This is a genomic window from Bizionia myxarmorum (genome assembly GCF_008086205.1).
Classification (GTDB): domain Bacteria; phylum Bacteroidota; class Bacteroidia; order Flavobacteriales; family Flavobacteriaceae; genus Algorimicrobium; species Algorimicrobium myxarmorum.
The window spans coordinates 1,556,429-1,671,771 of record NZ_VSKK01000001.1 but is presented as its reverse complement, the minus strand read 5'-3'; the positions used below and the strand labels follow the sequence as shown (position 1 = coordinate 1,671,771).

The 115,343-nt window shown below is 34.2% G+C and carries 103 protein-coding genes and 2 tRNA genes (2 of these 105 running past the window's edge); 53 read left to right on the top strand and 52 right to left on the bottom strand.

Annotated elements, in window-relative coordinates; translation table 11 throughout:
• A protein-coding gene (locus tag ES674_RS07620; RefSeq protein WP_148403347.1) for an outer membrane beta-barrel protein crosses the window boundary here: on the top strand, nucleotides 1-267 show its final stretch. The gene continues 321 nt to the left of window position 1, outside the view; only the last 267 of its 588 coding nucleotides appear in the window; its start codon lies beyond the left edge, outside the window; its stop codon occupies nucleotides 265-267.
• A 72-nt stretch (nucleotides 268-339) separates the two neighbouring features.
• Here the strand turns inward: ES674_RS07620 and ES674_RS07615 are convergent, their stop codons facing one another.
• The gene (locus tag ES674_RS07615; protein ID WP_148403346.1) at nucleotides 340-1,356 is read right to left on the bottom strand and encodes an FKBP-type peptidyl-prolyl cis-trans isomerase; all 1,017 of its coding nucleotides are present in this window, start codon (nucleotides 1,354-1,356) and stop codon (nucleotides 340-342) included.
• A gap of 80 nt (nucleotides 1,357-1,436) precedes the next feature.
• Here ES674_RS07615 and ES674_RS07610 point away from each other — a divergent pair, with 80 nt between their 5' ends.
• Together ES674_RS07610 and ES674_RS07605 are read left to right on the top strand one after the other, a co-directional pair.
• Nucleotides 1,437-1,853 (top strand): RNA-binding S4 domain-containing protein, encoded by a 417-nt coding sequence (locus ES674_RS07610; protein ID WP_148403345.1) that lies wholly within the window; start codon nucleotides 1,437-1,439, stop codon nucleotides 1,851-1,853.
• Nucleotides 1,854-1,885: 32 nt separating this feature from the next.
• A complete protein-coding gene (locus ES674_RS07605) occupies nucleotides 1,886-2,392 on the top strand; it encodes a phosphoribosyltransferase family protein (protein WP_148403344.1) in 507 nt (168 codons plus the stop codon).
• Here ES674_RS07605 and ES674_RS07600 read toward each other — a convergent pair.
• Nucleotides 2,384-2,899 (bottom strand): shikimate kinase, encoded by a 516-nt coding sequence (locus ES674_RS07600; RefSeq protein WP_148403343.1) that lies wholly within the window; start codon nucleotides 2,897-2,899, stop codon nucleotides 2,384-2,386. The two genes, ES674_RS07605 and ES674_RS07600, sit on opposite strands and share 9 nt — an antisense overlap.
• Nucleotides 2,900-3,030: 131 nt before the next feature.
• On the opposite strand from ES674_RS07600, the gene ES674_RS07595 reads away from it, so the two are divergent.
• The 7 genes from ES674_RS07595 (at nucleotide 3,031) to ES674_RS07565 (ending at nucleotide 8,276) form a co-directional block, all read left to right on the top strand.
• Nucleotides 3,031-3,103, top strand: a tRNA-Lys gene (locus ES674_RS07595).
• A gap of 56 nt (nucleotides 3,104-3,159) precedes the next feature.
• A tRNA-Leu gene (locus ES674_RS07590) sits at nucleotides 3,160-3,243 on the top strand.
• Nucleotides 3,244-3,329: 86 nt separating this feature from the next.
• On the top strand, nucleotides 3,330-4,226 hold the full coding sequence (locus ES674_RS07585) for a MerR family transcriptional regulator (RefSeq protein ID WP_148403342.1): 897 nt from the start codon (nucleotides 3,330-3,332) through the stop codon (nucleotides 4,224-4,226).
• Between the two features lie 45 nt (nucleotides 4,227-4,271).
• A complete protein-coding gene (locus ES674_RS07580; protein WP_148403341.1) occupies nucleotides 4,272-5,741 on the top strand; it encodes a phytoene desaturase family protein in 1,470 nt (489 codons plus the stop codon).
• Nucleotides 5,742-5,798: 57 nt separating this feature from the next.
• Complete coding sequence (locus ES674_RS07575; protein WP_148403340.1) at nucleotides 5,799-6,638, top strand: phytoene/squalene synthase family protein; 840 nt, start codon at nucleotides 5,799-5,801, stop codon at nucleotides 6,636-6,638.
• Nucleotides 6,639-6,645: 7 nt separating this feature from the next.
• Nucleotides 6,646-7,095, top strand: a complete 450-nt coding sequence (locus tag ES674_RS07570; protein ID WP_148403339.1) for a sterol desaturase family protein — start codon at nucleotides 6,646-6,648, stop codon at nucleotides 7,093-7,095.
• 23 nt (nucleotides 7,096-7,118) lie between these two features.
• The gene (locus tag ES674_RS07565; RefSeq protein WP_148403338.1) at nucleotides 7,119-8,276 is read left to right on the top strand and encodes a lycopene cyclase family protein; all 1,158 of its coding nucleotides are present in this window, start codon (nucleotides 7,119-7,121) and stop codon (nucleotides 8,274-8,276) included.
• Here the strand turns inward: ES674_RS07565 and ES674_RS07560 are convergent.
• From ES674_RS07560 to ES674_RS07535, 6 genes are all read right to left on the bottom strand, one after another.
• Entirely contained in the window at nucleotides 8,259-8,828 is a 570-nt protein-coding gene (locus tag ES674_RS07560) for a TlpA family protein disulfide reductase (protein ID WP_148403337.1), read from the bottom strand. The genes ES674_RS07565 and ES674_RS07560 overlap by 18 nt on opposite strands.
• Before the next feature lie 110 nt (nucleotides 8,829-8,938).
• The gene (locus ES674_RS07555) at nucleotides 8,939-11,203 is read right to left on the bottom strand and encodes an aconitate hydratase (protein ID WP_148403336.1); all 2,265 of its coding nucleotides are present in this window, start codon (nucleotides 11,201-11,203) and stop codon (nucleotides 8,939-8,941) included.
• A 236-nt stretch (nucleotides 11,204-11,439) separates the two neighbouring features.
• Entirely contained in the window at nucleotides 11,440-12,393 is a 954-nt protein-coding gene (locus ES674_RS07550; protein ID WP_148403335.1) for an AAA family ATPase, read from the bottom strand.
• Nucleotides 12,394-12,395: 2 nt separating this feature from the next.
• On the bottom strand, nucleotides 12,396-13,847 hold the full coding sequence (locus tag ES674_RS07545; protein ID WP_148403334.1) for a peptidylprolyl isomerase: 1,452 nt from the start codon (nucleotides 13,845-13,847) through the stop codon (nucleotides 12,396-12,398).
• A complete protein-coding gene (locus ES674_RS07540; protein ID WP_148403333.1) occupies nucleotides 13,810-14,667 on the bottom strand; it encodes a peptidylprolyl isomerase in 858 nt (285 codons plus the stop codon). The genes ES674_RS07545 and ES674_RS07540 overlap by 38 nt, the downstream gene beginning before the upstream one ends.
• A complete protein-coding gene (locus ES674_RS07535) occupies nucleotides 14,668-16,617 on the bottom strand; it encodes a peptidylprolyl isomerase (protein ID WP_148403332.1) in 1,950 nt (649 codons plus the stop codon).
• A gap of 157 nt (nucleotides 16,618-16,774) precedes the next feature.
• Here ES674_RS07535 and ES674_RS07530 point away from each other — a divergent pair, with 157 nt between their 5' ends.
• The 11 genes from ES674_RS07530 to ES674_RS07480 all read left to right on the top strand — a co-directional run bounded on the left by ES674_RS07530 (nucleotide 16,775) and on the right by ES674_RS07480 (nucleotide 30,946).
• Nucleotides 16,775-17,227, top strand: a complete 453-nt coding sequence (locus ES674_RS07530; protein ID WP_148403331.1) for an SRPBCC family protein — start codon at nucleotides 16,775-16,777, stop codon at nucleotides 17,225-17,227.
• Between the two features lie 63 nt (nucleotides 17,228-17,290).
• The gene (locus ES674_RS07525) at nucleotides 17,291-19,516 is read left to right on the top strand and encodes a RelA/SpoT family protein (RefSeq protein ID WP_148403330.1); all 2,226 of its coding nucleotides are present in this window, start codon (nucleotides 17,291-17,293) and stop codon (nucleotides 19,514-19,516) included.
• A 26-nt stretch (nucleotides 19,517-19,542) separates the two neighbouring features.
• Nucleotides 19,543-19,995 (top strand): Fur family transcriptional regulator, encoded by a 453-nt coding sequence (locus ES674_RS07520; RefSeq protein ID WP_148403329.1) that lies wholly within the window; start codon nucleotides 19,543-19,545, stop codon nucleotides 19,993-19,995.
• An 11-nt stretch (nucleotides 19,996-20,006) separates the two neighbouring features.
• Nucleotides 20,007-21,278: an adenylosuccinate synthase gene (locus ES674_RS07515; RefSeq protein WP_148403328.1), complete on the top strand. Its 1,272-nt coding sequence runs from the start codon at nucleotides 20,007-20,009 to the stop codon at nucleotides 21,276-21,278.
• Between the two features lie 180 nt (nucleotides 21,279-21,458).
• On the top strand, nucleotides 21,459-23,312 hold the full coding sequence (locus ES674_RS07510; RefSeq protein WP_148403327.1) for an OstA-like protein: 1,854 nt from the start codon (nucleotides 21,459-21,461) through the stop codon (nucleotides 23,310-23,312).
• Nucleotides 23,313-23,314: 2 nt separating this feature from the next.
• Complete coding sequence (locus ES674_RS07505) at nucleotides 23,315-24,508, top strand: aspartate aminotransferase family protein (RefSeq protein ID WP_148403326.1); 1,194 nt, start codon at nucleotides 23,315-23,317, stop codon at nucleotides 24,506-24,508.
• Nucleotides 24,509-24,644: 136 nt separating this feature from the next.
• On the top strand, nucleotides 24,645-26,027 hold the full coding sequence (locus tag ES674_RS07500) for a tetratricopeptide repeat protein (RefSeq protein WP_148403325.1): 1,383 nt from the start codon (nucleotides 24,645-24,647) through the stop codon (nucleotides 26,025-26,027).
• A 62-nt stretch (nucleotides 26,028-26,089) separates the two neighbouring features.
• On the top strand, nucleotides 26,090-27,100 hold the full coding sequence (locus tag ES674_RS07495) for a DUF368 domain-containing protein (RefSeq protein ID WP_148403324.1): 1,011 nt from the start codon (nucleotides 26,090-26,092) through the stop codon (nucleotides 27,098-27,100).
• Nucleotides 27,100-28,110, top strand: coding sequence for a DUF368 domain-containing protein (locus ES674_RS07490; RefSeq protein WP_148403323.1), 1,011 nt, complete (start codon nucleotides 27,100-27,102; stop codon nucleotides 28,108-28,110). Before ES674_RS07495 ends, ES674_RS07490 begins: the two co-directional genes overlap by 1 nt.
• A gap of 1 nt (nucleotide 28,111) precedes the next feature.
• The gene (locus tag ES674_RS07485; RefSeq protein WP_148403322.1) at nucleotides 28,112-28,849 is read left to right on the top strand and encodes a shikimate dehydrogenase family protein; all 738 of its coding nucleotides are present in this window, start codon (nucleotides 28,112-28,114) and stop codon (nucleotides 28,847-28,849) included.
• 102 nt (nucleotides 28,850-28,951) lie between these two features.
• A complete protein-coding gene (locus ES674_RS07480; RefSeq protein WP_148403321.1) occupies nucleotides 28,952-30,946 on the top strand; it encodes a DUF349 domain-containing protein in 1,995 nt (664 codons plus the stop codon).
• Nucleotides 30,947-31,267: 321 nt separating this feature from the next.
• On the opposite strand, the gene mazG is transcribed toward ES674_RS07480, so the two are convergent.
• The 6 genes from mazG to ruvX form a co-directional block, all read right to left on the bottom strand.
• A complete protein-coding gene (mazG, locus tag ES674_RS07475) occupies nucleotides 31,268-32,041 on the bottom strand; it encodes a nucleoside triphosphate pyrophosphohydrolase (RefSeq protein WP_148403320.1) in 774 nt (257 codons plus the stop codon).
• 113 nt (nucleotides 32,042-32,154) lie between these two features.
• Entirely contained in the window at nucleotides 32,155-32,604 is a 450-nt protein-coding gene (locus ES674_RS07470) for a DUF5606 family protein (RefSeq protein WP_148403319.1), read from the bottom strand.
• 53 nt (nucleotides 32,605-32,657) lie between these two features.
• Entirely contained in the window at nucleotides 32,658-33,248 is a 591-nt protein-coding gene (gene def / locus ES674_RS07465; RefSeq protein WP_148403318.1) for a peptide deformylase, read from the bottom strand.
• A 114-nt stretch (nucleotides 33,249-33,362) separates the two neighbouring features.
• Nucleotides 33,363-33,608 (bottom strand): hypothetical protein, encoded by a 246-nt coding sequence (locus tag ES674_RS07460; RefSeq protein ID WP_148403317.1) that lies wholly within the window; start codon nucleotides 33,606-33,608, stop codon nucleotides 33,363-33,365.
• A 326-nt stretch (nucleotides 33,609-33,934) separates the two neighbouring features.
• Nucleotides 33,935-34,531 carry a T9SS type A sorting domain-containing protein gene (locus tag ES674_RS07455; protein WP_148403316.1) on the bottom strand — a complete coding sequence of 199 codons (597 nt, stop codon included), beginning with the start codon at nucleotides 34,529-34,531 and terminating at the stop codon, nucleotides 33,935-33,937.
• 146 nt (nucleotides 34,532-34,677) lie between these two features.
• A complete protein-coding gene (gene ruvX, locus ES674_RS07450; RefSeq protein ID WP_148403315.1) occupies nucleotides 34,678-35,088 on the bottom strand; it encodes a Holliday junction resolvase RuvX in 411 nt (136 codons plus the stop codon).
• Between the two features lie 150 nt (nucleotides 35,089-35,238).
• On the opposite strand from ruvX, the gene ES674_RS07445 reads away from it, so the two are divergent.
• Genes ES674_RS07445 through ES674_RS07435 form a run of 3 tightly spaced genes read left to right on the top strand, consistent with a single transcriptional unit; the run spans nucleotide 35,239 to nucleotide 37,919 of the window.
• Nucleotides 35,239-36,054: a 2,3,4,5-tetrahydropyridine-2,6-dicarboxylate N-succinyltransferase gene (locus tag ES674_RS07445; RefSeq protein ID WP_148403314.1), complete on the top strand. Its 816-nt coding sequence runs from the start codon at nucleotides 35,239-35,241 to the stop codon at nucleotides 36,052-36,054.
• Nucleotides 36,055-36,103: 49 nt separating this feature from the next.
• A complete protein-coding gene (locus ES674_RS07440) occupies nucleotides 36,104-37,165 on the top strand; it encodes a glycosyltransferase family 9 protein (RefSeq protein ID WP_148403313.1) in 1,062 nt (353 codons plus the stop codon).
• A 1-nt stretch (nucleotide 37,166) separates the two neighbouring features.
• The gene (locus tag ES674_RS07435; RefSeq protein WP_148403312.1) at nucleotides 37,167-37,919 is read left to right on the top strand and encodes a glycosyltransferase family 2 protein; all 753 of its coding nucleotides are present in this window, start codon (nucleotides 37,167-37,169) and stop codon (nucleotides 37,917-37,919) included.
• Between the two features lie 11 nt (nucleotides 37,920-37,930).
• Here ES674_RS07435 and ES674_RS07430 read toward each other — a convergent pair whose 3' ends face one another.
• A complete protein-coding gene (locus ES674_RS07430; RefSeq protein ID WP_148403311.1) occupies nucleotides 37,931-38,695 on the bottom strand; it encodes a lipopolysaccharide kinase InaA family protein in 765 nt (254 codons plus the stop codon).
• A 91-nt stretch (nucleotides 38,696-38,786) separates the two neighbouring features.
• On the opposite strand from ES674_RS07430, the gene ES674_RS07425 reads away from it, so the two are divergent.
• The gene (locus tag ES674_RS07425; protein ID WP_148403310.1) at nucleotides 38,787-39,863 is read left to right on the top strand and encodes a glycosyltransferase family 4 protein; all 1,077 of its coding nucleotides are present in this window, start codon (nucleotides 38,787-38,789) and stop codon (nucleotides 39,861-39,863) included.
• Here ES674_RS07425 and ES674_RS07420 read toward each other — a convergent pair.
• Nucleotides 39,852-40,718 (bottom strand): hypothetical protein, encoded by an 867-nt coding sequence (locus ES674_RS07420; RefSeq protein ID WP_148403309.1) that lies wholly within the window; start codon nucleotides 40,716-40,718, stop codon nucleotides 39,852-39,854. The two genes, ES674_RS07425 and ES674_RS07420, sit on opposite strands and share 12 nt — an antisense overlap.
• 79 nt (nucleotides 40,719-40,797) lie before the next feature.
• On the opposite strand from ES674_RS07420, the gene ES674_RS07415 reads away from it, so the two are divergent.
• Nucleotides 40,798-41,790 (top strand): glycosyltransferase family 2 protein, encoded by a 993-nt coding sequence (locus ES674_RS07415; protein WP_148403308.1) that lies wholly within the window; start codon nucleotides 40,798-40,800, stop codon nucleotides 41,788-41,790.
• On the opposite strand, the gene ES674_RS07410 is transcribed toward ES674_RS07415, so the two are convergent.
• The 3 genes from ES674_RS07410 to ES674_RS07400 are packed head-to-tail and all read right to left on the bottom strand — an operon-like array spanning nucleotide 41,782 to nucleotide 44,402.
• Entirely contained in the window at nucleotides 41,782-42,699 is a 918-nt protein-coding gene (locus ES674_RS07410; protein WP_148403307.1) for a glycosyltransferase family 2 protein, read from the bottom strand. The genes ES674_RS07415 and ES674_RS07410 overlap by 9 nt on opposite strands.
• A 2-nt stretch (nucleotides 42,700-42,701) precedes the next feature.
• Entirely contained in the window at nucleotides 42,702-43,325 is a 624-nt protein-coding gene (locus ES674_RS07405; protein ID WP_148403306.1) for an acetyltransferase, read from the bottom strand.
• Entirely contained in the window at nucleotides 43,326-44,402 is a 1,077-nt protein-coding gene (locus ES674_RS07400) for a DegT/DnrJ/EryC1/StrS family aminotransferase (RefSeq protein WP_148403305.1), read from the bottom strand.
• Nucleotides 44,403-44,513: 111 nt separating this feature from the next.
• On the opposite strand from ES674_RS07400, the gene ES674_RS07395 reads away from it, so the two are divergent.
• The 13 genes from ES674_RS07395 to uvrB all read left to right on the top strand — a co-directional run bounded on the left by ES674_RS07395 (nucleotide 44,514) and on the right by uvrB (nucleotide 68,582).
• Nucleotides 44,514-45,701: a glycosyltransferase gene (locus ES674_RS07395; protein WP_148403304.1), complete on the top strand. Its 1,188-nt coding sequence runs from the start codon at nucleotides 44,514-44,516 to the stop codon at nucleotides 45,699-45,701.
• Between the two features lie 4 nt (nucleotides 45,702-45,705).
• Complete coding sequence (locus tag ES674_RS07390) at nucleotides 45,706-46,269, top strand: L-threonylcarbamoyladenylate synthase (protein ID WP_148403303.1); 564 nt, start codon at nucleotides 45,706-45,708, stop codon at nucleotides 46,267-46,269.
• A 75-nt stretch (nucleotides 46,270-46,344) separates the two neighbouring features.
• A complete protein-coding gene (locus ES674_RS07385) occupies nucleotides 46,345-47,766 on the top strand; it encodes a CCA tRNA nucleotidyltransferase (protein ID WP_148403302.1) in 1,422 nt (473 codons plus the stop codon).
• A gap of 41 nt (nucleotides 47,767-47,807) precedes the next feature.
• Entirely contained in the window at nucleotides 47,808-48,821 is a 1,014-nt protein-coding gene (locus ES674_RS07380; protein WP_148403301.1) for a COX15/CtaA family protein, read from the top strand.
• A 35-nt stretch (nucleotides 48,822-48,856) separates the two neighbouring features.
• A complete protein-coding gene (locus ES674_RS07375) occupies nucleotides 48,857-49,372 on the top strand; it encodes an IS1096 element passenger TnpR family protein (RefSeq protein ID WP_148403300.1) in 516 nt (171 codons plus the stop codon).
• Between the two features lie 195 nt (nucleotides 49,373-49,567).
• Complete coding sequence (locus tag ES674_RS07370; protein ID WP_148403299.1) at nucleotides 49,568-50,464, top strand: ABC transporter ATP-binding protein; 897 nt, start codon at nucleotides 49,568-49,570, stop codon at nucleotides 50,462-50,464.
• Nucleotides 50,465-50,482: 18 nt separating this feature from the next.
• Nucleotides 50,483-51,310 carry an ABC transporter permease subunit gene (locus ES674_RS07365; RefSeq protein WP_148403298.1) on the top strand — a complete coding sequence of 276 codons (828 nt, stop codon included), beginning with the start codon at nucleotides 50,483-50,485 and terminating at the stop codon, nucleotides 51,308-51,310.
• Between the two features lie 26 nt (nucleotides 51,311-51,336).
• A complete protein-coding gene (locus tag ES674_RS07360; protein WP_148403297.1) occupies nucleotides 51,337-54,645 on the top strand; it encodes a T9SS type B sorting domain-containing protein in 3,309 nt (1,102 codons plus the stop codon).
• 4 nt (nucleotides 54,646-54,649) lie between these two features.
• Nucleotides 54,650-57,112, top strand: coding sequence for a T9SS type B sorting domain-containing protein (locus ES674_RS07355; protein WP_246125987.1), 2,463 nt, complete (start codon nucleotides 54,650-54,652; stop codon nucleotides 57,110-57,112).
• A 39-nt stretch (nucleotides 57,113-57,151) separates the two neighbouring features.
• The gene (locus ES674_RS07350; protein ID WP_148403296.1) at nucleotides 57,152-58,996 is read left to right on the top strand and encodes a gliding motility-associated C-terminal domain-containing protein; all 1,845 of its coding nucleotides are present in this window, start codon (nucleotides 57,152-57,154) and stop codon (nucleotides 58,994-58,996) included.
• A gap of 111 nt (nucleotides 58,997-59,107) precedes the next feature.
• Nucleotides 59,108-63,940 (top strand): T9SS type B sorting domain-containing protein, encoded by a 4,833-nt coding sequence (locus tag ES674_RS07345; RefSeq protein ID WP_148403295.1) that lies wholly within the window; start codon nucleotides 59,108-59,110, stop codon nucleotides 63,938-63,940.
• Between the two features lie 59 nt (nucleotides 63,941-63,999).
• Entirely contained in the window at nucleotides 64,000-66,366 is a 2,367-nt protein-coding gene (locus ES674_RS07340; RefSeq protein WP_246125986.1) for a T9SS type B sorting domain-containing protein, read from the top strand.
• Between the two features lie 212 nt (nucleotides 66,367-66,578).
• Nucleotides 66,579-68,582: an excinuclease ABC subunit UvrB gene (gene uvrB / locus ES674_RS07335; protein WP_148403294.1), complete on the top strand. Its 2,004-nt coding sequence runs from the start codon at nucleotides 66,579-66,581 to the stop codon at nucleotides 68,580-68,582.
• Here the strand turns inward: uvrB and ES674_RS07330 are convergent, their stop codons facing one another.
• Nucleotides 68,583-68,984 (bottom strand): TerB family tellurite resistance protein, encoded by a 402-nt coding sequence (locus ES674_RS07330; protein ID WP_148403663.1) that lies wholly within the window; start codon nucleotides 68,982-68,984, stop codon nucleotides 68,583-68,585.
• 226 nt (nucleotides 68,985-69,210) lie between these two features.
• Between ES674_RS07330 and ES674_RS07325 the strand changes: the two genes are divergently transcribed.
• On the top strand, nucleotides 69,211-69,510 hold the full coding sequence (locus tag ES674_RS07325; RefSeq protein ID WP_148403293.1) for a DUF1456 family protein: 300 nt from the start codon (nucleotides 69,211-69,213) through the stop codon (nucleotides 69,508-69,510).
• Between the two features lie 202 nt (nucleotides 69,511-69,712).
• Here ES674_RS07325 and sucC read toward each other — a convergent pair whose 3' ends face one another.
• The 11 genes from sucC to ES674_RS07270 all read right to left on the bottom strand — a co-directional run bounded on the left by sucC (nucleotide 69,713) and on the right by ES674_RS07270 (nucleotide 81,390).
• Nucleotides 69,713-70,906: an ADP-forming succinate--CoA ligase subunit beta gene (sucC, locus tag ES674_RS07320; protein WP_148403292.1), complete on the bottom strand. Its 1,194-nt coding sequence runs from the start codon at nucleotides 70,904-70,906 to the stop codon at nucleotides 69,713-69,715.
• Nucleotides 70,907-71,030: 124 nt separating this feature from the next.
• Nucleotides 71,031-72,038, bottom strand: a complete 1,008-nt coding sequence (locus tag ES674_RS07315) for a T9SS type A sorting domain-containing protein (protein ID WP_148403291.1) — start codon at nucleotides 72,036-72,038, stop codon at nucleotides 71,031-71,033.
• A 195-nt stretch (nucleotides 72,039-72,233) separates the two neighbouring features.
• A complete protein-coding gene (locus ES674_RS07310) occupies nucleotides 72,234-72,614 on the bottom strand; it encodes a glyoxalase superfamily protein (protein WP_148403290.1) in 381 nt (126 codons plus the stop codon).
• A 57-nt stretch (nucleotides 72,615-72,671) separates the two neighbouring features.
• Nucleotides 72,672-74,042: a M20/M25/M40 family metallo-hydrolase gene (locus tag ES674_RS07305; RefSeq protein ID WP_148403289.1), complete on the bottom strand. Its 1,371-nt coding sequence runs from the start codon at nucleotides 74,040-74,042 to the stop codon at nucleotides 72,672-72,674.
• A gap of 51 nt (nucleotides 74,043-74,093) precedes the next feature.
• Nucleotides 74,094-74,972 (bottom strand): PPK2 family polyphosphate kinase, encoded by an 879-nt coding sequence (locus ES674_RS07300; RefSeq protein WP_148403288.1) that lies wholly within the window; start codon nucleotides 74,970-74,972, stop codon nucleotides 74,094-74,096.
• Between the two features lie 144 nt (nucleotides 74,973-75,116).
• Nucleotides 75,117-76,280 carry a sigma-54-dependent transcriptional regulator gene (locus ES674_RS07295; protein ID WP_148403287.1) on the bottom strand — a complete coding sequence of 388 codons (1,164 nt, stop codon included), beginning with the start codon at nucleotides 76,278-76,280 and terminating at the stop codon, nucleotides 75,117-75,119.
• 8 nt (nucleotides 76,281-76,288) lie between these two features.
• The gene (locus tag ES674_RS07290; RefSeq protein ID WP_148403286.1) at nucleotides 76,289-77,176 is read right to left on the bottom strand and encodes a mechanosensitive ion channel family protein; all 888 of its coding nucleotides are present in this window, start codon (nucleotides 77,174-77,176) and stop codon (nucleotides 76,289-76,291) included.
• A gap of 8 nt (nucleotides 77,177-77,184) precedes the next feature.
• The gene (locus ES674_RS07285) at nucleotides 77,185-78,495 is read right to left on the bottom strand and encodes an ABC transporter permease (protein WP_148403285.1); all 1,311 of its coding nucleotides are present in this window, start codon (nucleotides 78,493-78,495) and stop codon (nucleotides 77,185-77,187) included.
• 2 nt (nucleotides 78,496-78,497) lie between these two features.
• The gene (locus tag ES674_RS07280; RefSeq protein WP_148403284.1) at nucleotides 78,498-79,424 is read right to left on the bottom strand and encodes an ABC transporter ATP-binding protein; all 927 of its coding nucleotides are present in this window, start codon (nucleotides 79,422-79,424) and stop codon (nucleotides 78,498-78,500) included.
• A gap of 288 nt (nucleotides 79,425-79,712) precedes the next feature.
• Nucleotides 79,713-80,846, bottom strand: a complete 1,134-nt coding sequence (gene dnaJ, locus ES674_RS07275) for a molecular chaperone DnaJ (protein ID WP_148403283.1) — start codon at nucleotides 80,844-80,846, stop codon at nucleotides 79,713-79,715.
• Nucleotide 80,847: 1 nt separating this feature from the next.
• Nucleotides 80,848-81,390: a nucleotide exchange factor GrpE gene (locus tag ES674_RS07270; RefSeq protein WP_148403282.1), complete on the bottom strand. Its 543-nt coding sequence runs from the start codon at nucleotides 81,388-81,390 to the stop codon at nucleotides 80,848-80,850.
• A 159-nt stretch (nucleotides 81,391-81,549) separates the two neighbouring features.
• On the opposite strand from ES674_RS07270, the gene ES674_RS07265 reads away from it, so the two are divergent.
• The gene (locus ES674_RS07265; protein WP_148403281.1) at nucleotides 81,550-82,203 is read left to right on the top strand and encodes a YceI family protein; all 654 of its coding nucleotides are present in this window, start codon (nucleotides 81,550-81,552) and stop codon (nucleotides 82,201-82,203) included.
• Nucleotides 82,204-82,253: 50 nt separating this feature from the next.
• Here the strand turns inward: ES674_RS07265 and ES674_RS07260 are convergent, their stop codons facing one another.
• The 4 genes from ES674_RS07260 to ES674_RS07245 form a co-directional block, all read right to left on the bottom strand.
• Nucleotides 82,254-83,159 carry a TIGR01777 family oxidoreductase gene (locus ES674_RS07260; RefSeq protein ID WP_148403280.1) on the bottom strand — a complete coding sequence of 302 codons (906 nt, stop codon included), beginning with the start codon at nucleotides 83,157-83,159 and terminating at the stop codon, nucleotides 82,254-82,256.
• 166 nt (nucleotides 83,160-83,325) lie between these two features.
• On the bottom strand, nucleotides 83,326-84,009 hold the full coding sequence (gene mnmD / locus ES674_RS07255; protein ID WP_148403279.1) for a tRNA (5-methylaminomethyl-2-thiouridine)(34)-methyltransferase MnmD: 684 nt from the start codon (nucleotides 84,007-84,009) through the stop codon (nucleotides 83,326-83,328).
• A 2-nt stretch (nucleotides 84,010-84,011) separates the two neighbouring features.
• The gene (locus ES674_RS07250) at nucleotides 84,012-84,458 is read right to left on the bottom strand and encodes a hypothetical protein (protein ID WP_148403278.1); all 447 of its coding nucleotides are present in this window, start codon (nucleotides 84,456-84,458) and stop codon (nucleotides 84,012-84,014) included.
• A complete protein-coding gene (locus ES674_RS07245) occupies nucleotides 84,458-84,973 on the bottom strand; it encodes a DUF4920 domain-containing protein (RefSeq protein WP_148403277.1) in 516 nt (171 codons plus the stop codon). The genes ES674_RS07250 and ES674_RS07245 overlap by 1 nt, the downstream gene beginning before the upstream one ends.
• 112 nt (nucleotides 84,974-85,085) lie before the next feature.
• On the opposite strand from ES674_RS07245, the gene ES674_RS07240 reads away from it, so the two are divergent.
• Nucleotides 85,086-86,156 (top strand): branched-chain amino acid aminotransferase, encoded by a 1,071-nt coding sequence (locus ES674_RS07240; RefSeq protein ID WP_148403276.1) that lies wholly within the window; start codon nucleotides 85,086-85,088, stop codon nucleotides 86,154-86,156.
• A 43-nt stretch (nucleotides 86,157-86,199) separates the two neighbouring features.
• Here ES674_RS07240 and ES674_RS07235 read toward each other — a convergent pair whose 3' ends face one another.
• Together ES674_RS07235 and ES674_RS07225 are read right to left on the bottom strand one after the other, a co-directional pair.
• Nucleotides 86,200-86,589 carry a pyrophosphohydrolase domain-containing protein gene (locus tag ES674_RS07235; protein WP_148403275.1) on the bottom strand — a complete coding sequence of 130 codons (390 nt, stop codon included), beginning with the start codon at nucleotides 86,587-86,589 and terminating at the stop codon, nucleotides 86,200-86,202.
• A 473-nt stretch (nucleotides 86,590-87,062) separates the two neighbouring features.
• A complete protein-coding gene (locus tag ES674_RS07225) occupies nucleotides 87,063-89,108 on the bottom strand; it encodes a dipeptidyl-peptidase 3 family protein (protein ID WP_211359271.1) in 2,046 nt (681 codons plus the stop codon).
• 88 nt (nucleotides 89,109-89,196) lie between these two features.
• Between ES674_RS07225 and ES674_RS07220 the strand changes: the two genes are divergently transcribed.
• Both ES674_RS07220 and crcB read left to right on the top strand, forming a co-directional pair.
• Entirely contained in the window at nucleotides 89,197-90,216 is a 1,020-nt protein-coding gene (locus tag ES674_RS07220; protein WP_148403273.1) for an SRPBCC family protein, read from the top strand.
• Nucleotides 90,217-90,223: 7 nt separating this feature from the next.
• A complete protein-coding gene (crcB, locus tag ES674_RS07215) occupies nucleotides 90,224-90,589 on the top strand; it encodes a fluoride efflux transporter CrcB (RefSeq protein ID WP_148403272.1) in 366 nt (121 codons plus the stop codon).
• A gap of 6 nt (nucleotides 90,590-90,595) precedes the next feature.
• Here crcB and ES674_RS07210 read toward each other — a convergent pair whose 3' ends face one another.
• Nucleotides 90,596-91,201, bottom strand: coding sequence for a DUF1684 domain-containing protein (locus ES674_RS07210; RefSeq protein ID WP_148403271.1), 606 nt, complete (start codon nucleotides 91,199-91,201; stop codon nucleotides 90,596-90,598).
• Nucleotides 91,202-91,437: 236 nt separating this feature from the next.
• On the opposite strand from ES674_RS07210, the gene ES674_RS07205 reads away from it, so the two are divergent.
• Nucleotides 91,438-92,649 carry an MDR family MFS transporter gene (locus ES674_RS07205; protein WP_148403270.1) on the top strand — a complete coding sequence of 404 codons (1,212 nt, stop codon included), beginning with the start codon at nucleotides 91,438-91,440 and terminating at the stop codon, nucleotides 92,647-92,649.
• 15 nt (nucleotides 92,650-92,664) lie between these two features.
• Here ES674_RS07205 and ES674_RS07200 read toward each other — a convergent pair whose 3' ends face one another.
• Nucleotides 92,665-93,108: an Lrp/AsnC family transcriptional regulator gene (locus ES674_RS07200; protein ID WP_148403269.1), complete on the bottom strand. Its 444-nt coding sequence runs from the start codon at nucleotides 93,106-93,108 to the stop codon at nucleotides 92,665-92,667.
• 117 nt (nucleotides 93,109-93,225) lie between these two features.
• Here ES674_RS07200 and ES674_RS07195 point away from each other — a divergent pair, with 117 nt between their 5' ends.
• A complete protein-coding gene (locus ES674_RS07195; RefSeq protein WP_246125985.1) occupies nucleotides 93,226-93,621 on the top strand; it encodes a hypothetical protein in 396 nt (131 codons plus the stop codon).
• Between the two features lie 7 nt (nucleotides 93,622-93,628).
• Here ES674_RS07195 and ES674_RS07190 read toward each other — a convergent pair whose 3' ends face one another.
• Nucleotides 93,629-94,240 (bottom strand): DEAD/DEAH box helicase, encoded by a 612-nt coding sequence (locus ES674_RS07190; RefSeq protein WP_148403268.1) that lies wholly within the window; start codon nucleotides 94,238-94,240, stop codon nucleotides 93,629-93,631.
• A gap of 113 nt (nucleotides 94,241-94,353) precedes the next feature.
• On the bottom strand, nucleotides 94,354-94,893 hold the full coding sequence (locus ES674_RS07185) for a sigma-70 family RNA polymerase sigma factor (RefSeq protein ID WP_148403660.1): 540 nt from the start codon (nucleotides 94,891-94,893) through the stop codon (nucleotides 94,354-94,356).
• Between the two features lie 450 nt (nucleotides 94,894-95,343).
• Between ES674_RS07185 and ES674_RS07180 the strand changes: the two genes are divergently transcribed.
• Complete coding sequence (locus tag ES674_RS07180) at nucleotides 95,344-96,267, top strand: hypothetical protein (protein WP_148403267.1); 924 nt, start codon at nucleotides 95,344-95,346, stop codon at nucleotides 96,265-96,267.
• Nucleotides 96,268-96,451: 184 nt separating this feature from the next.
• Here the strand turns inward: ES674_RS07180 and ES674_RS07175 are convergent, their stop codons facing one another.
• A complete protein-coding gene (locus tag ES674_RS07175) occupies nucleotides 96,452-99,892 on the bottom strand; it encodes a methylmalonyl-CoA mutase family protein (protein WP_148403266.1) in 3,441 nt (1,146 codons plus the stop codon).
• A gap of 236 nt (nucleotides 99,893-100,128) precedes the next feature.
• Between ES674_RS07175 and ES674_RS07170 the strand changes: the two genes are divergently transcribed.
• The 3 genes from ES674_RS07170 (at nucleotide 100,129) to ES674_RS07160 (ending at nucleotide 101,514) form a co-directional block, all read left to right on the top strand.
• On the top strand, nucleotides 100,129-100,836 hold the full coding sequence (locus tag ES674_RS07170; RefSeq protein ID WP_148403265.1) for a DUF4197 domain-containing protein: 708 nt from the start codon (nucleotides 100,129-100,131) through the stop codon (nucleotides 100,834-100,836).
• A gap of 185 nt (nucleotides 100,837-101,021) precedes the next feature.
• On the top strand, nucleotides 101,022-101,225 hold the full coding sequence (locus ES674_RS07165; protein WP_148403264.1) for a Lacal_2735 family protein: 204 nt from the start codon (nucleotides 101,022-101,024) through the stop codon (nucleotides 101,223-101,225).
• A gap of 76 nt (nucleotides 101,226-101,301) precedes the next feature.
• The gene (locus ES674_RS07160; RefSeq protein ID WP_148403263.1) at nucleotides 101,302-101,514 is read left to right on the top strand and encodes a hypothetical protein; all 213 of its coding nucleotides are present in this window, start codon (nucleotides 101,302-101,304) and stop codon (nucleotides 101,512-101,514) included.
• Here ES674_RS07160 and ES674_RS07155 read toward each other — a convergent pair.
• Genes ES674_RS07155 through prfA form a run of 3 tightly spaced genes read right to left on the bottom strand, consistent with a single transcriptional unit; the run spans nucleotide 101,480 to nucleotide 104,197 of the window.
• A complete protein-coding gene (locus ES674_RS07155) occupies nucleotides 101,480-102,274 on the bottom strand; it encodes an ABC transporter substrate-binding protein (RefSeq protein WP_148403262.1) in 795 nt (264 codons plus the stop codon). The genes ES674_RS07160 and ES674_RS07155 overlap by 35 nt on opposite strands.
• Nucleotides 102,264-103,085 carry an orotidine-5'-phosphate decarboxylase gene (pyrF, locus tag ES674_RS07150; RefSeq protein WP_148403261.1) on the bottom strand — a complete coding sequence of 274 codons (822 nt, stop codon included), beginning with the start codon at nucleotides 103,083-103,085 and terminating at the stop codon, nucleotides 102,264-102,266. Before pyrF ends, ES674_RS07155 begins: the two co-directional genes overlap by 11 nt.
• A 35-nt stretch (nucleotides 103,086-103,120) precedes the next feature.
• Nucleotides 103,121-104,197: a peptide chain release factor 1 gene (gene prfA / locus ES674_RS07145; RefSeq protein WP_148403260.1), complete on the bottom strand. Its 1,077-nt coding sequence runs from the start codon at nucleotides 104,195-104,197 to the stop codon at nucleotides 103,121-103,123.
• 390 nt (nucleotides 104,198-104,587) lie between these two features.
• On the opposite strand from prfA, the gene ES674_RS07135 reads away from it, so the two are divergent.
• Nucleotides 104,588-105,247, top strand: coding sequence for an ATP-binding cassette domain-containing protein (locus ES674_RS07135; RefSeq protein WP_148403259.1), 660 nt, complete (start codon nucleotides 104,588-104,590; stop codon nucleotides 105,245-105,247).
• A gap of 58 nt (nucleotides 105,248-105,305) precedes the next feature.
• Here the strand turns inward: ES674_RS07135 and ES674_RS07130 are convergent, their stop codons facing one another.
• The 7 genes from ES674_RS07130 to ES674_RS07105 form a co-directional block, all read right to left on the bottom strand.
• Nucleotides 105,306-107,864: an adenosylcobalamin-dependent ribonucleoside-diphosphate reductase gene (locus ES674_RS07130; protein ID WP_148403258.1), complete on the bottom strand. Its 2,559-nt coding sequence runs from the start codon at nucleotides 107,862-107,864 to the stop codon at nucleotides 105,306-105,308.
• Between the two features lie 173 nt (nucleotides 107,865-108,037).
• Complete coding sequence (locus ES674_RS07125) at nucleotides 108,038-109,006, bottom strand: DUF3078 domain-containing protein (protein ID WP_148403257.1); 969 nt, start codon at nucleotides 109,004-109,006, stop codon at nucleotides 108,038-108,040.
• Nucleotides 109,007-109,034: 28 nt separating this feature from the next.
• Nucleotides 109,035-110,216 (bottom strand): AIR synthase related protein, encoded by a 1,182-nt coding sequence (locus ES674_RS07120; protein ID WP_148403256.1) that lies wholly within the window; start codon nucleotides 110,214-110,216, stop codon nucleotides 109,035-109,037.
• A gap of 36 nt (nucleotides 110,217-110,252) precedes the next feature.
• Nucleotides 110,253-110,957 carry a Curli production assembly/transport component CsgG gene (locus tag ES674_RS07115; protein WP_148403255.1) on the bottom strand — a complete coding sequence of 235 codons (705 nt, stop codon included), beginning with the start codon at nucleotides 110,955-110,957 and terminating at the stop codon, nucleotides 110,253-110,255.
• A gap of 160 nt (nucleotides 110,958-111,117) precedes the next feature.
• Nucleotides 111,118-111,255 carry a hypothetical protein gene (locus ES674_RS15380; protein ID WP_170233975.1) on the bottom strand — a complete coding sequence of 46 codons (138 nt, stop codon included), beginning with the start codon at nucleotides 111,253-111,255 and terminating at the stop codon, nucleotides 111,118-111,120.
• A gap of 182 nt (nucleotides 111,256-111,437) precedes the next feature.
• Nucleotides 111,438-113,624 (bottom strand): glutamine synthetase III family protein, encoded by a 2,187-nt coding sequence (locus ES674_RS07110; RefSeq protein ID WP_148403254.1) that lies wholly within the window; start codon nucleotides 113,622-113,624, stop codon nucleotides 111,438-111,440.
• A gap of 121 nt (nucleotides 113,625-113,745) precedes the next feature.
• The gene (locus ES674_RS07105) at nucleotides 113,746-114,705 is read right to left on the bottom strand and encodes a calcium/sodium antiporter (protein WP_148403253.1); all 960 of its coding nucleotides are present in this window, start codon (nucleotides 114,703-114,705) and stop codon (nucleotides 113,746-113,748) included.
• 193 nt (nucleotides 114,706-114,898) lie between these two features.
• On the opposite strand from ES674_RS07105, the gene ES674_RS07100 reads away from it, so the two are divergent.
• Nucleotides 114,899-115,258 (top strand): BlaI/MecI/CopY family transcriptional regulator, encoded by a 360-nt coding sequence (locus tag ES674_RS07100; RefSeq protein ID WP_148403252.1) that lies wholly within the window; start codon nucleotides 114,899-114,901, stop codon nucleotides 115,256-115,258.
• A 2-nt stretch (nucleotides 115,259-115,260) separates the two neighbouring features.
• Nucleotides 115,261-115,343, top strand: partial view of a M56 family metallopeptidase gene (locus ES674_RS07095; protein WP_148403251.1) — the beginning only. Its footprint extends 1,999 nt past the window's final position; 83 of the gene's 2,082 nt are visible here — the first part of the coding sequence; its start codon is at nucleotides 115,261-115,263; its stop codon lies beyond the right edge, outside the window.

Below are 115,343 nucleotides of genomic sequence, written 5' to 3'. Positions count from 1 at the left end.
TTTCATGTTTTTGCAGGACCTTCTCTTCAATATATTGTTGAAACGGATTTCGATGGTATTACGGCTGATAAATTAGAAAACGATTTTACTTTAGGTCTTAATTTTGGAATTGGCTTTAGTTTAAAGAAAATAGGATTCGATTTGCGTTATGAACGCGGTTTTAGTGAGAACGAAGTCACTTTTGCAACCAATAATAATGCTGTAAACATAGGGAGAATTGATACACGCCCAGATCAATTAATTTTTAGTATTTCACTTTTACTTTAAATTGTTGAAATGATATAGAACTAAAAAAACCGCAGATGGCGGTTTTTTTTTGTTTTATAATAGGAAGCTTTCCTATTCAGGAATACTTGTTTTATCTAAATAATCCGGAGTTCCATTACCATTAGTGTCTTTTAAAATAACCGTTTTAATAGTTATCTGACCGTTGAATTGTGAACGTGAACTTTCAAATTCATTAGACGCAAATGTTGGTTCTAAATCGCCAACCATTATAACGTATTCGCCATAATCCAATTCATCTTTCGTATAATAGCCATCACCATCATCATCATTATCTAAAAAATTTGGTGTTAAATCGCCATCAGTATCATCATCATAAGCATCACCATTACCATCTAAATCTTCCATATAAGTTGGAATACCATCTTCGTCATGATCTAAAATAGCACGTTTGTATAAGTTAAATTTGAAGATTAAAGGTGTATAACTTGGAACACCTGGAAGTGGCTGATTAAAATAAGCCAAACCAGACGGGATAAAAATCGCACCAATTCCATGATTGTGATAGGTTGTTGTACCATCATTGTCATCAGTATAACTATCACTAGTTTTAAATTCAATTAAACCTTGCTGAAACCCTGGAACAACACCTGCAGCAGATCCTACAGTTAATAAATTAAATTGTGCCTCAGTAACGGCACTATCAAAAATATAATTGTCAATAATACTGATACCTTCATATGTTAAAGTAGCTTGGTCGGAAAAATGGATTTCTTGACCTAATCCTTCACGAACTGATAAATAATACATGGTATAGTCAACACCTCCAAATGGGAAAACTTTAGATTGAACCATATCAATTAAAGGGGTTTTATTAGCATTGGCGCCAGCAATTGTATCAAAAACAATCGTAAATGCGTCATTTTCTATACTATAAGGACTGTTTGCCTGAAACTCTTCATAATTGTAAAAATGCGTTCTAAGATATTCTTCAATATCCAAGATATCCTCTTCATATACTTCACTTAAATCTCTAGGCGGTGTAAATTGCGGAGAATCATCATCCTTTTTACATGCAGTAAATACTGCCGAAATCACTAAAAGAAGAACTAATATTTTTCTTAATTTCATTATTGCTTATTTTTGTTGGCAAGATACAATTTTTAAATAATTTTGTACAATAACATTAACGTAGTTTTTAGACCTTTTGTATGCGAGTAGATAAATTTTTATGGTGTATTAGATATTTCAAAACGAGAACAATAGCAACTACAGCCTGTAAAAAAGGGCATGTAAAAGTTAATGGCGATTCCGTTAAACCAAGTCGCGATGTTTACGCTACGGACAAAATTGAAGTGCGCAAAGACCAAATTAACTACACCTTAACCGTTAACGATTTGCCTCCAAACCGTGTAGGCGCCAAATTAGTGGACATTTACCGCACCGATACCACGCCAAAAGAAGCCTTTGTAGGAAATGATTTATTGAAATATGCGAAAGATTATTACCGGAAAAAGGGATCAGGACGTCCTACAAAAAAAGACCGTCGAGACATAGAGGATTATAAGGATGAAAATGACCCAGCGAAAGAGTCTGAAAATGAGAACGAAAATGACAAGAAATTATAATTAACTCGATTATCTTTGAAAAAACCTAGCTTATGAAAACATCCGAAAAAAATATCATTCTTAATCATGATGAAATTGTTCATAAAATAAGACGTATTGCTTATCAAATTTATGAGAGCAATGTGGATGAAACGGAGATAGTTTTAGCTGGTATTGATTCCAATGGTTATATTTTGGCGAAGAAGTTAAAAGCAGTTTTAGCAAAAATATCCACTATAAATCCGGTTTTATGTCGCGTAATGGTTGATAAGAAAAATCCATTAAACCAAATCACAACTTCATTAGCTGTTGAAGACTATACTAATAAATCAGTAGTGCTAATTGATGATGTTTTGAATTCTGGCACAACGCTTATTTATGGCGTTAAACATTTTTTAAATGTACCTTTAAAACAATTTAAAACAGCTGTCCTAGTAAACCGAAATCACAAAAAATATCCTGTTAAGGCAGATTTTAAAGGTATTTCTTTATCAACATCGTTACATGAGCATGTAGATGTGGTATTAGACGGTAAAGTTTTTGAGGCTTCCTTAAACTAATTTCGAAAGAATATCAGCTACAATTTCTTCTGGTGACTGATTTGCATTTACAATTAAATTTGCTTGATTGTAAAAATTGATACGCTCAAAAATATGTTTCCCCACAAATTCGGTAGTTTCTTCCTGTGTCTTTAAATGGGAAACCAAAGGTCTATTCATTTTATTAGCAAATAAACGTTTACCCAATTCGGCCACTGAAACATTTAAATAAACACTTTTAGTATCGGTTTGTTCCTGTATTAAGGCCATATTGGCGCCATAGCAAGGAGTTCCGCCTCCCAATGATAGAATCATATCCTTTTGCTTTAAAAATCCTTTTAAATGCAGACTCTCTATTTTACGGAAATAAATTTCGCCTTTTGATTCAAAAATATCAGAAATGGAACAATTTTCTATTTTTTCGATGTAATGATCCAAATCTTGAAAGGGTTTGTTCAAAATTTTAGCTAATTTTTGACCAATTAGCGTTTTTCCGGAGGTCATATAGCCTAATAAAATAATATTCATAAATAGCTTAAAAATTGATTATTAAAAAGATACGTTCGTGACCAACAAAAAAACAAAAAAAAATCTGAAAAAAGTATTGTTTTATTAATTAAACATTTTATATTTGCACCCTCGTTACAGAGACACAAAATGACTAGGTAGCTCAGTTGGTAGAGCATCTCCCTTTTAAGGAGATGGTCCTGGGTTCGAGCCCCAGCCTGGTCACTAAAAAAAAGTTAAGCATTTTGCTTAACTTTTTTTATTTTTACTCATTATATAATGCGCACGTGGCGGAATTGGTAGACGCGCCAGCTTGAGGGGTTGGTGGACATTAGTCCGTGGAAGTTCGAGTCTTCTCGTGCGCACTTTTAGTCACTTTCCACAAATTTTCTTCATTCTAGTTATTTATTCATTTAATTTGTTATTTTTGTTTAATGTTTCCTAATAATATATGAACAATATTAAAAATAACTTTAGCATTAAAGATTTAGAACACCTGTCTGGTGTTAAAGCTCATACAATTAGAATTTGGGAAAAGCGCTACAACCTTTTAGAACCCGATAGAACGGAAACTAATATTAGATTTTACAGTTTGGAAAGCTTGCAAAAGCTTCTAAACATTACCTTCCTATATAACAATGGCTATAAAATTTCAAAAATTGCTGAAATCAATGATGTTGATATAGCCGATACCGTTCGCCTTTTATCAGCAAAAGATTATGCCGATGATCACGCCATCAACATGTTTAAGTTGGCCATGTTGAATTTTGACAAATCCTTATTCTTTAGCACTTATAACAACTTAATAGAGCACAAAAGTTTTTCCGACATATTCGTAGAAGTCTTTATTCCACTTATGAGTGAAATTGGACTGCTCTGGCAAACCAATACCATTACACCAGCACAAGAACATTTTATTTCGGAATTGATAAAGCAGAAATTATTGGTTAATATAGAAATGCACCAATATGAGAAGCCAAAAAATGATGATAAAGCTTTCGTACTATTTCTTCCAAACAACGAAATTCATGATTTAGGATTGCATTTTCTAAACTATAAATTATCAAAAGCTAATTATCACACCGTATACTTGGGTCCAAGTGTTCCTATTCAAAGTTTAAAGGATGTTCTAAAGCACTATAAGAATGTCAGGTTTATTTCGTACTTTACAGTTAAGCCCGAGGTAGAAAATATTGAAAGCTATTTAAAAGAGTTTCAAGAACAATTACTTTTTAATGGCAATGAACTTTGGATTTTTGGAAGAATGTTGGACCATATAGACACCAGCAAATTGCATGAGGCTATAAAACCATTTTGTTCCATTTCAGATTTAGATAAATTTATTTGAAAAAATAAGTATTTTGTTTAACGTTTTTGTATATTTGTTAAACATATGAAAAAGAAAATTACAATTATTGGTTCCGGATTTTCGTCATTGGCCGCTGCCTGCTATCTAGCGCAGTCAGGGCATAATGTTACAATCTTTGAAAAAAACGACACCATTGGTGGTCGTGCCAGACAGTTAATAAAAGACGGTTTTACATTTGATATTGGTCCAACTTGGTATTGGATGCCTGATGTTTTTGAGCGTTTCTTTGAAGATTTCGACAAAAAGCCTTCTGATTTTTACCAATTAGAAAAGTTGAATCCTGCTTATTCTGTTTATTTCGGTAAAGACGATTATATAACTATTGAAGACACTTTAGAAAAAATTTGCATTGCTTTTGAAAAAGAAGAGCCAGGCAGTTCTAAAATACTTCAAAAATTTATAGATAAAGCACAAGACAATTATAATGTAGCTATAAAAGATTTGGTTTACAATCCTGGGGTTTCACCTTTTGAATTGGTTACAACCAAAACCTTTAAGAAAATTGATCAGTTTTTTAGTACTATCAAAAAAGATGTACGTAAAGAATTTAAAAATGATAGGCTTGTAAAAATATTGGAGTTTCCGGTTTTATTTCTGGGTGCCAAACCAAGCGATACGCCATCTTTCTATAGTTTTATGAATTATGCCGATTTCGGATTAGGAACTTTTCACCCTAAAAAAGGCATGTACCAAGTTATATTGGCCATGGAAACACTTGCCAAAAATTTGGGCGTTACCTTTAAAACAAATGCACCTATAGAAAAAATTCTAGTTTCTAACAAAATAGCTTCAGGCGTTATTTCAAATGGTGAAACATTTAATAGTGATATTGTACTGAGTGGTGCTGATTATCATCATACAGAAACCTTATTGGATTCAGAATATAAGCAATATTCGGAAGCCTATTGGAATAAGAAAACATTTGCACCATCGTCACTCCTATTTTATGTAGGTTTTGACAAAAAGATAAAAAATGTTAATCACCACACGCTATTTTTTGATGTGGATTTTGATAAACACGCTGAAGCAATCTATGATAATCCAGAATGGCCTGAAAACCCGCTATTTTACGCTAGTTTTCCATCTATAACCGATGAACATGTTGCTCCAGAAGGTAAAGAAGCAGGTGTTTTTTTAATTCCGTTAGCGCCAGGTTTAAAGGATAACACCAAGTTACGAATGACCTATTTTACTAAAATCATGGATCGTTTTGAGGAACTAACCTCTCAAAATGTGCGAGACCATATTTTATTTAAGGAGTCATTTTGTGTAAACGATTTTATAAAAGATTACAACTCATACAAAGGAAATGCCTACGGAATGGCTAATACCTTATTGCAAACGGCCTTTTTAAGACCGAAATTAAAAAGTAGTAAAGTAAATAATTTGTATTTTACAGGACAATTAACGGTTCCAGGACCAGGCGTTCCACCATCATTAATTTCAGGGAAGCTAGTAGCAGAGCTTATAAATAAACATCATTCAGACTCATAATAAGTCGAAAACGCATGATGTTCATGCTTAAAAAGTTCAATAAAAAAACACTAACAGATGAAATCAATTTTTGACATCGTTTCCCATTCGTGCAGCCAAACGGTTACTAAAACCTATAGCACGTCTTTCTCCTTGGCCACCAAAATGTTGTCAAGCACAATTCGTCAGGATATATATAATATTTATGGCTTTGTGAGGTTTGCAGATGAAATTGTAGACAGTTTTCATGATTTCGATAAAGAAACGCTTTTAAATGAGTTTGAAAGAGATTTAAATTTGGCTTTAGAACGCAAAATAAGTATGAATCCTATTCTAAACTCATTTCAAGAAACCTATCATAAATATGGAATAGAATCACATATGGTGGAATCTTTTATGCGAAGTATGCGAACAGATTTACATAAAACCACCTATCTAACCGATGCTGAATACAATTCTTACATTTATGGATCTGCTGATGTGGTTGGTTTAATGTGCTTAAAAGTTTTTGTAAAAGGCGATAATGAGAAATATAACCACCTTAAAGATTCAGCTATGCATTTAGGTTCTGCTTTTCAAAAAGTAAATTTTTTACGGGATTTGAAAAGTGATTATGAAGATTTAAGCAGAACGTATTTCCCAAATACGGATTTAACTAAATTAGACGAAGCTTCTAAAATACTCATTATTGAAGAAATTGAACGCGATTTTGAATTAGGCCTTCAAGGAATTAAAGAACTTCCAATAGAAGCTAAATTTGGTGTTTTTACGGCTTACCGATACTACAGACAGCTTTTAACTAAATTGAAGAAAACACCAGCCTTACAAATTCAGAATGCCCGTATACGGGTTCCTAATTATAAAAAAATTGAGCTATTAACCCGTAGTTACGTGAAATATCAATTAAATTTGTTGTAAAATTATTATGGATATTATTTTGTGGATATTAATCTTTTTGGGAACCTTCCTTTTCATGGAATTCATGGCTTGGTTCACGCATAAATATATTATGCATGGTTTTTTATGGAATTTACATCAAGATCATCATCATAAAAAACACGATAGTTGGTTTGAACGAAACGACTTGTTTTTTATATTTTATGCTGTAGTTAGTATTTCCTTATTTTTACTTTGGCGTTATGCCGACTTTTGGGCTGGATTGCCATTAGGCCTAGGCATTTTCGCTTACGGATTGGCTTACTTTTTTGTTCACGATATTTTTATTCACCAACGCTTTAAGTTTTTAAGAAACGCCAATAACTGGTATGCAAAAGGCGTACGCCGTGGTCATAAAATGCACCATAAACACCTTGGCAAAGAAGACAGCGAATGTTTCGGAATGTTATTTGTTCCTTTAAAGTACTTCAAAAAATAAAATTTTCCTAAAAGATCTTTGTCATGCCCAACGAAAATCATTTCGATTATATTATTATTGGAAATGGTCTTGCCGGTTTGCAACTTGCGCTTCAGTTTTATTCAGATAATGAGTTAAAACATAAACGCGTTGCCTTAATTGATCCTGACAGTAAAACAATTAATGATAAAACGTGGAGCTTTTGGGAAATTGGTTCTGGTAATTGGGATTCCATAGTAGAAAAAACATGGCATACAGCGCTCTTTAATTCGAATAGAAAATCATTAGTCCTTCCTTTACAACCCTATACTTATAAAAGTATACGATCCCTAGATTTTTACAATCATGCCAAAGCAACATTGGAAAAGTCTGAAAATTTTCAATTTATAGAAGATATCATTGTTTCATTAGAAGAAACTGAAACCGTTTTAGTTAAGGGCCAAATGAATTCATACACGGCAAATCATATTTTTGATAGTCGCATTCCGAAAGAATATTTTTCTGAAATATCAAAATATACCTTAGTTCAACAGCATTTTAAAGGTTGGATTATTGAAACTGAAACGCCCTGTTTTAATCCAGAAGCGTTTACCATGATGGATTATCGGTTTCAATATAAGGATACAACTAGTTTTGTATATGTTTTACCCGTTTCGGAAAACCGCGCTTTAATTGAATACACCTTTTTTACACCAGAAACCGTTACCGAATCTGTTTATGATCATGCTATTAGTAATTATATTACCAATCATTTAAAGATAGAAAAGTATAAAATTATAGAAACCGAGCAGGGAAATATTCCCATGACCGATTTTCCTTTCTGGAAGTATAATACCCAAAAAATCACTAAAATTGGTACAGGTGGCGGCTGGGTTAAAGGTTCCACTGGTTATTCATTTAAACATACAGAAAAAAACACCGCTAAAATTGTTTCCAATATTAAAACTGGAAAAAACCCTTCACATAACTTATTTCAGAAGAAGTATAAATTCTACGATAAAATATTCCTAAAAGTTATAAAAACGAATAATAAAAAAGGCGTCTGGATATTCGAGCAGTTTTATGCTAAAAATTCCATTCCCACTATGTTTCGCTTTTTGGATGAAGAATCTTCATTTAAAGAAGACGTAAATATAATGCGTGCTTTATTTTCTTGGGATTTTATTCGCGCTTTCTTCAGTGTTCTATTCAGAAGCCACTAAATCGTCCAATAATTTCCTTACGGAATCACTATTCCAATTAGCAGCACCAGATTTATTCATAACAATACTTCCCTTTTTATCAATTAAATAGGTTTGTGGAATACTATTACTTTGGAGTTGTGTCGGCGCGTTATTTATGGATTGGTAGAATTCAAAATTATAATTATTTTTACTTCTGAAGCCTTTAATAGTTTCAGCCTTTTCATTAGAAACCAATAAGAAAATTACATCATCTTTATAATCTGCGTACAATTCATTAATACTTGGCATTTCAGCAATACATGGCGGACACCAGGTAGCCCAAAAATTGATAAAAACTACTTTACCCTCTGCCTGCTTAAAATCGAAAGGATTTCCTTTTGAATCAACTAAATTCCAATTCTCATACGTTTTTAAGGTTTCACGCTTATCTGCGCTAATTTCAGACGGACTTATCATAGCCAATCCTTTTTGTAGAAAAACTTGAATAGGTTGACGCGTTTGCGGAATAATTAATAAGGCAATCACAATTAAAAAAATAATATTACTCGCGGAGAATTTTGGTTTTTTCATAATAGAGCATTAAACGCTTTGGTCGTTAACAACATAAATTCCTAACATTAAAAAACTCCTGAAAATTTGATTAATCAGGAGTTCTTATAAATATAATAAAACTTAAAAAATTAAGCTATATTTTCTTTTTTAATTAAGTTTAAAGCCGATCCTTCGTTGTACCAATCAATTTGAGCTTGGTTATACGTATGGTTCGTTTTAATAACATCTTTAGATCCGTCTGCGTGAACAAACTCCATTAATAAAGGTTTGTCTGGTGCAAATTCATTTAAATCTAGGAAGTTGATCGTGTCATCCTCTTGAATTAAATCATAATCACTTTCAGTAGCAAACGTTAATCCTAACATACCTTGTTTCTTCAGGTTAGTTTCATGAATACGTGCAAACGATTTAACTAAAACAGCAGCAACACCTAAAAATCGAGGTTCCATAGCAGCATGTTCACGGGAAGATCCTTCGCCATAATTATGATCACCAACAACAATCGTTTTAATTCCCGCAGCTTTATAAGCACGTGCTACATCTGGAACACCTCCAAATTCACCTGTTAATTGATTTTTAACAAAGTTTGTTTTCTTACCAAAAGCATTAACAGCTCCAATAAGCATGTTATTCGAAATATTATCTAAATGCCCTCTAAAACGTAACCAAGGTCCAGCCATAGAAATATGGTCAGTTGTACATTTACCAAATGCTTTAATCAATAATTTAGCACCTTTAATATTATTTCCTAAAGGCTCAAATGGTTTTAGTAATTGTAAACGCTCGGAAGTTGGACTAACCGAAATATCTACATTACTTCCATCTTTTACAGGCTCCACATAACCAGATTCCTTAACGTCAAATCCTAATGGTGGTAACTCAAGTCCTTTTGGCTCATCCAGTTTAATTTCTACACCATCTTCATTTAACAAGGTGTCATTCATAGGATCAAAATCCAAACGACCTGAAATGGCAATTGCTGCAACCATTTCTGGTGAACCAACAAAGGCGTGCGTATTTGGGTTCCCATCTGCGCGTTTCGAGAAATTTCTATTAAAAGAATGCACAATGGTATTCTTTTCATCACCTTTTCTATCACTTCTGTCCCATTGTCCAATACAAGGTCCACAAGCATTGGTGAAAATAGTAGCGTTTAAATCTTCAAATATTTTTAAAACACCATCACGTTCTGCTGTAAAACGAATTTGTTCCGATCCTGGATTAATACCAAAATCAGATTTCGGTTTAATATTTTTATCTACTGCTTGCTTCGCAATAGAAGCTGCCCGTGTTAAATCTTCATAAGATGAGTTGGTACATGAACCAATTAGTCCCCAATCTACTTTTAACGGCCAGCCATTTTCTTTCGCTTTAGGACCTAGCTCACCAACCGGTGTTGCTAAATCTGGAGTAAAAGGGCCATTTAAATGCGGACGTAATGTATCTAAATTAATTTCTATAACTTGATCGAAATACGTTTCTGGCGAAGCATAAACTTCATCATCACCCGTTAAATACTCACGGATTTTGTTTGCTTCATCAGCAATATCGTTTCTATCGGTAGCACGTAAATAACGCTCCATAGAATCGTCGTAACCAAATGTAGACGTGGTTGCACCAATTTCGGCACCCATATTACAAATAGTTCCTTTTCCTGTACATGATAAATTTTGAGCTCCTGGTCCAAAATATTCAACAATAGCACCTGTTCCACCTTTTACAGTAAGAATACCAGCTACTTTAAGAATGACATCTTTAGCAGATGTCCAACCATTTAAGCTACCTGTTAATTTAACACCTATTAACTTCGGAAATTTTAATTCCCAAGCCATACCGGCCATAACATCAACAGCATCTGCTCCACCAACTCCAATGGCAACCATTCCTAATCCACCTGCATTTACAGTATGTGAATCGGTTCCAATCATCATTCCACCTGGAAAGGCGTAATTTTCTAGAACCACTTGGTGAATAATACCAGCTCCTGGTTTCCAGAAACCAATACCATATTTATTAGAAACCGACGCTAAAAAATCAAAAACTTCACTACTTGTTTCGTTAGCACGTTTTAAATCGGGTGCTGCACCTTGTTTCGCTTGGATTAAGTGATCACAATGTGTTGTAGTTGGAACGGCCACTTTAGGCTTACCAGCCTGCATAAACTGCAATAATGCCATTTGTGCGGTAGCATCTTGTAATGCAATACGGTCTGGAGCGAAATCCACATAATCTTTACCTCTTACAAAAGGCTTGTTTGGCGTTTCATCCCAAAGGTGAGCGTATAAAATCTTTTCTGAAAGTGTTAATGGTTTACCAACAACTTCACGCGCTTTATCTACACGTTCCGCCATCGTAGCATAAACCTTTTTGATCATGTCAATATCGAATGCCATATAATATATTTTATGTGAATAAACTTATTTTAATCTCCAAGTTAATGGGATTGCAAAAGTACGAATATTTAAGACCATTTAAAAATATGTAACGAAATGCTACTATTCTTAAAGGATTTTTAAAAAAAAATCAATTTGAAAGGAATTTTCGAGTATTTATATATTTTTAATGCCGAAAAAATAATAAATTAACAGTTAAGCATAGAAATATTACCAAAGTATCAATTTAGAACGAATTAAAATAAACTCCTAATTATTTGTTCTTCGGTGATACCTTCGGCTTCGGCTTTGTAATTCTTGATAATTCGGTGTTTAAATATAGAATAAGCAACGGCTTGAACATTCTCCATATCTGGAGAGAACTTCCCGTGAATAGCAGCATGCGTTTTGGCCGCTAAAATTAGATTTTGAGATGCTCTAGGTCCTGCTCCCCAATCAATGTAATTTTTGACTAATTCGGCCGCCTCCGGACTATTTGGTCTAGTTTTGCCTGTCATTTTTACGGCGTATTCAATAACATTATCTGCCACTGGAATTCGGCGTATTAAACGTTGAATGTCCACTATTTCTTGCGCTGTAAACAAAGCGTTTACTTGAGGTTTCGCATCTGAAGTGGTAGCTTTTACGACATCCACTTCTTCTTGAAATGTTGGGTAATCTAAATTAATAGCAAACATAAAACGGTCTAATTGGGCTTCTGGTAACGGATAGGTTCCCTCCTGCTCAATCGGGTTTTGAGTTGCTAAAACAAAATACGGCAAGTCTAATTTATAATGATGTCCAGAAACGGTTACTGAACGCTCTTGCATAGCTTCCAATAAAGCGGCCTGCGTTTTTGGTGGTGTTCTGTTAATTTCATCTGCTAAAATAATATTAGCGAAAACGGGGCCTTTTATAAATTTAAACGTTCTGTTTTCATCTAATATTTCACTTCCTAAAATATCACTCGGCATTAAATCTGGCGTAAACTGAATGCGTTTAAAATCCAAACCTAAAGTTTGCGCAATCGTATTAACCATTAAGGTTTTTGCCAAACCTGGCACACCAATTAATAAGGCATGACCACCTGAAAAAATGGAGATTAGAATTTGATCAACAACGGCTTCTTGACCAATAATAACTTTGGCAATTTCAGTTTTTAATAGGTTATATTTTTTTACGAAGCTTTCAATAGCAGCAACATCTGACATATTTAGTTTTTTAACCAGTTACTAGAAAATTCACAATCTCTATATTCATTATTAATTTTAATATAGGTATCAAGGATTTTCTCATTCTGCCATTTATCAATTGCTTTAATACGTTTTTCGTTTAAGGCTAATTCTTTAATTTTTAAATAATCGCGTGAATAATCAGCAACATGCTCTTCAACACGATCGCTAACCATTAAAATTTTAAATTTCACACTACCGGTTCTACTTTGATCGGTTTGAACCAAGCTCACTTCGCCATCTTCTAATTTCTGAATTTGACCATACACTTCTGGATCAATTTTAGTTAATTCAAAATTGTAATCTTGAGTTTCTGGGTTTATTAAAAATCCGCCTTCACTTCGTGTTTCTTTTTCATCACTAGATTCTCTTGCTGCATCTGCAAACGAGATATCACCATTAACAATTCGCGTTCTAATTTTTTCTAATTTTTCACGAGCTTCGGCAACCGCTGCATCTGAAACTTTAGGAATAAGCAAAATATGACGTACATCAAATTCTTGACCTCTAATTTTTTCTAAATAAATAATATGATAGCCGTATTCCGTTTTTACAGGATCTGAAATTTCACCTTCTTGTAATGAGAAAGCTACTTCACGAAACTCCTTAACCATACGTGGTTTTTTTCTGTTTAAAGTATACATCCCGCCTTCAGAAACAGAAGCTTTATCATCTGAATACAAAACAACTTTCGATCTGAAATTAGCGCCGTTTTCAATAACGTCTGCTTTAAATTGTTTCAATTGATCGATAATTCGTTGATTTTCTTCTTCAGCAATAATCGGTTCTATAACAATTTGAGAAACCTTTAATTCTGTACCAAAAGTTGGACGTTCATCTTTAGGAATCTGATTAAAAAACTGACGCGTTTCTTCAGGAGTGATTTCAATACCTTTAAGAATCTTTTTCTGCATTTCACTGGCTAACTTTTGAGACTTATTAATCTCATACATTTCATCTCTGAAAGCCTTTTCATTTGGATGATCGTATAACTTTAAAAGCTCCTCCATAGACTGGCCAGATTGCGCCATAAATTGTTGCAATTGGTAATCTACATTAGAACGAATTTCAGCATCTGAAACCACAATACTATCTTGAACAGCATGATGAGCATATAATTTATCCTCCATTAATTTGCCAAACAATTGACAACGTGTAACACCAACTAAAGAAGCACCTTGTGCTTTTAACTGCATAATATTTTGATCCACATCGGAATCTAAAATTACATATTCTCCAACAACGGCAGCAACGCCATCAATTTTTTGAGCGCCCGATGATAAGGTTGTATCTATTTTCTTAACCGCTACCGGCTTTTCATCTTCAATAATTTCTTGAGCTTGGATAGCAACCGAAAAAAGTATAGCGAATACAGTCAATGCATAGCGCATTGGATTAATTGTAGATTTCAAATTGTTTATTTTTAATAGCATCTTTTGTAATATCTTTTTCTAATTCTTTAATGAGGTCTAACTTGCGTTTATTGATAACGATTTGGTCTATAGTTGGTTTCACATACTCCAATGGTGCCGCACTATTGCGCTCCAAAACATCTTCAATTTGCATCAAATATAGTCCTAATGAATCTTTGAGTTGTATAAAATTAGATTTTTTTAACAATTCATTTTTATTTTCAGTTGTAATAACGGGGATTTTTGTAATAGCTTGGTTAACTTTAATCCAAATGGAGTCGTTTAATGAAAAGGATCTAAACTGAATAGCAATGGAATCCAATTCACGAATATCATCACTATCAAACCGCTGAAACTTCGTTTTTAAACCTGCTAAATCCAGTCGGTTTTGATCCACATGAATATATCTAAACTTAATAAGATCTTCCTTTAACGTAAAAATTTCTGGGTTATCATTATAATAACTTCTAGCTTCTGCTTCGCTAACAACGGTGTCTATATTTCGGCGCACCAGTGCTTCTAAATAAGAGGTAGCATATAAATCATTTTTATATTGATTGGCCAATCTATTAAAGTCTTGAAGTTTGTTTTCAGATAAATTACGTTCAGCACCAGAAACCAATAATTGCTTGGTTGCCCAACGTGTTATATAATTACTTACACGGACTAAACTATCTTCAGATGTCATAGATTCCGTATAGGCGTGTTTTAGATCATCTTCATACAGAAACACATCATTAACACGTGCAATAGCTTTTTGCTCGTTTTCTTTTTTGTAAAAATAATTACAAGAAACGAGTAGTAAGAAAAGAATTAATATGCCTGCTTTTGAATATTTCAATTACTTGCTTTTTAAATTTGCTTTCAATTTAGTAAATACGGTTTCATTAACTTGAATCGGATATTTTTGTTCCAAATCTTTTAACCATTTTTCTTCTTTTACAACTTGATAATCGCTAATAATTTGTCCTTTAGCTTCATCGTAAGTTTTTGGTGCTTTCGGTAAAACGGCTTTTATATTAGCCACTACAAAGGCATCATTATGTTGGTATATTTTAGAAACACCTTTTTCAAAAGCTATATCCGAAGTTAAGGCTTGATGCTCCATATCCATAATACCAGACGTGAAAATAACGTTAACTTGATCTTTAGTATTTAAGGCCTCTTTAATTGCTTTAGGGTTCTGACCTGCATCCAACATCTTTTTAACCGATTTTATAGTTCTTTTTTGCGAAGAAGACGCTACATCTGCATCAATTCTAGTGTTCCAATTGTAGTTGTTTTTATTGGCATCATAATATGCTTTTAATGCCACAGAATCTGTTTTAGATGCATTCCAAATTTCATTTTCCATTAAATCAAACAATAACAATCCATCACGATATTCAGTAACAATATTTGCAAAATCTTCACTTTCATTTTCCAGATTATCCTCTTGATATTGCATTAATTCTGCATTCAGGAAATTGCTATAAGCTTCATTTACTATAACCCCAAAAGGTTTTTTAGCAGAAGCTTTTCTTTGATTTTTAAATAAGTATTGACCAAAATCATTATAAGTTACTGTTTTTTTATCAATTACAACCAAGGTTTTACTAGCTGTAAAATCTTGAGGCAAACTCCAGCTCGCCATATAATAACTTTCATTTAGCAAAGATTGGAAATAAGCAAGTGCTGCTGTATTTTCGGCAACCTTATAACGTTCCTTTAACTTGTTTACTATAGAGGTATTAATTAATTGAGAACGTGTATCACGTTTTACACGCGCTTCTAATTCCGGTTTCATGCTCTTGAAATCGGCTACTTCAGTTTTGTCATATAACTTGATAATATGCCATCCAAAACCGCTTTCAAAAGGTTTTGAAACATCACCTTTTTCTTTTAATGAAAAGGCTATGTCTTCAAACTCCGTTGAACTTAATTGGCCACCGCTAAAAGGCGCTAATTTTCCGCCATTTTCTGCTGAACTTTTATCTTCTGAAAATTGTTTCGCTAATGTTTCAAAAGATTCGCCTTGCTGAATTTTTTTATAAATTTCTTGGATTCGTGTTGCGGCACTTTCCAACTTATCATCGCGCTTATTAGCAACCATAATATGAGCAACGGTGCGTTCACCACGCGCTGGTCTTTCATCTTCTACAATAACTATATGATATCCAAAACGGGTTTTAAAAGGCATAGAAATATCGCCTATTTTCGTGTTATACGCCGCATTTTCAAACTCATAAACCATTTTAAAAGCCGAGAAATAACCTAAATTTTCTGCATAAACGGTTTGGCCGTTGTGCATTTCCTTTTGAACCGCATCAAAGCCTTCCTTCTTAATGCGTTCACGTAGTTTTAATAGTTCATTATAAACTTGAAGTGTATCTTGAGGAGACGCATTTTCATCAATACGAATTAGAATGTGGCTGGCTTTTACTTCAGTAACCATTCGCTTGTAAGCTTCTTCAACCAAGGCGTCAGTAACTTTGGTATCCGTTAAATAATTTTTAGCCAATTGGCTTTTGTAATTCTCTAATTCACGCACATATGTTGGCATCGTGTCCAAACCTTTGGCTTGCGCTTCTTTAATTTTTAACTTATAGTTAATGAAAAGTTTTAAATAAGAATCTACATCTTTCTGTGATTCATCCTTAACCAAATCCAAGTTTTTATTGAATATTCGTATAAATTCTTCGGCATAAACCGGCTCTTCAGCTACCGTAAATAAAACTTCTTTTTTCGTTGATTGCGCTTGTAAACCAATACCATACACAAAAAATACTAGAATATAAAAATATCTCAACATTTGAAATTTGTTTTTTTAATTGTTGCAAAAATAGGAATATTTACCCATATAGCAACTTGCATTAACAAACGGATTATAAACTTTTTTAGTATGACCAACATGTAGTGGCTTAACCAATAATAATTGTATATTTATAAGGATTAATGCCCTTTTGCCTATGACGTGTACCAATGAAATTATAATAAATTGTAATTTAGAAAGCTGTATCAAAAAACTTAATAATCCCAAAAATTTAACGCGTTGGCAACGCGGATTAGTGAATTTTGATTTTATAAGCGGTGTTCCAGGAAGGACAGGTTCTAAAATGCAATTACATTATATCTTCAATAAAAAGGATTTCTTTTTAACCCAAACCATCTCAAAAAGCGATTTTCCTCATTTATTATACATGGAATTAGAAAGCAAAGGACTTTATACGATTCAAAAAAATTACTTTAAAGAGGTTGCAGAAAACAAAACGGTTTGGACATCTACCAATGAATTTATTCCAACCACATTGAAAATGCGAGTCCTACTATTATTAATGCCAAAAACCTTCAAAAAACAAAGCGCCATATATTTAAAGGACTTTAAAAATTTCGTAGAAAACAATGTTTCTGTTCAGAATTAAATCATGAAAAAATTAAACCTGCAATGGTTGTAAACTAATATTCTTTATACTATTTTTATTTTTATGACAGAAATTGATATTGAAAAAGAAAATGCTGCTATTGCCAAGGCTTACCGCGAATTACTTCGTGTAAGTTATAGGACCTTAACCAAGGAAGATAAGGTTCAAATCCGGAAGGCTTTTGATGTCGCCGTTGATGCGCATAAGGATCAGCGTCGCAAATCGGGTGAGGCCTATATTTTCCACCCCATTGCCGTGGCCAAAATTGTTGCCAAAGAAATTGGCTTGGATGCGACATCCATTGTGGCCGCGCTTTTGCATGATGTAGTTGAAGATAGTGAACGTTATACCATTAAAGATATACAAGATCAGTTTGGCGAAACGGTTGCCAAAATTGTTGATGGTTTAACTAAAATTTCGTCATTAAATAAGGACACCGATATGGACGTGTCCATGCAAGCTGAAAATTTCCGGAAAATGTTGCTGACATTAAATGATGATGTTCGCGTTATTATAATCAAAATTGCCGATCGCTTGCACAACATGCAAACCATGGATTCCATGCGTGCGGACAAGCAGATAAAAATTGCTTCGGAAACTTTATACATCTACGCACCGTTAGCTCACCGAATTGGATTATATAATATTAAAACCGATTTGGAAGATTTAGGCTTGAAATATACAGAGCCGGATGTTTACTATGATATTTTAAATAAAATTAAAGAAAGTAAAGAAGATCAGGACATTTATATCAAGGAGTTTAGTCATGTTATTTCAACTTCATTGGATAAGGAACAATTAAATTACGATATAAAAGGACGTACCAAATCCATTTTTTCCATTCGAAGAAAAATGCTGAATCAAGGCGTTACTTTTGATGAAGTTTATGACAAATTCGCTGTTCGAATTGTGTACAAAAGTGATCCTGAAAATGAAAAGTTTCTGGCCTGGAAAATTTATTCCATCGTAACGGATCATTTCCGTCCAAACCCGATTCGTTTACGCGATTGGATTTCATCACCAAAATCTACAGGTTATGAAGCCTTGCATATTACCGTGGTTGGACCAAAAGGTCGCTGGGTTGAAGTGCAAATCCGAAGTGAACGAATGAATGAAATTGCAGAAAAAGGTTACGCTGCACACTACAAATATAAAGAAGGCAGCGAAAAAGACGATGACGATACTATAGATAGCTGGGTTACAAAATTGCAGGAAACATTGGAAAATCCAGAACCTAATGCTGTAGATTTTGTTGAACAGTTTAAACTGAATTTATATTCAAAAGAAATTTTTGTTTTTACACCAAAAGGCGATTTAAAATCGCTGCCAAAAGGTGCTACGCCTTTGGATTTTGCTTTTAGCATCCACACGGAAGTTGGTATGAAAACCCGAGGCGCAAAAGTAAACGGTAAATTGGTTCCTTTAAGTCACGAACTAAAAAGTGGTGACCGCTTGGAAATTTTAACTGCAGAAAATGCCAAACCCAATCCTAACTGGTTGGATTATGCTACAACAGCTAAAGCACGTGGCAAAATTAAGTCCGCTTTAAAAGAAGACAAGAAAATTGTTGCTGAAGATGGCAAGGAAATTTTACGTCGAAAATTAAAGCAGTTGAAAATTAATTTGGATGAAAAATCAGTCAATGAACTGGTTAGTTATTTCAAACATAAAACCAGTTTAGATTTATTTTACCGCATAGGAACAGGTGCTATAGATAATACCATGCTCAAGGAATTTGCATCATCACGAAGCAATGCCTTTATGAGTTATATTAAAAATAAAATTTCTAGAAAGCCTAACATTTCAAAAGAAGAACTTGAAAAAGATGAAATAACCTCCAAATATGATTTATTAGTTTTTGGTAAAGAAGAATCCAAGTTGGATTATAAATTCGCCAATTGCTGTAATCCCATTCCTGGCGATCCTGTTTTCGGATTTTTAACCATTAACGATGGTTTAAAAGTTCATAAAAAGAATTGTCCAAATGCCGTTAGTTTACAGTCCAATTACGCTTATCGGATTATGACCGCTAAATGGATTGATTCGTCTCAACAAGAATTTCCTGCACAAATTATCCTTTCCGGAATTGACAATTTAGGTTTGGTAAATACCATAACCAAAGTCATTTCATCCAACATGCACGTGAATATGAAGAGCATCAGTTTTGAAAGTGATGACGGTATTTTCTCGGGAAAAATCAATGTGGTGGTTAACAATAATAACATGCTTAAAAAGCTCATGGATAACCTAAAAAAAATTAATGGTATTGATAAAGTACAAAGAGTTTAAAATTATATGTAAATTTGCATCCGATTATGAGCGTTAAAACCGATACAAAAAACCAGGAGATAGTTAAGAATGTGTTTACAGCCTTTTTAAGTGATAAAGGGCACCGTAAAACACCAGAGCGCTACGCCATTTTACAAGAAATTTACAATAGCGAAGAGCACTTTGATATTGAATCTTTGTACCTGAACATGAAGAACAAAAAGTATCGTGTTAGTCGTGCAACCTTATATAACACAATAGAATTACTTTTAGATTGCGGCTTGGTACGCAAACACCAATTTGGTCAGAATCAAGCGCATTATGAAAAATCCTATTTTGATAGAAATCATGACCACGTTATTTTAACCGACACGGGTGAAGTTATTGAGTTTTGCGATCCGCGTATTCAATCCATAAAAAAAACAATTGAAGAGGTTTTTGATATTGAAATCACCAACCACTCACTCTACTTTTACGGCAACAAAAAAACAACTAAATAATATTTTAAAAAATGGCAGTAGATTTACTACTAGGATTACAATGGGGAGACGAAGGCAAAGGAAAAATTGTTGATGTTCTTACCTCCAACTACAATATTATTGCCCGTTTTCAAGGCGGACCAAATGCGGGACACACCTTGGAATTTGATGGCATAAAACACGTTTTAAGAACCATTCCTTCAGGAATTTTTCATGAGGACTCCATCAATGTCATTGGAAATGGTGTGGTGATTGATCCGGTTGTTTTTGTAAAAGAATTAGAAGGATTAGCGCAATTCAATATTGATTTTAAAAAGAAATTAATCATTTCAAGAAAAGCCCATATCATCTTGCCTACACACCGTATGTTAGATGCTGCTAGCGAAACCGCTAAAGGAAAAGCCAAAATTGGTTCTACTTTAAAAGGTATTGGTCCAACGTATATGGATAAAACTGGTAGAAACGGAATTCGTGTTGGCGATTTAGAGTTGCCAGATTGGAAAGACAAATACCGCGCTTTAGCTAATAAGCATGAAGCCATGATTAGTTTTTTTAATGTTCAAATTCAATATAATTTAGAAGAACTTGAAACTGAATTTTTTGAAGCTGTAGAACGTTTAAAAGAATTAACGTTTATAGATTCTGAAGAATATTTATACCAAGCACAAAAAGCGGGTAAAACTATTTTAGCTGAAGGTGCTCAAGGTTCACTTTTAGATATCGATTTTGGAACTTATCCATTCGTAACATCTAGTAACACCACTGCTGCTGGAGCTTGTACAGGTTTAGGCGTGGCACCAAACCAAATTGGTGATGTGTATGGTATTTTCAAAGCTTACACTACCCGTGTTGGATCTGGACCATTTCCTACCGAATTATTTGACGAGATTGGCGCTGATATGGCCAGAATTGGTCATGAAGTTGGAGCTGTAACTGGTCGCGCAAGACGTTGTGGTTGGTTGGATTTGGTGGCTTTAAAATATGCTTGTCAGGTAAACGGCGTTACTAAATTAATGATGATGAAAGGCGATGTCCTTTCTGGTTTTAAAACACTTAAAATTTGTACAGCCTACGAATATAAGGGGGAAACCATTACGCATTTACCATATAATATTGAACCCGAAAACATCAATCCTATTTACACGGATTTTAAAGGTTGGAAAGAAGATTTAACCAAAATGACTGATAAAGCGCAATTCCCAAAAGAATTAAACAAATATATCGCGTTTTTAGAGAAAGAACTCGAAATTCCTATTACGGTTGTTTCTGTTGGACCAGATAGAAAACAGACGATTTTTATGTAGGTTGGTCATTGCGACCATAGCGAAGCAACTATATTAACAAATTTTAAAACCTGTCAAGATAATTTCCTGACAGGTTTTTTCATTTCATAAACAATCATAAATCTACCAATTCTATTAAAAATTTCACAAACAAAGCCTTCACGCCATTTTTATCATTATTTTTGAATCAAATTTTATAATTTGAAACAATCATTCGTTTTATATAGCTTATTAATCTGCTGCCTGCTGGTGTTTCAATCTGCTGCAGCACAAGAGCAAAAGCAAATCCAAATAGTCTATAGTGGTTTTTTAAACTTTGACGACGCCAAAGAGCCTGGTTTAAAGGTTATGACTCGAGACGATTCTGGTCAAGTACACGTTATTCACGAAGGTGTGGATATGTGGTGCGATCAAGCCAACTTATACGGGAATGAAAATTTCCTTGAAGCTTATGGCAACGTAACCATGAAGCAGGGTGACACCATAAATATGAATGCCAAATATTTGGAATATAGTGGGAAAACCCAGTTGGCATTTGCAAGCGGCAATGTGGTTCTTACCGAACCAAATTCAATTTTAACCACAGATACACTTTATTTTGACCGCGTTAAACAGGAATCTTATTATAAAAGCGGTGGTCGAGTAGAACGTGATTCTTCAGGCGTTATTACCAGCAGAATTGGACGCTATTATATGGATTCACAAAAATACCAATTCGTAAATTCGGTAGTATTGGTAAATCCTGATTATGTGATTAATACCAATCAATTGGATTTCTATTCAGAAACAGGACATGCCTATCTATATGGTCCGTCTACGATAATAACCGATGAGAGTAAAACCTATTGTGAAAAAGGGTTTTATGACACAGAAAAGAAAACAGGTTATGGCATAAAAAATACCCGTATTGATTATGATAATCGCATTTTCGAAGGCGATAGTATGTATTTTGATAACACACGAAATTTTGCGTCTGCAACCAATAATATTACCGTTACGGATACGTTAAACAAAAGCATTATTAGAGGGCATTACGCCGAAATATACAAGGCGAAAGACTCTGTTTTTATTACCAAACGCGCTTTAGCCATTACCGTTCAGGAAAATGATTCCATTTATATACATGCGGATACCTTAATGGTAACCGGTAAACCCGAAAAGCGTATCACAAGAGGTTTTAGAAATGCGAAATTTTATAAATCCGATATGAGCGGGAAAGCAGACTCGGTTCATGTTAATCATGCAACAGGCTTAACGCAATTAATCAATTTAAGACGCTTATCATCACCTGATGCTTTCGCAAAAAGACGCGATCCTATTATGTGGAATTTACAAAATCAGATGACGGGTGACACCATTCACATCAAATCCAATCCTGAAACCGAAAAATTAGATTCCCTTTTTGTTTTTGAAAATGCCTTTGTGGTTAGTAAGGATACTTTAAGCGCAAACGGCTATAATCAAGTAAAAGGAAAGACATTAGTCGGTTTGTTCGATAATGAAAATAATTTACGCCAAGTAGATATTAATAAGAATGCAGAATCTATTTTTTATGCACGAAATGAAGAGGATGAATTAATAGGTATTGATAAAGCCAAATCGGGAAGTATTTCTATTTTCTTTTCCGAAGGTGATATTGAAAAATTTACTAGGTATTTACAACCAGAAGCCGAGACGACACCAGAACCTCAATTCCCTGAAAACGGGCGAACTTTGCGAGGTTTTGTTTGGCGCGATGAAGAACGACCAAAAAGCGTAGAAGATTTATTTAGTGATGATCCACCTCTTAATTTACCAACTATTGAAGGGATTGAAGATTATGTGCCACAAGAAGAATTTTTTGATGATGCCTTATTAAAACGGGTTGAAAAAGCAGATAAAAATCTAAAAAAACCTGAAGTTCCTGAAAATGGTGAAGATGCCGAACCTTCCAGAGCATCTAGAAACATTCCTCAAGATGCACTTGAAACAGAAAAAGAAGTTGCACCTAAAACCAAGAAAGAAAAGATAAAAAAACCAAATATTGGTGACGATATAAATTCTGACGATAATTAATTTTGAAAACGGACTTCTATAAATACCAAGCACAAACATCGCCGCATCCTTTAGCTATGGAAATTTCCCATGCTGAAGGTTCCTATATATACAACACAGATAATAAAGCCTATTTAGATTTCGTTGCTGGCGTTTCAGCCTGTACTTTAGGACATAGACATCCAAAAGTAGTGGATGCTATGAAAGCGCAATTAGATAAATATTTACATGTCATGGTTTATGGTGAATATATCCAAGAATCCGCTGTGGCACTTACTAAACTTTTAGCAACGCATTTGCCGGAATCGTTGCAAACTACCTATTTAACAAATTCCGGAACGGAAGCGGTTGAAGGCGCTTTAAAATTGGCCAAGAGAGCAACCGGCAGAAGTGAAATTATTTCGGCACATCAGGCCTATCATGGAAACACCATGGGCTCCTTAAGTATTATGGGTTTTGAAGAACGTAAAAAAGCATTTCGTCCTTTAGTTCCTGATGTTCGGTTTATCACGTTTAATAATGAAGCTGACATTGAAAATATCACGACCAAAACGGCTGGTGTTATTCTAGAAACTATTCAAGGTGGCGCTGGATTTATTCAACCAAAAAATGGTTATTTAGAAAAAGTAAAAAAACGCTGTCAAGATGTCGGATGTTTATTAATCCTAGACGAAATTCAACCAGGAATTGGAAGAACCGGAAAACTTTTCGCATTCGAGCATTATAACTGCGTTCCCGATATATTAGTTACCGGAAAAGGTTTAGGTGGCGGCATGCCTATTGGTGCTTTTACCGCATCTCATGAGTTCATGACATTGTTACAAGACAATCCTAAATTAGGACATATTACGACATTTGGCGGGCATCCCGTAATTGCTGCGGCAGCACACGCCACCTTGCTTGAAGTCGTATCTTCGGAATTAATGACGCAAACACTAGAAAAGGAAATCTTATTCAAAAAACATTTAAAACATCCGCTAATTACGGACGTTCGTGGTAAAGGTTTAATGTTGGCGGCTATGACACCGTCTTCAGAAATAACCAATCAAGTTATTTTAAGAGCGCAAGACGCAGGTCTTATCTTATTTTGGTTGCTATTTGAAGGAAAAGCCATCCGAATTACACCGCCGTTAACCATAAGTAACGAAGAAATCATTAAAGGTTGCCAAATTATAACGTCTATCCTAGATGATATTCAAGCAAATCAAGGTGTATAATAAACTGTCATACAGGAGTCAAACCTCCGTTATGGCCTGATTGTTGATTACTTTGTTAAAAAGATTTGCTGTTTATAAACTACAGCCCCATTTTGAGCCTTACATTTAATCCAGGAAAAACTATATAAATCTGCTTATGGAGTTACGTCCAAACGACAACGACAATGTATCCCTTACCCGATTTGAATCGATGTTAAAGACGAATCATGTCTTGTTTTTTGATTCGGAAGAATTTGAGAACATCATTCATTATTATCTTAATCAAGGTAAAATGTCATTGGCAAAAAAAGCCATTAAGCTTGGTTTGCAACAACATCCTACTTCCGTAAATTTAAAACTTTTTAAGGTCGAAATTTTCGTGTTTGAAAACGATTTAGATAAAGCAGATACCCTTATTAATGAGTTATATGCTTTGGAACCTTTCAATGAAGAAATTTATATTCAAAAAGCAAATATTTTATCCAAAGGGGATAATCATAAAAAAGCCATTGAAGTATTAGAAACGGCTTTGGAACTTTCGGAAGATCCTCTAGATATTTATTCTCTAATTGGTATGGAACACTTGTTTCTAGATCAATTTGAAGAAGCAAAAATCAATTTCATGAAATGTTTGGAGGAAGATTTAGAAGATTATTCCGCTTTACATAACATGATTTATTGCTTTGAATACCTAGATCAACAAGAAGAAGCTATTGTTTATCTCAATTCATTTTTAGAGAAAAATCCGTATTGCGAAGTAGCTTGGCATCAACTTGGTAAACAATATTTCGATTTAAAAGATTACGAAAAAGCTTTAGCAGCCTTCGATTTCGCAATAATTTCAGACGATGGTTTTATCGGCGCCTATTTAGAAAAAGGAAAAGTTCTTGAAAAATTGAAACGCTTTGATGAGGCTATTGAAAACTACAGCATTACGCTTAAATTGGATGATCCGACGTCTTTTGCTTTACTGCGAATAGGACTATGTCATCAAAAATCAGGACATAACGATTTAGCGGTTCAATACTTTTTCAAAACAGTTGAAGAAGATCCGCTCTTAGACAAGGGTTGGATTGCCATTACCAAGTTTTATAACAAACAAAAAGATTTTAAAAAATCACTTTATTACATAAATAAAGCCATCAATATTGATAGTGAAAACGTTAAATATTGGAAATTATATGCACAAATAAATGAACGTTTAAACTTTTTAGAAGAAGCAGAACGCGGATACAAAAAAGCATTGGAATTAGGGAATTACGAGCTTGATACCTGGTTAACGCGCGCTGATATTTTACATCAATTAGGCGAGCCAGAAGCTGCTGTTTTTAACTTAATACAAGCTTCAGAATTTTTTCCTGAAAATGCGGAAATAGAATTTCGTTTAGCCGGATTATATTACATGCTTTTAGAAACTGAAAAAGGTTCGTATCATTTAAAAAACGGTATGCGTTTTGACGCGGAATTTGCTTTTATTTTGGAAGAACTTTTTCCAAATGTCTTCAAATCTCAACAGGTGAAAACCCTGCTAAAAGCCTAACGATAAGTTAGACGTCTGATTTAATTTATTTACCTTTGGTTTCCTGTATTTAAAACTAAATCATGCAAAGACGTTTGTCCGATTATTTATTGATTTCCTTAAAAGGGATTGCCATGGGTGCCGCAGATGCGGTTCCTGGTGTTTCTGGAGGAACAATTGCCTTTATTTCTGGTATTTATGAAGAGTTAATTAACACCATTAGCAACGTTAATTTAAGCTTGCTAAAAACACTTCGTACTTCTGGTTTTTTTGCCTTTTGGAAAGCGTTCAATGGAAATTTTTTAGTGGCATTGTTATCCGGAATTATAATCAGTTTTGTGACGTTCATGCGTCTTGCCAAATATTTAATTGAATATCATCCCGTATTAATTTGGTCTTTTTTCTTCGGACTCATTATAGCCAGTATTTATTTTGTGGGAAAGCAAATTAACAAATGGCATATACCAACGGTTTTAGCTTTAGTTATCGGCAGCTTGCTAGCCTTTTATATCACTACACTACCATCATCCGCAAATAATGAGTCACCAGTATTTTTATTTTTTGCAGGTGCTATCGCCATTTGCGCCATGATTTTACCAGGAATTTCAGGTTCCTTTATTCTTTTAATTTTAGGCGCTTATAAATCTTTAAGTGATGCTTTTTATGATTTCGATTTAAAGAAGATAGCTCTGTTTGCTGGAGGTGCTTTGGTTGGTTTACTAACTTTTAGTCATGTGCTAAAATGGCTTTTCAAAAATTATCATAATGTTACATTGGCGCTTTTAACGGGTTTCATATTTGGTTCTCTAGATAAAATTTGGCCATGGAAATCTACAAGCACCGTGATGGAAAAAACGTCGGGAGTTGTAACTCGATTATCAGATTACACATCTTTAGGAAACTTAACCATATATCAACAACAATTAGCAGATTTTGATTCCTTAAAAGTTATCACCGAATCTAGCGTTTTACCCAATTTATATTCCATTCAAAATAACGACATAGACGCCCAAATATTACCGGCAATTCTACTTATGATTGCAGGTTTTTTAACTATTTTTATTTTAGAACGTTTCGGTAAAAAAGTTAAATAATGCAAAGCACTAGGACCTTCACCGACAAAGTTTTTCTAGTCTTAAAAGGATTAGGAATGGGAGCGGCTAATAAAGTACCTGGAATTTCTGGTGGTGTTGTTGCCTTTGTTGCCGGTTTTTATGAAGAGTTTATATATTCACTCCAAAAAGTAAATGCTAAAGCTTTTAAATTATTAATTAATGGACGCTTTAAAAGTTTCTATCAATATATAAACGGTCGGTTTTTAAGCTTGCTTTTTTTAGGAATGATTATCAGTTACTTCAGCATTTCAAAAATGTTGGATTACCTCATAAAACATTATGAACTGTATGTTTGGAGTGTTTTTTTCGGCATGATTGTCGGTTCCATTTATTATATCAGCAAGGACTTTGAAGATTGGAATTATAAAACCTATACAGCTTTAGCACTAGGTGTTTTGTTAGGTATAAGTATCAGTTTTCTGGATCCAGCTACTGAAAATGACAACCTGTGGTTTGTTTTTTTCTGCGGAATAATTAGTGTTTCAGGAATGACACTTCCGGGTTTTTCAGGCTCCTTTATCCTGATTCTTCTGGGTAATTACGTGCTGCTATTAGTGGATTCTGTAAACGCTTTGTTTGACACTTTTGCAGAGCTTATTCAAGGCGATTTTAGTTTTATTGAAAACGATGCTAGAATTCGGACGCTCAAAATATTAGTGGTTTTTACTTTGGGCTCTGTCGTTGGTTTAGTAACGTTTTCGCATGTATTAAGCTATATTTTAAAACACTACAAAAGTATTACACTAGCAACTATTATCGGCTTTATTGTGGGATCATTAGGTGTGGTTTGGCCTTGGAAAAAAACAATTTTTAAGTTAGAAGCTGATGGAACGCATTCTTTAGATTCATTAGGAAGAGAAATAACAGCCAATTACGAGCGCTACTTCCCTGAATTAATTACAGAAACTTATTTAGCCATAGGTTTTATAATTTTTGGAATTGCAATTGTATTAGCTTTGGAGTTTTACGGACGAATAACTAGAAAATAAGATGCGCAAATTTGGACTAATAGGTAGAAATATTTCTTACTCTTTCTCTCAAAATTATTTCACTACTAAATTTACATCTGAAGGAATTGAGGATGCTTCTTATCAAAATTTCGATATTCCGAACATTAAAGCCGTTTTAGATTTATTCAAGCAATCAGACATTGTAGGCTTAAATGTTACGATTCCTTACAAGGAAACTATTATTCCCTATTTGGATACATTAGATGAAAAAGCAAAACAAATTGGCGCAGTCAACACCATAAAATGCATGGCAAATGGCGAGCTTATTGGGTATAACACTGATTGCTATGGCTTCAAAAAATCATTGCAGCCCCTTCTTAAACCCATTCATACGCGTGCGCTAATTTTAGGAACCGGCGGCGCTAGTAAAGCCGTTGCTTTTACTTTGGATGAACTTGGAATTCCCTATCAATTTGTTTCTAGAAATGTTGAAAAACCAAATTGCATAACCTACCAAGATGTAACCGAGTCAACCATTAATCAAAACCTGATTCTTATTAATTGCACGCCTTTGGGTACGTTTCCAAATATTAAAGACACGCCTCAAATTCCTTATAAATTTCTTACGGAAACGCACATTTTATACGATTTGATTTACAATCCAGAAGAAACTTTATTTTTAAAACAGGGTCGTAAAAAAAATGCAACCACCATTAACGGTCTTCTCATGTTAAAACTTCAAGCAGAAGAAGCCTGGCGTATTTGGAATCACAACTAATTACAGGCTTTATAACATTTATACGGGTTAACCTTTTGTAAATATTTCAGTTGTTGTTATCTTTAACGCTAGAGTTATTTCAAGAACTAACACATTTACAAAATGTCAGAGCACGATAACCTGCCAAAAGCAGATGGAAAACCAGAAGAACTACATCCAGAAAACACTGAAAATTCAACAGAAAACGTTGTTATGCAACCGGAAACACCTACAGAAGAGCCCATTACAGATTCTGTAAAAAATATGGATGCTGAAACGCCCGCTGAAGTTAAAGCTACAGAAGCGGTTATTGGGGAAGAACAGGATGAAGTTATTAATGAAATTGAGGAATCTAACGCTGAAGATGCCGAAGACGAAGGCAATGCAGACAGACATCAGATAGAGGAAAAAGACTACGATAAGATGTCCATGGAGGCTTTGGCGGATGAGCTGGATCATTTGGTTGCCAATTATAAAGTGCAAGCCATTAAGAAACCTGTGGAGGCTATCCGGGTTGAATTTAAATCGCAATTCAACACGTTACTAGACGAGAAAAAAGAGGAGTTTTTGAATGAAGGTGGCAGTGAAATAGACTTCTTTTTTACAAGTCCATTGCAAAGTCGCTTTAAAGATATTTATAAAAATTATAAGGGCAAATTACATAGCCATCATAAAAACATAGAAAACAATCTCAAAGATAATTTAGCCAACAGGTTAGAAATTATTGAAGAAATTAAAGGCTTGTTTAGTACGGAAGAGAATATCAACACCACTTATAAAAACTTTAATGAATTACAAGATCGCTGGAAAAAGGCTGGCCCAATTCCGCGCGATAAATACAATAATGCTTGGAATAGCTACCATCATCATGTAGAAGTTTTTTATGATTTTTTACATTTAAACAGAGATTTACGTGATTTAGATTTCAAACACAATCTAGATCAAAAATTAAAGATTATTGATCGTGCCGAAGAATTAGCGCAAGATGCTGATTTAAATCGTGCATTTAGAGAATTACAGGTACTTCATAAAATGTGGAAGGAAGAATTAGGTCCTGTAGATAAAGAACATCGTGACGATGTTTGGAATCGATTTAAAGCGGCTACAAAAATAATTCATGACAGACGTCAAGTTCATTTCGCTGAATTAGATCAAGTTTTTGAGAAGAATTTAGAAGTGAAAAACGAAATTATTCTTCAAATTAATAAAGTCAGTGAAAAAGGTGCAGATTCTCATAATGCGTGGCAAAACAGTATTAAAGATGTGGAGCAATTGCGCGCTTTATTTTTTAGTGCAGGCAAAGTTCCTATCAAAGTAAATGAAGAAACTTGGGCTAAATTTAAGGATGCTGTCCGGAATTTTAACCGCAAGAAAAACGCTTTTTATAAGGATTTAAAGAAATCGCAGTTTGATAATCTGAAAAAGAAAATGGATTTAATCAAAATAGCGGAAGACAATAAAAATAGCGAAGACTTTAATGCTACTACGGCTTTGATGAAAAAAATTCAGAACGACTGGAAGAAAATTGGTCATGTACCAAGGAAAAACAGCGATAAAATTTGGAAGCAATTTAAAACAGCCTGTAATTTTTATTTTGACAGAGTTCACAAAGCCAAAGATGCCGCAAGTGCGGAAGACAATGAAGCTTACATTAAAAAAGTGCAATTGTTAGAAGAATTAAAAACTTTGGAGTTATCTGACGAAAAAGAAGCTGATTTAACGACTATTAAAGCATTCATTGAAAACTGGAAATCCATTGGAAATGTGCCACCAAACAAGCGTTATGTTGAAGGTAAACTGAATAAAGCTTTGGATGGTGTTTTTAAGAAAATGAATTTAAATAAAAATGAAGCGGAACTGATTAAGTTTGAAACCAAGATTGATTCCCTTAATAATTCAAATGATTCAAGACATTTAGATAACGAGCGCCAGTTTATCTCTAAACGTATAAATGAAGTTAAGGCTGAAATAAATCAACTTGAAAACAACTTACAGTTTTTCCAAAATGTGAACGATGAAAACCCCTTGGTTCAAGAAGTTCATAAAAACATTGAAAAACACAAACAAGAATTAAAATTGTGGAAAACGAAAATGAGTAAAATCAAGGAGCTTTATTAAATGAGCGCCTTTTTCAGAAACTACTAAAAAGTAAAATCCTGCATGTCGTGCAATACGTCAAGCAGGATTTTTTCTAACTAAACTAACTAATAGTTGTTTCTGTCCCAACCTAAACAACTAATTCTACCTATATGCACGTTATGAGGAAAGATTGTAAAGATTAAGCTATTAATCTACTTACTAAAACGTGCATTTGATATATATACGGACCTAAATTAGATTTAGATGTTTTGGATTTAAAAAAATCCTCTTTTTTTTTTAAAATTAGTGTTCAAAGCTCTGTAAACAAAGAATATGTGACCGCTAATTTTTTGGGATTTATTATAGTTTTTTTGCCTCTTCCCAAAAAACATCCATGTCAGCCAAAGACATATCTTTTAGATTTTTGTTTAATAATTTGGCTTTCCCTTCTAAATATTGAAATCGTTTAATGAATTTTTTATTAGTTCTTTCTAGAGCATTCTCTGGACTAATTTTTAAAAATCTAGCATAATTCACCATAGAAAACAAAACATCGCCAAATTCGCTTTCCATAGCGTCTTGATTCCCTGCATTTACTTCATCTTTAAATTCTTGTAACTCCTCCTCCACCTTGTCCCAAACTTGATGAGGCTCTTCCCAATCAAAACCAACACCTGAAACCTTTTCTTGAATTCTACTTGCTTTAACTAAAGCGGGTAAACTTTTTGGCACGCCTCCCAAAACACTAGTTTTACCTTCTTTCAATTTTAAGCTTTCCCAGTTTCGTTTTACTTCATCTTCATCAGCTACCACAACATCACTATAAATATGCGGATGTCTACTAATTAATTTTTCACAAATACCATTACAGACATCAGCAATATCAAAATCATTGGTTTCGCTACCTATTTTTGAATAAAATACGATATGCAAAAGCACGTCTCCTAATTCTTTCTTGACTTCTTCTAAATCTTTATCTAAAATAGCATCGCCCAATTCGTAAGTTTCCTCAATTGTTAAATGTCGGAGACTTTCCATGGTTTGCTTTTTGTCCCAAGGACATTGCGTGCGCAATTCATCCATAATGGTTAATAAACGGTCGAAAGCTTTTAGTTGATCTTCTCTAGTATTCATAATTACTTTTTAATAAAATTACAATTATTTCTTGCAGAATGGGAAATGCTAAACTAAAAAATCCAGTGACACATAAGCGTTACTGGATTTTTTATATACATATATAAGATATGTTATTCCTCTTCTTCAGTTGTTACAGCCTCTTTTTCTACTTCTGTTTCTGATTCAGGTTTCGCCTCAAAATCTAATAAATCATTTTTTTGAAGTAAATTATACCACTGAATAATCTTCTTAATATCACTTACATAAACGCGTTCTTCATCGTAATCTGGCAAGATTTCAAAGAAATATTCTTCTAATTTATCTTTGCTGTCCTTATGACTAACAGCAGATTGCTGACCTGATTCCTTTTCTTTAATTAAGTTCAAAACCTCACGTAAAGGCTTCTCTTCTGTAAGTGTGTAAATAGCAATTTCACTTAAGATGCTTACATTATGATGAATGCCAACAGACATTTTTTTACCGTCTAACAAAGATTCAGCTACAAAGCCACCTCTTGTTTGGGCAATCATTTTATATAATCCCGGTTTTCCTGCTATTGATAATACTTTTTCTAAACTCATATCTACATTTTAAAGTTGGCAAATATCATACGTTTACGCATGTTATACAAATATTATCGTTTCTTTTTTTGATTCGGAAAACGCATGCGATAATCCACACTTATTTTTCCTTTTGAAATATTTAAAAGTCTACCTCTAATAAGTCTTTTCTTTAAAGATGATAATTTATCTGTAAACAAAATACCTTCTATATGGTCATACTCATGTTGAATAACACGCGCTACTAAACCATCAAAAGTTTTGGTGTGTTTTTCGAAATTTTCATCATGAAACTCAATGGTAATAGTCGGTTTTCTAAATACATCTTCACGCACATCGGGAATACTTAAACACCCTTCGTTAAAAGCCCACTCATCTCCTGATTCTTCTATAATTTTGGCATTAATAAAAGTCTGCTTGAAATCCTTTAAAAAGGCCCGTTCTTCTTCTGAATAATCTTCATCTTCAGCAAAAGGTGATGTGTCTACCAAAAACAAACGAATATCTAATCCTACTTGAGGTGCGGCAAGACCAACGCCAAAAGCATTATACATGGTTTCATACATGTTTTGCAATAAAGCTTCTAATTGTGGATAGTCTTTTGCTATTTCCTGTCCTACTTTTTTTAGTACAGGATCGCCATAGGCTACAACGGGTAATATCATGGGTTTCAATTTCTAAAAATTCAGTGCAAAAATACAATTCTTCTAATAGATACGCATAAAAAAACGCCTTTAAAAAAAGGCGTTATATATTAAAAGCTCTAAAATTACCTGTTTTTAGCAAACAACACGTCTTTCTTTTACAACAAATAAATTTATTGTTCCGTTTAGTTTAGATTCAATCTTATCCGTTAAGATGTCTTTCTTTTTGGCTGCTATTTCTATAGAAACCGTTTTTACATCAGAAACTACTTGCGTAGTTGAATCGTTAGTTTTAACCGGTTGCAATTCAGTTGAAGTTTGAGCTTGCATAGTTGTTAAACCTAATACTGTAAAAATTCCTATTAAAATAATCTGTTTCATTGTTGTGTTGCTTAAATTGAACAGTGCAAATATACTATCGATAAACAGTAGCAACCCAATTAATTTGTTGAAACAGAACATATATTCGTTAACAAGATAAAGCATGGTATTTCAACGATGAACGTAACGCTGGCAAACCTTTGTAATGTGCATTTCGTCGATTTCTTATTCGATAAAACAGGCTGTAACTAGCTAAAAATAAAGGTGTTGAATAGAATAAAATCGTATAAATTCGAATATATTATAGATTGTTCGACAAACGGTATAATAAAAAAGACCTCTTACAAGTAGTAAGAATTCTTTATAGTATTATTGATAATATATACTTATTTCATAATCACAATCTTCTTGGAAACGGTAGATGAACCACTTTTTATTTGAAGCATATAAATGCCATTATGCAAATTAGAAATATCCATTTGCTTTCTAGCCACATTAGAAATTGTATTTGATAGAATACGTTTTCCAGTAACCGAAAATAAACTGATTTGGGCATTTAAATTACTTCCAAAAACAACTTGAAAAGAATTTCCTTGAACAACAGGGTTTGGGAATACCACCATTTTATTTAAAACTTTATCTATAGATTCTAAAGACAAGGTTTCATTTGTTAAATTACCATTTGTATATTCACAGGTAGACCCTCCAAAATTAGCGGTAAAAAATGTGCTATCAGAAATTGGATCATCTCCTGGTTCCAAATCATAAACTGCTGATGACGTATCACAAGACACTAAATTAAAAGTGCTGGCGCCAACCATAACAGAAGTTGGTCTATCTGGACATGCTAAAGATCCTGGGTTATAGAAAAAGAACAATGATGTGGTATTAGTAAAACCATTGTCTGGGCAAATTTGAGCATTTACCGCATTAAAAGAGAAAAGTGCTATAAATAGCACCATAAATAAGTAAGTTTTTTTCATAGATATTTTAATTAGTTTGGCGCAAATATACTTCTACAAAGCAAAAAAAATCAAAATTAACTGACAAACAACCTATATAAACGTCAAGCTATATATTTCGTTATATTTTATAATAATTCTGGACTAAAGAAAGAAGCAGTAACGCGTTATTGCGCGTATAAATAACTCTGAAGAATTAGGGTGGCACTTATTTCATCCACCAAGGCTTTATTTTGACGTTTCTTTTTAGATAAACCACTATCTATCATAGTTTGAAACGCCATTTTAGATGTAAATCGCTCATCAACACGTTTTACGGGAATATTAGGGATTGCTTTCTGCAACTTTTCCAAAAACGGGATTATTAAAGCTTCACTTTCAGAGGCTTCATTATTCATTTGCTTCGGTTCACCTACTAAAAACAATTCAACAAATTCTGTTTTAATATAATCTTTTAAAAAGCTAATAAGTTGCTTGGTATCCACTGTTGTTAAACCAGAAGCTATAATTTGAAGTTCATCTGTAACAGCTATTCCTGTTCTAACTTTTCCGTAATCTATTGCAAGTATGCGTCCCATAGTTAGCAAAGTTACTATTAAAAACGCTAGCTTAAACAGGAAATATCTGATTTAAAACGAATCATTTATCAAGAATTCAATTATAACTTTATCTTTGTGAATAGAGCAAGAATCTTAAATTTTAGATTTCTATTTTTCAGTAAACATATTATGAAACAACTACAACATATTATAGAAGCCGCGTGGGATAATCGCGAATTATTAACAGACAAAGTCACCATTGATAGCATTCGGAGCGTCATAGATTTGCTGGATGAAGGCACCTTGCGTGTTGCCGAACCAAAGGCTGATGGATGGCAGGTTAATGAATGGGTTAAGAAAGCCGTGGTGTTATATTTCCCGATTCAGAAAATGCAAACATTTGAAGTGGGAATTTTTGAATATCACGATAAAATACCTTTAAAAACAGGTTACGAAAATAAAGGAATCCGTGTGGTACCCAATGCTGTAGCGCGTCATGGCGCTTATATTTCTAAAGGCGTAATTTTAATGCCGAGTTATGTAAATATTGGAGCTTATGTGGATGAAGGCACTATGGTTGATACTTGGGCAACCGTTGGAAGCTGTGCACAAATTGGAAAAAACGTGCATCTTTCTGGAGGCGTAGGTATTGGAGGCGTTCTGGAACCATTACAAGCAGCACCCGTAATTATTGAAGATGGCGCTTTTATTGGCTCTCGTTGTATTGTAGTAGAAGGTGTTCGTGTTGAAAAAGAAGCGGTTTTAGGTGCCAATGTGGTTTTAACCATGAGTACCAAAATTATTGATGTTACAGGTGATGAACCTGTGGAAACTAAAGGTCTAATTCCAGCGCGTTCTGTGGTAATACCTGGTAGTTACACTAAAAAATTTAAAGCTGGAGAATTTCAAGTGCCTTGTGCTTTAATTATAGGAAAACGTAAAGAAAGTACAGACAAAAAAACATCGCTAAATGATGCTTTACGCGAATATAATGTTGCTGTATAATTTAAATTATTGAATGCCGTTTTCAAGAGATACTAATTTGAATTTTTAAATGAAAATATTAGTCATACAACAAAAAATGATTGGAGACGTGCTCACTTCTAGCGTCCTATTTGAGGCGCTACGTGAACATTATCCAAATGCGCAATTAGATTATTTAATAAATTTGCACACCATGCCTGTGGTTGAAAACAATCCCTTTATAGATAATTATATACTTCTTAAACCTGAAATTGAAAAGCGTATATCAGCTTTATGGGATTTTACAAAATCCATAAAAAAACGTCAATACGACATAGTTATTGATGTGTATTCTAAATTATCTAGTAATATTATAGCTGCTTTTTCTGGTGCCAAAACTAAAATCTCATACCATAAGCATTATACCGCGTTTTTATACACGTACAATATAAAACGCGTTTCAAAAACCAATCAAACCTGTGGATTGGCTATTGTGAATAGATTGCAATTATTAGAACCTTTGGGAATTAATTTAACATCAGCCAAACCAAAAATATATCTGACTGATCAAGAATTAGAAGCAAGCAAACAGGTTTTAATTTCTAATAACATCAATATAGAAAAACCACTGATCATGATTAGTGTTTTAGGAAGCGGCGCCTATAAAACCTATCCTTATAACTATATGGCGCAGGTAATTGATCAAATTGTTACAACCACTGATGGTCAGATATTGTTTAATTATATTCCCAAGCAAAAAGCGGATGCACAAGCAATTTTCGACTTGTGTAAACCGGAAACTCAAGACCATATTTATATGGGTCTTTTTGGCAAAAGCATTCGTGAATTTTTAGCACTTACTGCTCATTGTACCGCCTTAATTGGAAATGAAGGTGGTGCGGTAAATATGGCCAAAGCGTTAAATATTAAAACTTTTACCATTTTTTCTACATGGATTGATAAAGACACTTGGAATATTTTTGAAGAAAAAAATGTGAATGAATCCGTACATTTAAAAGATTATAAACCTAAATTATATCAGGATAAAACGGAGAAAGAAATGAAACCACAAGCCTTGGAATCTTACAAAGAATTTACGCCTGATTTGTTTGAAAAAAAATTAGAGCATTTCCTAAAAACTCTGAACAAGTAGCATGGAGAAACTGTCGGCAATCATTCTTACCAAGGATGAAATTCATAATATTGAATCTGTTATAAGGTCTGTAAATTTTGCAGATGAAATAATTGTGGTTGATAGTTTTAGCACAGATGGTACTTTTGAAAAAGCAAAAAGTCTGAACGCTACCGTAATTCAAAGAAATTTTAGCTATCACGCTGAGCAAAAAAACTGGATTATTCCGCAGGCAAAACATAATTGGGTGTTGATTGTAGATGCTGATGAACGCGTGACTCCTGAATTACAAAGTGAAATAATGGCTATTTTAAATTCACAACCAAAACATGCGGCTTACTGGATTGGAAGAATCAACCATTTTATGGGTAAACGCGTAAATTATAGTGGTTGGCGAAATGATAAAGTGATTCGTTTATTTCAAAGAGATTTATGTCAATACGACGACAAATTGGTTCACGAAGAAATAATTGCGCAAGGTTCTGTTGGATATTTAAATAGCAAATTTCTTCACTATACCTATACCACTATGGATGCGTATATGGAAAAAATGAATCGGTATGCTACCAAACAAGCTGAAGAATACGATAAAAAAACGGGTAGATTAACACCTTATCACTTCGTTATTAAACCGTTATGGGGTTTCCTTAAACATTATATCGTTCAAAGCGGATTTAGAGATGGCGTTGTAGGCTTAACCATTGGTTATATTCAAGGCTACGTTGTGTATATGCGCTATGTTAAATTATGGCTTTTACGAAGAAACTTAAAATAAATACGATTTACTTATTTATTTTTTCGCCAAAACATAAGTTTGTTTTTAAGGCGTCTTTTTTTATGAAAGCGCTGCTGAAAAGCTTCTGTTTCTTCCCACATTAAATTGAAAACGCGCTTATAATTATAACCACTTAATTTAGCATATTCATCACTCATTATTTCCACCATGGATTTATGAATGGTTAAACGCGCGAAGTTTTTAATGCGTGTTTCAAAATCCATATCACCAAATTCCATGCGATTTAAGTCCACAAGGAAAAATTTATACTTTCCATCGTTTAATTGAATTAAGGTATTTCCAGGTGAATGGTCTAAAAAATTCACACCAGCTTCATGCAACCTAAATGTAAAGCGCGTAAAAGCACGTAAAATAGCTTCATGGCTCAACATGGTGAAGTCGAAAGTTAATTCGCGATAGGTTAAATCATAAGGTAAATGTTCGCTTATGTAATAACTTTTTTTGAATGAAAAAGCTGTTTTATACTCGTAGAAGGCAATAGGTTTAGGTGTACCAATTCCTAAATCCAATAAGCGATTTGCATATTCATAGGAACGTTGTGCTTTACTTTTTCTTAAAAAACGATACGCAACTTGATTTATGACATTCGGAACTTTAAAAGATTTTACATTAATAGTCAACCCATTTAAATCGAATAATTTAAGCGAATTTCTGTCTTGGTTTCCAAAGTTTTCACCAGTCGTTTCATAATTAACAATATAGCTTGTAAGCTGTTGCTCATCCTTTTGAAACGCCTTATGCACCGTATAATTCATAGTACAATATTACAATTTTTATTTTGTTTTAATAATGTATTAAATTAGCAGTTCAATTGCAATTTATATAATTTGCAGCAAAGCTTTTTCTATGCGCACAATTTGTTTGGAGTCTCATAATATTGATAATTTATTCTTCGGCTTTGGTCAGTTTAATTACCAACTCATTAAAGGATTTCATAAACATTCGGAGCTTTTAAAAGCCATGAATGTTCAAATAACTCTAATTAGCAAACATCCTGAAAAATTAGAAGAAGAATTCGGTCGCACTTTTTCATATAAAAAGTATAATTCCTTACAACGCATCAAACTCTTTCGGATAAAGGAGAAATACCATTTGTGGCATTCCTTAAATCAAAACACCAAAGTAGAACCATTTAACACTATTCCTTATTTGTTAACGGTTCACGATGTCAATTTCATGGAGGAATTAGTTGGAAATGAATTACATAAACGCATAAAACTATTTAATGACAAACTAAATAGAAGTCATGCTATATCTTACATTTCGGAATATGCTAAAGCCATGACGCACAACTATTTCAAAGTGCCAAATGTTCCCGAATATGTTATTTATAATGGTAGTTCTAAACCTCTTGAAATTCCAGAAAACCACCAACCAGAATTTCTTCCAAAAGGTGAATTCTTATTCTCAATTGGTGAAGTTTTAGAGAAAAAAAACTTTCATACTTTAGTTAAAATGTTGACCAACCTACCAGATTTAAGCTTAATTATTTCAGGTAAAAATACAACGGATTATGCTAAAGATATTTTAAAAAAGGTCGTGGATTTACAACTTCAAAATCGGGTGTTTTTAACTGGGAAAATCTCTGAAGCCGACAAAGCCTATTATTTGAAAAATTGTTATGCTTTTTGCTTTCCATCTTTACGTGAAGGGTTTGGAATCCCTCCCATTGAAGCCATGCAGTATGGAAAACCGGTTTTTTTATCAGATAAAAGTTCGCTTCCAGAAGTTGGTGGAAAACATGCTTTTTATTGGGATCATTTTGAACCTAAATATATGGCCGATATTTTTCAAAACGGCATGAGAATCTACAACGAAGATCCAAATGCTTACAGCCAAAAATTAAAACAACATGCTAATTCCTATTCGTGGGATGACACGGCTAAACAATATTTAAAAGTGTACGAAAGTTTACTTAAATAAGTGCTTAAAGTATTGTCCGAAATTCTTTTTAGCAATAAAAAACTTCGATGGCATAATCCCGTCTAAATTGATGTTTTTACGAATTTCTTCAATGGTATTTCCTTCACAAAACTCTAAATGTTTCCATTTTTCTGGTTCAATATAAAAGAAATTTTCACGTTCTTTATAGTTGAATTTATTGGTGGTTCGCCATTTTTCTAAAAACGATTCCTTATTCTGAACTTCAATATTATGTCCCCAATTATCTAATTTCAAAACCAGTTCGGCTTCATCTCTGGCAATACTTTCGTGCAATAGAATATTTTGAGTATAAACAATGCGTTTGCGCGTATTTCTAGCAACTTTATAATTCGGAAAATTGGTGGCCATAATACCGCGTGTTGGCTCTTTAATAAACAACACACCATTATCTGTATATTTATACATATTAATTAAATAGGCCGCAATTTGAATATTCTTTTTTTCAGGATTATCCAAGTAACTGTCAAAACGTCTTAATTCCTTAACATACTTGGCGAAATCCACAAAATACTCATCGCTATCCACTTGAACTAACCAATTACCAATGCCCATTTTTAGTGACAACATATGGCGTTCGCGATTGTCATTTTCAATGGCAATTAAATTCGAATCGTAGAAATCATCCTTATATAATTGAATTTTGTTATCAACATCAAAGGCTTCCAACCATTCAAAAAAAGCAGGATCCACTTCAAAAGTTTCACCAGACCAAGTTCTACTTTTATGATCCATGGCAATAAAAATAGCATCCGCATCTTGATAAACTGGCGGAATTGATTTTTTTAGTTTATCGTAATCATAAGACAGTAAAAAACCAACGTGTATTTTTTTCATGGATTATCAGGGATTATTTTTTACAAATATAGTTTAAGCCACATAAATAACTACTTTTGTCTTTAAAATGTGGTGAAAAATGTCCGAATTAACTGTAATTATGCCTGTTTATAATGGTGAACGTTTCTTAAAAGAATCCATTAACAGCGTGTTGAATCAAACATTTAAAGATTTCACATTGTTGGTTTTAAACGATAATTCTACAGATGGCACTTCTGAAATTTTAGAAGCTTATAAAAAACAAGATTCTCGTGTTTCTGTTATTAGCAAAACAAAAAATGAAGGTCCCGCCAATTTACGAAATGAAGGTATAGAATTAGCCGAAACCGAATTTATTGCCTTGTTAGACGCTGATGACATTGCCTTACCAAAACGTTTTGAAAAACAGTTAGATTATTTAAAAGCGAATCCAGATGTAGGTGTTTGCGGTACTTGGTTTACTTTTTTTGGAACTAAAGAAAAAACTGTGCAACATGAAGTGGAACATGAGGCCTTAAAAGTGCAATTTCTACACAGTTGTGGAATTGGCAATCCAACCGTTATGTTTAGAAAAACAGCATTGGGCAGTTTGCGTTTCGAGCATCAATATGTTCCGGCTGAAGATTATGGACTTTGGGCGCAATTAATTCATAAAACTAAATTTCACAACATCCCGGAATCGCTTTTAAAATACCGTTGGCATGATGCTAATATTAGCCAGACGAAAGAAGCAAATCTTCGAAAATCGGAAGTATTAATCAAAACCAAGCAGTTAGAAAATTTGGAAATTCAGGCTTCAGATTCTAATATTCAATATTACATTAATGCCGTTTCTTTGCAACGAAAGCAAGCGTCAAGTGAACTTATTAAAACCATGCAAGCGGCTTATGATTTATTAGAAAGAAATAAAAATTTAAAGATTTATAATCAGGAATTATTTGAAAAGCATATTAATAGAACCATTTCGCGATCTATTAGAAACGCCCGTGATTACAACAAAGAATTTTATGCGTTTTTAAAAAATGAATCGGGGTTCTTCAAAGTTTTAAAACCAGTCGATAAAATGTCGTTATTCTTTAAATGCCTATTTTGAAAATTGATATTTCAACAAGCGTTTATAATATTTAAACTTCGTTTTAAAATCGGCTTCTTCAAAATAAGTTGTCATGAAGTCCAATTGAATTTTAGTTAATTTTTCACCTTTATGTTTCAGCTTTAAAACTTCAAAAGCGGTTGCATTTCCTAAAGATTTAATAACCTTTTTCATGTTTTCGGTTTTAGACTCTGGAATGGCATCTGAAACTTCTTTCACATTTAAATACGAGGAATAATTCTTAAAAAATTCAGATTGTAATGAATAAACGCCACCTTCATGAACCCTATAAACTGCCGATTCAAAATCCATAAAAACACCTTTTCCTTTTTGTAATAAAATGAGATATAAGGAATTATCCTTTGAATGTTTAAAGGATTTTAGAAGTTCCAAATTTAAAGCTTCCTTTTTAAAAACGGCCGTTAACGTCAGCGTGCAATACGGTGAAAATATCGAGTTATAATCAATAGTTGTTAAATCATTTTGATGTTTCCACTTATTAGATGAAAAACTGCTTCCATTAAAAATTTTATAATTCGTCCAGGAAATTACAAAATCTGGATTTGATTCTAAAAAATCAACTTGCTTTTGAAGTTTTAAGGGATCTATCCAATAATCGTCACCTTCACACAAGGCAATATATTTGCCGTCTGCTTGTGGAAAACTGTAATGCCACCAAGGCATAATATGCTGTGAATATTTATTTTCGTTTTGAAGAATTAATTTAATTCGAGGATCTTTGGCTGCATGTTTTATTAAAATAGCTTGCGTACCATCTGTAGATGCATCATCGTGAATCTGAATTTCTATAGGGAAATTCGTTTTTTGAAGATAAAAACCTTCCAAAGTTTGTTCTATAAATTTCTCTTGGTTAAAAGTTGTACAGCAAATGGTTAGCAATGGCATCATTGTTACTTATTTTTTAATTTTCCAGGAACACCAACAATGGTGTTTTCTGATAAACAATCGGCAACAACAACCGTTCCAGCGCCAACTGTAACATGATCTCCCAATGTTATATTTGGTAAAACAATGGCACCTGCACCAATACTGCAATTGTTTCCAATTTTTACGCGACCTAATATTTGAGCGCCTGGAGACACATCACAATAATCACCAATAATAACATCATGATGAATATGAGCGGCTGTATTTATTAAGCAACCTTCGCCAATTTGAACGCTATTACTGATAAAAACAAAGGGCATGATATTAGACCCCGCTCCAATATTAACATCTAAAGCGCCTATATTGGCATGTTTTGAAATAACGGTTTGATAAACACCACCTTCTTTTAGAAATTTTTCTACAATACTTTTTCGGTATTTTGGAATACCAATAGCGGAAACAAAATGTGGGTTTTCATTGAAATCAATTTCCTTAATATCATGCAAAATGGGATATGTATCCAAAAAAAGTGCTTCTTCAGGTTTTGTGAAATCGTCATAAAAAGTAAGCGAAGATTGAACATTTACCGTTTCATTTAATACGACTAACAAATCTTTGGCATGACCTTTTGCCCCGAGTACTATCATTTAAAGAGAATTAATAAGGTTACAGATTTCCGAAACTTGCTGTTTTTCTAATTCGAAATATAAAGGCAAACATACTATTTTATTACAAATATCTTCGGAAATCGGCATGCTCACTGAATTTTCTAAATAGGGTAATTTATTTAGCGATGGATAAAAATAACGTCTTGGAAATATTTTTAAAACGGCCAATTTCTCTAAAACCAATTCCAAATGGTCTTGATTCTTAAAAATTACAGGCATATAAGAATAATTTCTTTCGGTAAAATCTCTAAAATTAAAAAGCGTTAAATTCTCATTATTTTGCAATAAAGATTCATAATGCTCCGTAAGCATTTTTCGTTTTTCAATAATTTTATCAATATAAGGAAACACACTCAAACCCATGGCTGCCTGCATTTCAGAAGCCTTGGCATTAATGCCTAATCCGTGATATTCTAATGGTCCATTATGCCCAAAATTATGATGGTAATAGCATTTCTTATACAAGTCATCATTTGGAACAAAAATAGCACCGCCTTCTCCCGTATGAAATAATTTAGTAGAATGAAAACTAGTGGTAATTATATCACCATAAGAAAATATAGATTTTCCTTTATATTTTACGGCAAAACTATGAGCGCCGTCATAAATAACTTTCAGGTTATGTTTTTTTGCAATGGCTTCAATGGTTTCAATATCGCAAGGATTCCCAAAAACGTGAGTTGCCAAAATGGCTTCTGTATTTTCAGTGATAGCGGCTTCAATTTTTTCGGGATCAATAGTTAGCATATCTCGCTCTATATCCACAAAAACAGGCTTACAATTCTCCCAAACAATAGCAGACGTCGTTGCCACATAACTAAATGGCGTGGTAATGACTTCTTTAGTAATTCCAAGCGTTTTTAAAGCAATTTGTAAGGGTAAAGTTCCATTTGTGGTGATAAAGAAATTTGAAATATTAAGATATTCAGATAGGGTTTCCTCTAATTCTAAAAGCAATTCACCTCTATTGGTCATCCACTTTTTGTCCCAAGCGCGTTTTAAAATTTTTTCAAATTCTTCAATAGGCGGCAAAAAGGTTTGCGTAACATGTATCATATTAACAAAATTAAAAAACTTCGGGTTTAAGGGACTATAAAAATATTTTATTTTATAATTGAAGTAATTGCTTGCTAAATGTATAATTTTACCTGACAAAAAGTTGAAAATATGCGCAAAAAAATCCTAATCATACCATCTTGGTACCCAAATACTGATAATGAGTTGATTGGAACTTTTTTCAAAGAACAAGCGCAGTTACTTAATGAAAACGGCTTCGACATCAAAATAATCTACGGTATTGAAAAGGAACTAGGTCTTTTTGATTATTTAAAATCACGACTAAAACATGCTTTTAGCAAAAATAAGTTGGTTAACCGAAGTTATTTAATTCAAGATCCTGAAGCCTGTTCTTTTTCCATTAATCATTATAAAAAATGGCCGACTAAATGGAAACTGCAAAACAGTAAAAAGGCCTATCAAAAAGCATTTGAAATCATAACTAATTCTTGGTGCCCCGAACTTATTCATGCGCAGTGCACGGCCAATGGCGGAATTTACGCCCATTATTTATCAAAAATTAATAAATTACCTTTTGTAATTATTGAGCATCAAACATTCCTATTAAATTATTACCATAAAAAAACACAAAGAGCCATTCGTGAAGCCATTGAAAATGCTTCCAAAATTGGCGCGGTTAGCTACCATCAACAGCGTTGCATCTTAATGAACAGCATGGATTGTAATCCCGAAATTATTTGGAATTTAATGGATGAGCAGAAGTTTCAAATACCTGTAAAAACAGAAAAATCGAAATTCACCATTCTAGCTATAACCTATCCGCAACTCATTAAAGATTCGGAGACATTTTTTAGAAGTTTAGAAGCTTTCAAAGAACTTTATAACGGCGATTTTGAAGCAATTATTATTGGAAATGATTCGTTTTTAGATGGTTCAAAAGCAAACAGTTCCTATCTTGAATCTTTAGCCAAAAAACATAACGTATTAGACAACTGTACGTTTTATCCAAAATTAACACGAACAGAAATTAATGTGAAATTGCAAAGCTGTGATGTTTTTGTCTCTACTAGTGTGGCAGAAACATATGGCGTTGCCGTTCGTGAAGCTATGTTATGCGGAAAACCAGTTATCGCTACTAAAAGTGGTGGCGTTGAAGATTCTATCACTGCTGAAACGGGTGTATTGGTTAATTTAAAAGATGCGGAGGCGATTGCTGAAAATTTATTAAAAATAAAAAACAAGGAACTTGTTTTTAATCCAGAAGCCATCAGATCTTTGGTAATAAAACAAAGTGGCAGAGCTGCATTTATTAAAACCATGACTGATTTTTATACTTAAAATTATGGAACGATCAGCATTACAAGAAGCAGTTAAAAATTTGAAACTTGGCAAAACCATCCTCTACCCCACCGATACCGTTTGGGGGTTGGGTTGTGATGCAACAAATCCAAATGCTGTATCAGAAATCTACAAATTAAAAAACCGTGTAGAAACTAAAGCGCTAATTTGTTTGGTTTCAAGTATAGAAATGTTAAATGTTTACATTGAAAATGTACCAGAAGCAGCCATCCGTTTTTTGGAATCAGCCACTAAACCCACAACTATTATTTATAATAATCCGCGCTTGGTTGCTGCCAATTTAATTGCGCTTGATAATACTTTGGCCATTCGGGTTGTAACAGAAGGTTTTGCACACGATTTAATAAAATTATTTAATAAACCTATTGTTTCAACTTCAGCGAATATGAGTGGGCATTCTTCGCCAAAATCATTCAAAGAAATACATGAAGACATTTTAAAAGATGTGGACTATGTTGTAAATTTGCAGAACGAAAAAATCAATACCCAGCCTTCCACTATTATTAGAATTTGTGAAGATGGAAGTGTTGACATTTTAAGAAAATAAAACTTTAAATTTTAAGCTCGAAAATCCTAATTAAATTTTTTGGATTTGGGATTTAGAATTTGGAATTTGAATCACATGAATTACAAAAACGCCCTAGAGCATTCTATTTTTAAAATAATTTCCAAGTCTGCCCAAGAATTACAGATGGATTGTTATGTCATTGGCGGCTTTGTTCGTGACTTTCTTTTAAAACGCGGCAACCCTAAAGACATTGATATTGTTGCCGTTGGTAGTGGTATTGAATTAGCCAGACAAGTGGCTCAAAACCTTCCAAATAAACCTAAAGTTCAAGTATTTAAAACCTATGGTACGGCCATGTTGCGTTTTGATGATATTGAAATTGAATTTGTAGGTGCCAGAAAAGAAAGTTACATTGAAACTAGCCGTAATCCAGTTGTAGAAAATGGCACTTTAGAAGATGATCAGAATCGTCGTGATTTTACCATAAACGCATTAGCATTAAGTTTAAACCAATCCAATTTTGGCGATTTACTCGATCCGTTTCAAGGTGTTCAAGATTTAGAAAATAAAATAATCCGCACACCTCTAAATCCAGACATTACCTATAGTGATGATCCATTACGAATGATGCGTGCCATCCGTTTTGCAACTCAATTACACTTTACTATTGAACAAAATTCACTGGATGCTATTTCAAAAAACAACCATCGTATTGAAATTATTACCAAGGAACGTATTGTTGTAGAACTTAATAAAATTTTAGAATCGCCTAAACCATCTGTCGGTTTTTTACTATTAGAACAAACGGGTTTATTAGAGCAAATTTTACCCGAACTCACGGCGCTTAAAGGTATTGATGAAATTGAAGGACAGAGGCATAAAGACAATTTTTATCACACTTTAGAAGTGGTGGATAATATTTCCGTGAACACGGAAAACGTCTGGCTGCGTTGGGCTGCGTTACTTCATGATATTGGCAAAGCCCCAACAAAGCGCTTTCATAAAAAAATTGGTTGGACATTTCACGCCCACGAATTTGAAGGCTCTAAAATGGTTTATCGCTTATTCAAACGATTGAAAATGCCGCTGAATGATAAAATGAAATTTGTTCAAAAAATGGTACTCATGAGCTCACGACCAATTGTTTTGGCTGATGAAATAGTGACGGATTCCGCAGTTAGACGCTTGGTTTTTGATGCCGGCGATCATGTGGAAGATTTAATGACGCTTTGTGAAGCAGATATTACAACCAAAAACCCTAATAAATTCAAAAAATATCACAGCAACTTTAAAAATGTTCGCGATAAAATTGTTGAAGTTGAAGAACGTGATCAAGTTCGAAATTTTCAACCACCAGTTTCTGGTGAAGAAATTATGGAAACATTCGGTATAAAACCATCCCGAGAAATTGGAACCATTAAAGAACGCATTAAAGAAGCTATTTTGGATGGCCATATTCCTAATGAATACCAAGCCGCATTTCAGTTGATGTTGAAAGAAGGTGAAAGTTTAGGATTGAAGCGCGTTACGAAATAGAAAAAAAACTTTGCAGCTCTAAAAATCTGAAAATTAAAAAAATGAAAAAAGATAACAAAAACGTCATTTACTGGCTACTTACAGGTTGCGTACTCATTTTTATAATGGTCGTTGTTGGTGGTATAACGAGGTTAACGGATTCTGGATTATCCATGTCCGACTATAAACTTATTACAGGAACTATTCCACCATTAAATGATGCTGAATGGCAAGATGCTTTTGCATTATATCAACAATACCCCGAATTTCAAAAGCTACATTCTCATTTTACTTTAGAAGATTTTAAAGGCATTTATTTCTGGGAATGGTTTCATCGATTAATAGGCCGTGTAATTGGATTGGTATTTATAATTCCATTTTTATATTTCCTGCTTAAAAAGCGACTTTCTGCTAAAACTATTAGAAAATGTATAGTTCTTTTAATATTGGGTGGTTTTCAAGGGTTTTTGGGTTGGTATATGGTGAAAAGTGGTTTGGTAGATATGCCAGACGTGAGTCATTATAGACTTGCAGCGCATTTAACAACAGCATTTTTAACCTTTGCAGCAACACTTTGGGTGGCCTTGGATTTAATTTATCCAGATAAGAAAGCAATCAATAAAAAGTTCAGAAATCTTATTATTGTCAGCTATGTTATTCTAATTATTCAAATAATTTATGGTGGTTTTGTAGCCGGATTAAAAGCTGGGTTACTTCATAATCATTGGCCTTATATGAATGAAGATAAATTTATGCATGAAACGGTTTATATTTTGGAGCCTTTTTATAAAAACCTGATAGAAAACCCAAGTGGCATTCAGTTTATTCATAGAACGTTTGCGTATTTGGTGGTAGGTTTTATTTTTATTCTATGGTTTAAAGCGCGCGAAATGACCTTAACCAAACTACAAAGAAGAGGTATTGACTCTCTTTTAATTTTAGTTGGTTTTCAATTTTTATTGGGTGTTTTCACCATAATTTACGCGGTACCTTTATGGTTAGGAGTTGCGCATCAAGTAGGCGCATTTTTTCTGCTTTCCGCTATGACTTTTACGCTACATCGTTTTAGCAAATAATTATAAATAACTACCTTTGCAGCATAAATAATATTATGATATATAGATTTCGAATAGTACTAGATAACGATAGTGATAAGGATGTTTTTCGCGACGTAGAAATTCGTGACACGGATTCCATGGAAGATTTGCATAATATTATTACGCAGTCTTTTGGTTTTGATGGTTCAGAAATGGCATCTTTTTACGTTTCGGATGATGAATGGAATCAAGGTGAAGAAATTTCTTTGTTTGATATGAGCGATGGATTAAATCCAACCAAGCTTATGAGTAAATCGGTTTTAAAAGACACATTAAGTGAAGTACAAACCAAACTTATTTATGTTTACGATTTTTTAAGTATGTGGACTTTTTACGTTGAACTTGCCGAAATTGTGGAAGAAGCTGAAGGTACAGATTATCCAAATCTAATGTTTGTGCATGGACAAGTACCTGATGAAGCGCCTGAAAAAAACTTCGAGGCTGAAAATTTTGACGACTACAACGAATTTGAAGATGATTTAGATGTCGATGATTATGATAATTTAGATTTCGACGAGAACTGGAATTAACGCCCGTTCCTCTTCAAGAGGCAGATAAAATAATATTAAAAAGCATTCCTAACCGAATGCTTTTTTTATTTTAGCCTGTAACAATTTAGAAAGTTATTCGTCCTACAGATAACCACTAACTAGTTTTTAGTAGGAAAGAAACATTTTTATTTTTGCTGTATTTCCGATTAAACACTATATAAAACCAAGACTATTTTGGAAACCATTCTTACCATTACCAATCTAACCAAAAAATTCGGCTATCTCACGGCAGTTAAAGATTTATCATTCACTATAAATAAAGGCAACGTTTATGGCATTTTGGGTCCTAACGGCAGCGGAAAGTCAACAACCTTAGGCATTGTATTAAATGTTGTTAATAAAACTTCTGGAGATTTCAGTTGGTTTAATGGACTAACCTCAACACATGATGCACTGAAAAAAGTAGGTGCCATTATTGAGCGTCCCAACTTTTATCCTTACATGACGGCCTATCAAAACTTGAAATTAGTTTGTAAAATTAAAGGCGTTGATTTTAGTAAGATTGATGAAAAATTAGAACTCGTTAATTTGCTGGATAGAAAAAATAGTAAGTTTGAAACGTTTTCTTTAGGTATGAAACAACGTTTAGCTATTGCTTCGGCTTTACTTAACGATCCTGAAATTCTTATTTTAGATGAACCTACCAACGGATTGGATCCACAAGGAATTCATCAAATCCGTAGATTAATTCAATTTATAGCTAGCCAAGGCACTACCATATTATTGGCTTCTCACTTGCTAGATGAAGTAGAAAAAGTTTGTACTCATGTTGTTGTTTTGCGTAAAGGTGAAAAGTTATACTCTGGTCGTGTGGATGAAATGATATCCAGTCATGGTTTTCTAGAACTGAAAACCGAAGACACGAATATGTTAGTTCAGTTTTTAGAAAACAAAAAAATGTTTGGAAAAATTAAAGTGGAAGACGATTTGATAACTGCTTTCTTGGACGAACCTATGGACACCAAAACCGTTAACAAAATGCTTTTTGAAAATGGCATTATTTTAACCCATTTGGTGAAGCGAAAAGAAAGTCTTGAAGAACAATTCTTACAACTAACTGACAACAACTAATCCAACAAAACCAACTTCATGTTACGACTAGTCAATTTAGAATTACAAAAACTGCTTTTAAGCAGAACCAATAAAATTCTCATATTTATATCCTTTATTTTACCTTTTACGGTATTGATTTTATCATCTATAAAAATAAATTTCTTCGGCTTTTTCACTTTAGAATTAGGCGAATTAGGCATATTTAATTTTCCCATAATTTGGCATATTACCACATTTTTCGCCTCTTACTTCAAATTTTTCTTTGCCATAGTGGTTGTTAGCATGATTGGAAATGAATACAGCAATAAAACCATTAAACAGAATTTAATTGATGGTTTAAGTAAAAAAGAATTCATTTTATCCAAGTTTTATACCATCGTATTTTTCTCATTATTTGCTACCGTTTTAATTGCAGTAGCCACATTTCTTATCGGCTTATACTACTCTAGTTATACGGAAGCTAATATCATATTTAGAGAAACTGAATTTTTAATAGCCTACTTTGTTAAGTTGGTTGGTTTTTTCACGCTATGCTTATTTTTCGGCATGTTGTTAAGAAGATCTGCATTTGCACTTGCTTTTTTATTTTTATTATACATTGCGGAATGGCTTATTTTTTGGGCCGCCTATAAAATATTTGGAACTGCTGAAATGGCATTTAGAGTAAAAGGATTCCTTCCGCTAGAATCTATGTATAATCTTATTGATCAGCCGGTTCAACGCCTCATGATAGCGAAGTTTCCTGATAAAAATGAATTAACCTATGATTATGCTGTGCATTGGTACGAAATTGCTATAGTTTTAGGATGGACTGCCATATTAGTGTTTTTATCGTTAAGATTATTAAAGAAGCGAGATTTGTAATATATTTGGGTGCTATTGCTATCTGAATGAAAAAAATACTCTTAATTATCTTTTTACTATCTGTTGTTGTCTCTTATGGTCAGCAACAAGCTTCCAACTGGTATTTTGGCGAAAATGCTGGAATCCAATTTGGTTTAGACGGAAACATAACTGCTCTTAACGACGGACAATTAAATACGGTTGAAGGCTGTTCGTCTATTTCAGATAATAACGGAAACTTATTGTTTTATACGGATGGTTCTATCGTCTATAATAGAAATAACACGACTATGGTCAATGGAACGGGCTTATTAGGTGATGTCTCTAGTTCGCAATCGGCTATTGTAGTTCCTAAACCTGACGATCTTAATATTTTTTATGTCTTTACCGTTGGTTCCAACCAAACAACTAATGGACTAAACTTTTCAGTTGTAGACATGACTTTAGATTCCGGTTTTGGAGCTATAACGATAAAAAATCAACCGCTTTTATCCCGTTGTTCCGAGAAAATAGCCGCTGTTTTAAAAGACTGTGAAACTGGCGCCATATGGGTGATTGGCTATTCAAATTTTGGCGGAACATCCACAAACAATCTAAATACATTTCATGCCTTTGAAGTTACAAGTGCTGGTGTAAATACAACCGCTGTAAAATCTACTTTCAACAGATTAAATGTAGAAGATTCAAGAGGCTATCTGAAATTATCACCAGACGGTACCAAAGTAGCTTGTGCCAATATGGATGACGGTCTATATCTTTTTGATTTTGATGTTACCACAGGAATGTTAAGCAATAGCCAACGGATAACAATTGCAGGAAATAGTAATCAACCTTACGGTGCGGAGTTTTCACCTAATAGCCAGTATTTATATGTTACAACATCCAATGATTTTTTTGGAGGTAATGGCGACAATAATCCTAGTTCTCATATATCAAACTTATTACAATATGATTTATCCGCAGCTAATATTAGTACTTCCGCGTTTTTAATAGAAACAAGAAATTTATATCGAAGCGCTTTACAATTAGGTCCAGATGGAAAGATTTATAGATCCATGGCCGCAACGTACACAAGAGGGTTACCCTTTTTAAGCGTCATTAACAACCCAAATTCGCTGGGCGGAGGTTCCAATTATCAGCATAATGCTATTTCGTTAGGTCAGAATAATTCTACCCAAGGTTTACCGCCTTTTATAGCATCTTTCTTTACAGAGAAAATTGATATTACAAGTGGTGTAGCCCAAGCCAATATTTTGTCACTTTGTACTGGCGATACCTTTACATTAACTGCAGAAGATATTCCAGGAGCAACATACACGTGGACACTAAACGGCAACCCCATTCCAACACCAACACCTGCTTATGAATTGTTTTTAAACACAGGAGGTGATTACTCGGTTTTTATAGAAATACCTAGTAGCGACTGCGAATCAAAAGAAGGACAAGCTATTGTAACATATTTTGAATATCCTATTGCTAATCCTGCAACCAATCTTGATGTTTGTAGTGACAGTTCAATAGCAAACATAGATTTATCTGTTCGGAATTCAGAAATATTAAACACGCAAGATTCCGCCATTTATGGTGTTCATTATTTTGAATCACAAGAAGATGCTGACGCGAATGAAAATAAAATTATAGGTCTTTTTACCAACACCACAAACCCTACAACTATTTTTGCACGCATTCAAAACGAAGGCAATCCCAATTGCTATGATACGACCTCTTTTGAAGTCGAGGTTTTTATTACGCCTGTAGCAAACCCAATTGCTGACCAAGAACAATGTGATGATGCTACCGATGGCGATACCGCAAACGGCCAAGTTAATATTGATTTAATAGATTTTAATGCGCTTGTTTTAAATACTCAAAATCCAGCGGATTTCACTGTAAGTTATCATGCTTCTCAAGCTAACGCGGATGTTGGAGCAAGTCCTTTGGACGATACCTATTATAACCAGATACCTTTTCAAGAAGAAATTTTTGTTCGAATTGAAAACAAGCTAAATCCAGAATGCTTTGATACGACATCATTTAATATTAGTATCAATCCGCTTCCTACCGTTTTTGATACCAATTTAATTCAGTGTGATGAAGACGGTGTTTTTGATGGAAAAACAAGTTTCAATTTAAATGAAGCTTTTGATATTATTACAGGAAATTCAACCACTGTTTCAGTTGAATATTATGATAATCAGTTAGATGCTGAAAATGGCGGCACATTTCTAAATCCTTTAGGATATATAAATACCAATAATCCACAAATTATTTTTGCCAAAGTTATTAATAACAGTACGTTATGTTATAGCATAGCAGAATTATCTCTGGAGGTCAGTACCACGCAAATCAGTAATTATCAAGCTCCTGAAGTTTGTGATGAATTAGATTCTCAAGACGGAATTAATACTTTTGATTTGGATGCTATAGCATTAGCCATTCAGCAGGATAATGGTATAACATTTCCAGTAAGTTTTTACGGAACATATACAGATGCCTTATTAGAACAAAATGCTTTAGAAACACCTTTAAACAATACTACACCTTACAATCAGATTATTTACTCACGGGTAGAAAACAACAATGCTTGTTATGGAATTGGAGAAGTGACCTTAACTATCAATACCAGACCCGAACTAGAGCCAGATGATACTATTCTGTATTGTTTAAATACGTTCCCGCAGACACTATCTATAAATGCAGGCGTTTTATTTGATTCAGCTAATAACTACACCTATTCTTGGTCTTCTGGCGAAACTACTAATGAAATTGATGTCAATGCAGCTGGAAACTACACCGTAACGGTCGCAAATGGCTCTGGTTGTATAGAAACACGAACTATTACAGTTGATCCTTCAAATATTGCAACTATTGAAACGATTAATGTTAAAGATGCCTTACAAGGAAATAATACCATTTCGGTTATAGTTTCAGGTGAAGGCGAATATGAATATGCCTTATTTAATGCTGCTGGAAATTTATACGCTGCGTATCAAACGAGTTCAGAATTCACCAATATAGATCCAGGAATTTATACCGTAAGTGTTCGCGATGTTAAGAATGATTGTGGAATTGTTGATGCCATGGTTTCCGTAATTGGATTTCCAAAAGTATTTACACCAAATGGCGATGGCACTAATGATACTTGGAATGTTCAAGGTATAACCGCACAATTTCAACCCAACACTCGAATTTTAATTTTTAACCGCTACGGAAAACTGCTAAAAGAACTCAACCCGTTACAAGGCGGTTGGAATGGCACTTATAATGGCCAAGTTCTTCCAAATGACGATTATTGGTTTTCTGTACAACTACAAGATGGACGTATTTTTAAGAGCCATTTTACCCTAAAACGCTAATTATTTGAAAATTTTATTTAGATTAAAAAAACACCTTTGCTTCCTTTTTTTATGTGTAATAACATATAATTTACAAGCTCAAGCCCCAACAGATTGTGTGGATGCGGTAACCGTTTGTGGAAATTCGGAAATTAACCTCAACGTTAACGGTATTGGAACCCAAGAACTTAATGGTTTGAATAACTGTGGAAGTTATGAAAATAATAGTTTATGGCTAAAAGTAACGTTGGTCACTGATGGCACATTAGGGTTTATATTGACACCTCAAAGCACCAACATTCGGGAAGATTATGATTTTTTCGTATTTGGTCCTAATGCAGTTTGTGGAAATTTAAGTCCTGCCATTCGCTGTTCAACGACTAATCCGCAAGCAGCGAACCAAGGCAACAATCTAACAGGAATGATAGATACGGCTACCAATGCAACTAGTGGTGGACCGGGCGAATTAGGCGATAGTTTTGTGGAATGGCTTACCGTTACTGCCGGAGATACATATTTTATAGTAATAGACAGACCCGTTGGGAACAGTCCTTTCAATTTAGAGTGGATTGGAACGGCTGAATTTGCAAGTCCTCCCGTCAATGAAGCTAGTAATAGTGGAGATACAACCGCTTTGAATTTAGAAAAATGTGATGTGGTTGCACCAAATACGGATGGTAGAACTACTTTCGATTTAAGCTTAAATACCAACCAAATAACTGGGAGTCAAACCAATGTTAGCGTCACCTATTTCAGATCTGAAAGTGATGCCAACATTAATGTAGGTGAGATTATCGGTTTATTTACGAACACTACCAATCCACAAGAGGTGTATGCGAAAATTACCGACAATGCTACCGGTTGCTTCGAAATTATCCCTTTTGATCTAACCGTAAATCCGGGGCCAGATTTTAATGTTCCAACGGATTATAATTTATGTGATAATACGGATGATGGCGATGCTGCCAATGGTCGAATCGTTTTTAATTTAGATTCAAAAAATAACGAAATATTAAATGGTCAGAATGCTTCAGAATTTAATGTTTCTTATCACAAAGATCTTTTAGATGCGGAGGTTAAAGCGGATCCATTTCCAAATGCCTATTATAATGATACCGCATTTCAAGAAGTTATTTTTGTTCGTATTGAAAGCATTAGCAATCCAACGTGTTATAGTACTACGCAATTAACCTTAAATGTTCTTCCCCTACCTGAAGCTTTTAACGCCTCGCAAACCCAATGTAGTGATGATGCTTTTGGAGTTTTCAATTTGAACAATTCATTTGAAACACTAACAGGTAATACGCCAAACAGAAGTGTGAAATTTTACAGAAATTTGGTAGATGCACAATCAGAAACGAATGATATTACCAATTTCACCAATTTTGAAAATACATCCAATCCGCAAATAATCATTGCACAAGTTATAAATACAACCACTGGCTGTTCTAGTTTTTCGGAATTAACCTTGAATGTCAGTAATACATTGGTTTCAAATTCTGTAATTACTACTTGTGATGATGATGGCACCGAAGATGGCTTGCATGCCTTTAATTTAAGTGATGTAGAAGGGGAAATTTTAAATGGATTACCGGCCAATTTAAACGTGACGTATTATGAGTTTTTAGAAGATGCCTATGCTCAAGAAAATCCTATTGACGCCAATTTCACTAATAACATTCCAAATTCACAAACCGTTTATGCCCGAGTTGATAATGCAAATGATTGTTTTGGAATAGCAGAAATTGAATTAATCGTAAATCCGTTACCGTCTATTCCTGAAGATGATTTCTTATATTATTGTTTAAACAGCTTCCCGGCAACTATAACTATTGATGCTGGAACAACGAGTAGCAATTATGATTTTAGTTGGTCAACGGGAGAAACAACGTCAACTATTAACATCAATACAACAGGTACGTTTACGGTTACAGTTACAGACCGCGTTACGAATTGCTCCAAACAGCGAAATATAATTGTAGAGCCTTCAAATATTGCAACTATTGAATCCTTTGAAATTGTAGACGCATCAGATGCCAACACGGTAACGATTATTGTATCAGGCGAAGGCGAATATGAGTTTGCACTTTTTAATGCGAATGGCACCATTTATGCCAATTATCAATCTAGTAATCAATTTACCAATGTTCGACCAGGAATTTATTCCGTAAGTGTTCGCGACATTAAAAATAATTGCGGATTAGTAGATGATATGGTTTCGGTTATTGGATTTCCTAAATTCTTTACACCAAATGGCGACGGCGATAATGACACTTGGAATATTCAAGGTGTATCAGCTCTATTTCAACCGAATACCAGAATTTTAATTTATAATCGTTTTGGAAAATTACTTAAAGAATTAAGTCCTTTAGGATCGGGTTGGAATGGCACATACAATGGTCAAGTTTTACCAAATGACGATTATTGGTTTTCGGTTCAATTGCAAGATGGACGTATATTTAAAAGTCATTTCACCTTAAAACGATAACATTTAAAAATCGTACATTTAAAACTGCAACACTAACCTATGTTTCAGTTTAATAAATTAATTTTAATCCTTTACTGTTTCTTCTCGGCAACCATTTTTAGCCAAGAAATAACCCTTTTCCAACAATTTAACGGGCGTTATGATTACACCGCTATTGGAAATACGTTGAATCCATTTGAAAATAATTTAGACCGGAGTTTTTGTGAAATTTTACCAGAATCTGAAGCGGAATTAGCATTAAACCCCAATTGGAATATTGTTGCAGCCTACTTATATTGGGCAGGTTCAGGAACAGGCGATACGGAAATTAGTGTCAACGGAAATTCTTTTAGTGCAGACACGACATATTTAGTAGATTATGCAGATCCGAATTATGGACTCCTCACCTATTTTGCATGTTACACAGATATTACCAATTATGTTATAAATTCAGGAAATGGAACCTATACATTTTCAGAATTAGATATTTCACAAACACTTACTACAAATTCTGGATATTGTAATAACCGTACTAATTTTGCGGGCTGGAGTATGTATATTATTTACGAAAACACGAACTTACCCATTAACCAGATTAATATATTTCAAGGGCTAGAAATTATTAATAGAAATGTTCAAGATAAAACAATTCTGTTAGAAAACATTAATGTCTTGGATAATATTGGCGCTAAAATTGGTTTTTTAGCTTGGGAAGGTGATGTTAATTTAAATTACGGCGAATCACTTTTAATTAATAACAACATCCTATCGAATCCGCCTTTAAATCCTGCAAACAATGCTTTTAACGGCACCAATTCCTTTACAGGAAGTGACAAATTTTATAATGGCGATTTAGATGTTTATAACATTGAAAACAACATTGCTATAGGTGATAATAGCGTTGAAATAAAATTGACAACAGGCGCTGTTGATGAATTTGGCGTTATTCGGGCCGATTTAATTATTCTGAATAACATTATTACGGTACTTAATAGTCAACTTCCGGATGCCACAATTGTTGTGGATAATTATGAATTAGAATGTGCTACTAGAAATGTTAATGTCAATTTCACGGTATATAATATTAACTCAACAGACATTTTACCAAACGCAACGCCAATAGCATTTTATGCGGACGGTTTTCTGGTTGCTCAAAGTGCAACCCAAAATAGTATTCCTATTGATGGTTTTGAAGCACTATCTATAATTTTAAATATTCCGGATTCTATTCCAGATAATTTCACTCTAAAAATAATTGTGGATGATATTGGAAACGGAACGGGCTTAGTAACGGAGTTAAACGAATTCAACAATATAACGTCACAGCAAATTACTTTAATTCCAATTCCTGAAGCTACTCCATTAAAACCTTTAGAATCTTGCGATTTAAGTTTTGACAGCGCCATTTTCAACTTAACAGAACAACTTCAATATATTGAATATGTAAATATTGAAGACATAAGTTTCTATGAATCTATAGTCGATCTTTTCGCTGAAGAAAACGAAATTTTAAATCCAGAATATTTTGAAAATAGAGCAGCCCCACAAGAAATATTTATTAGAGTTAACTCGGAAATATGCTTTAGTTTTTATAACTTTAATTTAATCGTAAAAAATTGCCCACCTCATATTCCCCAAGTCTTCACACCAAATCAAGATGGCTTTAACGATTGGTTTGATATTCAAGGTTTATATAATATTTTTGAAGAACATCAACTACTAATTTATAACCGCTGGGGCACTTTAATTTTTGAAGGAAATAATGATTTACCATGGAAAGGTGACATAAACAAAGGCATTATAAATCATGGTAATCGCGTCCCGGTTGCCACCTACTTTTATGTACTTCATTTAAATGATAACAACTTTAAACCTGTTACGGGTTGGGTTTTTATAACCTATTAGATTAAATATTTGCATTTAAACGATTAATACAACCATTCGTCTGATTATTTAGTATCTTTGCGCATATTACACCTCAAATCTGATAGTTACAACCTCACATTCTTTTAAATAATGAAGTATAGTCTCTTTTTCACGTGCTTTTTCTTGGCATTTTTAAACCAAGGTTTTGCTCAAAAGATATCCATTTCAGATAACTTTTCGGCACAAGAGCTTATTGAAGAGCGTTTAATTGATGGTTGTGTAGAAATTTCTAATGTGCAATCTCTTGTTAATGGGAGCATCAATAACCTAAAAAGTTTTGGATATTTTGAACGCGCAGATTCAACATTCCCTTTTGATAACGGAATTTTATTATCTACTGGTGCCGCTGTTTCGGGAGGAAATGTAACCAATGTGAATCCGCTGAATGATGGTACACCAGATTGGCTAACAGATTCAGATTTAGAAGAGGCTTTAGGCATAACCAACACGCTAAATGCAACCGCTATACAATTCGATTTTATTTCCGTTTCCAACCAAGTTCAGTTTAATTATATTTTAGCCTCTGAAGAGTATTATGCCAATTATCCATGTGAATATTCTGATGGTTTTGCATTCCTTATTAAAGAAACGGGTTCCGCAGATCCCTATGTAAATATTGCGCTTATACCCGGAACGAGTACGGATGTAAATACCAGTACCATCCATCCTGAAATTGTAGGATTTTGTCCTGCGGAAAATGAGCAATATTTTGAAGGCTATAGTTTAGGCGATACCAATTTTAATGGTAGAACTACCGTGTTAACGGCTTCTACTGCCATTCAACCTAATGTGCAATATCATATTAAGTTGGTAATTGCCGATCAACAAGATGAAAATTTCGATTCGGCTGTTTTTATTCAAGGTAATAGTTTCAACGCTTCGGTAAATTTAGGTCCAGATATTACAACATGTGCAGACAGTGTCATTTTAAACGGAGATATTCAAAATCCTTTAGCTTCATATACATGGCTAGAAAATGGTATTCCAATTCTAGGTGAAACCAATCCGTCATTAGCCGTAAATACTTCCGGAATATATACAGTTGCTATTTCTATTCCAATTAATAATACCACTTGCGAAATTGAAGACACTGTAAATATCACCTTAAGTTCCACCCAATCGGCCGATACTATTTCAGATTTTATAGTTTGTGATGATCCTAGTAATGACGGTATTTATAGTTTCAATTTATCCATAAAAGATGCTGAAGTTTTAGATGCTGTTCCCGCTGGTAATTATAACATCTCCTATCACTTCAATCTTAACAATGCGCAGGACGGAAGTTTTCCTATTTCCGCACCTGTCCAGAATTCCGTAAACCCGCAGGTAATTTACGTGCGTATTTTAGATACGGATAATGGGTGTTTAGCTTTTGGCACATTCAATCTTATTGTGAATCCGGCACCAAATATTACTGCACCCACGCTTTTAGAAGTTTGTGATGCCGATGGGAATGGTGATAATTTTACGCTCATTGATTTAACGGTAAAAGATTCAGAAATTACAGGAGACAATCCTAACTACCAGATAACTTACCATTATAACCAAACGGATGCACAAAATGGTGAAAATCCAGTTCCAATTCCGTATTCTAATATTACGCAAAATGATCAACTTTATGTGAGTGTCATTGATATTCGTACCGGTTGTATAAATACGGCAACTTTGGATATTTCGGTTTTAGACAGTCCAGATATTGATGGACAAAGACACACTATTGACGCTTGCGCCCAAGATGATGGCGGTTATGAGAATTTCGATTTAACCTCCATCATTGATGAAGTTCTTGATGGTTTAACCAACGTTACCACATCTTTTCATGAAACCAATGCGGATGCCCAAACTGGCGCCAATCCTATTGCTAATATTACCAATTACGCCAACACAGTCCAGAATTTTCAAATTATATTTATTCGTGTTGTAGACAATGTAACCGGTTGCGCCACGATTGCATCCATTGAATTACACGCCAATTTATTAATTAATGACAGTAATATTCGTAACTTTTATATTTGTGATGATGCCTCCAACGATGGCATTGCCGAATTTAATTTAGCGAATTCAGCAAACACTATTTTAAACGGACAAGCGGATACCACCGTAACGTTTTATGAAACTTTAGTCGACTTAACGGCAGGTATAAATGCTATAGACCAAACAGTACCTTATGAAGTAACGGATTCGCCACATACGGTATTCATTCAAATTGCGAATCAAGATTGCTCGGCTGATTCCGAAATTAATCTCGTTATTCACCCTGCTTTAATATTACAGCCTTTAAATGCGGTGACCTTTTGTGATACGGATGATGACACCTTCACGTCTGTAGACTTATTTAGTTTTAACGCTTCTGTAACAACAGGAATTCCAAATTCCAGCGCCAGCTATTTTATTAATGAGCAAAACGCGTTAGATAACACCAATCCGTTACCACGTTTTTATGATAATACATCTAACCCTTTTGTAGTTTATGTACGTGTTCGAAATAATAGTACCGGTTGTTTTGATGTTGAATCTTTAGAAATTGAAGTACTGCCAGCACCTTCCACAACACATCATCAAGATGAAATTATCTGTGATGATAATCAAGATGGTTTTACTATTATAAATTTAGATGCTAAAATTTCTGAAATAGTTCCAAACACCGCTGGTTTAGATATTACCTTTCATAACACGCTTTTACAGGCAGAAACTAAAACCAATCCTATTTCGAATACAACAGCTTACAATGCCAATACTCAAACTGTATTTACACGAATTGAGCGTATTATCACAGGATGTTTTGCCATTGAAAGTTTTGATATTATTGTTAATACACTTCCTGTTTTCCTACCGATTTCCGATTTTAATAGCTGTGAAACCGATGGCAATCAAACAGCTGAATTTATTTTTGAAGAGAAAGATGACGAAATTTTAAATGGACAAGAAGACAAACGTGTTTTATATTTTCTAAACCAGAATGACGCATTAAACAGGACCAATATCCTTGATAAATCTGCGGTTTATGAAAATCAGCAAAATCCACAAATAATCCATATCCGTGTGGAAAATATCAGCGATATAAGCTGTTTCGGCTTAAGTACATTTACTATTGAAGTCGGCTCCATTCCAGTATACACGCCACCAATTAGTGTTTTTTTATGTGATGACATCTCCAATGATACGTTTGAAAGTTTCAATTTAACTACTGTTCAATCTCAAATGAGCCAAGGCAGTCCTGAAAATTTGACTATTACGTTTTACACAAGTGTAGAAGATGCCGAAAATTCAGAAAATGAAATTGGTTTAAATTATACTAATGAAAGTAACCCGCAACAAATTTATGCTCGTGTAGAAAACGGCACTTATTGTCATGACATTGCACAGTTTGGATTAAATGTAATCCAAGTTCCCCGCGTTAATCAGGCGTCTATTATGGAAACCTGTGATACAGATAATGATGGCTTTGCTTCTTTCGATTTAACTATTACAGAAACAGAAGTTTTAGAAATTAGACAAAATAATATTTTAGTAACCTATTACGAGAATTTAGATGATTTGGAAGCCAATATAAATGCCATTCCAAACCCTAGAGCTTATGTTAATACGGCAAATCCGCAAACGGTTTATATTCGTGTTAAGAATACTATTTCAGAATGTTATGTGACGGTTCCTTTAGAATTACAAGTGAATTTACCACCAGACATTAACCCAATTACCACGTTTCCTATTTGCGATACGGACGATAATATCTTTGATTTACAAGAAACTATTGAAAGTTTAATTGGCGCACAGGCAAATGTAAATGTCACATTTTACGCGTCGCAAACAAATGCTGAAACAGCTCAAGATCCTTTAGATACCAATTATAATTACAGTTCACCAAACGATATTATTCACGTTCGCGCTGAAGGCATCAATTCTGGTTGTTATGCTGTTAGCAATTTTATATTGTTTGTTAATCCAAGTCCAACGGCAACCATGCCGCCCAATTTGGAAGCTTGTGATGATGATTATGATGGCATGCTTGTTTTCAATTTGGCACAGCAAAACGATATAATATTAGGAACTCAAAATCCTGATAGTTTTTCGATAAATTATTTCGAATTAGAAATTGAAGCTATTAATAATATAAATCCAATTACCGATTTAGAATACAATGCGTTTCATGAACAAACTATTTATGCACGTGTTGAAAACAGAGCTACAGGTTGTTTTAGCATCACCAATTTTTCAACATTAATTCAACGGAAACCCCTAGTAGAAATTCCAGATCAAGCCATTTGTTTGGATAATTTGCCACTTATTGTAAGCGCGGATACAGGTTTTAATACCGATACGTATTTATGGTCAACAAATGCTACAACTTCTGAAATTGAAATTACGCAAGTAGGTTCTTATTCAGTAACGGTAACAACGGACTATGGTTGTTCTACTTCTGTAAGCTTTACTGTAATAGAATCAGAACAAGCTACCATTGAATTCACCGAAACCGTGGATTTTTCCAATCCAAACAATATAACAGTTACCATCAGTGGCATTGGAAATTACATGTATATTTTAGATAATGGTATACCGCAATCATCCAACGTTTTTTATAACGTTATTTTAGGACCTCATACCATAGAAATATATGATATAAATGGCTGTGCTTCGGCTATAAAAGACATCGTTATTATTGATGCACCTTTATTTTTTACACCCAATAATGACGGCCAAAATGATACTTGGCATATTACAGGCGTGGATCAAATTCCAGGTACCATAGTTTATATTTTTGATCGTTATGGTAAACTATTAAAAACCTTAAGCCACACATCTGCGGGTTGGGACGGAACTTATAATGGTCAGAATATGCCAACAAACGATTATTGGTTTGTTGCCAAAGTAAAAAAAGGAGATATATTTTTCGAAGTAAAAAGACATTTCACACTAAAACGCTAGAGTCTATTTCAGGATATCACCAGAAAAAAAATGCTAGGTTAGCTTTTGTGTTATAAAAAATGTTATTACGTATCTTTGCAGTCCAATTGCTAGGAATGAAAAATGCCCTTTTTATAATTACCTGTTTTTTATCGTTACTGTCGTGGTCTCAAAATGTGGAGGTTGACGCCCGCATTTATAGACCGCAAGAACTTGTTGAAGATGTACTTATTGACAGCGATTGTATTTCCAACGTTGTTGTGACAAACGCCATTAGTGGAAATTTTAATGGAACCGATTTAAGTTATGGGTATTTTGAAAACAACAATTCCAATTTCCCTTTTCAAAGTGGTATTATTCTTTCTACTGGACGCTTGCAAAATGCGGCCGGTCCCAATACAAGTTTAAGTGATGATGATGCGCCGAATTGGGCTGGCGATCAAGATTTGCAAGATGTTCTTAATGAATCCCAAACCGTTAACGCCACCACTTTAGAATTTACTTTTGAAGCCATTGCCAATCAAATTAGCTTCCGCTACATTTTTGCTTCGGAAGAATATCAGCAAGGAGATCCTAATACCTGTCGCTATTCTGATTTATTCGGATTCCTTATTCGCCCAGAAAACGAAACACAATATACCAATATAGCTATTGTTCCTAGAACTCAAACACCTATAAAGGTTACTACTGTTCACTCCGGAATTCCAGGATACTGCGACCCTATTAATTCACAGTATTTTGGTGGTTGGAATGGTCCAAATGCGCCTATAAATTTTAATGGTCAAACGAAAGTTTTAACAGCAGTCGCGAATGTTGTTCCTAACACAACGTATCATGTAAAGTTGGTAATTGCAGACCATATAAACTATCGCTATGATTCTGCCGTTTTTTTAGAAGCAGGCAGTTTTCAATTAAGTTCTAATTTAGGAAGAGATCGCATCATTGCTGAAAACAGGGCACTTTGCACGGATGAAACTTTAGAATTAAATGCATTTCAACCCGGAAACAACACCTATAAATGGTTTAGAAACGGAACGGAAATTCCAGGAGAAGTGAATGCTACTTACACCGTTTCGCAGCCAGGCGACTATGCTGTTGAAGTAGTAATTGATGGAGCCTGTTTGAGTTCTGGGAATATAATTATAGAATACGCGCCAGATCCTATTGTATCAAATACCACACTTATTGGTTGTGATTTAGATTTAAACGGACTTACAACCTACAATTTGTGGGGTGCCAGAAATGCTGTTACTAATAATGATCAGCAACTGAATATTGAAAATTTTTACACCAGTTTTGCCGGTGCAGAATCAGCAAGCAACGATGTTATTACAAATCCAGGTAATTTTAGTAATACAACTGTTTTACAAACGGTTTTTGCCCGTGTATTAAATTCTAATGGCTGTCCTGCAATTGCGGAAGTAATTTTAGACATTGCTAATAATGCTGTAAACCTGCCAGCTTTTTCCGCTTGTGATACCGATTTTGATGGCATCACGACTTTTAACATCTCAGATTTATCAACATTTATAGTTTCACAACCAGATGTTCCAAATACAGCTTCCGTTTCTTTCTACGCATCGCAAGTAGACATGGAGAGTCAAAGCAATCCTATTTCGGGAACTTATGAAAATACGAATAGTCCAAATTCGGATACTTTATTTATAAAAATAAGCGATAATGGAAACTGTTATGCGTTCACTACTTTAGATTTACTCGTTTTTGATAAACCTGAATTGCTTCCAGACTATAGCGTTTACTACTGTCTAAATTTGTCACCAACTACCATTTCAATTTCATCAGGAATTCCAAGTGGTCAGACGAATAATTACGATTATGAATGGTTTTTAAATGGAACCGATTTGATGCAGAATTCAGCTCAAATTGAAATTAATGAAATAGGAACCTACTCGGTTCTTGTGACTAATTCGGACGGTTGTTCATCAACAAGAATAATTGAAGTATTAGCATCCAACAGTCCAACAATTACAGATATTTCAGTTCAAGAAGCCTCTTCCAATAATACCATTACTATTTCAGTTTCAGGTGAAGGCATTTATGAATTTGCATTAGATTCTGGTAGTTTTCAAAATAGTGCCACTTTCACAAATGTTTCCGCGGGAATTCACACGATAACGGTTAATGACACCAGAGGCTGCGGTTTTATTACGCAAGAAGTTTCAGTATTGGGTTTTCCTAAATTTTTCACACCAAATGGCGATGGTCAAAATGATGTATGGAGACCTTTAGGTATAAACGCAAGCACACGACAATTAAAGATTTCTATTTTTGATAGATATGGAAAACTTATCAAACAGTTAAATGCCGTGAGTTCTGGATGGAATGGCACCTACAACGGTCAAGATTTAGGTTCTGAGGATTATTGGTATCGTGCAACCATGCCTAATGGAAAAGAATATTTAGGACACTTTTCGTTGGTCAGATAGTAACTACAAGTATTTACGACTAATTGAACAATTCGTTACTATCCTTGTTAGCGCTACCATAGAAAATTTCAGCGCATTAAAAAATAGGATAGGTTTTCTGTAATTTTGCAATATTCAAAAAAGCATTGCAAAATAGTGATTACCAAATGGTAAAATTATTTGCAATCCGTCTCTATACTGCGGAAACAGCGAAAAATGATTAAAAAAAATACATGAAATTCAAAATACAATCCGAATTTAAACCAACTGGCGATCAACCTCAAGCTATTAAAAAATTAGTGCAAGGCATTGACTCGAAAGAAAAGTACCAAACGCTTTTAGGTGTTACAGGTTCCGGAAAAACATTTACGGTTGCCAATGTTATTGAAGAAACACAAAAACCAACCTTGGTTTTAGCGCATAACAAAACATTAGCTGCTCAATTATATTCTGAATTTAAGCAGTTTTTTCCTGAAAATGCGGTAGAATATTTTGTGTCTTACTACGATTATTACCAACCGGAAGCCTACATTCCTGTTTCTGGAGTTTATATTGAAAAGGATTTATCTATAAACGAGGAAATAGAAAAAATGCGATTAAGCACAACCTCTTCCCTACTTTCGGGCAGACGTGATGTGATTGTTGTAGCATCAGTTTCCTGTTTATACGGTATTGGAAACCCAGTAGAATTTCAAAAAAACGTTATTTCTATAGAACGTGATCAAGTTATTTCACGAACAAAATTATTACACCGTTTAGTTCAAAGTTTATATTCTAGAACGGAAGCCGATTTTAATCATGGTAATTTCCGCATAAAAGGCGATACGGTTGATGTGTTTCCAAGTTATGATGATCATGCTTTCCGAATTCACTTTTTTGGCGATGAAATTGAAGAAATTGAAGCCTTTAATGTGCAAACTAATGAGCTGATTGAAAAATACGACCGACTCAATATTTACCCAGCCAATATGTTTGTAACGTCACCAGACGTTTTACAAGGTGCTATAAAAAGCATTCAGGACGACTTGGTGTTGCAATATGATTACTTCAAAGAAATAGGAAAACATTTAGAAGCAAAACGCTTAAAAGAAAGAACCGAATTTGATTTAGAAATGATTCGGGAATTGGGTTATTGCTCGGGTATTGAAAACTATTCGCGCTATTTAGACGGCAGATTACCTGGCACGAGACCGTTCTGTTTATTGGATTATTTCCCAGACGATTATTTGATGGTTGTGGATGAAAGTCACGTAACCATTTCACAAGTCCATGCTATGTATGGTGGGGATTTCAGCAGAAAATTAAATTTAGTAGATTACGGATTCCGTTTACCAGCCGCTATGGATAACCGTCCTTTGAAATTTGAAGAATTTGAAGCCCTTCAAAATCAGGTTATTTATGTGAGTGCCACTCCAGCCGATTATGAACTACAAAAAACCGATGGTGTTTTTGTGGAGCAGATTATTCGCCCAACAGGATTGTTAGATCCGGTAATTGAAGTACGACCAAGTTTAAATCAGATTGATGATTTAATTGAAGAAATTCACCAGCGTATTGAAAAAGACGAACGCACTTTAGTAACCACTTTAACCAAGCGTATGGCGGAAGAACTGACTAAATATCTAGATCGGATTCAAATTCGCAGCCGCTATATTCACAGTGATGTGGATACTTTGGAACGTGTGGAAATTATGCAGGACTTGCGAAAAGGTCTTTTTGATGTTTTAGTTGGCGTTAACTTACTTCGTGAAGGTTTAGATTTACCAGAAGTATCATTAGTTGCCATTTTAGATGCCGATAAGGAAGGTTTTTTACGTTCGGCAAGATCATTAACACAAACGGTTGGCCGTGCCGCAAGAAACCTCAACGGTAAAGCCATTATGTATGCTGATAAAATTACTAAAAGCATGCAAAAAACGATGGATGAAACCGAGTACAGACGCGAAAAACAAATTGCATACAACACCAAACACAATATGGTGCCAACAGCGTTAAACAAAAGTTTAGATAACGCGTTAACTAAAAACTCGGTTAGTACCTATAGTTACGCGTTGGAAGCTGCCAAAGCTGCAGAACCTGAAAATCAGTATTTGAATAAAGGGGAGTTAGAAAAGAAAATCCGTGAAAACCGGAAACAAATGGAACAAGCTGCCAAAGCTTTAGACTTTTTAGAAGCGGCTCAATTCAGGGATTTAATTAAAAGTTATCAAGATAAATTAGAGAAGTTGAAGGTGTAGTTAATTATATTGTACTTTAAAAATATCGATTAACACGTCTGGCGGAACAATTTTATTAGGAAAGCTTTCCATTAAATACAATACTTTATTAATGGATTCATGGCTTAAACCCATCCGTAATCCGTAATTATGAAGTTTAATCTTTTCTTTTGGTGAATTGTCGTCGTCTATATTCATCAATAAAACCAAGCGATGGAATTGTACAATACGTTCGCTATGCGATTTTAAATGCACGTAATTAATGGGGTTTTCAATCAGGTAATCAAAATCTTCTCGTGAAATTTCAAGTTGCCTCGCTATCGCCAATAGAAAACTGTATTCTATTGGTTTCAAGTCGCTTTCATTTTTAGCAAATGAAATCATTTCTGACAGGAGACTTAATTTTTCAACCCGGTTAATTATCATGAGGAATGGATTAATATTTAGTGTATAAAGATACGCACAAAGACTATTTAATAATCCGTGATAAATTGTAACTTGTCGAAAATTTGAATGCATTTTAACGTTAATTTCCTACTATTACTCCAAATTAACGATTTAATTAATTGATTTTCAGTTATTTATACAAAAAATGCATTTCGTCGGTTTTTCATAATTCGGCGTGTAAAACAAACTAATAGTAAGCACTATGACAAACAACGATATTTTCAAAAAATTACGTGTTGCATTGCAACTTCGCGATGACGAAATCGTCAAAATTTTAGAACTCGTAGATTTTAGAATTACTACCAGTGAATTAGGTGCTATTTTCAGAAAAGAAGATCATCCAAAATACATGGAATGTGGTGACCAAATACTCCGAAATTTCTTAAACGGTTTAGTAATTCACTTACGTGGTCCAAAAACTGAAAAGAAAGCCAAACCAACTGCACATCCAAAAGTTGAAGCAGCAAAAAAACCAGCGGTTAAAAAACCAGAAAAAAAGTAAGGTGTTTTTAGACTTTAAGAGCACCGATTTAGTAGGCTCATTTTAAAAAGCTTCAATTCAATAAAATATTAAAATTGAACCTTTTCTATCATTTCGAACTGCAGATGAAGTAACAATCCTAAAACCGAATTTGGTTTACTTTTATAAACTAAAAAAGCTCTCAAATTATTTGAGAGCTTTTTTTTATGATTAAAATATCTAATTATTTAGATAATACTTCATGTACTTTATCAGCAGCTTCTTGGAATTCTGTAGCACTCATAACGGCTAATCCAGAATTATCAATTAACTCTTTTGCAATATCAGCATTGGTACCTTGAAGACGCACAATAATTGGCACTTCAATATTACCCATGTTTTTGTAAGCATCAATTACACCTTGCGCAACACGGTCACAACGAACAATACCACCAAATATGTTGATAAGGATAGCTTTCACGTTTGGATCTCTTAAAATCAATTCAAAAGCTACTTCCACACGAGCGGCATCAGCTGTACCACCAACATCTAAAAAGTTTGCTGGCTCACCACCTGCTTGCTTAATTAAATCCATAGTTGCCATTGCAAGACCTGCACCATTTACCATACAACCCACGTTACCGTCAAGATCAACATAGTTAAGTCCAGATTCCTGAGCTTCTACTTCAATTGCATTTTCTTCACGTAAATCACGTAAAGCCGTATAATCTTTATGACGAAATAATGAATTATCATCTATGGTTACTTTCGCATCCACAGCCATAATTTTATCATCACTTGTTTTTAACACCGGGTTAATTTCAAATAAAGAAGCATCAGACTTGTCATAAGCTGTATATAAAGCGGTAACAAACTTGGTCATTTCTTTAAAAGCATTACCAGAAAGACCTAAATTGAAAGCAATACGACGTGCTTGAAATGGCATAATACCAACAGCAGGATCTACTTCTTCCGTAAAAATTAAATGAGGCGTTTCTTCAGCAACGGTTTCAATATCCATTCCACCTTCCGTAGAATACATAATCATGTTACGACCTGTAGCACGATTTAATAAAACAGACATATAATATTCTTCTGGTTCATTATCTCCAGGATAATAAACATCTTCAGCAACTAATACTTGATGAACACGCTTACCTTCAGCAGTAGTTTGTGGCGTTACTAAATCCATTCCAATGATTTCACCTGCAATTCTTTCCACCTCTTCAAGGTTCTTTGCAAGCTTAACTCCACCACCTTTACCACGTCCACCAGCATGAACTTGCGCTTTAATTACGTGCCAGCCCGTACCTGTATCTTCTGTTAGTTTTTTGGCAGCTGCAACTGCTTCTTGAGCATTTTGAGCAACTATACCACGCTGGATACGTACACCAAAACTACTTAACATTTCTTTTCCTTGATATTCGTGTAAATTCATCTTATAAATTCGTTTGTCGTTTTCTCAGAAAGAGAAAATCATTAAATTTTCGTTGCACAAAAGTAATCAACCTAACGCTTTTAAACAATAAATTTCAAAAGTTGTTTGCGGTTTGCTTGAAAATTTATTTCTTAAGAAACTTCTTCGTTAAAACACCACTAGATGTTTGAATCGTAACCATGTAAAGTCCACTTTGTAAAGCGGAAACATCTACCGATTTTGAAGCCTCATTATTACGAATAATTATACGACCATTCATATCTGAAATCTGAATAGACTGAATCGTGTTTGGCGCATTATAATGAATATTTACTACATCAGTAACAGGATTAGGAATTACCTGAAACGTATTTTGAACTAAATCGTTTTTAGTTGTGGACAGCGGATTCGTTAAGAAACTTTCCATAAGTGTTATGGTATCATTAACGCCGGCAAAAGTAAAAACAATAACGGCCGTATTAGATCTAAATACAACATTACCATTCATATTGTCATAATAGTAATACGATGTTTGATCAACGGTTCCATTAAAAATAAAAACAGACAAGTTTAAATTTTGAACAACTTTTAATCGTGTTACGTTTCCACTATATGCACCTTGACCAAGATCATTCATATTTAAAGTTCCATGAGCATCCACTGTTGTTGTAATAGTTCCTGTAAAAGTTCCAGATGCCGCATCACTTGTGAAATTTCCTGCAACACTATCTGAATTAGAATTAGTATACGTCATAGGGAAATTACCCAATAACGCATTATTAGTGGCATAATTTAAGGTTATTCCCGATGCAGAAAGTCCTGTAAACGAAAAAGCCGTTCCCACTTTTTTGGCGAAAATATTATTTTGTTCCGGTAAACCTGTTGTTGTAACCGTCAGAACTTCCGTAGTTCCTGGGTAAGTACCTAAATCGGCAGCAGAAGGCGCAGCATAGGAATCTGTATTTGTGCCTAATGCGGTTAAATTGGTGAAATTCCATGTAATGCCTGGGCCGGCAACGGTTTGATCTAGTGCTGGTGTAGATTCTACAATAGCATAAGATGATAAAGGAATACTAAAAAAATTGTTAATGGGTGCTTGAGCGTAACCTAAAAGCGTTACAAATGTCGATAAGAAGAGTAATTTTTTTTTCATTTTATTATATTAAGTTAATAGCGGTTTAAATGTACAAAAACCGAAATGCTAAACTTAAAAAAAATGAATTTTTGGATAAAACGAACCTGCTAGACGTTTAAGTGCTAGATGATATAAATTTAAGATCCCTTTTTAATCTGTATAAGTAAGCTATTAATATCTTGGTTAAGAATGTTTTGATGAAAGCATTATCAATTAACTACTTTGAGCATAAAATGTTAAGCTGTTTTGATGCATATCAATCACTGTAAATTCCTTGGTTCCAAATGCCGTTTTAGTAATTTGAACAGGTCCTTGAAAAACCCCATTAGCTTCATATTCCACATACAAACGCTCCATGTTTTGAACTACAATCCGCAAGTTGGCAGCACCTAAACCACTTTGCCCTGATTTTTTATCCTGTTTCTGTAAATGTATTTCAATAGCGCCACGTCGGATTCCAGCATAAGTTGGTTCTTTAGGACTATCTGCAAATGCAATTTCAAAACCGAGTTTATGCACGTAGAAAAATAAGGCGGATACCATATCTTGAACTGGTAAAACAGGATGTATTTGATGTAGATGTGCTTTTTCCATGGGCCTGGGTTTTATTGCTAAATCTAGTTTAGTTTTAATAGGAAGTATAGACGCTTTCTAAATTCCATATTTATCTACCAAATAAATCAAACTTGCCATGGTAGCGGCGCCTAATTCCAATTCACGTTTGTTTACATGTTCAAAAAGATCATTGTCCGAGTGATGGTGATCAAAATAGCGTTGAGAATCTGGACGTAAGCCGGCACATACATTAGAATCTGTTTTTAATGGTGCCACATCTGCTCCGCTATACCCTTTTTCAAAATAATGTATTAAATAGGGTTTAAATAAGGATTTCCAACCCTCAACTTTCGTCATAAAAGCATCATCAGATTGAAAATCAAAACCGCGTGGTGTAAATCCGCCGGAATCACTTTCTAAAGAAAAAATATGATTTTCGCCTTTCTGCTTGGCTATTTCGGCATATTTTGTGGCACCGCGTAAACCGTTTTCTTCGTTCATAAACAACACCACCCGAATGCTACGTTTTGGTTTTATGTCACTTTCTTTTAATAAGCGTAAAACTTCCATGGATTGCACGGTTCCAGCACCATCATCATGAGAGCCATCACCTAAATCCCAAGAGTCTAAATGGCCGCCAACAATGATATATTCATTAGGAAATTGACTTCCTGTAATTTCACCGATCACATTATATGACTGTACGTCTTGTAACTGCTGACACGTCTGATTAAAAAATAATTTAATATTCTTATCCAACGCTAACATGCTGCTTAACTTCTCGGCATCGTTCGTACTAATAGCTGCTGATGGAATGCGTTGTGAATTTGGCAAATCGCCATAAGTCATGCTTCCTGTATGTGGAAAATCATCTAAACGCAAGTTCAAGGAACGTACAATGACGCCTACAGCACCAAGCTTTCCAGCTTCCATGGCACCGGCATAACGTTGTTCTGAACAGCCACTGTAAGCTTCAAAAGTTTGAATTAAATCCGCTTGCATGGCGCCATTAAAAAACACGATTTTTCCTGAAACGGCCGATTTACCTAAAGTTTTTAGTGCTTCTATACTTTTAACTTCAACAATCTGCGCTTTTAAACCACCGATAGGCGTTGCAATAGATCCGCCCAATGCGCATATATTAACGGTGCTGGTTAAACCAGAAGCGGTTTCAATAAACGCATATTCTTTGCCGCCTCTTACCCATTTTGGAACCATAACTGGCTGCAACCAAACTTTATCTAAACCCAATAATTCTAATTCTTCCTTTGTGTAAGCCACGGCTTTTTCAGCATTTAAAGAACCTGATAATCGGCCACCAATTTGATTGGACAAATAATCTAGCCAATGATAACTTTTACCATTCGTTAAAGAGGTTGAATAAATAGATTTAAATATTTCAGCATCCGTTTGTGCAGACACATTAAATACTAAAAAGAAAATTACAGCAAAAAAACAAGGCTTCATAAAAGTAGTAAGGTTAAATATTTAGATTAAATTCTAATAGAAATTATAATATTATTCATTTTCCAACTGCTTTCTATAAGCTGGGATTTGCGCTTTTATAGCGTCATCCAATTCGGGTTCACGAATATCGTTGTAAGACTTTAAAGTATCATAAAGGATTTTGGCAACAATGTATCTAGCTGTTGGTTTATCATCAGAAGGGATGACGAACCAAGGCGCATGCGGTTTGGCCGTTCTAGAAATAGCTTCTTGATAACAGGCTTGATATTGATCCCAAAGTTTGCGCTCTTTCAAATCGCCTGGAGAAAACTTCCAGTTTTTACTCTTTTTATCCAAACGTCTTAACAATCTATTTTTTTGTTCTTCATTCGAAATATTTAAAAAGAATTTAAAAATAATCGTACCATTTTGAGCAATCGTTTTTTCAAAATTATTGATTTGCTCAAAACGTTTATCCCAAAAAGCTACATCAATATCCTCTAGGGATAAAACATCTGGTAAATTTTCATTCAAAATATATTCAGGATGCACACGCGTTACCAAAACATTTTCATAATGCGTTCTGTTAAATACACCAAACTTACCCCGAGCAGGCAACGCCACATAATGACGCCATAAATAATCGTGTTTCAGTTCTAAATCTGTAGGTGTTTTAAAACTATGAACCACTACACCACGCGCATTAAGTTCCTTAAAAACTTCACGAATCAGACTGTCTTTTCCAGCGGTATCCATACCTTGAATACAAATTAAAACCGCATATTTTCCATGTGCGTACATGGCGTTTTGAATTTTTGCTAGATCTTTACAAACATCTTCTAATTCATCTTCAATTTTATCTTTATCGACTTTTAAATCGAACTTGGTATCAAGATCTTTTAAGTCAACGTCTGCATTGATTTTAAAATCGTCTGGTTTTATGGATTTCATATAATGGACTTTGAAATTAGAATTAAGTTATAAATATACATAAATATTAACGCTATAAAAGCGCTTTGTATTTTGGATTAAAGCTGATAAATTTTGAAATGACATCAAAAAAAAAATGCCTGAAGCGTTTCAGACATTTTAAATTTATTTAGAGGCGAACATTTTCACATCGTCCACACTAATTTCTTTTTCACCTAGGATGATTAATCGTTCCACCACATTGCGAAGTTCCCTTATATTTCCTGTCCAATCATATTCTTGTAATTGCTGAATAGCTTTATCTGAAAATTCCTTTTTAACCGTTCCATGTTCACTAGATATTTTTTCAGAAAAATAGTTGATTAACAATGGAATATCTTCTCGTCTGTCATTTAATGACGGCACCTGAATTAAAATAACCGCTAAACGATGGTATAAATCTTCACGGAAACGACCTTCTGCAATTTCAACATTTAAATTTTTATTAGTTGCCGCAATAACCCGAACATCCACTTTGATATCCTTGTCATTACCCACACGCTGAATTTTGTTCTCTTGAAGCGCTCGCAACACTTTGGCTTGAGCGGATAAACTCATATCGCCAATTTCGTCTAGAAAAATAGTACCACCATTGGCGGCTTCAAATTTACCAGCACGATCTTTTATGGCACTCGTAAAAGCCCCTTTTACATGACCGAATAATTCACTTTCAATTAATTCTGAAGGAATAGCAGCACAATTTACTTCTACCAAATTACCTTTAGAACGGTCGCTTTTTTGATGTAACCAATGCGCTACTAATTCTTTTCCAGTTCCGTTTGGACCTGTAATAAGCACACGAGCATCAGTTTGCGCTACTTTTTCAATCATATCTTTAATATGAGAAATGGCGTCACTTTCACCTATCATTTCGTAATTCTTGCTGACTTTCTTTTTCAGCATTTTATTTTCAACCACCAAAACCTTGGTGTCTAAAGCAATTCGAACGGTATTTAATAAGCGGTTTAAATCGGGTGGTTTTGAAATATAATCGAAAGCACCTAAACGCATCGTATTTACAGCCGTATCTAAATCGCCGTGCCCAGAAATCATAACGATAGGGATTTCCGGTTTAATTTTTTTGGCCGCTTCTAAAACTTCAACACCATCCATTTTCGGCATTTTAATATCGCAAAACACTAAATCGTAGTCATTATCGCGTATTTTCTCAATGCCTTCTAAACCATCAACGGCTTCTTCAACTTCATAGGTGTCATTTTCTTCTGAAAGAATTTTTACAAGCACACGTCTAATAGACGCTTCATCTTCTATTACTAATATTTTTGGCATAATATTTATTATTTTTTCTCAATAATATGAATATCTCTTTGTGGGAAAGGTATGGAAATATCGTGTTCTCTAAAAAGTTTATCAATTTCAAAACGGATATCACTTTTAGGAAATTGCGATTTAAAACTATCACGAACCGTAAAAATAACTTTAAAACTTAAAGAACTATCTCCAAAATCAGTAAATAACACCACTGTTGACTCTTGATCTAAAACTTCTGGATGCGAATTTGCTGCTTGCATCAATAAACGTTTTACCAAAAGCGTATCACTCCCATAGGCCACTCCAATTGAAATACTCTCACGCGTGGAAATATCGTTTTGTGTCCAATTGTATAAGCTATTTGTTAGATACAAGTGATTGGGAATAACCAATACGCGATTATCAATAGTAACAGCACGTGTGGTTCGTAATTTAATTTCTTCTACACGCCCTACTTTCCCTTCAATTTCAATAATATCGCCAACATGTAAACTTTGATCTATAAGCATAATTACACCAGAAATAATATCTTGAAACAAGGTTTGAAGCGCGAGACCAATACCAATTAATAAGGCTGCTGATGCAGCAAAAACAGTAGTAACGTTGATGCCTATAGAATCAACAATAATTAGTAGCACAATTAGATAAATTAGCCATCTACCGAAAGAAAAAACCGTGTTGAATTTGGCTTTATCTTCCTGGGGCAAACGCCTGGCATAAAGCCGTTTCAGAAAATTTAAAATGATACTTGTCACTAAAAAAATAACGATGATCAATAAAACGAGACCAACGGTGATACTAAACGGATTTTCTTGATCACCAAACTCGAAGCCTAAATTTAAAAAATCGATAAAAGTTTCCCAAATGCCACTTTCGGTAACAGCCTCTTCTATATTATCTAAATTATTCTGCATGCTTTAATTTAATATTTTATCCACTTTAATATGTCTCTGTAACTAGGTTTTTTACCATACATTAAAATACCTACTCGGTATATTTTGGCAGCAAACCAAACGGTGAAAATAAAGGTAGCAATTAAAATAATTAAAGATACAACCTGTTGCCATATAGGAACACCAAACGGAATACGCATAAGCATAACGACTGGCGATGTAAATGGAATAAATGAGAAAATAGTTGAAATGGTTCCGTGTGGATTTTCAATAACCGTGAAAAACCCAATATAAACGGCTAAAATAAGCGGCATTAAAATAGGAAATAAAAATTGCTGCGTATCGGTTTCATTATCCACAGCTGCACCAATTGCAGCATATAATGAACTATAAAGTAAATAACCAGCAATAAAAAACAGGAGAAAAGCGAAAATTAAATTGGTTAACGGCAATTTATAGAAAGCCATTATTACACTTTGCGCCACATCCGGTATATTGGAATCGGTACTTGCTTGACTTAATAATTGTCCAGAAGGCGACGCTTCCATTAAATTTATCCCGAAAATACCCGAAATAATAGTTAGGAGTAAACCTCCTAAAATAATCCAAATAACAAATTGTGTAACACCGGCTAAAGACGTTCCTATAATTTTACCGAGCATGAGTTGCATTGGTTTCACGGAAGAAATTATAATTTCAATAATCCGACTCGTTTTTTCTTCAATCACGCTACGCATAATCATATTCCCATAAATAATGATAAACATAAACAACAAATAACCTGCAGCACCACCAAAAACGAGTTTAACAATACTATCAATTTTTGATGTTTTCTGGCCCATAAAACTCTCTTGAGTTATGGTTACACGGGTTTCTGAAGATTTAATTTTTTCAATGTCAACACCTTGGCTTTCTAACTTTAAATCGGTTAAATGCTTTTCTAGTTTGCTTTCCATTCTGTTGATAAGCGTGATAGAAGGCGACTCTTCCGAATAAAATTTAATAAATTTATCAGCGTCCTTGACATCGGTAAATTTACCAATGTAAAGTAAACCGTAGTTTCCTTGTGTTTCAGTAAGTGTTTTGGCCGCCTCCAAAGACATATTCTCCAAAACAATATATTCTGTGTTTTCTGAATTTTGGAAAATAGGTGAAACCAATCCAGATTCATCTAAAATAGCGATGGTGCGTTCTGAATTCTTATTTATTTGAGACAAATACGCTACAACCGCAATTAAAGCAATCATAATCATTGGACTTAAAACAGTCATGATTATAAACGACTTGTTTTTAACTTTCGTAAAATACTCGCGTTTTATGATGAGAGGTAAATGATTCATAACTAATTATTCTTTACTGCTTGAATAAAAATATCATTAGCAGTTGGTATTATTTCTACAAAATGTGATACTTCACCTCTACTGGTTAAAAAGCTTAATAAATCGTTTGGCGATTGATTTTCAGCCAATTTAATATTACGCTTTAATTCATTTCCCAACGTTTTAAAACTGGTTGGTGTCACCGTGAATTTTTCAGATAGTTCTATCTCTAAAGCCAATTCGTTGGTGGCTCGAATTCCAATTTCAAACGTATTGGTTTTGAATTGTTTTTTAATATCGATTAATTTGCCATCTAGAATTTTATTAGACTGGTGAATTAATGCAATATGATCACATAATTCCTCAACAGATTCCATACGGTGTGTTGAAAATATCACGGTAGCGCCTTCATCTCGAAGTCGTAAAATTTCGTCCTTAATTAAAATAGCATTAATGGGGTCAAAACCCGAAAAGGGTTCATCAAAAATCAGCAATTTAGGTTCATGTAAAACGGTAACAATAAACTGGACTTTTTGAGCCATCCCTTTAGAAAGTTCCTGGATTTTCTTATTCCACCAGTCGCCCATATCCAATCTATCAAACCAATAGGCAAGTCGCTTTCTTGCTTCGGCTTTACTCAAGCCTTTTAGCTGTGCTAGATAAAGCGCTTGTTCCCCCACTTTCATGGATTTATAAAGGCCGCGCTCTTCGGGCAAGTAGCCAATATCTTTAACGTGATGATTTTGTAAAGGTTGATTATCTAAAATAACATGGCCCGAATCTGGCATGGTAATCTGATTTATAACGCGAATAAGTGTTGTTTTTCCTGCACCATTTGGCCCTAAAAGCCCAAAAATACTGCCTTGAGGAACATCAATAGAAACGTTGTTTAATGCCGTATAATTCCCGAATTTTTTAGAAACGTTGTGCGCTTCTAATAAGTTACCCATACCTGATGTTAATTAAGTGTAAGACGTAAATATATTAAATGTACGACTGTTCACCGAAATTATTAAATAGAAATTAAGCAAATGGTCTTAAAAACAAAACCCATCCTAAAACTTACGCTTAAGGATGGGAAAAAATTGCTATGAAAAAGAAAAATTATTACTATGAATCATAGTAATAAACCAAATATAGTACTTTTTATTGAACCATAACAGAAAGAAATCAAATAACTTAATTTAAAAATAAAAAATCCGCCATAAAGGCGGATTTTCATTGAGGTATCTTATTGTTTACGAAAACATATCTTTTACTTTTTCAAAAAATGATTTGTCACCAATTTCTGGTTTCGGTTGAAAATGCTCATCATCCTTCATGGTTTCGAAAAAATCTTTTTGTTGCTTATTTAAGGTTTTCGGTGTCCATACATTTACATGTACTAATAAATCACCTTTTCCATATCCATTTATGGATGGAATCCCTTTACCACGTAATCTTAAAATTTTCCCAGACTGCACGCCCGCTTCAATTTTAATACGCACTTTTCCTGTTACAGTATCTATTTCTTTTGAAGTTCCAAGAACGGCATCTGGTAAACTTACATACAAATCATAATGCAAATTATCACCTTCACGCTGTAAAGTTGCATGATTTTCTTCTTCAATCGCTACTAATAAATCACCGGAAACACTATTGCCTCCTGGTGCTTCATTACCTTTTCCTGTAACTTTTAATTGCATGCCGTCTACTACGCCAGCAGGAATTTTAATTGAAACGGTTTCTTCTTGAACCAACATACCTTGTGCATCGGCATCATTTGGTTTTTTGTCAATAATTTGTCCTGCGCCACCACAATTAGTACAAGTAGATGCTGTTTGCATTCTACCTAAAATAGTGTTTGTAACGCGCATTACTTGACCAGCACCATTACAAACATCACAGGTTTTATAAGTGGTTCCGGGCGCTTGAACTTTACGTCTGACTTTAACTTTTTTCTCAACACCGTTAGCAATCTCTTCCAACGTTAATTTAACGCGAATTCGCATATTGGTTCCTTTAACGCGACGTTGTCCGCCACCGCCATAACCGCCTCCAAATCCAGAAAAACCACCGCCGCCGCCAAATGCACCGCCAAAAATGTCGCCAAACTGACTGAATATGTCATCCATATTCATATTACCGCCGCTAAAACCACCGTTACCATCAAAAGCTTGATGGCCAAATTGGTCATAACGTGATTTCTTATCGGCGTTACTTAATATTTCGTAAGCTTCTGCTGCTTCCTTAAATTTAGACTCTGCTTCTTTATTATCTGGATTTTTATCAGGATGATATTTTAATGCCTTTTTACGGTATGCCTTTTTTATTTCGACTGCCGTGGCATTTTTATCAATATTTAAAATCTCGTAATAATCTTTTTTTGCCATATTATTGTCCTATAACTACTTTTGGAAATCGTATTATTTTATCACCCAACCTATATCCCTTTTCAACTACATCAATAATTTTACCTTTTAAAGCATCTGTAGGTGCTGGGATTTGCGTGATGGCTTCATGATTATCTGCATTGAAATCATCACCGGTTTTTAATTCCATAAGTTCCAAACCTTTATTTTCAAGTGTGTAATTCAGTTTATTTCGAATTAACTCCACACCTTTTAAAAGATCTTTTTCTTTAGTTTTTGATATTTCGTTGTAAGCACGATCAAAATCATCTAAAATTGGCAATAAAGCTACCATGACGTCTTGACCTGCCGTTTTAAATAAATCACTGCGTTCTTTGGCAGTACGTCTTTTATAATTTTCAAATTCAGCAAACAAGCGTAAAAATTTATCTTTTTCTTGCGCTAAAGAATCTTGCAACTGTTCTTCAACCGTTCTCGTATCTTCTGTCGTTTCCTCCGAATTATCTATATGCTGATCATCTATCTGCTCATTTGCAGAATCGTCGTTTTTATCTTTTTTGCTCATGTTGTACCCTTATTTTTTAAATACTTTTAATGGATGGCAAAAGTACTGCCATTATCCAAAAAATGTCAAAATGTCACGAAATAAATTAAATTTAATTTTTATAAAATTTAGTGGGATTGTTGTACTTTTGCCGCTTAACACTAAAATAAATTTATAACAATGAAAAATCGTTTTTTAACAATTTTGACATTAGCATTAGCTATTACTTTTACAAGCTGTAAAGATAAAGCGGCTGAAGTTGAAACCACAGATGCAGAAGTTGCTGCAGAAGTTACAGAAGTTTCTACAAAATACTTAGTTGATACAGAAGCTTCAACTATTATGTGGAAAGGTTTCAAACCTACTGGATCTCATACAGGTACAATTAAAGTTGAGAGCGGCGTATTTACTTTAAATGGTGATGCTGTTGAAAGTGGAAGTTTTATTATTGATATGGCTTCACTTAATGTAACAGATCTTCCAGTTGATAGTGAAGATCACGCTAAATTATCAGGTCATTTAAAAAGTCCAGATTTCTTTGATGTAGAAGCTTTTCCAGCATCTGCTTTTGAAGTAACAGGATTTACAAATGAAAATGGTAAAGCTATGCTTTCAGGAAATCTTAAAATGAAAGATACTGAAAACAACGTAACTATTCCAGTAACAGTAACTGAAAACAATGGTTCTGTAACTATTACAAGCGAAACATTTACTATTGATCGTTCTAAATGGAATGTGAAATATGGTTCAAAATCATTTTTTGATAATTTAGGAGATAAATTCATCAATGATGAAATGGAATTACAACTTACAATTACTGCTAACAAAGCATAATTAAATTTGTAAATACTATTAAAAATCCGCTACACTAGTAGCGGATTTTTTTATGTCAAAAGATCTTGTAAGGCAGGTTTAATATGTACAAATTCAAATTGATAACCTGCTTCTTCTATTTTTTTACTACTTACGCGTTGGCTTTCAAACAGTAAGACATGCATCTCGCCTAAAATAAGCGACATCATAGCTTTTGGTATATTAGGTAAGAACAATTTCTTTTTTAAAACGCAAGCTACCGTTTTTGTTAACTCCGTATTCGTTATAGGATTTGGAGCAACACCGTTAGAAACACCTTCTATTTGATGCGTTAATACAAAAACAAAAACACCTGCTAAATCATTAATGTGAATCCACGATTGCCATTGATCACCACTTCCAAAGGCAGCACCAAGGTTAAATTTAATGGGTTTTACAATTTGTGGTAAAGCACCGTCATTTTCATCTAATACCAAACCAATTCGCACTTTAGAAACTAAAACGTCGAGTTCCTTAAATGTATCCGTCATTTTTTCCCATTGCTCTACAACCGTTCCTAAAAAACTAGTTGATACAGCTGTTGTATCTTCTTCATAATAATTAGTTAATGAATCTGGATAAATTCCTATAGCACTAGCGGAAATAACATGTTTAACGCTGTGCTCATTATTTTGAAGTGTTTCTTTAATTAATCGGAGCGTGTCTAATCTACTATTTATAATGGTGTTTTTATAACTCGCCGTCCAACGATGCGCAATAGATGCACCCGCCAAATTAATAATCGCGTCTACACCATCCAAACATGCCAAATCAATTTTATTTTCGGTTGGGTTCCAATAAAAACCTTTATAATCTTCTGTATGTTTAATTTTTTCTTTGGAAGTGGTTAAGTAATGAACCGTCATATTTTGTTTATGACATTGTTCAGTAATAGCCTTACCGATTAACCCTGTAGCGCCTGTAATTAAAACCTTCATTCACAATTTTTATATAAAGATAGGTATTGAGGTGCTGAATCTTACGGCATTTAATGAAGGTTTAACAGATTTAAGACAAGATTAGCTATAAGAATAATCCACTTTTATAAATGTGATGGTTTATAAATTAGAAATACTGTTAAGATAAAAAGTATGCTATTTAATTCTATTCACTAAATATTTTTGTAGCCCTCAACATTTCACGTTTTCCAGGAGGTCCAGGCAAGCGCTCGACGTTAAAACCAACAGCTTGCATGGCACGACGCACACTTCCCTTTGCAGCGTATGTAACTAAAACACCATGGGGTTTCAAAGCTCTATACATTTTTTGGAAAATAGCTTCGGTCCACAATTCTGGCTGAATTCGTGCTCCAAAAGCATCAAAATAAATCAGGTTAAATTGATTGGAATTTGAAATAGCTTCAAATCTTTTTTGGTATTTGGTAAGTTGAAAATTATCAGAAATTTCTGTTTGAATTTCCCATGGGCAATTGTGCATGGCTTTAAACTTTTCTGAAGCCAATTCATCCTCTAAAAGTTCTGGATAATTGAGTTGTTCTATTTCCGAAAGTATAACAGGATAAGCCTCCACACCCACATAATCAACGGTAATTTGATCTTTAATAGTTTTTAATAAGGTAATTATCGCATTTAAACCCGTGCCAAAACCAATTTCAAGGATAGCAATTTTATCTACTTTAGAGTTGGCTGTAACGTAATCAAAACCCGTTTTAATAAATACATGATTTGCTTCTTGAATAGCGCCATGAATGGAATGGTATTGTTCATTCCAATCTTCAATTTGAATGGTTTTAGAACCATCACCCGTTGTAATTATTTGACGTTTCAAAATTACTGGATTAACAACTTTTTAATACGTGGAATAGGCCCGGTGCATTCCGTTTGGTGACAGGAAATGCAAAGATTTACCACATTATTAAATCGGTCGGTTTCTGAAATCTCTGAATCTGGATTATACAATTCTTTTTCCGCATCTATGAAAAGCTTTGAGAAACTTTCAAAAGTAAGATTGCGTTTTTTAAAATCCGATAATTCAGCAGAATGGATTTTTAAGAAGTCTAAAGGAAATTCTTCAATGTCTTCGCCTGCAACAATGGCGTTTTTAATGGTTAAATTATAAGCATACATCTGATTCATAAGATTCGCCATTTCGGACGGCTCGTACATATCATAAACAATGTCTTGTTTTTCCACTTTTTCAGGCAGCATTTTTTCTTCGGAGTTATTACAGCCGAACATAAAAAAAAGTATAACTAATAAGCCTAAAATTTGCTTCATTAGTCTTCAATTAACAAAACACCATCGGCTTCAAAAGACAACGTGCGTTTTGGTTCTGTAATAGCAGCAATTTCTTCTGATGTTTTTCCAGCATCTTCAGCATAATGACGTTGCTCGTCTACCGAAACCTCTGTAACGTAAGCTTTACCATTAATAATAACGTCTTTATCAGCGATGTTTTTCGGCATAAAAAAACCGTAATCTTTAAATTTAACCATGACTTCTTCGTCATTGTCCAATCCTAAACGCATCCAGCAACCTTTGGCTTGACAAACACTATTCACTTTGGCCATTACTTTAGTTTGTAAGGTGTCACCCGGCTTCATGTTTTTATATTTCTCATTAATTTCAGCAGCAGTCAAAGCGTTATCTGCTTCAATTTTATCACCAAAAGATGCATAAGCTAATTCCGTGGTTTCTACTTCAACTAATTCTACAGCATCTGTGTTTTTATCGGAATTATTACAAGACATGATACTAAACATCAAGGAAATAGCAATAAATATATGTTTCATCTTTTCTATTTTTTAAAATTGGAATGCCAAATATAGGTTTTTTTAAGTAAATTTTAAGTTTTTTATAATTCTAAAAATGAGTACTTTTGCAAAACCAAAAGGTTATAAAATTATGCAGAATTCAATACATCAGGAAATCGATATAGAAACGTCTGACAAGACAAAAATTAACGACGTTGATTTTAATAATTTAGATTTTGGTAAGAAATTTATAGATCATATGTTTTACTGTGATTATATAGATGGCGCATGGCAACAGCCAAAAATTGTGCCTTATCAACCTATGACTATTGAACCTTCTGCACGTGTTTTACATTATGGACAAGCTGTTTTTGAAGGTATGAAAGCCTACAAAGATGACGATGGCAAAGCGTTTTTATTCCGTCCAGAAGACAATCATAGACGTATTAATATTTCAGCTGCGCGATTAGCGATTCCTGAATTTCCAAAAGATTATTTCATGGAAGGTTTAACGACCTTGATGAAAATGGATAAAGATTGGATTAAGCCAGGTATTGGAAACTCCTTATATATTAGACCTTTTGTATTTGCTATTGAACCTGCAATTTCTGCAGCGCCAGCACAAGCTTACAGATTCATGATTATCTGTTCGCCTGCAAAAGCGTATTACACAGGGAAAGTTCGTGTTCTTTTTGCTGAAACTTATAGTCGCTCTGCAAATGGTGGTGTAGGTTTTGCAAAAGCTGCCGGAAACTATGCTGCGCAATTTTACCCAACCAGTTTAGCACAGAAAAAAGGATACCAACAAATTATTTGGACCGACGCTAGTTCCCATGAGTATTTGGAAGAAGCTGGTACTATGAATATCTTTTTTAGAATTAATGATACTTTGGTAACGGCACCTATCAGTGATCGTATTTTGGATGGCATTACTAGAAAAAGTATTATTCAGTTAGCGGAAGATAATAACATAAAAGTTGACGTTCGTCGCGTTACGGTTAGTGAAATAAAAGAAGCTGCAAGAAATGGTAGTTTAAAAGAAATTTTTGGAACAGGAACTGCGGCTGTAATTAGTCCGATTTCTGCTTTTGAGCATTCGGAAGAAGTTTTCGAAATTCCTGATCAAGACGATGCTTACGCAACTTTGTTTAAAAAATATTTATTAAACATTCAACATAACCTGTCCGATGACAAGCACGGATGGCGTTATGAAATTAAATAAGAATTATAGATTAAAATTAAAAGCAGCCCGTTGGCTGCTTTTTTTATTCGGTATCTAGAATCTTTTTGATATCAGGTGTAAAGTAATTTGGTCCTTTTAGTACTTTCCCATCTTCGCGATAAATAGGCTCCCCATCTGCTCCTAATTTACTCATATTACTGCGTTGAATTTCGTTAAAAACAGCTTCAATTTTATGTTGCATACCGTGTTCAATGATGGTGCCGCATAAAATATAGAGCATATCACCTAAAGCGTCCGCAACCTCAACCAAATCGTTGTTAGTAGTAGCTTCTAAATATTCCTCATTCTCTTCACGCATCAGCTTATAACGCAACATATTCTTTGCGGCTCCTAAATCGGCCTTTGGTGAATCAAGATGTCCAATTTTAAAAGAGGTGTGAAAAGCTTTAACGGCTTCAATTTTATTTTTCATAGTTGGTGAGTTTAATTTTTTAAGCTATCAAATTACAAAATGATACTTTAAACAGTCGAAATTTCAGTGATTTATTTAAAAAGGGAAATTAATGAGAAGTGGATTAACACTAGACTTGTTTCTTAATAATTCCATAGAATTAAAACGGCTTCTTATGGGTTTGTTTTTGTAAATTTGCCAAAATTTAATGCCATGTTTAGTACCAATCAAATAATTTTCGGCAGCTTATTTGCCATTGTTTTTATAATCATTTTAATTTATGCATATAGAAAAGATATCGTCTTACACAGAAAGCATTATAAGGGAAACATTTGGGTTTTAATAGCTTTTATCTGTTTTGTTCTTTTTATAGTTTCTATAAAATGGCTTTTCCAATAAGATAGTAAGTGATACTTTTCTAAATGTAAATTTTCACTAATAAAAAAGCCTCAACATATTACTGTTGAGGCTTTTTCTATGCTTAATATTTCGCATTAATTAACTTCCGGAAGGAAATTAAAATTAGCGCTATACTCTAACATTTGCTTTGGAAACGATTCTGGCTGAACCACATTAATTTTTGTGATTTCACCATTATCATCCATTTCTGGAACCAATACAGGATTTACAAAACCGCTGTAAGCTGCTGATTTAAACTGCGCATTTCGTTCTAAAACTTCAGCGTGAATGTCTTGATCTACTTTAACACCATAATCTTCAACTAAAGCTTGCACTGCTGCAAAATCGCCTTCAGATTTGATACGTTGCGTTTCACGTAATAATTGACCAAATAAATCGTGTAATTTATCATAATCCGTAATATTGAAATATGTTTTACCATCACGACTTACTTTTTCAATAACTTTGGCATCTTTTCCTTTTTCAAAAACCCAAGCACTTACCCATTGTCTGTTACGCATATGCGCTTCTTCAACGTTGTCGCCAATATTTAAACGAATAAGCTGCGTCATTAAACCATTTCTGATATAACCATCATAAGCTGCCATTCCTAAAGATTTCCAATCATCTACTAACCCTAATTCTTGTAATTTAGGATTGTATAAATAATAAAGCCCTACTAAATCTGCGCGACCTTCTTCTAAAGTAGATGCGTAATTTTTAAGCGTTTCTTTCGTTTCACCAACACCTGGATTTAATTGTCCCGAAGCATGGCCAACAACTTCATGTAAAGCTGTGTGTAATTTATCAGCTACTTGCCCGTATTTTTCTTCTAATTTAATTTCCTCTTCATCATGAGCAAATTCTTTCAAACGACCAGTACTTCCTGCATTATTGTAAGCATTGATAATGTTTCCTAATGAAACCGATTTTGAACCAACTTCAGCACGAATCCAGTTTGCATTTGGTAAGTTTACACCAATTGGCGTGCTTGGAGACGCATCACCAGCTTCAGCCGCCACATTTACTACTTTATAAGAAACACCAACCACATTTTTCTTTTTATGGTCTTCCATTAGCGGTGAATTATCCTCAAACCATTGCGCGTTTTCAGATAAAACAGCCATTTTTTCCGACATATCAAAATCCTTAATTTGCACGATAGCTTCATAACTTCCCGTGTAACCTAATGGATCATTGTATACTTCAATAAAACTGTTTATATAATCAATATTTCCTTCTGTGGCAGCTGTCCAAGCTACGTTATAATCATCCCAAGTTTGTAAATCACCTGTTTTGTAATATTGAATTAATAAGGCAATAGCATCACCTTGCGCTTTATTTTCAGCAACACCTTGCGCTTTTTCTAACCAAGGAATAATATTATCTATAGCTGCACCATATAAGCCACCTGATTTATAAGTTTTTGCGACTACTTTCCCATTTTCTTTTACCAATTTAGAATTCAATCCAAAAGATAAAGGCTTTTTAGCGTCTGGCGATTTTTTAGATTTATAAAATGCTTCAACTTCTGCCATAGTTACATCTGGACCATAAAAGTTAACCGCAGATAATAACACATTATCCACATTTTTATCTTGGTTTACTTTTTTAGAATCTTTATCGTTAAATAAAACCTCTAAAGCGTCACCTTCTAATTTTGTATTGGTTTCAGATAATAATCCAACTAAATAGTCTTTAGAAAATTCAGGTTTCATTTTATCATTAGAATAGTGATGGTGAACGCCATTACTGAACCAGATACGTTTTAGATAGGTTTCAAAAGAAGTCCAATCAGCAGTTGTTTTATCACCTGAATAATTAGAATACACATTTTCTAAAGCTTTTCTGATGGTTAAATTATGTCTGTAATTCTGATCCCATGAAATATCTCGCCCTGCTAAACCAGCTTGACCTAAATAATAAACCAGTTTTTGTTCTTTCAGGGTTAAGTTATCCCAACCTGGAATTTGGTAACGTAAGATCTTAATGTCTGCAAATTGCTCCACATTATGATCAAAATCTGCTACAACTTTGGTTTCAGTTTCTGCCGGATCGGCTTTGGGTTCAGATTTATCATTGTTACATGAATATAAAAAAGGCGCCATAATAGCCAAACCCATTATAAGTTTTAGTTTCATTTGTTTTGTGTTTATTAGTATTTCACAAATGTAACATTAATTATTAACGCATAAAATTGTTTATCTTTGATTTCTAACCCAATCCAACATGAAAACATTTAAATATATTCTGTTTTTTTTACTCATATTAATCATTGGTGCATCTATTTATATTGCGGTGCAACCTAATGATTTTAACGTGACCAGAACGCGAACAGTTGCAGCGCCTGCACAGGTTGTTTACAATCGCGTTATTGATTTCAAGAACTGGGAATCGTGGTCGCCTTGGATTGATAAAGATTCGGAAACAAAAATTGAGTTAGTGGATTCTACCTCAAATTTAAACGGAACCTACAGTTGGACCAACGGTGAAAGTATGGGTTTGATTAAAACAATTAATAGGGTTCCTTACCAAACTATAGAACAAGAATTTCAATATAATAAGTTTGAAGTGGCTAAAATGCAATGGGAATTTATTCAAAATGATACAAACGAAACAGAAGTTTCTTGGACGATGTCTTCAGAAAATTTAAGTTTTTATGAAAAAGGATATGCACTTTTAAATGGCGGACACGATAAAATGATCGGTCCTGATTTTGAGCGAGGCCTTGAAAAACTAACGAGTGAAGTTTTGGCTTCTATGGAAGTTTATTCTGTAAAAGTGGATGGAATTGCCCAACATGGCGGTGGTTTTTATATTTACAGTTCTACTTCTAGCAAAATTTCAGATATTCAAACAACCATTCAAAAATTAATGCCTAAAGTAAAAAGCTATGCTTTGAAAAACAATATAGCTATGGCTGGTGCACCATTCATTTTATATCACAACTGGGACGAAGCTAATAATGCAGTAATGTTTTCAATTTGTATTCCAACAACTACCCAAATAGCAACCACACAAAGCGATATTTTAGCAGGCCAATTGGAGCCTTTTAAGGCTATAAAAACGACTTTAAAGGGAAACTATTCTAATTTAAAAGAAGCTTGGGATGCGACCAATAATTATATTAGTCAATACAATATGGAAGCCACAGAAATGGGACCGATGCTGGAGGTTTATTTAACAGAACCTAGCCTACAACCAAACCCTGCAAATTGGATTACTGAAATTTTCATAGCCATTAACTAATCTACAAATGAAGCAAATCCTATTGGTTTTTATTGGCGGTGGCTTTGGAAGTGCGCTCCGTTTTATAATAGGAAAATTTTTAAACAATCCAAATAGCGGTATTCCCTATGGCACCTTCTTGACTAATATTTTAGGTAGTCTTCTTATTGGTGTTATTCTGGGATTAGCCGCCAAACATAATTCACTTTCTGAAAACCACATCGCACTTATTGCTACCGGATTTTGTGGTGGATTTACAACCTTTTCAGCGTTCGCTTATGAAAATCATGTGTTTTTAAAATCAGGTGATTTTATGAGTTTCGCTATTTATACCATTGCTAGTTTTGCTCTTGGATTTTTGGCTGTTTTCTTGGGAATGTTTTTAGTGAAGTAAAATGGACTAATCGTTTTTAGCAAATGCTTTTACGCCTGCTTTCACTTCCACATCCACATAATTATCGCGTGGCACAATGGGGCAGGAATATTTTTCATCGTAGGCACAATAAGGATTGTAAGATTTGTTGAAATCAACAATTATCACATCATTTTCAGGAATACGTAAATCCAAATAACGGCCGCCGCCATAAGTAGTTTCACCGTTGGTATTATCAATAAATGGCAGAAACAAATAGTCTTCAAAACCTTCTTGTTTCATCAACTCTTGTCCTTGATAAATAGCCAATGCATAATTTTTTCCTTTCAATTCAAAAGTAATTACACCATAAATTCGTTCATTTGAAACGCGATCTGTAGTCGTTTGCATTAAAAACCATTCCGAATCTGGGGTTCTTTTTAAAGTAGCTGAAACTATAAATGAAGAATCGACAGGGAAAAAGTCTAATGTTTTAAAAACCTTTCTGTCTTTTGCTTTTAATGGCGATTTGCTCGCATCTTTAAAATCGGCATTTTGCTCACGCTGCCAATCTGTTTCGCCTAAAAGTGGTTCTTTTTTTTGAGCACAACCAACAATAGAAAAAAACAGTAGGAAACCAAGTAACGTTTTCATGGGTAAAATTTAAATTAATTTCAAAAGTACAACTTATTCATATTTTGTTTAGATTTGGTGAGCAATTATTATAAAAACATGAACATTAGAGTCACATTATATAGAAAACCTCGCTACTCATCTCGTATGAGTTGGACCTATTGTGTGCGTGATTACTAATTTTTAAAAAAGCGAATACATTGAAGTCCGACCATTGCGTCGGATTTTTTGGTTTTATAAAACACCCACCCATTGGAATGAAAAAATTATATTTCGGCTATATTAACACCTTTCGCGGCTTGTCGCCTGAAATATGGTGGCTAGCATTGATTACCTTAATCAATCGTGCTGGCACTATGGTTATTCCATTTTTGTCCTTATATCTAACAACCGATTTAAACTTAAGTTTAGGTCAAGTAGGTTGGGTTATGTCGGCTTTTGGTTTAGGTTCTGTTTGCGGTTCTTGGCTTGGCGGAAAATTAACTGATAAAATTGGCTATTATAAAGTCATGGTCCGGAGTTTATTAGGTACCGGAATTTTATTTATTGGCCTGCAGTTTTTACACACATTTGCGAGTATTTCATTTGGTATATTTTTAGTGATGTTAGTTGCTGATATGTTTCGTCCTGCTATGTTTGTAGCTTTAAGCGCTTACAGTAAGGCAGAAAACAAAACACGTTCGGTTACACTGATTCGATTAGCCATAAATCTTGGTTTTTCTGCTGGTCCAGCTATTGGAGGTATCATTATTGTAACCATGAGCTATGCAGGATTATTTTGGATTGATGGTATTTCCTGTATACTCGCCACCATATTATTGATGAATGTATTGCATCCTAAAAAGGCTAAAACACAAGATGATATTGTGAATACGAACCCAGAGTCAGCCTATAAAGATAAATCATACTTCATATTTCTGGCGGCTATGACTATGTTTGGAATCGTATTTCTACAATACTTTTCTACGATGCCTATTTACTATAAAGAGATTCACCATTTATCTGAACTTGATATTGGAATTTTATTGGGATTAAATGGTGCGTTTATTTTTCTTTTAGAAATGCCCTTAATAAAATGGTTAGAAAGCACCCGATATAGCAAACCAGCTCTTATGATAATTGGCGCCATATTAGTAGGAATAAGCTTTTTGGTTTTAAATATCACACCTTGGATGGGCATTTTAGTAATTGGTATGCTCTTTATGACCGTTGGAGAAATGATAACCTTTCCGTTCTCTAACGCTTTTGCTATGGAACGCGCTAAAAAAGGAAATCAAGGCGAATATATGGCGCTTTATAGTATAGCCTTTTCTATAGCGCATATTTTCGGACATAATGCTGGCATGCACATGGCCGATGCTTTAGGATTTGAAAACACCTGGTATATTATGTCACTGTTAGCTGTAATTTGCATGGCATTTTTATGGCTTCTAATACGTTATATGAAGAAGGACGAAGCTACTAATTGAAATCAAAAAAAACTTTTATTTCAAAGGCTTAACCGAATTATGCTTTACAACATGAGATAAAATAATTTGTGTTTTAGTTTCGCCATAAACAATCAGCTGATCAATAAACAGCTCCAAATGTTTCTGGTTTTTTAAAACAACCTCCATAACTATATTCTCATTTCCTGTAATGCGGTAACAATTAATAACCTCATCATAAGTTTTAACTTTCTCCAAAAACGGCTTCAACATTCCCATAAATGCGCGAATGGTAATTAAAGCCTTTAACTGATAACCAGCTTCAAATGGAGAAACCGTTGTATGATAGTGTTGAATAATACCCGAATCTTCCATTTTTTTAATCCGTTCAGAAACAGCTGGCGAACTGATGCCAACTTGCCGACCAATTTCGGCATTGGACATGCGTGCCTGCTGTTGCAAACACTTCAATATTTTCCAGTTTAAGGCGTCAATACTCATTTTAAGGTAAATTAACTGTAATTACTTAATAATTAAATCAAATATACGGTTTTACTTTAATATCAAAAGGGGCTTGTGCTAATTTGTCGCTATTTTTGATAAAACTGCTATTGTGTTATGATTACCCATATCTCTTCAAGTTTATTCCATTCGCCTATATATCAAAAGGCTATGGATATTATCACGCTTTCGCGATGCATTTCTACCTACTTGGGTCAGGATTTGTCTAGCTTACAATCTGATGGTTCAGAAAACGCGTTTATATACTTTACGGGAGATATTGTTCAACAATCTGTTTCATTAGCGCCGGAAATTGCGAAGGCAGAAGAGGCTCGCTATTCAGAAAAAAAATACAAGCATATAGCATCGGTAAAACGATTAACATATTTGCTAAATAAAAATATAAAACGGTTAGAAAAATGCAATAGTAATGGTAAAGATTATTTGCCTTTATTACGCGCTGAATTAAAAAAATTCAAGCAGCTACAACATACTTGGACTTTAAGTTTATAAGCGTATTTTAAGCTTTAACTATTTGTGCGTTAGCCATCATATTTTCTTGAAGACTTCGTAATTTTGGAGACATTTTTTCAGACAAAATCACGTATTGGCATTTCTTTAAACTTTCGGTAACACGTAAAATATCATTCTGATAATTACCACGCATAAGGATTTCAGCATCTTCCATAGCGAATAATTGCAGTTGACCTAAATGGATACCGTTTAAGAAATATAGTTTATTTAAGCGCTTTGGCGTGGCAATAATAATGTCCACACCATAATAAATTTCTTCCTTTTGCTTTTCCATATCATATTCATCATAGGCAGCATAAACACGTAAATCTGTATGACTTGTAAAAACCTCAAACTGCTCCTTTAAATCTAGGCTAGATTGCTTGTCCTTAACCATAATCAATGCTCTGGGAGAATCTTCAAAAGCTTCCGCTTTTAATTTATGAATGGTTGCTAAAATTAATGCCGTTGTTTTTCCAGAACCTTCAGGAGCAATTCCGTACACATCCATTCCCCCTTTTAATTTCGGTAAAATTTCTTTTTGAAATGGTAATGGTGCTAACATATTTTGAGCTGTTAACGCTTCTAAAAGTGAAGGATGGAATTTTTTAAAGGACATAAATAAGCTTGATGTTTAATTCGAAAATAAGTTCTCGCAAACTTACGATTAAATTGTGGAATTGGGATTTTGATGGGTTTTTAATTTAAGAAAATTAGCATCCACAGCCTACTCTACTGACAAACTTTACAGTCCTGTTTATCTTTTATTTCTCCTACCAAGTAGCCAGAGTCGTTTAAAGTTAAATCGCAGCAATCCATAAAACCTTGAGTTATCAATTTCCTGCCACGTTGTATTTGAGACTTTATTGTGGAAAGTGGTAAATTTAGCTGATTGGCCACTTCCGCCTGTTTCAAACCCTTTATATCAGCTAAAAATAAGGGGTCTCTATATTTTTTAGGTAGACTTTTAATGATACCATGTAAACAATCATGCTCGGTATGCTCCTCATGTAACGCGTCCTCTTCAATCTCACTTTCAGGCAGCGTAATTTTTATATTTTGCACTCTAAAATAATCCATAACCGTGTACCGCGCTACGGTAAATAGCCAAGGTTTTTGTTTATCATCATTTTTAAGGGTATCCTTTTTGGTATGCACTTTTATAAACGTTTCTTGTAGTAAATCATCGGCAACAGCTGGTTCTTTTACTTTGCTTAAAATAAAGTGTTTAATATCGTCTGAATAGATATTCCAAATATCTCGTGTTGTCATACTTTTCCAATTAAAAAGCAGAACTGCTTTAGTATAAAAATACGAATTCGGTTCTGCTTTCATACTATTTTAATACAACTTAACAGTTGCAATTACTACAGCTACAATTTTCGCAAGTACACCCCGCACAATTACCAGCCTTACAACTTGAACAGTCGCACGTACATTCTTTATTTTTCATAATATATTGGGTTTAAAATTCATATAATAGACGGTAATAATTGTAAAAAGATGCAAAAAATAATTTTTATTTTAAACGAAGCTTCTCTCATCTTTAAAATTAGCTTATTAATTAACATACTATTCTTCTTGATTAGTGGTTTCAGAGTGTTATTTTAGTTGTAAATTTAAGACATATAGCTTGCTATTCGGATACGTAATCCATCCTGAAACAAAGCAATAAATCGGCAAAAAAAAACCTAACTAACTGCACATTAAAACGCATAAGAAATGATACACCTATTAAAATCATGCTGCTTACTGGCAATCTTTTCTTTATTTGCTTGTAAAGAAGAAAATAACGCCGCTAACAAAACAGCTTCTGAAGAAATCAAATGGAATGAAGCTGCCGTGGACGATGAATTTAAAGCCTATTGGTATTCAGGTAAAGCCGAATTAAATAGCTATACACTTAAACAATCCCGTTATGGCGAAATTCGTGACGGTGAAGTTGTACTTGTATTTGTAACAGAACCATTCTCATTAAGCAAACAGGTAAAACTAGACAATCCCGAGGATGCTGGTGAAGATAATGTATCAGTTATGAAACTAAATAGCTTTAGAAAATTCAATACAGGCATCTACGATTATTCTATTGCTACTTCTGTATTTACACCCATAAATGCGAAAGAACACCCGAATACGTTAAAGCTAAACACCAGCATTCAGGAATGGTGCGGACATACGTTCACACAACTAAATCTTAAAGAAACCGATTATCATTTTCAAGAATTCTCTTACTTTGAAACAGATGGCGATACTGAAGGTAAACTCCCAATAGCGCTTTTAGAAGACGAACTTATGACTCGGATTCGCATCAATAAAGGACAACTGCCTTTAGGAGAAACCAACATGATTTTTTCAATTATATACAGTCGTTTTGCTAATAAAAATCTAGAAGCTACCAAAGCAGAAATTAGCAAAACAGATACAGATTCTACAACTAACTATACCGTTGAATACCTCAATAATGATAGAACATATAGTATACATGTAGAAAAACAATTTCCGTACAAAATACTATCGTGGACCGAAAATAATGGCGATGGTTTAATAACGGAAGCCAAATTGAAAAAAAGTATAAACGAACCGTATTGGAATCAAAAAAAACGAACAGACGAAAGTAAACGTGAGGAATTACAGCTTATAAAGTAAAGCGCGGTTTTAAAAAAACAAATAGAAATAAAATATCAGAAAGAGTCAATAATAGATACATGCTGATAAAGATATAAACATTAAAAGCTAGTTTTACCCACTAAAAAGAGGACAACAATGATTGTCCTCTTTTTTTATAATTATAATAAACACACTTTTTACAAAACACGTTGTATAATATAGCTTACATATTCCGTCTATACTGACCACCAACCTCAAATAAGGATGCGGTAATTTCACCTAAACTACAAACCTTACAAACATCCATTAAAGCTTCAAAAATATTCTCATTATGAATGGCTCTAACTTGAAGATCTTTCAATAATTCTGTCGTGTCTTTGCTATCATGCAGATTTTTTAAGGTCGTGATTTGATTTTGCTTTTCGGCTTCTGTAGCACGAATAACTTCCGCAGGTTGAACCGTTGGCGAACCTTGCGAACTTAAAAACGTATTCACTCCTATTATTGGAAATTCACCATTATGTTTCAACGTTTCATAATACAAACTCTCTTCTTGAATTTTAGAACGTTGGTACATGGTTTCCATAGCACCTAAAACACCGCCTCGTTCTGTAATTCTATCAAATTCTAACAAGACAGCTTCTTCCACTAAATCGGTTAATTCTTCAATAATAAAAGAGCCTTGAATAGGATTTTCATTTTTAGCTAAACCTAACTCCTTATTAATAATTAACTGAATGGCCATAGCACGACGAACAGATTCCTCTGTTGGTGTGGTTATGGCTTCATCATAGGCATTTGTGTGCAAGGAATTACAGTTATCATAAATAGCGTATAAGGCTTGAAGCGTGGTTCTGATATCATTAAAATCAATTTCTTGAGCGTGTAAACTACGTCCAGATGTTTGAATATGATATTTCAACATTTGTGCTCTAGAATTGGCACCATATTTATTTTTCATGGCTTTGGACCATATTTTTCGTGCCACACGACCAATAACCGCATATTCTGGATCGATACCATTGGAGAAGAAAAACGACAGGTTTGGACCAAATTTATTAATGTCCATGCCACGACTTAAATAATACTCCACATACGTAAATCCGTTAGAAAGCGTTAATGCCAATTGGGTAATTGGGTTGGCGCCTGCTTCGGCAATATGATAACCTGAAATAGATACCGAATAAAAATTTCGGACATTATTTTCAATAAAATATTCCTGAACATCGCCCATTAGTCGCAAAGCGAATTCTGTTGAGAAAATACAGGTGTTTTGTGCTTGGTCTTCTTTTAAAATATCCGCTTGAACCGTTCCACGAACTTGTGCAATGGTATTCTTCTTAATGTCGGCATAGACATCGGCTGGTAAAACTTGATCGCCAGTAACGCCTAAAAGCATTAAACCTAAACCATTATTACTTTCTGGTAATTCACCATGATATTCCGGGCGCACTTTACCTTTGTAAATTTTAGCAATTTTAGCCTCTACTTCTTTTTCTAAACCGTTTTCTTGAATGTACATTTCACATTGCTGATCAATGGCGGCATTCATAAAAAAGCCTAACAACATAGGAGCTGGCCCATTAATGGTCATACTTACGGATGTCATTACGTTGGCTAAATCAAAACCAGAATATAATTTCTTGGCATCATCTAAACAACAAATAGAAACGCCAGCATTTCCAATTTTCCCATAAATATCAGGTCTCAAATCCGGATCGTTTCCGTAAAGTGTTACACTATCAAAAGCCGTTGATAAACGTTTGGCTGGTAAACCTGCACTTACGTAATGAAAACGTCTATTAGTTCGTTCTGGTCCACCTTCACCGGCAAACATACGCGCTGGATCTTCACCGGTGCGTTTGAATGGATATAAACCAGCCGTATAAGGAAATTCTCCCGGTACATTTTCCTGTAAACACCATCTTAAAATATCACCCCAAGCCTGGTATTTTGGTAAGGCTACTTTTGGTATTTGAGAATGTGATAAGGACTCGGTATGTGTTTCAATTTTAATCTCTTTATCGCGAACTTTAAAGGAATAAATTGGATTTTTATATTTATTTACTTTCTCTTCCCAACCCGTGATAACTTCCCAATTATAGGGATCTAAATCCATTTTTACGCGGTCGAATTCAGCAATAAGCAATTTTAAAAAGCTTTTATCGGTATCATTTTGAGCTTGCTCATAAATCGTTTCTTCTTCTAAACTCAATTTACCAATGAAAGACTTTTCAACCTCACTCAAGGTCACGTTTGCAACCGAACCAATGGTTTTGTAAATGCCGTATAATTTTTGAGCCACTTCAACTTGTTCCTCGGCTGTTTTATCATAAGCGCGATTACTTTCAGCGATTTCAGATAAATAACGCGTTCTAGAAGGTGGAATAACAAAAATCTTTTCGCTCATTTCATCTGAAATATGGAACGTCGATTTTAAACTAGAATTCGCTTTTTCAATCAAGGTATCCATAATCGCTTTATAAAGCGTATTCATTCCTGGATCGTTAAATTGTGACGCGATGGTTCCGTAAACCGGTAAATCTTCAGGGTTTGCATCCCATAATAAATGGTTACGAACGTATTGTTTTTTTACATCACGCAAGGCATCAAGCGATCCGCGTTTATCAAATTTATTAATAGCTACCAAATCGGCAAAATCAAGCATGTCAATTTTTTCCAATTGGGTGGCCGCACCAAATTCCGGTGTCATTACATATAAAGACACATCAGAATGTTCGATAATTTCGGTATCCGATTGTCCGATTCCTGAAGTTTCTAAAATAATTAAATCATATTCTGCTGCTTTTAAAACTTGAACAGCTTCATGCACATATTTAGATAAAGCTAAATTAGATTGGCGTGTTGCCAAACTACGCATATAAACTCTTGGCGAATTAATGGCGTTCATTCGGATTCTATCTCCTAAAAGCGCGCCGCCTGTTTTTCGTTTGGACGGATCTACAGAAACCAATGCCACTGTTTTCTCTGGAAAATCTATTAAGAAACGACGAACTAATTCATCTACCAATGAGGATTTTCCTGCACCACCAGTTCCCGTAATTCCTAAAACAGGTGTTTTAGAATTTTTATTTTTCTCATGAATTTTATCTAATGTATCCTTGGCCACTTCGGGAAAGTTTTCTGCAGATGAAATGACCCGCGCAATAGCTTTCGAATTTTTCTTGGCTAATAAATCAATTTCATTCTCTAATATATCGCCAATAGCATAATCAGATTTTTCTACTAAATCATTAATCATGCCTTGTAAACCCATTTCACGACCATCATCTGGTGAGTAAATACGGGCAATACCATAATCCATTAATTCTTTGATTTCTGATGGTAAAATCACACCACCTCCACCACCGAAGATTTTAATATGATTCGCGCCTTTTTCAGTCAGCAAATCAAACATATATTTAAAGTATTCCATATGTCCACCTTGATAAGATGTTAAACAAATGGCATTGGCATCTTCTTGAATAGCTGTATTTACAACTTCTTCCACGCTCCTATCGTGACCAAGATGAATAACTTCCACACCTGTAGATTGAATGATACGGCGCATAATATTTATGGCTGCGTCATGACCGTCAAAAAGTGATGCGGCAGTTACTATACGTACTTTATACTTTGGTTTATAGGGTACAATTGTTTTCATTCGGAATATGGTATTTTTTTTGCTTTGCAAATTTAAGGAATATTACTGTATTAATTAAAGGAAGCTATAGGAGATGCACGCTTAACTAGCGAATTTCTATTATAAAAATTAAATCCATTTTTAAAATTTCACTTTACAAGATGCTACATTTATATAATGCGCAAATTAAAATAGCTTTTGAAATGATATTAATGGTTAATATTTATCTTTGCCGAAACACGCTTAATACAAAAATCATGATAAAACGTTTAATTGCCTTTGTTCTCATTTTAAATGTAACTGCCTGTGCAGAATTGCAACAAGTAGTCAATAATTTACCAGATAATATGCCAGGAGTTACCAATGCGGATATAGCTGCGGGTTTACGCCAAGCATTAGATCAAGGTATTGACTTGCAAGTAAGCACACTTATGAAACAAGATGGTTTCTATAAAAATGAATTAGTGAAAATTTTACTGCCTGCCGAATTACAAAAGGTTGATAAAGCTTTACGCGATATTGGTTTAGGAAGTTTAGCAGACGAAGGTTTAAAGGTATTGAATCGTGCTGCGGAAGATGCGGTTGGAACGGCTACACCTATATTTGTAAATGCGGTTAAAGGCATAACTTTTAATGACGCTAAAACTATTTTATTAGGAAGTGATGATGCTGCTACACTTTATTTAGCTGGAAAAACACAAACTGCCTTATATTCAGAATTTCAACCAATCATTAACAATTCCTTTAAAAAAGTAGGTGCTGATCAAATTTGGTCTAACTTAATTAACCGTTATAATAGTATTCCTTTTACATCAAGTGTTAATCCTGATTTAACAGATTATGTTACGGATCAGGCATTAAAAGGTGTTTATAAAATGATAGCTGTTCAGGAAAAAGATATTCGTACAAAATATACATCGAGAACAACTGATATTTTAAGAAAGGTTTTTGCATTACAAGATTAAATTAGACATCATTTAAAAAAAAAATGATTTCTAAATATTTAGTCTCTAGAACAATAGTTCTTATATAATTCGATTTAGAAAATGCAATTTTATAATAAATTGCATTTTTTTTAACAAAAATTATAATTTTTAATTTGCTCTATTACAATATTTTAAATATATTTAATTTATCAATATGGCAAAAAATGGAAAATCTTTCAAAACTAAAGCAGCACCAAATTAAATTACAGTTGCGTTACAAAGAACTGATTGAGCAAGCTTACAACTTGAGACAAACAGATTCTGCACAAAGCGATATTTCAGAATATAAAGCCATTAAGCTTTTAAACAAACTAAATCGCTTAAAGTACTTAAATAGAGAAACTTCGAAGACTACGATTCCTTCTTAATTTAACACTATTTTTAACCTTTTCACAACATCCAAAACATATTTAGCACTCGTATATCTGTCTAAAATAAATAGTTATGAGTGCACAATTTTGTAGAATAGGAAAAGTCAAGGTCGACTTAAAACACTTTTTAGGGTTTGATGAATTAGAAAAGAAGTGTCAAAACCTTATGGGAGAAGCTAAAAATGTTGGTAAAATAGACACGCAATTAAGTGCTGCTCTATACGAAGAAGCGCAAAAAATAAAGCAACTTATTATGAATTCAAAGCAGTGTAATGTAACGTTTTAAAGTAGTCAAAGGCTAAAACCAATCTGCTACCATACCACGAAAACATTTCACCATCTACCAATATAAATTCAGCACTAGGAAATTGGGATTGAATAAGCATTTTATGCTCATTTTTAAACGGATACGGTTCGCTAGAAAGCAAAACCAAATTAACGTCAGCGTATATTTTGTCTAATGAAATTTCTGGGTAACGCGATTCATTTTCAAAAGCATTTTTAAAATTATTTAGAGATAACATATAATTTACAAACGTATTGTTAGCGGCTACCATCCAAGGATCTTTCCAAATAAAATAAGCCACAACTTGAGTTTCTTTTGTACTTATATACGCTTCAAAATCTGTTGATGCCTTTCTGATTTTTACGACAAGATCGTTTGCTTTTTCTGAACAATTAAAAATTTCCCCAAACATTTCAATCAATTCCAGACAATCTGAAACGGTATCAACATCACTAATATGAACCGTTGAAATGGTTTCCAGTTCGTTAATCATTTCTTGGGTATTTTCCTCTTTATTGCAAAGAATAATGTCTGGTTTTAACTCCCTTATTTTATCATAATGAACTTGTTTTGTTCCGCCAACCACTTCAACTATGGTAAGTATATGTTTGGGATGCACACAAAATTTAGTTATTCCAACAAGTGATGATTCCAAACCTAAATCGCAAATTAGTTCGGTAATACTCGGTACCAAACAGATAATACGTTTGGGCGTATGTTTCAATGTTATAGTTCTTTTAAGTTGATCTTTATAGTGCATGATTTAAAATAATTGCCATTTCCTTTTGCATCTCTTCAGCCTTGAGAGCTGCCGCTTGCGCAAAATCTTCTTGGTTAGAAGCGTAAATAATCCCTCTTGAGGAATTTATAAGTAGTCCCACATTTTTAGTCATTCCATATTTACATACCTCCTGCAAATTTCCACCTTGAGCTCCTACACCAGGAACTAGCAAAAAACTTTTAGGTACAATTTTTCTAATATCAGCTAAATATTCAGCTTTGGTAGCACCAACAACATACATGAGGTTTTCAGAATTCTCCCAGGTTTTTGATGTTTCTAAAACCTGTTTATACAATTCTTGGCCATCCACGAGTTGCGTTTGAAAATCGAAAGCACCTTGATTAGACGTTAAAGCCAATAAAATGGTGTGTTTATTTTTAAAAGCTAAAAACGGTTCTACAGAATCTTTTCCCATATAAGGCGCCACTGTAACGCTATCAAAAGCTAAATCTTCAAAAAAAGCTTTGGCATACATACTGCTTGTATTTCCAATATCACCTCGTTTCGCATCAGCAATTGTAAAAATATCCGGATGCTTTTCGTTTAAGTACTGAATAGTTTTCTCAAGCGCTTGCCAACCTTTTATACCATAAGCTTCATAAAAAGCGGTATTGGGTTTATAGGAAACACATAAATGATGCGTAGCATCAATAATAGCTTTATTGAAGGCGAAAATTGGATCTTCTTCTTGCAATAAATGCTGAGGAATTTTGTTTAAATCCACATCCAATCCAATACATAAAAAGGATTGTTTTTTTTTGATTTGTTCGGTGAGTTGTTGTGTTGTCATGTTATAAAAAAAACCTCCAAAAAGGAGGCTTAAAATTAAATATGTTCGTCACTCGCTTTTAACTTTCTCGTGTTTTCAGCTAGCATTAGTTCGTCTATAATTCTTTGAATATCTCCATTTACAATATTACCTAAATCGTAAAGCGTGAGTCCAATTCTATGATCGGTTACGCGACCTTGTGAATAATTGTAAGTTCTAATCTTGGCACTTCTATCACCAGAGGTTACCATTGTTCCACGTAAAGCGGCATCTTCTTCCATTTTCTTGGCCAACTCCATATCATACAAACGAGAACGCAATACTTTAAAAGCTTTCTCTTTGTTTTTATGTTGCGATTTCTGATCCTGACATTGCGCCACTAAACCTGTTGGAATATGCGTTAAACGCACAGCTGAATAAGTTGTATTTACCGACTGACCACCAGGACCTGATGAACAGAAGAAATCAACACGCACGTCTTTTGGATTAATTTCCACATCAAATTCTTCAGCTTCTGGAAACACCATCACGGTAGCTGCACTGGTATGCACACGACCTTGGGTTTCGGTTTGCGGCACACGTTGTACACGGTGCACGCCAGCTTCAAACTTTAAAGTTCCATATACATTATCACCTGAAACTTCAAACTGAATTTCTTTAAATCCACCGTTGGTACCTTCACTGTAATCTACAGTATCCACTTTCCAACCTTTACTTTCACAGTATTTGGAGTACATTCTAAATAAATCACCAGCGAAAATACTGGCCTCATCACCACCTGTACCTGCACGTAATTCCACGACGGCATTTTTAGCGTCTGTAGGATCTTTCGGAATTAAAAGAAATTTAATCTCATCTTCCAATTTTGGAATACCTTCTTTAGCATCATCATATTGCATTTTGGCCATATCCACCATTTCAGGATCGCTGCCATCAGCCATAATTTCTTCCGCCTCTTTTAGGTTATTTGTAAGCTCTAAATATTCTTCTCGCTTGTCCATAAACACGCGTAAATCTTTATATTCTTTGTTTAAAGCGACATATCGTTTCTGATCTGTAATAATATCTGGTTGAATGATTAAATCACTCACTTCATCAAAACGTTGCTTTATAATCTGTAATTTATCTAACATGTAGTTCCTTAAATTGTTCCACAAAAATACGATAATTTATGAATTGTTATATTTTATATGCCGGTCTTTAAAAATATTTATACTAATTTTTCGTTTTGAAATTATGATACAACGCTTTGGAGCCATATTACTATTCTACAAACCTTATGTTTTTTGGTCTTTTTGTGTGACCATATTTTTAATGGTTTTTGAAACGAAACTGATCATTATAGCTATTGCGAAGCTTTTTTTATTAACGTTTTTATGGTATTTTTTATCTGAAACGACAGCTAAACGAAAACTCATTTTTTATAAGAATCTAGGTATATCATCCTTAAAGCTTTTTGGAGTGGTATATATAATTGATATATTTATAAACACGATTTTTTATAAATTAATTGGTGTTTATATATGATTTTAGAATTAGATAATGTCGAGTTGTATTTTAAAGAAAAACGCATTCTAAATGGCATTTATCTAAAAGCTGAAACTGGTAAAGTCACTGGAATTCTTGGCAGCAACGGTTGCGGAAAGAGCTGTATTATAAATATTATTTTTGGCACGCTTACACCCAAATACAAATTGGTTCGATTGGATAGTAAGCCGATTTTAAAACCACTGTATCAAACCAATTTAGTTAAATTTCTACCTCAACTTCCAATTGCTCCTAATAGTTCAAAACTAAAAACGGCTTTTACATTATTTCAAGTGAATTGGGACGAATTCACCACGCATTTTAAATCCTTTGTCATTTATAAAAATTTTAAATTCCGGCAACTTTCGGGTGGCGAACGTCGCGTTATAGAAACCTATTTAGTTTTGAAAAGCCCTACGAAAATTGTGCTGTTAGACGAACCGTTTTCTCATGTGGCGCCTTTATATATTGAAACCATTAAAAAATTGATTGCTGAAGAAAAAAAACATAAAATTATCATCATTACCGATCATTTATTTCGTGATATTATTGAAACTAGCGATAATTTATATTTAATAAAAGATGGCCATTCTAAATTGATTACAGATTTAAAAATACTGGAAGATTATAAATATATTAGTGAAAATACCCTATAAAAAAAAGAAGCTATTTCATTTGAAACAGCTTCTTAAATTTTCTTCTAATTACTAAAGATTATCCACATTTTGAAGAACCGCAGTCCTTACACGTCAAACAACCTTCTTGGTATATTAAATTTTCTGACTTACAGGCAGAACAGGTATGTCCTTTTGCCGTAGTACCATCTGCCACGTAGCGTTTTAAAGCGCGTCCAACACCATTTTTCCAAGTATTGATGGATTCGCTATCTAATTGTAAACTGTTAATGAGTTCTACAATATTATCAATCGGCATTCCATGACGCAACGTACTTGAAATTAATTTCGCGTAGTTCCAAAATTCTGGATTGAATTTATGAGATAAGCCTTCAATAGTTGTTTTATAACCACGCTTGTTTTCATATTGAAAATCATAACGCGAAGTACCATCTTCGTTTCTGCTTTTCATAATAACACCATTTTCTGCCCAACGCGGAATTAAAATGCCATCTTCATCATCTGCTAAACCGGTGAAAATCTCGTAAGGTTTTCCATCAATCAAGCCAATAAAAGCAATCCATTTTTCTTTTTTATTCTGAAAACGCACCACATCCGCTTCTAAAACTTCGGGGCGTTTTACAGGAAAATTCGTTAAGGTTTCCGGTTGATTATCATCTTTTTTCTCGTCGTTTGAAATTAATACGCCCGAGCGTGAACCATCTCTATAAACGGTAACACCTTTACAACCTACTTCCCAAGCTTTCATGTATAATTCTCCTACCAATTCCTCACTTACGTCATTTGGTAAATTGATGGTGACACTAATAGAATGATCCACCCATTTTTGAACCGCGCCCTGCATGGTAACTTTACTCAACCAGTCCACATCATTGGAAGTTGCTTTATAGTAAGGTGATTGTTTAATTAGGTCATTCAATTCATCTTGTGAAAAATTTTGAGATGAATCAATGCCATTTACTTCCATCCATTGCTTAAAACGGTGGTGAAAAACCACATATTCTTCCCAAGAATCTCCAACCTCATCTACGAAATCCACACGAACATGTTTATCATTCGGGTTTACCTTGCGTCTACGTTTGTAAACTGGCATAAAAACAGGCTCAATTCCTGAAGATGTTTGCGTCATTAAACTCGTTGTTCCTGTTGGCGCAATAGTTAATAAAGCAATATTACGACGACCATACTCGAGCATATCAAAATATAATTTTTCATCAGCTGCCTTTAAGCGCTGAATAAACGGATTATTTTTTTCTCGTTCTGAATCGAAAATAGCAAAAGCTCCACGTTCTTTGGCTGCTAAAACTGAAGCACGGTAGGCTTCGATTCCTAGCGTTTTATGTACTTCAACAGAAAAATCATTTCCTGCTTCGCTTCCATATTGAATACCTAAAGCCGCTAACATATCACCTTCTGCCGTGATGCCAATTCCGGTACGTCTTCCTTCTTGCGCTTTTTTCTGAATGTTAATCCATAAATTACGTTCTGTTGCTTTAATATCAGCCTGTTCTGGATCAGCTTCAATTTTCTCTAAAATAGCATCGATTTTTTCTAGTTCTAAATCGATAATATCATCCATGATGCGTTGTGCAGCTACGACGTGTTTTTTGAATAATTCGAAGTTAAAAGACGCGTGTTTTGTAAACGGCTCATCTACATAAGACAATAGGTTTATGGCCAATAAACGACAAGAGTCATAGGGACATAATGGAATTTCGCCACATGGATTCGTAGAGACTGTTTTATAACCTAAATCGGCATAGCAATCTGGAACGGATTCATTAATAATGGTATCCCAAAATAAAATTCCAGGTTCCGCTGATTTCCAAGCATTATGAACAATTTTCTTCCAAATACCATTGGCATCAATCGTTTTTGAAAATTTAGGGTTATCACCAAAAATGGGATATTTTTGGGTGTATTCGGAGTTATTTTTAACTGCTTTCATGAATTCGTCATCCATACGAACCGATACGTTGGCACCCGTTACTTTGCCTTGTTCTAATTTGGCATCAATAAAATCTTCAGAATCTAGATGATTTATAGAAACTGACAACATTAAAGCACCACGACGACCATCTTGCGCCACTTCACGCGTGGAATTGGAATAACGCTCCATAAACGGCACAATACCTGTTGATGTTAGAGCCGAGTTTTTTACGGGTGAACCTTTTGGGCGAATATGAGATAAATCGTGACCTACACCACCACGACGTTTCATTAATTGAACTTGCTCTTGGTCAATTTTCATAATGCCACCATAGGAATCCGAATCGCCATCATTACCAATAACAAAACAGTTGGAAAGTGAAGCCGTTTGAAAAGGATTTCCAATTCCAGCCATGGGGCTACCTTGCGGCACAATATATTTAAAGTCTTTTATTAAATCGAAAATTTCCTGTTCCGACATCGGATTAGGATAACGCGCTTCAACGCGTGCAATTTCTTTAGCGATACGCGTATGCATATCATTTGGTGTTAATTCATAAATATGACCTTGAGAATCTTTTAAAGCATATTTATTGATCCAAACGCGTGCTGCAAGCTCATCACCTTTAAAGTATTTTAAAGAAGCTTCAAAAGCTTCCTCTTGCGTATATGTTTTTTGAAATGCAACGGATTTGGTTTTTGTAGGCATGGGAATTATAGTTTAAAATTTAATAGCTTATTACGAAGTGTAAATAACGGGAAAATTTTAAACTTAATGTATGACTAAAATCATAAAGTTTACAATAAAATAACGTAAACATTTGATTTATAGGTCATTATTAATTTATCAACATAAGAAAGTTAACAAATAATTATTTTTAATTAAAATTCGTAAACAACACCAACACCCAGTAATTGTTTCCATTGAATACGCGCACCCAGGTCATTATACTCTGTTTTACCTGTATCTACATTAACAACTTCCTCTTGAATTTTAATATCATTGTCATAGCGTAAATGAGATCCTAATGTGGCGCGAACGAAATTATTCACTTTAAAATCTAAAACAACTTCCCAATCGACATCTACATTTCCAAAATCGTTAATGTAATCTGTATAGAAACTCATTAAGTTTCGGATGCCGATATTTTCAAAAAGCTCCATTTCAAAAGCACTCGTTAATAATATGCCTAATTCTTCGCGCACACGTTCACCAGAACGAATTACATCCCCATTCACATTATATTGAGCAGGTTCCACACCAAAAGCACCAGAATCGGATAAGGCTTCATCAAAAACAAACGTTGTTTTAAGGGTCAATGGCGAAAAATACGTGGAAAATTTATCGATATTCTTACCATACTCTACACCACCACCTAGAAATAAATATCCAGGAGCCATAAATTTAGAAATTTCATTAGAGGTATTTGGATAGTTATAACCGTTAGCAAATTGGGTTTTAAAACTAAATCGAGCGGAATAATACCAATTAGTTCGTTTATTCTTCCGAAAGCCTACACTGGAACTCATTTCCAATAAATCGTCTGTTTTTCGAAACTCTTGATCCTCCTGTTTATTTAATCCATAACGCGCTAACAAATTACTATCCCAAATAAAATTAAGGTATTCGTAACGCAAGGAACTATTCACGCCAATTAATCCGGAAATAGAATTACTACCACCCGAGTTCCAGTTAACAAATGCCACTTCGTTAATATCTAAACCCGCCGTATTCTTATTGGTCCAAACAGGCAAATTAGGATTAGCTGCTGGCTTAAAATATAAAGAATCCGGTTGTGCATTTACCAATTGGGAAAGTAAAATGACTGTGATAACTAAAAATCTAAACATTAAAATAATCTTTTGAAGGATTTATGATTTATTGATAAGTAAACTCACCAAATTCACTTTTTATTGTAAGTTTTTTTTCTGAAGCATCTTCCACGCGACCAACTATTTTAGCGTCAACTTTATAAGATTTTGAAATAGCAATAATTGCTTCCGCCACTTCAGGATCAACATATAGCTCCATTCTATGACCGCAATTAAAGACTTGATACATTTCCTTCCAATCTGTTTTAGATTGCTCGTGAATTAACTTAAATAACGGTGGAACAGGAAATAGATTGTCTTTAATAATATGAAGCTTGTCTATAAAATGCAGAATTTTAGTTTGAGCACCACCACTGCAATGAATCATTCCGTGAATAGTGTCACTACTATAATTTTCAAGAATTTTTTTAATGATTGGCGCATAGGTTCGTGTTGGAGACAAGACTAATTTACCAGCATCAAGTGGCGAATTTGGAACTGAATCCGTTAATTTCATTGCACCCGAGTAAACCAAATCGCTAGGCACTGCCGCATCAAAGCTTTCCGGATATTTTTCTGCTAAATATTTATGAAATACATCGTGTCTGGCGGAAGTTAATCCGTTACTTCCCATACCACCATTGTAACTCTTCTCATAAGTAGCTTGGCCAAAAGATTCTAGACCTACAATAGCATCACCTGCTTTAATATTTGCATTATCAATTACATCCGTACGCTTCATTCGCGCTGTAACGGTTGAGTCGACAATAATAGTTCGCACTAAATCCCCAACATCAGCGGTTTCACCACCTGTAGAATAAATGGTAACACCGAAGCCTTTTAAATCTTCAATAAGTTCTTCTGTTCCGCTTATAATGGCCGAAAGCACTTCACCTGGAATATTATTTTTATTACGCCCTATTGTTGAAGAAAGCATAATATTATCTGTGGCTCCAACGCAAATTAGATCGTCAATATTCATGATTAATGCGTCTTGTGCAACACCTTTCCAAACAGACAAGTCGCCGGTTTCTTTCCAATACATATAAGCTAAAGACGATTTTGTTCCGGCACCATCAGCATGCATGATTAAGCAATAATCTGAATCGTTGGTTAGATAATCAGGAACTATTTTACAAAACGCTTTTGGAAACAGCCCTTTATCTATGTTTTTAATAGCGTTGTGCACATCCTCTTTTGAGGCTGAAACGCCACGTTGTGCATATCTTTTACTGACTTCTTGACTCATATCCTGGAATTGAGCCACAAAAATAAGAATACTTATCTATTTATCAGTAGGAATTGGGTTAGTTTTAATAATTGTTGAAGTGGCATTCAATAATTTGGCTTTCTTCTTTTTTCCGCCGAAGTAGAAATTAAAACCACCGGCAATTCGCCAATACACCACATTTTCAGTTTGAACAGTAACGTCCGTTAATTCAGGCTCAAATACCTCATTATACTCTCCAAAAAGTCTAAAAATGAAGCTTTCATAAATAACGTATTCAATTCCTAAACCTGCCTGCGCTTTTCCTACAGCTGATTCAAAATAATTGGAAGCATGAACACCGCCACCAATAAAACCGAAAGGCGAAAACCGTTCATGAGGAAAAGCTAAAATTTCAGCATTGAAATCAATAGAGATAAAGCCATCTTTAAAAACCCCTTTATCTATAAGATTAAATTTATTAAAAGTAAGATTAACATTGATATGCGGAATAAGCGACTTTTTGTAGCCAATACCATAATAGTATCCAAATTCAGGATTGGCATAATCTCCGTTTATTAAAGCTGTACCTAGCATGGTGGATACGGCATTCGTACCGCGATAGTCATAGAAGTCCGTTTGAGGTAAGGCGTTAAAAGTTGGGTTAGTTGAATTAATTTGAGACCAAGAAACTAATCCATTAAAAAAAGCTACAACAAGTAATAGGAAACAAGCCTGCTTTTTGAATATACTCTTTTGATACTTTAATGTGAAACATTTCATATTTAAGTTTTTAAAACGTTAAGAATAAATTCATTAACAGAAACAAAAACTATAACCATCTGTACAACCTGAAAATAAAAAAAACCATATTCAAATTTTAAAGATTTAACAATGCTTTAAAATTTAAATATGGTCATTTTAACAACTGGGCTGATAATACCTACCCTATTGTTGTTGAAATCTCCGCTTTTTTAACAATTTCTTGTTTAGACGCATTGTCTTCCAATTTGTCATTAGCCTGCGAAAAAATCAGGGTAGCAGCCATAAGCATAAGAACACTTATAATAAGCCTTTTCATAATATAATTTGTAATGATTAATAGCATGTCAAAAATACGATTTATTTACAGAGTGATGCATGAAGAATCATATTTTCGTTAACATACAATTTATACCAGATAAACTACATAAATAGAGCTGCCATAAATGAAAAACCCCTACATAAGTAAAGGCTTTTCAGGACATTAGGCTCGTATTACACTTATTTAGTGAACAATAATTCTCTGTATTTTGTTAGTGGCCAAATCTCGTCATCCACCAATAATTCAAGTTTATCACAATGGTATCTGATGTCATCAAAAAATGGTTTTACCCTGAAACAATAGGCTTCTGCTTTCTTATCTATTTCTTCAATTTTGTTAGCCGTTCTTCGCTCATCTATCATGAGTGTTACATTGGAATTTATAGATGCAATATGCTCTGAAATTTCTTCAATTAAATTAAGTTGCTCTTGACCAAATTTCTTAAAATCATCACCATAAATATCTTTTAAACCTTTCACGTTTTTAATCAAGATATTCTGGTAGCGAACAGCAACAGGAACAATATGATTTCTAGCAATATCACCTAACACGCGGCTCTCAATTTGAATACGCATGATATAATCTTCCATTTCAATTTCGTAACGCGCTTCAGACTCCACACGATTCATAACCCCTAAATCATCAAAAAGTTTAATAGCTTTATCTGAAATCTTCGCCTTTAAAGCTTCTGGAGTTGTTTTATGATTGCTTAAACCTCGTTTTTCAGCTTCAATTTCCCATTCTTCACCATATCCGTTACCTTCAAATAATACATTTTGTGATAATTTAATATATTCACGCAACACATTAAAAATAGCTTCATCTTTTTTAAGGTTTTTATCCTTAATTAAAGCATCAACTTCGATTTTGAAGTCAATTAACTGCCTGGCCATTATGGTATTTAAAACCGTCATGGGATTCGCACAATTTGCTTTAGAACCAACCGCTCTAAATTCAAATTTATTTCCTGTAAAAGCGAAAGATGAAGTTCTGTTTCTATCGGTATTGTCTAATAATATTTCAGGAATTTTACCAACAACATTCAGTTTTAAATCGGTTTTTTCTTCTGGTGATAATTTACCGTTAGTAACATTTTGTAGCTCATTAAGAACATTGGTTAACTGTTCCCCAATAAATACGGAAACAATTGCTGGAGGCGCTTCATTAGCACCTAAACGATGATCATTACTAGCTGAAGCAATAGCAGCACGAACAATTTCTTCGTGATCATTAACTGCTTTAATCGCATTTATAAAGAAGGTTAAGAACTGTAAATTACTCATGGGCGTTTTTCCTGGACTGAAAAGGTTAACACCTGTATCCGTACTTAAACTCCAGTTATTATGCTTTCCAGAACCGTTTACACCTTTAAAAGGCTTTTCATGAAAAAGCACTTTTAAATGATGGCGCTCCCCAACTTTATGCATCAAGTCCATTAATAACGAGTTATGATCTACCGCTAAATTGGCTTCATCAAAAACTGGCGCTAACTCAAACTGGTTTGGCGCAACTTCATTGTGACGGGTTTTTACAGGAATACCCAATAACATACATTCGGTTTCCAAATCGCGCATAAACTGCATAGCTCGTGACGGAATGGTTCCAAAATAATGATCATCTAATTGCTGACCTTTAGCTGGTGCATGCCCAAGCATGGTTCTGCCCGTTAATACAATATCAGGACGGGAAGCCGCTAAAGCACTATCAATTAAAAAGTACTCTTGCTCCCAACCTAGAGATGCGTTGACTTTTTTAATGTTTTTATCAAAATATTTACACACATCTACAGCTGCAGTATCCACAGCCTGCAAAGCACGTAATAAGGGTGTTTTATAATCTAAAGCTTCACCTGTATAAGAAACGAAAACAGTTGGAATACATAAGGTGGTTCCATAAATAAAAGCTGGAGAAGTTGGATCCCAAGCGGTGTAGCCACGGGCTTCAAAGGTATTTCGAATACCGCCATTTGGAAAACTAGACGCATCTGGTTCTTGTTGAACTAGCTGTCCGCCACCAAATTTCTCAATAGCGCGACCATTGCCAATCGGTTCAAAAAAGGCATCATGCTTTTCAGCAGTTGTACCTGTAAGGGGCTGAAACCAGTGTGTATAATGCGTAGCACCTTTTGAAATTGCCCATTCCTTCATTCCTGTAGAAATGTGATCTGCCACATGCCGATCTATTTTAGAACCATTTTTTGTGGCATCCATTACACTAACAAAAGCTTCTTTTGTCAGGTATTGCCTCATGGTATCTTCATTAAACACATTTAAACCAAAGATGGCCGAACGGCGCTCATTCTCTTCAATTTTAATGGGTTTGCGATTCAGGGTTTCCTTAATAGCATAAAATCGTAATGTGGACATTTGCGTAGTTTTTTTAAAATTATAGCACAAAAGTAAACTATTTTCTTAAAAAAATATTATTACCCCCATTTTTTTTGGGGTCATCTATCTGAAAAAGTTACTTATAAAAGTAACACCCCTATTAACTATCGCCTAAAAACGCTAAATACACGAAAAGAATGTAAGAAGCCAAAAGCAGTGCGCCTTTATAACGACCAATAGTTAATTTTTTAGGTAGAAATGCTAACGGAATTAAAATGGCTGCAAAACCAATCATCCAAAACATATCTTCACCTAAAATACTAGGGTTCAAAACAGGAATAGGCTGAATCATAGCCGTTAGTCCCAGAACGGAAGCAATATTAAAAATATTAGAACCTATTAAATTTCCTAATGAGATAGCCTTTTCCTTTTTCAAAGCAGCAATAACGGAAGCAGCTAATTCGGGAACACTAGTTCCAATAGCGACCATAGTTACCGAAATAACACGCTCACTAATTCCCATATTAAAAGCAATTTCTTTGGCTCCAAACACCAACCATTCACTACCAAAATATAAAGCGGCACCACCAATTATCAACCAAACGATGACTTTAAAATTAGACGTTGTTTTAAGCGTTTCGTTAACTTCTTCCGTTTCAATTTCAGAATTATTGGCTTTTTTAGAGCGACGTATTAAGATGTATAGAAACACCACCAACGAAATCATCAGTGCTAGACCTTCTTTAAAGTCTAGAACTGAACCACTTTGCAGCATAAAGTAAAGAACTATGGAAAGTAGCATCATCATAGGCCAATTCAACTTATAGAATTCCCTGTCAATGGTTAGTGGCGAAATAAAAGCGGTGATTCCTAATACAAGTCCAATATTAGCAATATTAGAACCTATAACGTTTCCTAAAGCAATATCTGGTGAACCATCTAAAGCGGCTTGTAAACTCACTAATAATTCGGGTGCTGATGTGGCAAATGATACCACCGTCATACCGATAACTAATTTTGAAATATTAAATTTAAAGGATAAAGCTACTGAAGAACGCACGAGAAACTCACCTCCCACAACCAATAAAACCAATCCTAATAACATCCAAACTATACTCATTGCATCTTAATTTTACACATCTTCTGCTTACAGATGTATTGAAACGCGAAGATAGTATTTATCCCCATTTTATTTTAATAACTAAAAAATTCGTTAAAAAACTATATTTTTAGTTGCGTAACTACAAAAATAGTTATATATTTGAAACAGAATAATTCATCCCCACTTTAGTGAGAACAAAAATAAATTTTCGATGGAAAAATTAACGAATAAAGAAGAAGAGATTATGCACATTTTATGGACGCTTGAAAAAGCCTTTGTAAAAGATGTTTTAGCAGAAATAGAAACCGAAAAACCGCATTATAACACCTTATCTACTATTATTAGAAATTTAGAGGAAAAAGGCTATGTGGGTTACAAAGCTTACGGCAAAACACATGAGTACTTCCCTATTGTTAGTAAAGAGCAGTACACTAAAAAGTTCATGAATACCGCTATTGATAATTATTTTAACAGCTCTTATAAAAATGTGGTTTCCTTTTTTGCCCAAGAAGAAAAAATAAGTGTAGCTGAACTGAAAGAAATTATTGCATTAATTGAAAAAGACAACTAAATATGGAGTATTTACTAAAAGCCTCTGCCCTAATCGTCCTATTTTACGTTTCTTATAAATGGTTTTTACAAGGTGAAACGTTTTT

Excerpts from the sequence above, each read along its gene's own strand:
- ES674_RS07345 (WP_148403295.1), top strand. The coding sequence starts at position 59,108 with ATGAAGTATAGTCTCTTTTTCACGTGCTTTTTCTTGGCATTTTTAAAC.
- ES674_RS07125 (WP_148403257.1), bottom strand. The coding sequence starts at position 109,006 with ATGTTTAGATTTTTAGTTATCACAGTCATTTTACTTTCCCAATTGGTA.
- ES674_RS07225 (WP_211359271.1), bottom strand. The coding sequence starts at position 89,108 with ATGAAACTAAAACTTATAATGGGTTTGGCTATTATGGCGCCTTTTTTA.
- ES674_RS07295 (WP_148403287.1), bottom strand. The coding sequence starts at position 76,280 with ATGCCAAAAATATTAGTAATAGAAGATGAAGCGTCTATTAGACGTGTG.
- prfA (WP_148403260.1), bottom strand. The coding sequence starts at position 104,197 with ATGTTAGATAAATTACAGATTATAAAGCAACGTTTTGATGAAGTGAGT.
- ES674_RS07415 (WP_148403308.1), top strand. The coding sequence starts at position 40,798 with ATGTCCGAATTAACTGTAATTATGCCTGTTTATAATGGTGAACGTTTC.
- crcB (WP_148403272.1), top strand. The coding sequence starts at position 90,224 with ATGAAGCAAATCCTATTGGTTTTTATTGGCGGTGGCTTTGGAAGTGCG.
- uvrB (WP_148403294.1), top strand. The coding sequence starts at position 66,579 with ATGAAATTCAAAATACAATCCGAATTTAAACCAACTGGCGATCAACCT.
- ES674_RS07560 (WP_148403337.1), bottom strand. The coding sequence starts at position 8,828 with ATGAAAAAACCAAAATTCTCCGCGAGTAATATTATTTTTTTAATTGTG.
- ES674_RS07615 (WP_148403346.1), bottom strand. The coding sequence starts at position 1,356 with ATGAAATTAAGAAAAATATTAGTTCTTCTTTTAGTGATTTCGGCAGTA.
- ES674_RS07350 (WP_148403296.1), top strand. The coding sequence starts at position 57,152 with ATGTTTCAGTTTAATAAATTAATTTTAATCCTTTACTGTTTCTTCTCG.
- ES674_RS07165 (WP_148403264.1), top strand. The coding sequence starts at position 101,022 with ATGGAAAATCTTTCAAAACTAAAGCAGCACCAAATTAAATTACAGTTG.
- ES674_RS07270 (WP_148403282.1), bottom strand. The coding sequence starts at position 81,390 with ATGAGCAAAAAAGATAAAAACGACGATTCTGCAAATGAGCAGATAGAT.
- ES674_RS15380 (WP_170233975.1), bottom strand. The coding sequence starts at position 111,255 with ATGAAAAGGCTTATTATAAGTGTTCTTATGCTTATGGCTGCTACCCTG.
- ES674_RS07610 (WP_148403345.1), top strand. The coding sequence starts at position 1,437 with ATGCGAGTAGATAAATTTTTATGGTGTATTAGATATTTCAAAACGAGA.
- ES674_RS07130 (WP_148403258.1), bottom strand. The coding sequence starts at position 107,864 with ATGCCTACAAAAACCAAATCCGTTGCATTTCAAAAAACATATACGCAA.
- ES674_RS07260 (WP_148403280.1), bottom strand. The coding sequence starts at position 83,159 with ATGAAGGTTTTAATTACAGGCGCTACAGGGTTAATCGGTAAGGCTATT.
- ES674_RS07400 (WP_148403305.1), bottom strand. The coding sequence starts at position 44,402 with ATGATACATGTTACGCAAACCTTTTTGCCGCCTATTGAAGAATTTGAA.
- ES674_RS07585 (WP_148403342.1), top strand. The coding sequence starts at position 3,330 with ATGAACAATATTAAAAATAACTTTAGCATTAAAGATTTAGAACACCTG.
- ES674_RS07405 (WP_148403306.1), bottom strand. The coding sequence starts at position 43,325 with ATGATAGTACTCGGGGCAAAAGGTCATGCCAAAGATTTGTTAGTCGTA.
- ES674_RS07600 (WP_148403343.1), bottom strand. The coding sequence starts at position 2,899 with ATGAATATTATTTTATTAGGCTATATGACCTCCGGAAAAACGCTAATT.
- ES674_RS07285 (WP_148403285.1), bottom strand. The coding sequence starts at position 78,495 with ATGAATCATTTACCTCTCATCATAAAACGCGAGTATTTTACGAAAGTT.
- ES674_RS07290 (WP_148403286.1), bottom strand. The coding sequence starts at position 77,176 with ATGCAGAATAATTTAGATAATATAGAAGAGGCTGTTACCGAAAGTGGC.
- ES674_RS07385 (WP_148403302.1), top strand. The coding sequence starts at position 46,345 with ATGAATTACAAAAACGCCCTAGAGCATTCTATTTTTAAAATAATTTCC.
- ES674_RS07395 (WP_148403304.1), top strand. The coding sequence starts at position 44,514 with ATGCGCAAAAAAATCCTAATCATACCATCTTGGTACCCAAATACTGAT.
- ES674_RS07380 (WP_148403301.1), top strand. The coding sequence starts at position 47,808 with ATGAAAAAAGATAACAAAAACGTCATTTACTGGCTACTTACAGGTTGC.
- ES674_RS07250 (WP_148403278.1), bottom strand. The coding sequence starts at position 84,458 with ATGAAGCAAATTTTAGGCTTATTAGTTATACTTTTTTTTATGTTCGGC.
- ES674_RS07110 (WP_148403254.1), bottom strand. The coding sequence starts at position 113,624 with ATGTCCACATTACGATTTTATGCTATTAAGGAAACCCTGAATCGCAAA.
- ES674_RS07180 (WP_148403267.1), top strand. The coding sequence starts at position 95,344 with ATGATACACCTATTAAAATCATGCTGCTTACTGGCAATCTTTTCTTTA.
- ES674_RS07375 (WP_148403300.1), top strand. The coding sequence starts at position 48,857 with ATGATATATAGATTTCGAATAGTACTAGATAACGATAGTGATAAGGAT.
- ES674_RS07500 (WP_148403325.1), top strand. The coding sequence starts at position 24,645 with ATGGAGTTACGTCCAAACGACAACGACAATGTATCCCTTACCCGATTT.
- ES674_RS07300 (WP_148403288.1), bottom strand. The coding sequence starts at position 74,972 with ATGAAATCCATAAAACCAGACGATTTTAAAATCAATGCAGACGTTGAC.
- ES674_RS07550 (WP_148403335.1), bottom strand. The coding sequence starts at position 12,393 with ATGTCAGATGTTGCTGCTATTGAAAGCTTCGTAAAAAAATATAACCTA.
- ES674_RS07495 (WP_148403324.1), top strand. The coding sequence starts at position 26,090 with ATGCAAAGACGTTTGTCCGATTATTTATTGATTTCCTTAAAAGGGATT.
- ES674_RS07100 (WP_148403252.1), top strand. The coding sequence starts at position 114,899 with ATGGAAAAATTAACGAATAAAGAAGAAGAGATTATGCACATTTTATGG.
- ES674_RS07170 (WP_148403265.1), top strand. The coding sequence starts at position 100,129 with ATGATAAAACGTTTAATTGCCTTTGTTCTCATTTTAAATGTAACTGCC.
- ES674_RS07155 (WP_148403262.1), bottom strand. The coding sequence starts at position 102,274 with ATGCACTATAAAGATCAACTTAAAAGAACTATAACATTGAAACATACG.
- ES674_RS07425 (WP_148403310.1), top strand. The coding sequence starts at position 38,787 with ATGCGCACAATTTGTTTGGAGTCTCATAATATTGATAATTTATTCTTC.
- mazG (WP_148403320.1), bottom strand. The coding sequence starts at position 32,041 with ATGAATACTAGAGAAGATCAACTAAAAGCTTTCGACCGTTTATTAACC.
- ES674_RS07390 (WP_148403303.1), top strand. The coding sequence starts at position 45,706 with ATGGAACGATCAGCATTACAAGAAGCAGTTAAAAATTTGAAACTTGGC.
- ES674_RS07325 (WP_148403293.1), top strand. The coding sequence starts at position 69,211 with ATGACAAACAACGATATTTTCAAAAAATTACGTGTTGCATTGCAACTT.
- ES674_RS07360 (WP_148403297.1), top strand. The coding sequence starts at position 51,337 with ATGAAAAAAATACTCTTAATTATCTTTTTACTATCTGTTGTTGTCTCT.
- ES674_RS07535 (WP_148403332.1), bottom strand. The coding sequence starts at position 16,617 with ATGTTGAGATATTTTTATATTCTAGTATTTTTTGTGTATGGTATTGGT.
- ES674_RS07115 (WP_148403255.1), bottom strand. The coding sequence starts at position 110,957 with ATGAAATGTTTCACATTAAAGTATCAAAAGAGTATATTCAAAAAGCAG.
- ES674_RS07605 (WP_148403344.1), top strand. The coding sequence starts at position 1,886 with ATGAAAACATCCGAAAAAAATATCATTCTTAATCATGATGAAATTGTT.
- ES674_RS07440 (WP_148403313.1), top strand. The coding sequence starts at position 36,104 with ATGAAAATATTAGTCATACAACAAAAAATGATTGGAGACGTGCTCACT.
- ES674_RS07240 (WP_148403276.1), top strand. The coding sequence starts at position 85,086 with ATGCAGAATTCAATACATCAGGAAATCGATATAGAAACGTCTGACAAG.
- ES674_RS07480 (WP_148403321.1), top strand. The coding sequence starts at position 28,952 with ATGTCAGAGCACGATAACCTGCCAAAAGCAGATGGAAAACCAGAAGAA.
- ES674_RS07430 (WP_148403311.1), bottom strand. The coding sequence starts at position 38,695 with ATGAATTATACGGTGCATAAGGCGTTTCAAAAGGATGAGCAACAGCTT.
- ES674_RS07470 (WP_148403319.1), bottom strand. The coding sequence starts at position 32,604 with ATGAGTTTAGAAAAAGTATTATCAATAGCAGGAAAACCGGGATTATAT.
- ES674_RS07565 (WP_148403338.1), top strand. The coding sequence starts at position 7,119 with ATGCCCAACGAAAATCATTTCGATTATATTATTATTGGAAATGGTCTT.
- ES674_RS07280 (WP_148403284.1), bottom strand. The coding sequence starts at position 79,424 with ATGGGTAACTTATTAGAAGCGCACAACGTTTCTAAAAAATTCGGGAAT.
- ES674_RS07365 (WP_148403298.1), top strand. The coding sequence starts at position 50,483 with ATGTTACGACTAGTCAATTTAGAATTACAAAAACTGCTTTTAAGCAGA.
- ruvX (WP_148403315.1), bottom strand. The coding sequence starts at position 35,088 with ATGGGACGCATACTTGCAATAGATTACGGAAAAGTTAGAACAGGAATA.
- ES674_RS07120 (WP_148403256.1), bottom strand. The coding sequence starts at position 110,216 with ATGAGTCAAGAAGTCAGTAAAAGATATGCACAACGTGGCGTTTCAGCC.
- ES674_RS07520 (WP_148403329.1), top strand. The coding sequence starts at position 19,543 with ATGAGCGTTAAAACCGATACAAAAAACCAGGAGATAGTTAAGAATGTG.
- ES674_RS07435 (WP_148403312.1), top strand. The coding sequence starts at position 37,167 with ATGGAGAAACTGTCGGCAATCATTCTTACCAAGGATGAAATTCATAAT.
- ES674_RS07195 (WP_246125985.1), top strand. The coding sequence starts at position 93,226 with ATGATTACCCATATCTCTTCAAGTTTATTCCATTCGCCTATATATCAA.
- ES674_RS07530 (WP_148403331.1), top strand. The coding sequence starts at position 16,775 with ATGACGTGTACCAATGAAATTATAATAAATTGTAATTTAGAAAGCTGT.
- ES674_RS07310 (WP_148403290.1), bottom strand. The coding sequence starts at position 72,614 with ATGGAAAAAGCACATCTACATCAAATACATCCTGTTTTACCAGTTCAA.
- ES674_RS07265 (WP_148403281.1), top strand. The coding sequence starts at position 81,550 with ATGAAAAATCGTTTTTTAACAATTTTGACATTAGCATTAGCTATTACT.
- ES674_RS07210 (WP_148403271.1), bottom strand. The coding sequence starts at position 91,201 with ATGAAAACGTTACTTGGTTTCCTACTGTTTTTTTCTATTGTTGGTTGT.
- ES674_RS07410 (WP_148403307.1), bottom strand. The coding sequence starts at position 42,699 with ATGATGCCATTGCTAACCATTTGCTGTACAACTTTTAACCAAGAGAAA.
- ES674_RS07190 (WP_148403268.1), bottom strand. The coding sequence starts at position 94,240 with ATGTCCTTTAAAAAATTCCATCCTTCACTTTTAGAAGCGTTAACAGCT.
- ES674_RS07185 (WP_148403660.1), bottom strand. The coding sequence starts at position 94,893 with ATGACAACACGAGATATTTGGAATATCTATTCAGACGATATTAAACAC.
- def (WP_148403318.1), bottom strand. The coding sequence starts at position 33,248 with ATGATATTACCCGTTGTAGCCTATGGCGATCCTGTACTAAAAAAAGTA.
- ES674_RS07460 (WP_148403317.1), bottom strand. The coding sequence starts at position 33,608 with ATGAAACAGATTATTTTAATAGGAATTTTTACAGTATTAGGTTTAACA.
- ES674_RS07445 (WP_148403314.1), top strand. The coding sequence starts at position 35,239 with ATGAAACAACTACAACATATTATAGAAGCCGCGTGGGATAATCGCGAA.
- sucC (WP_148403292.1), bottom strand. The coding sequence starts at position 70,906 with ATGAATTTACACGAATATCAAGGAAAAGAAATGTTAAGTAGTTTTGGT.
- ES674_RS07490 (WP_148403323.1), top strand. The coding sequence starts at position 27,100 with ATGCAAAGCACTAGGACCTTCACCGACAAAGTTTTTCTAGTCTTAAAA.
- ES674_RS07575 (WP_148403340.1), top strand. The coding sequence starts at position 5,799 with ATGAAATCAATTTTTGACATCGTTTCCCATTCGTGCAGCCAAACGGTT.
- ES674_RS07525 (WP_148403330.1), top strand. The coding sequence starts at position 17,291 with ATGACAGAAATTGATATTGAAAAAGAAAATGCTGCTATTGCCAAGGCT.
- ES674_RS07220 (WP_148403273.1), top strand. The coding sequence starts at position 89,197 with ATGAAAACATTTAAATATATTCTGTTTTTTTTACTCATATTAATCATT.
- ES674_RS07545 (WP_148403334.1), bottom strand. The coding sequence starts at position 13,847 with ATGCTATTAAAAATAAACAATTTGAAATCTACAATTAATCCAATGCGC.
- ES674_RS07420 (WP_148403309.1), bottom strand. The coding sequence starts at position 40,718 with ATGAAAAAAATACACGTTGGTTTTTTACTGTCTTATGATTACGATAAA.
- ES674_RS07455 (WP_148403316.1), bottom strand. The coding sequence starts at position 34,531 with ATGAAAAAAACTTACTTATTTATGGTGCTATTTATAGCACTTTTCTCT.
- ES674_RS07175 (WP_148403266.1), bottom strand. The coding sequence starts at position 99,892 with ATGAAAACAATTGTACCCTATAAACCAAAGTATAAAGTACGTATAGTA.
- ES674_RS07315 (WP_148403291.1), bottom strand. The coding sequence starts at position 72,038 with ATGAAAAAAAAATTACTCTTCTTATCGACATTTGTAACGCTTTTAGGT.
- ES674_RS07160 (WP_148403263.1), top strand. The coding sequence starts at position 101,302 with ATGAGTGCACAATTTTGTAGAATAGGAAAAGTCAAGGTCGACTTAAAA.
- ES674_RS07200 (WP_148403269.1), bottom strand. The coding sequence starts at position 93,108 with ATGAGTATTGACGCCTTAAACTGGAAAATATTGAAGTGTTTGCAACAG.
- ES674_RS07580 (WP_148403341.1), top strand. The coding sequence starts at position 4,272 with ATGAAAAAGAAAATTACAATTATTGGTTCCGGATTTTCGTCATTGGCC.
- ES674_RS07245 (WP_148403277.1), bottom strand. The coding sequence starts at position 84,973 with ATGAAACATATATTTATTGCTATTTCCTTGATGTTTAGTATCATGTCT.
- ES674_RS07235 (WP_148403275.1), bottom strand. The coding sequence starts at position 86,589 with ATGAAAAATAAAATTGAAGCCGTTAAAGCTTTTCACACCTCTTTTAAA.
- ES674_RS07570 (WP_148403339.1), top strand. The coding sequence starts at position 6,646 with ATGGATATTATTTTGTGGATATTAATCTTTTTGGGAACCTTCCTTTTC.
- ES674_RS07105 (WP_148403253.1), bottom strand. The coding sequence starts at position 114,705 with ATGAGTATAGTTTGGATGTTATTAGGATTGGTTTTATTGGTTGTGGGA.
- ES674_RS07205 (WP_148403270.1), top strand. The coding sequence starts at position 91,438 with ATGAAAAAATTATATTTCGGCTATATTAACACCTTTCGCGGCTTGTCG.
- ES674_RS07305 (WP_148403289.1), bottom strand. The coding sequence starts at position 74,042 with ATGAAGCCTTGTTTTTTTGCTGTAATTTTCTTTTTAGTATTTAATGTG.
- ES674_RS07135 (WP_148403259.1), top strand. The coding sequence starts at position 104,588 with ATGATTTTAGAATTAGATAATGTCGAGTTGTATTTTAAAGAAAAACGC.
- ES674_RS07555 (WP_148403336.1), bottom strand. The coding sequence starts at position 11,203 with ATGGCATTCGATATTGACATGATCAAAAAGGTTTATGCTACGATGGCG.
- pyrF (WP_148403261.1), bottom strand. The coding sequence starts at position 103,085 with ATGACAACACAACAACTCACCGAACAAATCAAAAAAAAACAATCCTTT.
- ES674_RS07485 (WP_148403322.1), top strand. The coding sequence starts at position 28,112 with ATGCGCAAATTTGGACTAATAGGTAGAAATATTTCTTACTCTTTCTCT.
- dnaJ (WP_148403283.1), bottom strand. The coding sequence starts at position 80,846 with ATGGCAAAAAAAGATTATTACGAGATTTTAAATATTGATAAAAATGCC.
- ES674_RS07515 (WP_148403328.1), top strand. The coding sequence starts at position 20,007 with ATGGCAGTAGATTTACTACTAGGATTACAATGGGGAGACGAAGGCAAA.
- ES674_RS07340 (WP_246125986.1), top strand. The coding sequence starts at position 64,000 with ATGTTATTACGTATCTTTGCAGTCCAATTGCTAGGAATGAAAAATGCC.